A 115,343-nucleotide genomic window follows, 5' to 3' on the forward strand; every position below is an offset into this window, starting at 1 on the left:
TGCCTTGCTCCAGATAGTTCACGCTCAGCTTTTGTGCTGTTCCTTTGTAGTAGAACGTGTACACATTGCCTTCTGCTTTAAAGGTGTAGCTATCACTTTCCTTCAACGGCGTGTAACCCGCTACTTCCGCGGCTGTCAGCTCCACCGTTTTACCTGTTACTCCGTCTACGGTCGTGGCTTCCGCCAGGACTTTATCCGTGCCTTGCTCCAGATAATTCACGGTCAGCTTTTGCGTTATTCCTTTATAGTAGAAGATATGCTCTTGGTTCGCTTCAGCCGTGAACGTGTAATCCACTTTGTCTGGCTTCACCACGCTATATCCCGCTACGGTCTCCGCAACCAGCTCAACTGTGTCGCCCGTTTTGCCTGATAAGCTCTTCGAAGGATGTACCTCTTCGGTTGTTCCTTCTTTATAGTACTTTACGGTTACGCTTTGCTCACTGGCGGCATAGTTGAATGTAATGGTTACATTCTTGCCAGGCATCACGCCAGTTACACGACCATCGCTTACGTTCAAGCCGCTTCCTTCACTGACCACGACATCCGTGAAATGATACCCAGAGAAAGTCTTGCTGCCAACGTCTACGGATTCCCCCGGTGCTTTATCCACTGCACTTCTTTCGAACACTTTATCTCCGGCTTGATGCACAAGGGTCAACTTGCTCGGAGCATCTGTAAATCCGAACCAAATGATTTGTGAAGGCTTGCTCAGCGTCAAATCAACGTTTGTAGGATTCGTACCGACCTTCAAATGATAGTTATCAGCCGATGGCGCAGGTACAGAATACGACTGACCTATATCAAGCGCTTTGTCCCCGTTAACCTTGAAATAATCGCTGTACAGTTCTTCCGCCAAATCTGGCCTCTCGACGACTTCTCCATCCGCATTGACCGGAGTTCCCTCGGCATTGACCTTATAGCCTTTAACGAGGATGGATCCTTTACCGAAGCTTACTTCCGGCACTTCGAAGTCCTTCGCTGTGGGTTGGCTATTCGCGTCCGTATAGTTCATCGTCGTCTTGCCATTCGTCGGATACAATTTGCTCGGATCCGGATTCTTCGACAGATCCATCAACACTTTGTAGGTCAGTGTCGCCGGGGTGCCTTCTACGATTTTGCCGACATTCCACGTAAATGTCTCCGTAGCCGAATTCCACGTCACCGTGCCTTGTGAAGCCTTGTAATCCTCTTCGCTCAGAGAGCTGCCCTTCATCTTCAGGTTGAACATGTCACCCATTGGATCGGTAACTTGGGCGTTCTCGGCCGCAAAGGCAATTTTGCTTGCCAGTTCGGCAAAGATTTTCTCAAGCTCCGAACTGTTGGAAGAGTAGTAGCCCTTATTCTGACTGTTGGTCAGGACATAGGTGGCATTACTGTTACTGCCGACATCAAGACCTATGGAATAGATGTTAACGCCGGAATCAATAACGTGCCTGGCTTCAGAAATTGTACCAATGCCATTATCTCTGATGTTCCACTTGTATCCATTCCACCAGTCGTAATCGAGTCCATACTCGTACCGCCCTAATCCATAACTTGAGCCTGATCCAATAACGTTGTTGTAGTTGAAATTCGAAAGGATAAAATTGTATTTCCCGCCAGGCCATGTATGATTGGCTGCAGTAGAAGCCTTGTAACTGTATGTAGGTTCGCCATCACTTAACAGCACAACGACCTTGTTCTGAGCAGTGCTGCTCTCCAACAACGTGCGGGCACGGAGAAGGCCTGCTTGTATATTCGTCCCGCCGTCTGCTTTAATACCTTGAATCGCTTGTTTTAAGGCATCCTTTTGGTCGGTCCCTTTAAAACCGGAAACTTCTTGATATGACTTATTGAAAGTAACGACGGCTATTCGTGTCCTAGAATCCTTGACAAGCAAGTTGTCAACAAACTTATTCGCTGCATCTCTGGCTTTGGTCATCCGCTGTTTATCGTTCATGCTCCCGGACTTGTCAATGACGAGAACGACATCGGAACCGCCAGATTTGAGGTTTTTCCCCTCAGCTGTCAGCGTAATCTCCCATTCGCCCTTGGTCCCGGTGGGCTCAGCGCTCTTGGTCAGCTTGACCGCCCCTGGATTAGGCCAAATCAGATCCCCCGAGTTCGCGGCTGCCGCTGCGCTTGGAAGGGTATTGGGCATAAACCCGAAAAATACCGACAACATGCACAACCATGTAACGGCCAATCTTAATCTACGTTTCATGTATCCACCTCATTTTTTCATTTAAATCCTCCTTTGCCTTTTCTACTTGCCTCCTCATTCTTATTTATATAGCTCTACGGAACGGAAATTCCGTTGAGTTGAGAACTCCACATAAATAAAAAAGCCCGGCTACATTAACATAATTGTTAAATGCAGCCGGACGATCATTAGTCAGAGCGACTATTAGACTCCAAAGCTTTGCGACCTAATCTTTCGATTAGTGTGCCGTATTATATTGTAAACAGCAACTAACTATGAATCGAAAATAAGCCTCTAAACCTAGTATTTAAGAACTAACAAGCTCAATATATTTCACGAGTACCTTTTTGTCAATGGGGTTATGAAAAATTTTTCATGCCCACTCTAACCTCAATCCCTCGCTCCAAAACGGGCATCACTCCTCGTAATAGAACTATAAAGAGCACCTCAATCAGATGTCGCTATCGTAATACTATCGAACCAGATACGTCAAGCAGTTACGGAATAAATCCACCCCTCATCTCCACCGGTGGATGATTTTCTTTATTCTTCCGGTTGATTAGTATAAAGGCTGATAAACGTGTTCCGCCCTGCTGCTTCTCTTAGATGCGGATAGCTTGTTATTTTCGTGGAGAAATATCATTCAATTTATGGGGAGAATGTTATGACATGGTGAAATATAAAGGAAGAATCATACTAGTATTGATTATAGTGGCAACGTCATTCTGTTTTTATAATTATAATTACTTCTTCGACGATTACGGTGAAGAACTTTACATGTCCACCATTATTCTTTTTGCTTTTTTGGGATGGCGATTAGGAAAACGTTATGATATGGCGGTCCATGACTCCGAGAAGGATGCACTCACAGATATTTATAACCGCAGATATATCATGGATGCGTTCCCGGGACTGCAAAATACAGCAGACAAACGACTAGAAAAATTATATATCTTTCTAATCGATGTTGATAACTTCAAGTCAATTAATGATCGGCTCGGTCACAATATCGGAGATCGCATATTACGGCAGGTAGCCAGAACACTTAGCTCCGTCGTTCGCAGAAGCGGCTACGTTGCTAGATGGGGAGGGGACGAATTTTTGTTAATCATCCCCTGCACAGATGAATCAGGTATGAAGCTGCTGCAGAATCACCTTCAGCGCACTATTCATGGCTGTATTGACGACAAAACCGTACAGGTATCTTGCTCATTCGGTCATGCCGTATACCCGGATGAGGGAGAGCATCTGTATGATCTCATCTCGATAGCAGACTGCAGAATGTACCATCACAAAAAGCAATCACGCCACACAACAGAACGTATAACCCAAACACTCATTCAGCTTCAATCTGCAAAAAGGTAATCTCTCATCAAGCCACACAACCCCAATAGGCTCATTAAGCTTGAATCGCGGTTGCGCCGCCTTGACGCTTCGCTTCCAGTTCGCCAATCATTGGGCTCTGACGCCGGACTTCCATTCACCGTAGTCAACCGTATCTGCCAGCATCGTGAACAAGAGGCCTGCTGTAAATCCAATACCGACATTGCCTATACGACAGCATCGACATTAACGCAATGCCAACCACTACCAAGCCGCCCAGTTGACCGAATATCATCCGGACCGAGTTGACGACCGTACGTTCCTGCGAGTTGCTCGTCATGCTCGGCAAGAGCGATGTCAACGGCAGATTAATTGCCGCATACAAAATACCGAGTGTAATGTAAGTAATGTGAGCGTATACAAGTTTGCCCGTGTCGCCGAAGTCCGGTGTCATGAACGTCAGCACCGCAACGATGGCAAACGGTACCGCGAGCCAGAGAAAATAAGGCCTCGATTTACCCCACTTCGTGTTGGTGCGGTCGATCAGCACCCCGATGATCGGACTATCGAAGGCATCGATTATCCGCGCCACTAAGAACAATGTGCCGATTGCTGCCACATTCAATCCGTACACATCTGTATAGACGAACATCAAGTACATCGTAATCATCTGAAAGACGAGGTTGGAAGCCGTATCCCCGAGGCCGTAACTAATTCGTTCTTTCCATGAAACCTGGTTTCCCATGAGGTGAACCTCCTTCATTAATCCCTACCGTAATTGCATGGCCTTCTTAAAACCGGATTCCATATAAGATGTAACCCCTCACATTTATGATTATAGGGATAGGATTGCGCTGCCTCTGCATGATAGAATATCCCGCCCTCTACTTATACAAGTAGAGGACGAGATCATTTTATTAATTCAGTATCACTTCTTTGCCTGTTCTGGCAGATTCATAAATAGCCTCCAGAATCGTCGTCACGACATAGGCCTCTTCAGGCTTTACCAGTGGTTCTTTATCTTCAATAATAGCCTCGAGCCATTGTCTGGCTTCACGGTCCGCCTCGGTTACCTCTTGGGAGCCGTAGTATGGGAGCATCGACTGTAATGGTTGAATGAGAGCTGTTCGGTGTTAACACGTGAATCACGTCAATGGTGACATCTTGTGTCAATTGTTTATAATCCGTATATGTCTTCGCCCCTGGAACACCATATTGCTTGGCAGCAATTTCGGCACGTTCTTCAATGATGTCGCAAAATGCTATCATTTCTGCAAGATCTGTCAATTTGGCCAAGTCTGGAAAATGCTTTGCATGGGCGATTCCACCGCAGCCTATAATCCCTATTTTTAATGTGCTCATTCTCGTCTCCCGTTTCTTACAGCTTTAAGATTGGAATAGCTTAGAGATATATTTATAGCTGATCTCGACACTTTCTAGCTGGTTCTTTTTCGTCCAATCTTGCTCAATAAACAGGTATCTGGCTTCCGGTTTACTTTTAAACGCTTCCACAATCACGGGAATGTCCATGATGCCCTGCCCGGCCTCCGTGAAATAATCTATTTTGTGCAGCTTGACCATCAATTCCATATCAATATTGGCATCGTAACCGATTACTTCAAATAAATTCATCGGCTTCACATCAGCAGGCAAGTCTTTCTGATGAAGAAGGTCGCAGCGGTCCACCAGCTTCTGCAAATATTCAATAGGATCGACTCCGCCTCTCAATGCCCAATACGTATCAAATTCAACTTTTACGAGATCTTCAGCCGTATTTTCCAAGATGATGTCTAGTACATATTGATTGTCAAATTTCTGGAACTCTTCAAAATGATTATGGTAATACAGCTGAAGTCCGTTTTTCTTAAACAACTCACCGGCTATTACACTTTTTTACTCGTCAATGCTTTTTGGGAGAACGAACTGAATTGGGGCCAGAAACGGGGTGCCTATGATTGTTTGGAAAAAAACGGAGTTATCAACAAACGGTTCATAACGTGCGGTAAGTGGTCAAACTAAGGCCCCATCTGTGTTCCTCCAGATACGAACGCATATACCCTAAAACTCGGGTCTTTTTTAGTGAAAAAAGTCACATGAAGGCGGTTTAATTGTTACAATATTGCGAAGTGGGGGTCTTGCAGCACCAATTATGAACAAAATGAAAAGTCGCCGTAATCGCAAGAATTTACGAGAAAACGAGCTTAATTGAGAGATAAATGTCATGGAACACCCGGGTAGATCTAAAAACAATGGTTTTTCATGGTAAATATGGTGCACTTTATGTGCTGTTTCTAAAATAACTTCTCACTAATATAGATGTGATCAAGTTTATACGACATTTGTCATTTTCATAGCTCATCTAAAGCACATCTTAGAGAGAAAGGGGTACGTTATGAAGAAGAAAGGGTTGTTAATCAGTTTGTTTGCAGCTCTTCTTGTCCTCTTGACCGGGTGTAATTCAATAGCTGTTCTGAACCCGAAAGGTCCAGTGGCCAAGACACAGTCTGACGTCATTATTTTTTCCATGATTGTTATGGCTGTGGTATTGCTTGTCGTCTACGTCCTTTATATTTACATGTTAACGAAGTACCGCGCTTCCAAAGCGGCACCGGATTACGAGCCGCCGCATATGGAGGGCAGCAAATGGCTGGAGATTACATGGACTCTGATTCCGGTCATTATCGTCATTATTTTGTCCGTGGTCACGGTTCGCAGCACCTACGCGGTCGAGAAGACGCCTGAAGGCTATGAAAGCGATAAGCCGCTCATTATTTACGCCTCATCCTCTAACTGGAAGTGGCACTTCAGTTATCCGGAGGAAGGCATTGAGACGGTCAATTACGTCAACATTCCGACGCACCGTCCAGTAGAGTTCCGCTTGTATTCGTTTGGACCGATTACTAGCTTCTGGGTTCCTCAGCTAGGTGGTCAGAAGTACGCCATGAGCGATATGGTGACGAGGCTCCATCTCGTAGCTGAACACGAAGGATCATTTGTAGGCAAGAACTCCAACTTCTCAGGTAAAGGCTTTGCCCACATGGAATTCGAAGTATTGGCGATGTCACCTGCCGGCTACACGAAATGGATTGATGAAGTGAAGCAGACAGCTTCCGAATTGACCGAACAAGAGTTTAATTCCTTGCTGGAAGCAGATCATGTGGGCCGGAAGACGTATACTTCCACACACTTGACATTCAGACCAGCGCCAGAGGGAGAACATGGAGGACATAACCATGGAGCTCCTGCCGCTGGCTCCAATGAAGGAACGGATAAAGAGATGGATCACTCGACTATGGATCATTCCAACATGGACCACTCCGAGATGGAAAATCAAGAGGCCGACCATTCTCAGCATGGCAACTAGAACGAACCAGAAAGGAGTTCTTTGAGTATGAAATGGGACGAATTTTTCGTTACCGGTGAACCGATGATCTACGGCGCTATGGCCAGTATCGTCCTCGTGTCGCTAGCCATCCTCTTCTGCTTGACCTATTTTAAAAAATGGGGCTATCTATGGCGTGAATGGCTAACTACCGTTGACCATAAAAAAATCGGTATTATGTACATCCTCAGTGCGTTGATTATGCTGTTCCGCGGCGGTGTAGATGCGCTGATGATGCGTACACAGCTTGCCGGACCAGACATGAAGTTCTTGGACGCGCAGCATTATAATGAAGTATTTACGACTCACGGTGTCATTATGATTTTATTTATGGCGATGCCGTTTATTATCGGCTTGATGAACGTCGTGATTCCGCTCCAGATCGGGGCGCGCGACGTCGCATTCCCGCGGTTGAATGCAGTCAGCTTCTGGCTGTTCTTCGCCGGAGCAATGCTGTTTAACATTTCGTTTGTTATCGGGGGATCTCCCGATGCAGGCTGGACCGCTTACTTCCCGTTGGCGGGCATCGAGCTGAGCCCATCCGTGGGCAATAACTTCTACTCTATTGCCCTGCAGATTGCCGGTATCGGTACGCTGATGACAGGCGTCAACTTTATTGTGACGATTCTGAAGATGCGTGCGCCTGGCATGACGCTGATGCGTATGCCAATGTTTACGTGGTCTGTACTTATTACATGTGTCATCATCATTTTCGCCTTCCCGGTCTTGACGGTAGCATTAGCGCTTATGATGTTCGACCGCATGTTCGGCTCCCAGTTCTTCACGATGGCCGACGGCGGTATGGATATGCTATGGGCCAACCTGTTCTGGGTATGGGGTCACCCTGAGGTATATATCGTAGTCTTACCGGCGTTCGGTATTTATAGTGAGATTATCTCAACCTTCTCACGCAAAAACCTGTACGGCTACAAATCGATGGTCGTCAGTATGATAGCTATTTCGCTCTTGTCCTTCCTCGTATGGGCGCATCACTTCTATACGATGGGTCACGGCGCCATGGTTAACGGATTCTTTTCCATTACCACGATGGCAATCGCGGTTCCGACAGGGGTTAAAATATTCAACTGGCTCTTCACCTTGCAGAAGGGCAGGATCGAGTTCACGACACCGATGCTGTATTCGCTCGCCTTTATTCCAATCTTTACGATCGGTGGCGTAACCGGCGTTATGCTCGCGATGGCGAGCGCCGATTATCAGTATCACAATACGATGTTCTTGGTCGCTCACTTCCACTACGTGTTGATTCCGGGCACAGTATTCGCGGTTATCGCCGGTATGTACTACTGGTTCCCGAAACTGTTCGGCTTCCGGCTCAACGAACGTCTTGGCAAGCTTAGCTTCTGGATTATCGCGATCTCCTTTAATGTGACGTTCTTGCCATTGTTCTTCTTGGGGCTGAAAGGCATGACACGTCGTATGTATACTTATTCTGAGAGCACCGGCTTCGGTCCGCTGAACCTGATTGCTACGATAGGCTCGGCAGCCCTTGCTATCGGCTTCGCCATTCTCGTATACAACATTTATTGGAGCTTCCGTTACCAACCAAGAGATACAACAAGCGATCCGTGGGATGCGCGCACGCTCGAATGGGCAACGCACAGCCCGGTACCGGAATATAACTTTGCCATTACACCTAACGTGAAGAGCCTGGATGCATTCTGGTTCTGGAAGAAAAACAAACAACCATTGTTCGAGGGCAAAATCGAAGAGATTCATATGCCTAACAACAACGGACAGCCGTTCGTGCTTGGCGTTATCTTCTTCTTCTTCGGATTCTTCATGATATTCAGCTGGTGGACACCGGCTATCATATCGGGTATTGCGATTGTGATTATGCTTGCCGTGCGTTCCTTCGAGCGCGATCATGGACACCATATTCCGGTGAAGGAAATTAACAAGACGGAACAACAATTGCGGGGTGATAAAGCATGAAGATCGATAACACGCTGCCGCTAGAATACCAGACGGAAGAGAACAGCAACCGTATATTCGGCTTCTGGTTGTTCCTTGGTGCGGAGATTGTGCTCTTCTCTACACTCTTTGCCGTCTACTTTACACTATGGACTCGGTCGGGCAATGGCCCGACGGCTCAAGAAATATTTCAGATTAAACCAGTACTGCTGGAAACGTTCCTGCTCCTGACGAGCAGCTTCACCTGCGGTCTCGCGATTCACAGCATGCGTCTCAGCCTGAAGAAGCCAGCATTGATCTTCTTCGCCATTACGTTGCTGCTAGGTCTCGGGTTCCTAGGCATCGAGATCTATGAATTCGTCACTTATGTGCATGAAGGCGCAACGCTTCAGACATCTGCATTCCTATCCAGCTTGTTCGTCCTGCTGGGTACGCACGGTGCGCACGTAACGCTCGGTCTCCTCTGGGGATCAGGCCTGATGATTCAGATTAAGCGTGAAGGCTTCACGCGGGATACGGCGAACAAGTCGTTCATCTTCTCGCTGTACTGGCACTTCCTGGACGTCGTCTGGATCTTTATCTTCAGCTTTGTATACTTGAAAGGATTGATGTGACATGAAACAACTATTCCCGATACGTCATGTGATGGGATATGTCTTTTCTCTCATCCTTTCCTTGGTTGCGCTAGCCGTCATTGTCTGGGATATGTCCTTCGCAACAGGCCTTACGATCCTGCTAGTCTGTGCAGCGATTCAAGCAGGCGTGCAGTTGATTATGTTCATGCATATTGACGAGGACAAGTCCAACAAGGCCTCGAACTACACGAATATCGCCTATGCGCTGTTCGTAGGTCTAGTAACAGTGTTCGGTACACTGTTCACGATGATCTGGGGTTACTTGTAAGAGAATAGCAGATATTACAATTGAAAGGCTATCCTTGAAGTCAACGACTTCGGGATAGCCTTTTTTGCTTATTGCATGGGGCTTACTTCGACCGCGAAGAACGAACGGCAACCACGCGCAGGCGTTAGTCGCACCAGGTTATCGGTTTACTTGAACTTACATCGAAGAAAAAGGACCCTCCGATGCATGAGAGTCCTTTTTCTTCGATTGGTCATTGGGCTTCACGTTACCATATCATGGCCGTCATTCTGAAGCTCACGAGCGAGTCAGTTGAAATGCTTCTGCCAACAGGCGATAGGAGGTCAGCCTTGCCTCGAAATCATGCATAATGGTCACGATCATGATCTCTTCCGTATTATATTGCTCGCTGTACCGGAGCAGCTCTTGCTTCACCCGCTTAGGGCTGCCGACAACCATCCGCTTGCGATTTTCTTGGATACGGCTCAAGTCGAATGGCGTATAAGGATAAGACGCGGCTGTCTCCACAGAAGGAACGCCCGGCCGATGGATGCCCTGCTCCAGAAACAGAAAGGTCAGCTCCAGGCTGGAAGCCAAGCGCTCAGCTTCCTCATCGGTTTCGGCGCAGACGACAAATACGGCGAGTATGGATTGAGGACGCTCCCCTGCCGTGGATGGCTGAAAATGCTGCTGATACCAGCGCATCGCTTCTGGTCCCCCGTAGCTGTTAATAAAGTGGGCAAAGGCGAATGCCGTTCCCTGTTGGGCAGCGATCCTTGCGCTTTCGCCGCTCGATCCAAGCAGCCACATTTCCGGAGCAGTCGGAATAACCGGAGTGGCCCGGAGTCCGCTATAGCGGTGATTGTCCGGGAGCGAATCGTGAAGATAGTGCATCAGATCAGACACCTGCTCCGGATAGCGATCGACCGGCGCTCTCCCATCCATCAAAGCTCTGGTGGCCAGCGGCATGCCGCCGGGTGCCCTTCCCAGTCCCACATCAATCCGGTCCGGGTACAGTGCTTCCAGCAAACGGAAGTTTTCCGCGACTTTGTAAGCACTATAATGGGGCAGCATAACTCCGCCTGAACCGACACGAATACGGGACGTTATGGCCGCCAAATGCGATATTAGCACCTCCGGGCTTGAACCTGCAAGGTTGGAAGCGAAATGATGCTCCGACACCCAAAAACGGTGGTAACCCAGTTGTTCTGCTGCTTGCGCCAGCCGAGCCGTCTCGGCCAGCGTCTCGCTCGCTGTGCTGCCTTCGGGTATCGGAGATTGGTCCAATATGCTAAGTTGAATCATAGGTCACTCACCCTCGGTCATCTTATTCCAGAACGTCACCTCATCCACAGGCACACGAGGTGAAGAATGCGCCGGTTCAGAGGCTTTGCCTACAGGCAGTAACATCACGGGGACATAGCGCTCCGAGATTCCAAAAGCTTCCTTGAACTGCTGGGCATGAAACCCGCCCATTGGCACGGTGTCATATCCTTTAGCTTTCGCAATTAGCATCAATTGCATCGCAATCAATCCGCCATCGACGAGCACAATATTGTTAATTTTCTCCGCGCTCATGTTTGCATAACCATTCGTAATTCTGGTCACGAATGACTCTTTTAGTTCCTCATCCATGTAGCCCGATTCAACCGCTTGTTCATAGATGCGCTCCGCCTGTTTGTAGCCTTCCAGATCACCCAGTATAGCGATGACGGCTGACGCATCCACAACTTGCTGTTGATGATTGGCTATCGGAAGCAGCTTTTCCTTTAGCGCTTGGTCGGTAATGACAAGGAATCGCCAAGGCTGAAGATTTGCGCTCGAGGGAGCGAGCGTGGCCTCCTTCAGCATGTCATGCAGCTCTGCCTGCGAAATGGTCACGGTTGGGTCATAATGGCGCACCGAATGCCGATCACGTAACACGGTAAAAAAATCACGCTTTTGCTCTACTTTTGTCTCCATCCTATCCAGCCTCCGATTTTGTTCGAGTTAAAGATGCTAACATTATACTGTGTAGATTAATACACAGTTAAACATAAAAAAATTCCCGCTACTCATCACATCATATTGCAGAATATTACTGTGTAAAAACATACACAGTTAACGCTGTTGCAACTGTGAAATTATATGCACAGTATAATCCCCTTCAAGACCATTGTCAATCATCCCTTCCTACACTAAGGATTGATCCGCTAGGTCAGCAATGGTGTACTTTTGCAGCACGGCCAGCACGCTTTGATCCAGTTCCGCCATCATATCGGAAAATGTGGCTTTCATGCACAGCCCGAACGGATGGTCACCCGTCGATTCGAGCAAACTGGTATGGAACGATTCATCTTTCTGTAGAGCCGTTAGGATGTCGGCGCATGTAATAAGTTCCGGTGCTCTCTTCAGCCGGTATCCGCCGTCGCGTCCCTCACGCGTCTCCAATATATTTTCCTGGGCCAGCTTAGCGAGAATCCGCCGAATTAAGGTCGCTTCCGACTGAACATGCTCAGCGATTTCCCCGCTAGGACAACGATTCGGATATTGGGATATTACCGTCAACGCCTGTAGAGCCAATCCAAACGATTTAGAGTGGAGATGACAGGTGTATTTTTCTTTTTTCAATGCTAGTCACTTCCCTCCGGTCACATACTCTGTGTGCATTGTAGCAAAACCGCGGAATTTGATCAATACGGCACAGTCGCAGTGTAACACGTTAGACTCTTCCCGAATAAGGTATTTCTAGGCGAATATCATGATTTGGAGGTAGAGAAATGAATCCGTATCCGATGTACCCCTATTACGGGAAAGAGACAAAGTGCGAGGAGAAGCCGCTTTCCTTTCCACCGCAGCATCAAGACCAGCAGCCCGGGTTGGAATATGTCATGTCCCCAAGGCCGTTATATGACAATCCTTCCTATGTCGGCAGCTGCAAGCTGCAGGACCGCGTGGCTCTCATTACAGGAGGAGACAGCGGCATCGGCCGCGCAACGGCGGTGGCGTTCGCCAAGGAAGGGGCGGATGTGGCGTTCGCCTATTTATATGAAGAACAGGACGCGCAGGAAACGCGCACGCGCATCGAGCAATTGGGCAGACGATGCTTGCCGCTTCGCGCCGATCTGCGCACCAAGGCAGCCTGCACCGCTATCGTCGCACAGACGCTGCACCACTTCGGCAAGCTGAATGTGCTGGTCAACAACATTGGCGTCCAATATCCGCAGCACAGCTTGCTGGACATTACGGAGCAGCAGCTGGAGCAGACGTTCCGTACCAATATATTTTCCTTCTTCTTCGTCACGCAAGCCGCACTGCCTTGCCTGCGTCCGGGAAGTTCGATTATCAACACAGCTTCGGTTACCGCCTACCGGGGAGAGAAGACATTAATCGACTATTCCGCCACCAAAGGAGCAGTCGTCTCGTTCACCCGCTCGCTGGCGCTGTCCGTGGTCGATCAAGGCATACGCGTCAATGCCGTTGCTCCCGGTCCGACATGGACGCCGCTCATTCCGGCCAGCTACTCCGCTGAGCGCGTGGCCACCTTCGGCACAGATACGCCGATGCATCGGGCCGGCCAGCCATTTGAGCTCGCTCCGGCTTACGTATATCTCGCCAGCGACGATTCCCGCTATGTGACGGGCGAGACGATGCATGTCAATGGCGGCAGCTTCATCACCTCTTGAGGCATGGAAATAGCCGGTTCTCTGCCCATCATGCTGCTCTTCTCCGCAGCAATTGATAGACGACCTCCGAAAATACAAGCCCGATTGCAATCGCGCCCGATATCATAGACGCCTTGAAAGCAAGCGGTATCGCGATCTCATATTCATTCTCGACCATGTTTCTCATCGCATCATAGGCCATGCCGCCCGGTACAAGCGGGATAATGCCAGACACGTTAAACACGATAATCGGTGTTCTATAAGCCTTGGCGAATAGATGGCTAACCATTGCCACCGCGAACGAAGCAACCAAGCTTGCCGGAATCGGATCAACGTCATTTAGGGTGAAGGACAAATAGACGAGCCATCCGATCATTCCGACGGAGCCGCACTGCAGCAAGGTTTTTTTCGGGACGTTAAAGATGATGCCGAAGGCGGCGGAAGCGATGAAGCTAGTGACAAGCTGCTCGATGATCATAGACTTCCCCCTCTTGTTCTAGCTGAAAGAAATGACGCAGGCTATGCCCGCTCCAATCGCGAACGCAGTCAGTAACGCTTCAGCGCCCTTCGAAATCCCGGATACAAGATGACCCGCCATCAAATCCCGCACCGCATTGGTGATAAGCAATCCGGGCACGAGCGGCATGACAGAACCGATGATGATTTTGTCCAAATCCCGCCCCAGTCCGTTCTTGATACATAAGTATGATACCGTTCCGATCGCCACCGAAGCCAGAAACTCGGCAAAAAACTTGATGCGGACCAAGCGGTGGACGTATAGCAGGAGCGAGAATCCGATTCCGCCCGCAAGCAGCGCGGGAATGAATTCCGGCCAGCTGCCCCGGAACATGATGGCGAAGCATCCGCTTGATACGGAAGCGGCAGCGATCTGGATCCATACCGGATAAGCCAAATTCGCCTTATCTATCTTTTGCAGCATCCGAAAAGCTTCGGCCCCAGATAAGCTCCCGCTGCTGATTCTTCGGGAGATATCATTAACGAGCGTAACCTTCTCCAAATCGGTGGACCGATCGGAAATGCGGAACAGTCTCGTTGTCGGAGCCGATCCGTCGATAGCGAATATAATGCCTGTCGGCGTCACGAAGCTGTGACAGTTCTCGTATCCGTAGGAAGCGGCGATGCGCATCATCGTATCCTCGACACGATACGTTTCTCCGCCGCTTTGCAGCATGATTTTGCCCGCCAGCAAGCATATTTGGGTAACTTCGTAACTTTCATTCGACTGTGCGCTCATTCCCTGTCTCTCCTGTGAATGGCTTGTAGTGGGGTTTTATGTAATCGGTCGAGACCGCAACATACATTAACAAAAAGGAGAGCCTGCGCCCTCCTATTTATGCCTATAGTGTAACCGACGCCCCCGGGTTTAGTCTATGCCCCCAATGCTGTATCCATCATTACTTTTTGCTAGAATCGATACGCATTCTTGTGCCACTCCTGATGCAAGAACATACAATCGCATTGTTGCGTCGCTTCTTCATAGGAGATTTCCGTGCTGCTGCCCAAAATGGCATCGAAATAGGCGATCCGATTCGCGATGTCCCGGTCGATGCGCTGCTGTCCGCTAATAACTGTTCCGTGACTGGGGATGAGCGTACAGTGGCTGTAATCACGTAATTTGGCCAGAGAATCCCGGTGTCTGCGAACGTATTGGTTGTAATCGACAGATGGCAAAATCGGCTGTCCGTCATTCGAGAACATAAGTTCGTCACCGATGTGCACGAACTGCTCATTAATCATAATCAAGCTGCTGCAATGCGCATGCCCCGGAAATGACGTCAACGTCAGTTCATGCCGGGCGAACGTGATTTGCAGCGAGTGCTCGAACACGATGTCCGGCGTGAAATAGGGGTGTTCCTTCGGCTCTGTCCACATATCCAGTGTCGTCTGATAGTGCGCGCTTCCGTAGACCGGAACCTCCGGCAATACCTTCAATCCATACATATGGTCATCATGGAAATGCGTAAGGATGACCCCTTCTATCCGAATCCCGCACTCAGCCAGATCCTCAACGACCTGTTGTGCATGCTCCTCAAATGCAGTGTCAATGAGAATCGCCTGCGCACCGTCAATTAATGCGGTAATGTTGTATCCGTAATGCCGATCAGGCCTTGGATCGAACATGTACAGAATGATTCCTTCGGCTATTTCTTGCTTGAACATAGGACTCCCCCATACTATCTTTATTTTCATTTTTTCACATCGTATGCATCCGATACCCCCACTATAAAACACAATGACTGACATCTAGATGTCAGTCATTGTACGAAATTAATATTTTGGCAACGTATTTTTTCATTTCTTCCCGCAACACGGGCGGATCAACAACCTCGCAATCCTTGCCGAAGCTTAATATATATTTCATCAGGCCTTCCTCATGCGGAAAATAATCCTCGACGATATAATGGCCATCTTCCGTCTCCTTCATCTTCTCTCTGGGAAAGTGCTCCGTCAGTTGCATCCCTATGCGCGGCGTAAATCGCAACGTCACCTTCATGCTGCGACGATAGTAGCCTTCTTCGAAGATCTGGTTCATTCGCTCCTTCGACACCGATTCCCTTGGCTCGAAGCGGCTGCCGAGCTTGAGATTGTGAATCCGCACCAGCTTGAACCGCCGGTAATCCTGCCTGCTTCTGCAGAAAGCGACCAGATACCATTCACCTCTGGAAAAAGCGAATTGCATCGGCTCCACCGTTCGTTCGGAAACCTCCAGCCTGCGGTTAATGTAATCAAATACAAGCAGCTTCGACTCTTCAATGGCTGCGTTCATCAAGACTAGGTATTCCTTCAGCTCCTCTTCCATACTGAAGTGAGACATGTTGATGCTCCATTTATCCGATGCTCTGCGTTCTTGCTTGTATGTCTGACCGAACTTCAGGACGACGTCATTGAACAGCTTGTTCTTCCCGAACAGAACGTTCAAGTTATCCATAACCGCCATGAATGTATGGGCTTCTTCTTCATTCAGGAAGAGGTTGTCCACATTGTACTGCTCCATGATGTAGTAGCCCCCGCCTTTGCCGCCAATGGCTGCGATGGGGACGCCCGCCTCGCCCAGCTTCTCAATATCCCGGTAAATGGTCCGCAGCGACACTTCAAAATGTTCCGCCAGCTCTTTCCCCGTAACCGTCCCTTTCTGCGAAATAATAAGCAGCATCGAAAGCAATCGTTCGACTCTCATGAGCCCATCGAATCTTTCCGATCGAGTCCATGCCCGTTCAGATGATCCTCATCCAGCGTCTCTCTAGTGAAGCGAGCCTCGATTTTTTTACTAACCCATAACGATACGGCGAGAAACAATACGACATATAAAATTTGAACCGGATCTTGAATGATGCTCGATATATTATGTCCGATATAGGAGACCGAGAGCACCATGAGCGCCTTCCCGCCCGCAACGGCGATTAAAAAGGAGCGCAACGGCATGCGGGCCATTCCCGCTACCATATTGATAATAACGAATGGACCAACCGGAAAGATGCTCAGCAGAAACACATAGCTGAACGCATTGCGGCGGACCCAGAGCATGCCTTTTTTCACTTTAGGCTTTTGCGCCCAGCGTTCCAAGTACGGATGTCCGGCAATTTTGCGGACGATGAGGAACGTCACCAAGCAACCGCTTACCAAGCCGATCCAGGAGTATAGGAATCCGAGCCACAATCCGTACACGGCCGCGTTAACGCCAACGATGACAAGCGTCGGCAGCGGAGGAACGAATGATTTCATAAACGTTAACAAAATGCCGGGAAATGGTCCGAAGGATCGATATTTCTCCAGCAATTCCAGTAAATTGTCTTCCGTAAGATAAGACATCACATTCGATAACTCCATCTCTTCGCATGCACCCACTTTACCTTTACATTAACTAGCATCCTCGCCCTAGCATAACATAAATTGTCTAGAATCCGATTGCCCAACATGTCATTTTCGTGATGGCACTAACGGATTGTAAGGTTGAGTGAGCCAATCTTACAAAGCTGATCGGACATGTCCGCAAAATTAAAGTTGACAAACCAACCCCGTTGTAACTATAATGATTACAACAAAGCAAAACAATATGATTGCCTGCAGGAAAGCGCGACCCCCTTCCGCTTGTCCTATTTTTTAAATCTAGTTGTAACAATAATGGTTACACTCAATCTATTAAGAGGTGAACACGAACCATGACCTTACAAATCAAAGTGTACTCTGATTTTGTCTGCCCGTTCTGTTTCTTGGGTAAAGCGCCCTTCGAGGAAGCAATCAAAGGCAAAGACGTCGAAGTCGAGTGGATGCCATTCGAGCTGCGCCCAAGTCCAGCGCCTAAACTTGATCCTTGGAATGATTCATCCAAATTGCAGGGTTGGGAATCATATATTACGCCGACTGCCAACAAGTTGGGCGTCGACATGAGATTGCCCCGGGTGTCTCCGCATCCTTATACAGGTGTTGCGTTTGAAGGATATCATTACGCCAAAGAACAGGGCAAAGGCAATGAATACATGAACCGCGTATTCAAGGCATTTTTCCAAGAAGAACAAAACATTGGCGAAATCAAAGTGTTAACGAAGATTGCCGGCGAATTAGGGCTGGATGAGCAGGCTTTTAGAGATGCGCTGGAAACAGGAACGTATAAGGAAGCGCAACAACAAGCCCTCCAACATGCGTATGAGGAAGCCCGCATTACGGGGGTGCCCACCTTTGTAATCGGCAACGAGCGTGTTCAGGGCGTAGCAAGCAAAGAAATGTTCGAGAAGGTTCTCTCTCAACAAATTGAAGATAGCGCGCCTGTATCCGAGGGTTTGCAATGCGATTTAGATGGACACTGCTAAACATATAACTACAATTGCATGGAGGTAATGGAATTATGAAAATCGGAGTTATCGGAGCAAGCGGTAAAGCGGGAAGCTTGATTGTAAAAGAAGCTGTAGACAGAGGACATGAAGTGACGGCGATTGTGCGCGACGCATCCAAAATGAAGGACAGCAGCGTGTCTGTTATCGAAAAAGATGTATTTTCCCTTACACCGGATGATGTAAAAGGATTTGATGTGGTCGTGAACGCCTTTGGAGCACCACATGGACAAGAGCATCTGCACGTGGAAGCAGGAAGAGCATTGATTAAAGCCTTGCAAGGAGCGTCTGACACCAGATTGCTCGTGGTGGGCGGCGCCGGCAGCTTGTTCGTCGATGAAGCCAAGACGACCCGTCTTATTGATACGCCAGAGTTCCCGCAAGAGTATGCGGCAACCGCATCGAACCAAGGGAAAAATCTTCAGGATTTGCAACAGTCGAGCGGTATCAAATGGACCTTCATCAGCCCGGCTGCATTCTTTGACCCAGCAGGCAAAAGAACCGGTTCTTATCAAAAAGGCAATGATAATCTGATGGTGAACGCTAAAGGCAACAGCTATGTGAGCTACGCGGACTATGCAATTGCCGTTCTGGACGAGATCGAACAGCCTCAGCACATTAACGAACGATTTACTTTGGTTGCAGAAGCAGAATAATGGAAAGTCACCCCTACCGCATTAAAGTGCGGTAGACTCATTCCCAAAAAGTAAAAGCCGATTTTTCCTGACTACAGGAGAAGTCGGCTTTTACTTTGGCAGATTATATTTCATCAGCAGGAATGATTGGATATGATTTGCAAATGGAATGCTGTGTGTTATTATTTATGTAGTTACGTAATTACGTATTTAAGTGATTAAAGTTGGAGGGATTCCCGTGACCGTATCGCGTAATTTGGAAACGGAATTAGACGCACTGAAAGTGCAAATGAATGAGCTGCAGCAGCTTGTCAGACAGCTGGCAGCTGGAAACGCGTCCCAAGACGCGCGAGTGGCGACAGATGAAGCAACTCAGGAGCTGCTCAAGAACAAGGATGGAGAAGGAGAACTTGGCGGTGTCTTTTATTCGGGTCAATACTGTGGTGAAAAAGGGCAGTTCAGATGGGAGCCCCAAGAAAGACGTGTAAGCCAGCTGTTGGAGCTGGACGGCGACAAGGTCGCCAAAGTGCTGGCGGCCCTCGGCCATAAGCAGCGCTTGGACATTCTGCGCTCGGTTCTGAGGGAACCTCTAACTGGCACTGAGTTGGTTGAACGATTGAATATGGGCACGACTGGCCAGCTCTACCACCATATCAAAGCCTTGTCGGGGGCCGACCTGCTTGTTCAGGAGGAACGGGGTGGATCCTATTCCGTTCCCGGTCACCGGGCGCTTCCGCTTCTTCTGCTGCTGGCAGCTGCCTCAGACTTGTTAGATACGACTGACTATATGGACATGGCCGAAGCCCGGAATAACGCCGGATCGTACTTGGGTCAATCGAAGGAGGAGTATGATCCCCATCTTCTGCTGTGGGCCGTCGTAGAGAACAGTATACTGGAGCATCAAGCTGGGTATTGCAGCGAAGTAAGCCTATTCTTGCATGATAATGGAAGCATCACTGTGTCCGATAACGGGCGCGGAATTCCCGTGCAGGCTCTGCCGAACACCGAGACGTCTCGGGTTCAGTCTGTCTTTACGGATATGGGCCGCTTAAGCGCCAGCGCATCCATCATAGCTCCCGGAGGCGAGAAAGGCATCGGCATGTCTGTCGTCAATGCGCTCTCCCTTGCGCTCTCGGTTGAAATCCGGCGGGAAGGAACTGTGTTCCGGCAAGATTATAAGCATGGCATTCCACAAACCGGCGTCATGACCGTAGGCATAACGAAAGAAACGGGAACGAGCGTCACCTTTCTGCCAGACAGCGACATTTTCCGTTCCCCGTTCGATTATGGCGTATTAACGAAGCGTGCGAATGAAATAGCGCAAGCTTACCCTGAGTTGGCGATTCGTGTGTTTAACGGGCGGTAGACAGCTAATTTCAGGATCGCATCCGACCTTGTCTCATCCTCCATTGGATTATGTACAGCGAAACGAGTGCATTTTCCTCTTTACGGCAGGTTTGATTGGAAATGATCCAATAGTTTGTCACTCATACCTTATCAGACGCTAAAAATAGCCGGTGCCACTGCACAAAATACAGTCCACAGGCCGTTCTGCCGCCAAATTCGCACATTTGACTGTATGTTTTCCAATGGAATTGTTTCTAAGGGTTCGCCCCCTGCACAACAAGCGGATGCAGGGGGGGTCATTATGTTCACTTAACTAAGCCTTAGTTCAGAATCACCGCTGATGATAGTCCCCGTGTTCTTGCCATCCATGATTTCACTCATACAGCCGGGCTTATCGAAGTTGAACACATGAATCGGGATGTTGTAATCTCTAGCGAGAATGAATGCGGACTGGTCCATGACATGCAGGTCATGTTGAATCACATCGTTATAATGCAGCGAGGCGTATCGCAGCGCATCCTTATTGCGCTTCGGGTCTTGATTGTACACGCCGTCCACCCCTTGCTTGGCCACGAATATCGCCTCGCAGTTCACCTCAATAGCCCTCTGTACCGAAGGATAATCGGTCGTCACGAACGGTTGACCGTTCCCTCCCGCGAAGATGACGATGTACCCTTTCTCCAAATGGTGAATGGCCCTTAAACGGATATAAGGCTCAGCCACAGACGTGACCGGAATTGCGGTCATCACCCGCACCTCTGTCTTCGTCTTCGATTTCAATACGCCTCTAAGCATCAAGCTGTTGATGACCGTCGCCAACGTTCCGATATTGTCAGCCTCGGCTCGTTCGATGCCCCAAGCTTCGCCCATGTTGCCGCGAAAAATATTGCCTCCTCCGATAACGATAGACACTTCGACCCCTATGCTGACGACGGATAATATCTCGTTCGCAATGTGCTCCAGTCTCTCTGGATCGAACCCAAATTCGCTGCTCCCCGCAACGGCCCCGCCGCTAAGCTTGATAAGAACCCTTTTGTACCTCATCGATGCCACACCTCCCAAGAAAATAAAAAACACTAAAGCATTGACTGCTTTAGTGTCGAAAAAAGGAATATGAACGATCGGATCAAAGGTTTGCTTTATCCCGGTCTTTAACATATTCCCCCACCTTCCATGTGCATTTAATTTCCAATTTTATAGTATCGGGTAATGAATTGCAACCCTTATACTCTACAAAATTTGTACTTCTCGATTATCCGTTTTATCGACAATTTGCTTAATGACTCGCACGTTTTCATCCTGCTGAGGCAGGATATGGGTGATGAATGCTTCGGCAAGCTCGACCCTATTTGTTTCGTCTTCTATTAACAGGATGGATGCTGCGAATTGCCGACCAGCTTCACCAAACGCATCCTCTACGCCAGACTCTTTTCCTGCTTTTGTTACAATCGTTCCTCTTGACCGGCCCATGTAATTCTTCCACTAGAATCGCTCTGGATGATACTGATATAATTCCAAATTTATTCGGTTATCTGCCTCGCCGTTATTCCGTTGTCTTCCGTTCGATGACGGTAAGCGGGGGAAATGGAGCCGCACTGTTCGGCTCGTCCGATTCCACCAGATGCTTGAGCACGGATAGCTTATTTTCCCAATACCGCTCGTAGTAAGCGAGCCATCGCTTTAATTCAAGCAGCGGTTCCGGGTCAAGGCGGTAGCGCGTCTCCCGGCCGACCTTGCGGTCCTTGACGAGTCCCGCATCCGCCAAGATGCGCAAATGCTTGGACACGGCCGTCCGGCTCATCGGAAAGTGACCGCTGATGACGGTGACGGGCATCTCCTGATCGCTCAACAGCTCCAGCAACTGGCGGCGTGTAGGATCGGCGATAGCCTGGAACACGTCATGCTTCGGTAATGATGCCGTCATTTCATGCCTCAACATGGGCAGCCAGCGATTGCTGCAGCCCTGTCCATCCCTGATTCATTCTGTCGCGCACCATTGCATGGGATTGCCCGAATTCGGTCACCTTGTCAGCATCCCAGCCCGCATGGATGAGTGTAAACTCTGTTTTTCCGTCCAGATCGACTAACTCGAACGTGAGGGTCCAATCTTTGCCCCAGTTGAAAGACAAGCGGTTAGGCGGAGCGATTTCCGTCACTTTGCATGGCGACATGCCGAACGGACCGGCGTTCAATTCGAACTCGTATCCCTCAATAGGCTGAAAATTATTGGGCATGAACCAAGCAGCAATTCCCTCCGATGTGGCAACCGCATCCCATACCTTCTGAATCGGAGCATTCAGCACCAACGTCTGACGAATGTCCGGCAATGTATTATTCGAGTTGTGTTCCATAACGAAACCTCCAAATATTGATTGTAAAATTTATGTTTTGCTCTTTACTTTATCCTGCGGGCGCAATCGCAGAGCCGACCACTTTTCATCGACAGCCACGTTGCTGACAACTCGATATGTTGTACTATTCTGCACCATCGCAGCCAGAATATCCCGGTTTATGTCTGTTTTTACTTTTGAGCTTTGCTTCGGATACGTAATCCAGAACACTGCTTCTTCAATAATTCAGCTTGCATCGGATCATACCCTTCCTTTATGACACCTTTTGGTTTCGTTTCGTATTATATGACACCTTTTGGTTTCATGTCAAATGATGAAGCCGCTTCAATAAGAACGAAGGCATCATAACGAACAGCCCCTCGGGTAGACAGCTTGTATCTCCCTGCCTATCCTGAGGGGTTATCTCGACGAAGACTGTGATGCTGCTTCTAACGGCAGCACGACCTCGAATGAGGTTCCTCCGTCTATTTTACTCTGTACTGCGATGCTTCCCTCATGCATTTCTACAATTTTTTTGACAATGGACAGCCCCAAGCCGCTTCCTCCTTTTTCAGAGGTTCTCGATTTGTCCGCTTTGTAAAACCTCTCGAATATACGCTTCATATCCTCATCGTTCATACCGATTCCCGTATCCGATATAGCTACGAATGCGTTCCCGCTCCGTGCATATACGCGTATCCGAATCGTTCCGCCATTCGCCGTAAATTTCACGCTGTTCGTAATGAGATTATTCCACACCTGGCTCATTAAATCTTCGTCGGCTGTAACGGTAATCGCTTCACATTCGAGCTCCATCTCCAGGTCCTTCTCCAGCCAAGCCGGTTCACACGCCAGCATGGCGCTCCGCAATTGCTTATCCAGCCGATATCGTGTCGGCTCGAACGGATGATGCTGTGATTCCAAGGAAGTGAGCTTTAATAAGTTTTCGCTAATTTTTGATAAACGATTGCTTTCCATCTCGATAATGGTGACATAATGTTGACGTTCTTCATGCGTCAGGTCAGCCCTTTTTAGCACATTGGCGAACCCATGAATCGAAGTGAGCGGAGACTGAATTTCATGCGACACGTTGGAGATGAAGTCTTGTCTCATTTTTTCCAGTTCGCCAAGCTCGACCGCCATCTGATTGATGGTGCTCACAATTTTGCCAAGCGGGTCGTTTTCATTAGAACGGATGTCCAGACTGACACTGAAATCTCCCCTGGAGATTTTCCGTAAAGCTTCTATGATTTTATCCCATACCTTATAATGCTTCTTGCCTACAATGAGCGAAATAAGATACATCGTACATCCAAAAATAAAAAAGACGAGCAGCACATTAATCCATTGGGCAGCGAAGCTGTGAAGATGTATGCCTATATACTTATAAAGCGCTTCGGTGCCATAGAATGCTATCCAGGTTCCTATCGTCACCACTGCCACAACAAGGCAGACACCGCCCATTATTTTAAGAATGGCTTCGCCCTTCTTCATGAACCGATCTCCAATCGATACCCGAGGCCGCGAATGGTGCGAATTTTGAAGCCATATCGCTCTTCCGGGAACCGCTCGCGCAACCGCTTAATATGAACATCGATGGTGCGCTCGTCGCCTTCGTAGTCATATCCCCATATTTCTTCAATTAATTGCTCTCTGGAAAATGTTTTTTGCGGATAGCTCGCCAGTTTGTACAGCAACTCGAATTCTTTTAACGGCAAGGTCATGGGTTCACCATCACTGCGCAGCTCATACGTGCCCCGATTCATGAAAATCGTGCCAACTTCGACCGTTTGCGAAACCGAAATACGGTACCGCTTCAATAAGGATTTCACCCTTACGATCAGCTCGGCTGGATCGAAGGGCTTCACGAGATAATCATCTGTACCTAGATGGAAGCCTTTGACCTTTTGTGTCGTCTCGCCCTTGGCCGTCAGCATGAGAATCGGCATGTCCTCGTAATAGCGGCGTACCTCGCGGCATAGCTCCCACCCGTCCATATTCGGCATCATAATATCCATAATGACCATATCGACTTTGACGGATTCGAGCGTGGACAGTGCCTCGACACCGTCCGCCGCTTCAAGCACGTCGAAGCCTTCATTGCGCAAACAGACTTGCACAAGTTCTCGAATATGTGCATTATCATCTACAATTAATAGGTTAGCCATCGCGCAGATTCCTTTCATTCCCGCTCTTGAATGCGCAGCTGCTGGGCAGCGAATTCCCGGTACATGTCATGGGTTTGGTATAGCTGCTCATGCGTGCCGCTTCCGGTAATGCGACCTTTCTCCACGAATAAAATGTTATCGGCATCGACTACTGTCGAGAGACGATGCGCAATGACAAGCGTCGTTCTTCCCTCCATCAAATTATCGAGCGCCTTCTGCACGTAAATTTCCGACTTGCTGTCCAGACTCGAAGTGGCCTCGTCGAGCATTAAGATCTGCGGGTCGCGCAGCAGCGCACGTGCGATCGCGATACGCTGACGTTGTCCTCCCGATAGCTTGATGCCCCGTTCCCCGACCTCTGTCTCATATTGATCCGGAAGCTCGGATATGAACTGATCCGCGTAGGCCATCTGCGCTGCCCGCTCCAATTCGTCCTCCGTTACGTTTCTATCGGTACCGTACACAATATTATCGCGGATGGTACCGGACAGCAGTGCGCTTTCCTGTGCCACGTAACCGATCTGGCTGCGCCAAGATTGCAGAGAATACTCATCAATCGGTGTATTTCCCAGCTTAATGACGCCGCTCGACGGAGCGTAGTATCGTTCCAGGAGCGAGAATAGCGTCGTCTTCCCGCCGCCGCTCGGACCGACAATGGCCGTGACTTTGCCAGGTTCGACCGCAAAATTCATCTCCGACAAAATCGTCTCTTCTTCATATGCAAACTCAACTTGATCCAAGATTATCGGTTGATTCACTTCAGTCAGCTGCTTGCCTGCATGCAGATCTTCTTCCTCATGGTCAAGCACGGTAATGATGCGCTCCGTTGCGCCCATCGCTTTCTGCAATTGGGTGAAGAACATCGTTAATTGAGTCATCGGCATAATAATCTGAATCAAGTATAAGATGAAGGCGACCATATCTCCAGCCGTGAGCGCTCCGGAAGATACGCGCACGCCACCATAACCGATAATCGCGACAAGCACGACCATTAAAATGAACGAAATCAACGGACTGATAATCGCTTGTATCTTCGCTTCGCGCAATCCGAACCGGAACAAGTTCGTAATGCCGGACTTGCCTCTGTCATATTCGATCTGCTCCGCATTGGAAGCCTTGACGAGACGAGTTTCAGGCAATACCTGATTGAGTACGGCAGTGAACCGTGCCGTTTCGTCCTGCATCCCCTTCGAGATGGCGAACATCTTCTTCCCGAGCAGCATCAACACGAGCATCGCCAGCGGTATGGCCAGCAGCATCACCAATGTCATCTGCCAATCTAGGAATAACAATATCGTGACAGACCCGATAATCGAAATGACGCCTGTCAGGCAGCCCGCCAAGTGCTCGGTAATCAGTTCTTTCACAACCGATGTGTCATTCGTTACCCGGCTGAGCGTTTCTCCAGTGTCGTGCTTGTCATAATACGAAATAGGCAGGCGGAGCAGCTTGTTCCACAATTGATCCCGCAAGTTCGCCACGACCCTGTGCCCTACCCGATTCAACAAGTAAATGGACAAGCCGCTCGCTGCAGCTTGTATCACGAAGGCAATGACCAGCATGCCGATTTGCCAGCGATTCAAGGACTCCATCGAGAAGCCATCGACCAGATTTTTCGTGAACAGCGGCACGACGAACCCTACCCCTGTCGTAGCTACACTCATGCAGAGCGCAATGATTAACAACAGCTTCGACGGATTCGTCTGTTGTATTAGACGAACGAACTGCCGCCAATTCCCTGACGTTTTTTCTTCCCTTGCTTCCCTTGCTTCCCTCATCTATTTCTCTTCCCCCTATCTTCTTCATGCTAGCCGTTTTTTTCATCTTACGGCCTTCTGTCATTACTCTCTGTCGTTAACTTATCAATCTATTATGAACTGAATATGAACTGCGGGAAATCATGGATGCTGTCGATCTCTAGAGAAAAAGGGCGACTGCATCGACGCAGTCACCCTTGATGTGTTCCCCTATACATTCCTTCGCAGACCGTCCCTTACTTATTCGGCCGCTTCGCCAAATTTTCCTGCGCGAGACGGATCATTTCGCGAACCATCGTACCGCCAATGCGCCCCCCTACGCGGCCAGCTGACTCTGTAGATAATTCCCCGTTGCTGCCTGGCTGCAAGGGCACTCCCAACGTCTTGGCCACTTCGTACTTGACGTCATCCGGGCGATTCGGATCGACAGCGAAGCCCTCGCGCCGCATCACCTCTGCCTTGAATGCATTGACACCTTGTTCTGCCCCTGTAACGAGCAGCTTCCGCCGGCTCCTTCTGGCCATACCAATATACCTCCTGCTTGTCTAAAATCATTTTATATTCATAACATTCCCCTGCTTGTTCATAATATGTGAAGTTCTAAAGTGACTCTAAAGTGACGAGTACTGGCGCATCGTTCGTGTTAATATGGAGATATATAACTATGAGTTGGGGTGACGATAGATTGAAAAGCGAAATCATTCAAAGATTTTCGACCTATGTAAAAGTGGACACGCAATCCAATGACGACAGCGACACTTGCCCGTCCACGCCGGGGCAGCTTGATCTGGCCCGGATGCTCGTTAACGAATTGAAAGAAATCGGCATGGAAGACGTTACAATGGACGCAAATGGATACGTTATGGCTACCCTTCCTTCCAATACGGAGAAAGAAGTGCCGACGATCGGATTTTTGGCCCATATGGATACGGCGACTGATTTTACCGGCGCGGGCGTCAATCCGCAAATGGTAGAAAACTATGACGGAAGCGAGATTGTGCTGAATAAAGCGCTGAACATCGTGCTGTCGCCGCAGGACTTCCCGGAGCTGGCCAACTATAAGGGCCATACGTTAATTACGACGGACGGAACGACACTGCTCGGGGCGGACAACAAAGCCGGCATTGCCGAAATCATGACGGCGATGGCGCATCTCATCCGCCACCCTGAGATCAAGCACGGCAAAGTAAGGATCGCTTTTACGCCGGACGAGGAGATCGGAAGAGGCCCGCACCGCTTCGACGTAGCCGCCTTCGACGCCCGGTATGCCTATACCGTGGATGGAGGACCGCTCGGCGAGCTGGAGTATGAGAGCTTCAACGCTGCACAAGCGAAGATTACGATTAAAGGGAAGAACGTTCACCCCGGAACGGCGAAGAACAAGATGGTGAATGCCGCCAAAATCGCGATGGAGCTGAACGGAAGACTGCCAGCAGAAGAAGCCCCGGAATCGACGGAAGGATACGAAGGCTTCTATCATCTGATCTCCATCAGTGGTGACGTGGAGCTGACCAAGCTGCGCTACATCATCAGAGACTTTGACAGAGATCATTTCAACGCCCGCAAAGCTAACTTGGAGACGATAGTGAAAGACCTGCAAGCGACTTATGGACAGGGAAACATCATCCTGGAAATGAGCGATCAATATTACAACATGAAGGAAAAAATTGAACCGGTCAAAGAGATTGTCGACATTGCCTATCAGGCGATGAAAAATGTGGGCGTCGAACCAAGCATCACCCCGATTCGAGGCGGCACGGACGGCTCGCAGCTCTCCTACATGGGGCTGCCTACACCGAATATTTTCACAGGCGGCGAGAACTACCACGGCAAATTCGAATATGTCTCAGTCGACAATATGTTGAAAGCGACAGACGTCGTCATTGAAGTCATCAAGCTATTCGAACAGAAAGCGTAACACTTACTTAAGCGTACCGCACACACGAATAGGCGCCTAAAGGCCATCCGGAACGGATGGCTTTTCTTCTTTTCATCGGAAAAAGATCGCGCTTCCTGCTGCCATCAAACGTGCATATGCTGCTCGGCCTCATCCCACGGCACGCTGTACGCTTGTCCTTTCGAACAGAACATGGACGAAGACGTATATGCTGGATCGGCATCCTTGTTGTATGCTTTCTTGGCAATGACTTCTTCTCGATTATGACATTCCCCGTAACCGCCGAACATCAGCTGGATCGTCCCCTTGCCCTGTGTAAATGAAGCAAGCTCCGCGCTGTAATTCATAAACGCAGCCACCGGCACTTTACCCGCAATAACGGCTTTGCCGCCAGCGAACTCAGGGGGATCGAACCGGCCGCACGCCTTCTGAATATCTGTCATGACTCTTCCCATATCGTCGATATCCACTTTAATCTTCACATCGTAATACGGTTCAAGCAGTATGTTGTCCGCATACTCCAGCCCTTGCCTGAGTGCCCGATACGTTGCTTCCCGGAAATCTCCGCCGCTCGTATGCTTATTGTGCGCCCGGCCTTTCAGCAGCGTAATGTGGAGGTCCGTGACTGGCGATCCAGTCAGCAGCCCATGATGATCTCGCTCCATCAGATGCTGCTCGATGACATGCTGATAATTAACCGTCAACACGTCAGGATGGCATGCATTTGTGAACGTGATCCCGCTGTTCCGTGCGGCTGGCTCCAGCTTCACATGAACTTCGGCATAGTGTCCCAACGGTTCGAAATGACCGCAGCCGGTAACTGTGGATCCGACCGTTTCTTTGTATAAAATTTCAGGAGGCCCAAACGTCACGTCCATCTGAAATCGCTCCTTGACCACTTGCTCGAGCACCTCGAGCTGAATGACGCCCATCACATGGATATGAATTTCCTGCACATACTCATCCCATATGACATGAAGCGAAGGGTCTTCGACATCCAAGAGGCGAAAGCATCTTAGCGCCTCTTTTGCATGAAGGGAAGGGGGATAGATGACTTTCGACGTTAAGGTAGGAACGATGTCGTACACCGCCTGTTCCTGGAGAGCGCCCAGACCGTCACCCGTTGAAGCTGCCGATACCCCAGTTACTGCAAACAGTTGTCCTGCCTCCACACGATCCACATTTTGATGCTTATGGCCGTTGTACACTCGAATGGACGTCACTTTCTCGGTTGCCCTATCCGCTCCCAGGCCGTAGCTAATCTCATCCCTTACATGGAGCGCTCCGTTTAACGCTTTTATATAGGTGATTCGGGTCCCGTTCTCGTCGTGGCGGACTTTATAGACCCGGCCTGCAAATGCGCCTTGGTTCGAGTATTCAGTCAACGTCCAAGTGTCCAGCTGTTCCAGAAATTCCACAATGCCGATATCCTGCAAAGCAGAACCGTATGCGCAAGGAAACAGCCTATGTTCCTTCATCATCGCCTTCATCGCATGCAGCCAGACTTCATGGTCATAAGCCTCTTCCATATAGAGCTCAAGCAGGCGATCATCCCGTTCGGCAATGAAAGCGATCAGTTCCTCGCTCATGCGGCCTGCCTCATCATTCGACGTCACATCACACACATCCGGGGTCAGGTTCAAGCGGATGTCCCCGTACACCCGCTGCACATCTGCCCCGACCCGATCTGTTTTATTAATAAAGAAGAACGTCGGCACCCTATGCTTGCTTAGCAGCTGCCAGATGGTCTCCGTATGGCCTTGCACGCCTTCGACCGCACTGACGACAACGATGGCATAGTCCATCACTTGAACGGCCCGCTCCATTTCGGAGGAAAAGTCGACGTGCCCTGGTGTGTCGATCAAGGTATACGTATTATCCTTATAGGTCATCACGGCTTGATCCGCAAAGATCGTGATACCTCGTTCCTTCTCAATATCATGGCCATCCAGGAAAGCGTCCTTGTCATCGACCCGCCCCCGATTCCGAATGCTTCGGGTATGATATAGCAGCTGTTCGGCCAAAGTCGTTTTACCCGCGTCTACATGGGCGAACATGCCGATTGTCTTGTTCATGGCGACACCTCGTATTTTGTAAGAGCATCTTTCTGCTGCTTCCATGATAGCACAGACGTAAATGGCGCTCACGGGGGCTTCATTCTGTTGAGCTGCCCAGCTCAATTAGCAGCTGTGCCGTTTCCTGCGATTGAAAGACGGGAAATTGATGCCCGAACGGAACTGCTTTCACACGAGGATCTAGACGGAAAGGCTCCGTAATCGTGTACACCTTGTCCTTCGCTCCCCAAAGAATCGTTGTGGGCACGCTGGGCAGAGCGGTTGGCGACAAGGCTGGCAGATGATGATGCACCATATGCAGCATGGCTGCATTCGCTGCCGCGATGCGCGGAGAAGAGAGGCCTTGGATGACCGCTTCGACATATCCATCCGGCAGCTCGCTACGTTCCATTGCTCCTTCCTCCCGCAGCAGCATTCTTGTTAAAGAAGCAGTGTTAAGACGTTGCAGCAGGAAGCGCGACCATTCGATGGATGTGCTATGCCATCGGCGCATGCGGTTGCGGGGCGAATGGAGAACCGGCTGCAGCAAGTACAGATGCTGCACCTTATCCTGTAATGCGGCGGCTGCCTTGGTGGCCAGAACGGCGCCGAATGAATGCCCTGCAAGGCGAATAGGACCGGGGTGATCCGCTATCGCGCGGCACAGGGCTTCGACATTGCCTTGCAGTGCATCCCCCTGCCGCAGCGACGGAGATCTGCCGAATCCGGGCAAATCCACGATCCATACCGGATTACCGGTCCGCTCATGCAATTGTCCGGCAAGGGGAACCAAATCATCTGCTCCGCTCAACATGCCGTGCACCAACACCCACGGTATTCCACTTCCCTCCTTTACGAGCACGGCCAGGTCCCCTTTCCGCTCCTTCACATAGCCTTCCGGTTCCTTACGGTTCGGATAGGTCAGGCGATAATCCAGATCGGCAATCGCCATTGGCAGGATGTCGCTTGTATTTAAAGGAGCCTCCCCCATGCGTTCGAGAAGCTCGTTCGTCTCCACGGTGCGGAAGGAGCGGTCGGTTATAAAGGATAGAGACTCGGCGGGAATACCGGTCAGGCGACTGCCCCCAGCCTTCATCGCGGTTCGCAGCAATGACACTGGCACGGACAGCCGGGGAGCAGGCACTCTTAATTCCCGGGCGATTAAGGTCAGCAGCTCCCGCATTCTCGGCTCCCTTCCCTTCTCGCCGAGAATGTTGTAAGTGCATCCGCCCGGTGCTGCATCGCGCGCCAGATAAGCGATGATGCGGGCCAGATCGTCATTGGCAACGATCGGCAGCCAGTGCGATGTTCCCCCGGGGATGACCGGCATCATCTTCCGCCGCAACGCCTCGACGAGAATGCCTAGTCCCCCCGTCTGTTCCGTCGTCCCTGCGGGCTTGGCTCCCACGAGCGTGCACGGGTTCACGACGGATAACGGATACTCATGCACCTTTGCTTGTTGACGTATGTACAGATCGGACAAAAACTTCATTCGTTCGTATGGGCCTTCCTTTTTCATAAACCCATCCCATTGGAAAACATCCGTCTCCATATCGACGTTGCCATCATGAAAGGGACTCATGTACCCGACGATATGGATAAAATGGCGCAACCCCTTCGTTCGCTGTATATCTGCTGCCAGCTCCGCCACATGGCGGGCGCCTTCGAGAAAGGTCTGCTTCGCTGCCGCCGGATCGAGCGTAATGCTCATTGTTCCTCCCGCATGAATGATCACGTCGGCCATACACGCAAGTTCGCGATCGTCCGAACGCAATCCAAGTCCAGGTTCGGACAAGTCTCCTTGCAGCAGCGTGATACGCGTGTCTTCGCCCAATCCCATGCGTTGCAGCATGGCAGAAGCCTTCTCCGTCGAACGAACCAGGAGCAACAGCCGCTCCCTGCCTTCTGCGAGTTGTTTGACAACTTCCTTGCCTATAAACCCGGTTCCTCCGGTGATAAACAGAACACTCATCTCGATTCCTCCACACAATTTAGAACTACGTAGTTCTATTTATGAATAAAAAAGAAGCTTCATTTAATGAAGCATTCTACAAAAATGAACAGCCGTCCGTTTGATGACCCCGGCATCGCGGGTTGTTTCGGCCAATACAAGCGAACCTTCCAGCGCCGCTATGAACAGCGAAGCCGCCTCATCGGCCCCGATGCCTTCCCGGAACTCTTGCTTCTTGACTCCTTGTTCGAACAGCTTCGTCAGAAGCGGATGCAGCTCGGTAAAGAAACGGAATATTCTCTCTCTAACGGCCTCGGCCTGCTCCGAACATTGCAAATATAACGATACGAACGGGCACCCCCCTTGGTGGTTCCGTTCCGTAAAGCCTGCGGCCAGCGATTCCATGAAGGCCAGGATGCGCTCCTCCACCGTAAGGTCGTTTTGGCCGAGCGAGGCGAATAACTGGGCTTCATACCTATCGGCCCAAAATTCGACGACGGCCAGCAGCAACTCCTCCTTGCTCTTGAAGTGATAATAAATATTCGATTTCGACACACGGCTTTCCCGCATCACATCATCCATGCTTGTATAAGCATATCCGCCCATCAGAAACATCTGCGCTGCCGTCTGGATGACCTGATCGCGATTGGATGGTTGGTTTCTTTTTCGATTCATAACTAGAACTATACAGTACTATTTATAATAAATCAATCCCTTTAGTTTAAGGCCGCTATCTTAGGATTCGAGCCGCCGTTATGATGGGCGCACCCAACATACTCCCGCTGAACGCGTCATATTACTAAAATGAAGTATCGATCCTCACATTACGACAAAGGAGCGTGTTTCATCATGGATTATCTCCCTCCGCAGCAACCTGCATATGCAAATGTGCCGCAGCCCATCAGGAAAGACGGGGCAGGCGCAACCGATCTCGGCCCGCGCGATGTCATGCGTGATTTGGAGAATCCCGATCTGCTGGTGCCGCCGGCCACCGATGCCGGAACGGTCCCTAACTTGAAGTTCTCGTTCTCCGATACCCACATGCAGTTGAATTATGGCGGCTGGTCGCGGGAAGTGACGGTCAGGGAGCTTCCGATCGCAACGACCCTTGCAGGGGTGAACATGCGGCTGACGCCGGGCGGCGTGCGAGAGCTGCATTGGCACAAGCAAGCGGAGTGGGCGTACATGCTGCTGGGCCGGGCACGCATCACCGCGGTCGATCAGAACGGGCGGAACTTCATTGCCGATGTCGGCCCGGGCGACCTGTGGTATTTCCCTCCGGGAATTCCGCACTCGATTCAAGGATTGGAGGAAGGCTGCGAATTTCTGCTCGTATTCGACGACGGCAGCTTCTCGGATATCGACACGTTCTCCATCACCGATTGGTTCGCGCATACGCCTAAGGACGTGCTGGCATCTAATTTTGGCGTACCCGAAAGCGCCTTTGACGGGATCCCGACGGAACAGCGGTACATTTTCCAATCCACCGTGCCCGGCTCGCTAGATAGCCAGAAAGTGCCGGATCCTTATGGAACGGTGCCGCTATCCTTGACTTACCGCATGCTCGCCCAGACTCCGATCAAGACACCTGGCGGATCGGTACGTATTGTTGATTCGACCAACTTTCCGATTTCGACCCGCATCGCGGCAGCGTTGGTCGAGGTTCTGCCCGGGGGCATGCGGGAAATGCACTGGCATCCGAACAACGACGAGTGGCAATACTACCTCACCGGCACTGCACGCATGACGGCTTTCGCAGCGGAGGGTGAAGCCCGGACATTTGACTTCAGGGCTGGCGATGTCGGATATGTGCCGTTCGCCTTCGGTCACTACATCCAGAACACTGGCAATCAAAGCCTGTGGTTTCTGGAGATGTTCCAGAGCGACCGCTTCGCCGATGTATCGCTGAATCAGTGGATGGCGCTCACCCCTCACGAACTCGTGCGTGATCACCTCCATGCCAGCCCCGAACTGATGCAGGCGCTGCGCAAACAGAAATGGCCTGTCGTCAAATACGAGGGGACGCCCAAGCCGCCCAAGCCGTTGTGACAGGGGGCATTACTGCTCCAATAACTGCACGATCCCATGTCCGCCATCTACAATGACCCTATCTCCCGTTTTCAGCCTTGTTGTGGCGTTGCCGCAGCCTACAACTGCCGGAATCCCCATACTTCTGCTTTAGTGAAAACATGCCCATATTCAACCTGGTCAAACGAGATTGCCTTTTGTGTGTCCATTACCTGACGCTTTGAGGCATAGCACATAAGTTGAACTTCATTGTTTTCCGTAGTCAGTGTGAGTTCCCATTGGATAATGTACAGTGGAATGTACAGATTGAGCGGCCAAGTGGCATGTTGACTGTATTTAGTACAGTGGATTTGGCTGTTTTTCAGCGACTGCGGCGAAACGAGTCCAAACCATTGGATGAATTCCAATGAAACCTGCTGCAAAGGGATTTACAAGATGTTTCTACTACATAAAATCCAATGAAATGAGACACGGAGGATACGAAGCAGCCTTTCGCCCTGCTTTTTCTCTACATATGAGGCGAGAGGCCAAGAGGGAGCGATTCCCTGCCAGAATGATCGCTGCAACCGAATTCATCGTCCCGGAGTGCTTGTGGATGCTTGATGAGGCAGCGTACAAAAAAAGCCTATGGAGTCGTATGAACCCATAGGCTTCCAAGCGATTCATTTAACTGCAGCGCGCAACGCTTGCGCGAATTTGGATATGCCCGGGCCGATCTCATCAGGCTGCGGCCGCGCATATGTAAAGCGAACATAGCCCGATTCCGAACCGTACACGCTTCCCGGAACAAAGACGACCCCCCGCTTCATGCCTTCCTCCAGCAGTCTGCCATCGTCGACGGGCCGCTTTATTTTGCACCACAGATGCAGCCCGCCTTGCGGCAGCGTATAGGATACCTCACCAGGCAGCTCGCGCTGCAAGGCATCAATGAGCAGATTCCGCTTATGCGACAGCTCCTGCCGCAGCCGTTGCAAATGCCGGTCAAAATGGTCCGAGGACAATAATTGCGCAGCAATGCGCTGCGGCAGCACGCTAAGTCCGAAATCCATCTGCTGTCTCTCGTCCGTAAGCCGGTTCACAACCGATTGCGGGGCGACCATCCAACCGATGCGCAAGCCCGACGCCACTGTTTTGGAGAGTGAACCGATATAGAGCACGGTGCTGTTGACATCAATCGACTTGAGCGATGGCGGCGGATTGCCCGCGAATGAAGTCAAGCTGAACGGATCATCCTCCACTACGGGAATTCCCAAATGCCCGCACACATCGAGCAGCCTCTCCCGGCGTGACGGATCAAGCACGCGGCCGGTCGGATTATGGTAATTCGGATTCACAAAGATCATGCGTATGTTATGTTCCCGGTACAACGATAGAATTCCCTCGGGACAGACACCCTTTTCGTCAACGGGTAGACGGAACAAGCGAAGGCCTGCCGAATGAAACATAGGCAATGAATAGTAATAGGACGGATCTTCGATCGCCACAGCATCGCCCGGGCTTAACAACCGCTGGGTAATCAAATACAGTGACTGATGAGATCCCGAGGTGATAAGGATCGAGGATTCCGTTGCCCGGATGCCGCGATACTGCTGCAAATAAGAGACCAGCGCTTGCCGCAGCGGAACATAGCCTTGCGGATTGTCATAGCCCAGATCCTCATGTAATGAATGCTCGCTCAAGAGCAGCCGAATGGCTTCATTGGGAGATAAGTCGGGAGACAGCTCGCCGCTTGCGAAGTCGATGAGCAGACGTCCCGTATCGAGTTCTTCCCGGATGGTCCGCAAGAAGGATTGGTTCGGCTGTACGACGGTGCCGCCTTCTAAATACTGAAGCCAATCCGGTGTTTGCTTGGGAGCCCCCCATTTATATTTGCTTACCCGCGTACCGCTTCCTACCATGCTTTCGATAATTCCCGATGCTCGCAATTCTTCATAGGCTTGAACGACGGTACTCCGATTTACGTTTATTTGTTCGGCGAATTTACGCTCCGAAGGGAGAATGCTGCCGGGCGGAAACTCCCCATAAAAAATTCTGCGCTCCATATATGCGGCAATCTGCTGATATAGCGCTTGTTTGCTAGAACGATCCGGTTGCCACATAGAAATCCACCTCTTAATTTACTTAGTCTGTGATTTTTATCACACGACTTAAGTATAACATCTCACTAAATTAGTCGGCGCAGGCCGATTTCATCGAAACCTTGTCAACTATGTGTCAGTGTGTTGAACATGGATGATTGACCTCTACATAAATGGATGGCGACACGGCATCCACTCTGCTCTATGATAATGCTGAAGCGATTCGCTGTGTAAAAATTCGGTTTAACGGCAGTGCCGAACCGAGCTGCGCCTAGGCAATGTAATGAAAAATGACGGTTAAGGTTACGTATAGTGACGTTCATATCATGTACAAGCGGCGCATCGTCATTCACACCATTACGTGAACCCATTCACGTAATGAGGCGCCGAAGGGCCTTAAAAACACACAGAACAGCATTCAGCTAAAGGAGGCCATTATGGATCAGGTTATTCTCGCGCGCATTCAATTTGCGTCCACTACGCTATTCCATTACATCTTCGTTCCGATGACGATTGGGCTGGCGTTCTTAATCGCGATATTGGAGACGCTCTACGTTGTGAAAGGCAAAGAAATATATAAACAAACCGCTAAATTTTGGAGTAAATTGTTCCTGATCAATTTTGCAGTCGGTGTCGTAACCGGCATCTTGCAGGAGTTCCAGTTCGGCATGAACTGGTCGAACTATTCCCGCTTCGTCGGGGACGTATTCGGACCTTCGCTGGCGATTGAAGGCTTGCTTGCCTTTTTTATGGAGTCCACGTTCATTGGCTTGTGGGTGTTCGGCTGGGACCGCTTATCGAAGCGCGTTCACCTCGCATGCATTTGGCTTGTATCGATAGGTACCGTCTTGTCAGCCTTTTGGATACTGACGGCCAATTCCTTCATGCATGCGCCAGTCGGCTATGTATTCCAGAACGGAAGGGCGGAAATGAGCGATTTCTTTGCGATTATCACCAATCCGCAGCTGTGGCTGCAATTTCCGCACACCTTATTTGCCGCCTTCGCTACCGGTGCGTTCTTTATGGCTGGCGTCAGCGCATGGAAGCTGCTGAAGCGGCAAAATCTCGAAATGTTCAAAAAATCGTTCCATGTATCGATTACGGTCGCCATGATATCCGCTCTGCTCGTTGCGATTATCGGACATCAGCAAGGTCAGCACCTCCTTACATCGCAGCCAATGAAGATGGCTGCGGCTGAAGCATTGTGGAACACGAGCGAGGATCCTGCGCCGTTCACCCTCTATGCCAATATCGATACGGTGAAAAAAGAAAATTCTTCCGAAATCAAAATTCCCTATATGCTGAGCATTTTATCGTTTAACAAGTTCAGCGGCAGTCTAGACGGCATGAACCAGATTCAGGCGCAGTACGAACAAAAATACGGGCCGGGTGACTACATTCCCTCGGTAAAAATGACCTTCTGGAGCTTCCGCACCATGGTTATAGCCGGCGGCCTCATGTGTTTGCTTGGCATCTACGGCATCGTGCTGGCCCGCACACGGAAGCTTGAACAACGGCCGTGGTTTTTGAAGCTGATGGTAGGCGCGATTGCATTCCCGTTTCTGGCCAATTCGGCGGGGTGGCTGATGGCCGAGATGGGACGCCAGCCTTGGGTCGTATTCGGAGTGATGCGGACCGAAGATGCCATTTCGCCTACGGTATCCGCAGGTGAGTTGCTCTTCTCGATTATTGCCTTTACGAGCATTTATGCGATTCTGGCCATTATCGATGCATGTCTGTTCGTGAAAGTGATTCGCAAAGACGCGGAGCAGGAAGAGGTTGAAGATTCCATTTCGCACGATCCGTTTGATAAGGAGGAAGCACATGCTCTCGCTAAATGAGTTATGGTTTATTCTCGTTTCTGTTCTATTTGTCGGTTTTTTCTTCCTTGAAGGCTTTGATTTCGGTGTAGGTATCGTATCGCGGTTTCTAGGCAAGAGCGACCAAGAGCGCCGTATCCTCATCAATACAATCGGCCCTTATTGGGATGCGAACGAAGTATGGCTCATTACGGCTGGCGGCGCTATGTTCGCCGCTTTTCCGGAATGGTACGCCACCTTATTCAGCGGCTTTTACATTCCGTTTGTCGTGCTGCTGCTAGCGCTTATCGCTCGCGGCGTTGCCTTTGAATTCAGAGGGAAGATGGATCACGGAATCTGGAAAAAGACATGGGATGCCGCCATTTTCATTGGAAGCCTGCTTCCGCCTTTCTTGTTCGGAGTCGTGTTCGCGAATCTCATCCGCGGCGTACCGATTGACAGCCATAAAGAGATGATCGGCAGCGTATTCGACCTGCTGAACGGCTACGCTCTCGCCGGGGGAGTGGCCGTCGTTCTGCTATGCATCCTGCACGGCCTCGTGTTTATCACGCTGCGCACCAACGGCGATCTGCGGGATCGGGCACGGAAGGCTGCCCGTGACATAGGTCCTGCCGTTGCGGCCGTCCTGCTCATATTTGCGGTAATGACCTATTTCAGCACCGACATTTACACCGTACATGGGGCGCAATGGATCGCATTGCCGGTTCTCGCAGGCGCAGCGCTTGTCCTGGCAGGCCTATTTATCAAGAAAAAACGCGACGGTTGGGCGTTTGCCATGACGGGCGCGGTCATCATTCTGTCCGTTGTCAGCATGTTCATCGGTTTGTTCCCGCGGGTGATGGTCAGCTCGATCAGTCCCGACTTTCACTTGACGATTTACAATGCAGCTTCCGGAGCGTATTCGTTAAAAGTGATGACGTATATTTCATTGACGATTCTCCCGTTCGTATTGGGCTATCAAATTTGGAGCTATTATGTGTTCCGCAAACGAATTGACGATAAAGAACATCTGGAGTATTGATGAAGAAAAGCAGAATGCCTCAATACAAAGGGATACAAGCGCTCTATGTAACGCTAAGCTGCATTTCATTATTGCAAAGTATATGTATTCTGCTCCAGGCAACCTTGTTGGCCCATATTATTTCTGATTTATTTCACGGGACGCCTGTGGAGGATTTGTATCTGGACCTTGCTTGCTTCTTGCTCGCCTTTCTCAGTCGAGGCGTACTCACATGGGTGCGGCAAAAGGTGTCTTACCGTTTTGCAGAGAAGACTGGCGCCGAGACGAGAAGGCGGTTGCTGGATAAGCTGTTCGAGCTGGGTCCGAGATTTGCCAGATCCGAAGGAACGGGCAAGCTGGTCACCTTGGCACTTGAAGGGATCGCTCAGCTGCGCATCTTTTTGGAGCTTTATCCGCCACGCATGGTGAGCACCGCTGTGTTGCCGCTCGTTATCGCTGGGTATGTTTTTTTCCAAGATGCCATCTCGGGCGTCATTCTGGTTGTGACCGTACCGATTATTATTATTTTCATGATTCTGTTAGGCCTTGCCGCCCAGAAACAGATGGATAAGCAGTGGGACTCGTACCGTATATTATCGAATCATTTTGTGGACACGCTGCGCGGGCTGGAGACCCTGAAATTTCTAGGACACAGCCGACGGCATCAAGCCTCGATCACCCGCGTCAGCGACCAGTACCGCTCGGCGACGGTCCGCACCCTGCGCGTAGCTTTTCTATCGAGCTTTGCGCTCGACTTTTTCACCAGCTTATCCGTCGCCTGTGTGGCGGTGGGACTCGGCTTGCGGCTCGTGGAAGGAAGCATGGCGTTAGCTCCGGCCCTGACTGTGCTTATCTTGGCGCCGGAGTACTTTCTGCCCGTACGTGAAGTCGGCTCGGATTACCATGCGACGCTGAACGGAAGGACTGCTGCGGACAACATTCAAGCGATACTGGATTACGATACGGTACAAGCTGCGACTGAACTGGACCGTTCATCGTCCTGGGGACCGGATAGCAGCCTGTCTTTGCACGGTGTTGATGTTAAGCACAGGCCAGCAGCTGTCTATTCGCTGCATGATGTATCCTTTGAGATTAAAGGCACCATGAAGGTCGGAATCGTAGGCGAAAGCGGCGCCGGCAAATCCACCTTAATCGATGTGCTGGGAGGGTTTCTGCACCCATCCAATGGCCGAATTCATTGGAATGAGCCTGAACTCCGATCGCTCGTGATGGAGCAATGGCATAAGCAGACGACCTACATTCCTCAGCATCCGTATATTTTTAACGACACCTTGGCGGAAAACATCCGATTCTACGTGCCAGATGCCAGCATGGATGCGGTCACACGAGCTGCAGCTGCGGCAGGTCTTGCAGAGCTGGCAGCCTCACTGCCCCATCAGTATGAAGAAACAATAGGCAACGGGGGCCGTACCCTCAGCGGGGGGCAGGAACAGCGTGTTGCCCTTGCCCGCGCTTTCTTGAGCGACCGTCCTGTCGTCTTATTAGATGAACCTACGGCCCATCTGGATATCGAAACCGAATATGAGCTGAAGCAGACGATGCTCCGGTTATTTGAAGACAAGCTGGTCTTCCTGGCTACGCATCGGCTGCATTGGATGCTGCACATGGATCAAATTATCGTTCTCGATCAAGGACGGGTAGCTGAGATTGGTACCCATGAATCCCTTATCCGGCAGAAGGGCATCTATTATGAACTGATTCGGTCGCAGAAGGAGGGGATACGATGAGAAAAGAGGGATGGCTTCGCCCTTATTTACGGCAGCATCGTTGGCGGTTAACGCTTGCCGCCGCGTTAGGCACCCTAGGCGTCTTATCCGCTGCGCTGCTTTTGTTCATCTCCGGTTATTTAATTTCAAAAGCGGCCCTGCGCCCCGAAAATATTTTGCTGCTCTTTGTTCCGATCGTAGCCGTACGTGCCATCAGCATCGGTCAAGCGGTCTTTCGTTACTTGGAGCGGCTTATCGGACATGATACCGTGCTGCGGATTCTCTCGGCCATGCGAGTGCGCCTATATCACATATTAGAGCCGCAAGCGCTGTTCATTCGTTCACGCTACCGGACTGGCGACATTCTCGGCGTGCTGTCCGACGATATCGAACATCTGCAGGACGTATACTTGCGCACGATATTTCCAAGCATCGTCTCTATGGTTATGTATGGCTTGTTCATTCTGACATTAGGCATGTTTCATTGGCAGTTCGCTATATTTATGGCGCTATACGCTGCGGTGCTCCTGTTTGCGCTTCCCCTCGTCTCCCTGTCCGTGACTCGCAAGAAGCACGTTCGCTTAACTCGTGGACGCAACCGTCTATACCGCAAGCTGACCGACGCGGTGCTCGGCATTAACGATTGGCTAGTGAGCGGGAGAAAGGCTGAATTTATCCAAGCGTATGAAACGAGCGAAAATGAGCTCACGCAGGTGGAACGACGTGTGCATGCCTGGGCGAGATGGCGAGAGTTGATCATTCAGTGCGTGACAGGCGCAGCCGTCGTATCGATGATCATATGGACCGGACACCAGTCGGCGGCGGAACACTTTTCCGTAACGGTCATTGCAGCGTTTGTGTTGTCTTCGCTAACGATCATGAACGCTTTCGCTCCAATGTCGGAGGCTGTAGAGAAAATACCGAAGTATCAAGACTCGCTGCGGCGCATTGCGGAAGTCGGGAACGATCCCGAATCCGAGAGCGGGCTTGCAGACATAACGGATCGGCAGACACAGAGTGTGGCGACAGCTTGGCGGCAGGTTCACCTGCGGCTCAATCATGTGTCCTTTCGTTATCCGGGTAGTGAGGACCGGATCTTGCAAGACATCTCGCTTGATATTCCCTCAGGGAAAAAGGTCGCTATAATCGGCCGCAGCGGCGCAGGAAAGTCGACTCTGCTGAAGTTGATCCAAGGAGCCATACAGCCTGAGCAGGGCACAATCACAGCGAACGGAACGGAGATTCATGAGCTGGAACATCACCTAACGCAGGTGGTCTCCGTGCTGAATCAGAATCCGCACTTGTTCGACACGACGGTGGCCAACAATATCCGTCTGGGGCGTCCTGACGCCTCAGAGCAGCAGGTTCAGGCTGCGGCTGCACAGGCCCAGCTGCATCCATTAATCGCCTCTCTGCCAGACGGCTACCATACACGGACCCATGAGATGGGACAACGCTTCTCCGGCGGGGAGCGCCAGCGCATAGCTCTCGCGCGCATCCTGCTGCAGGACAATCCGATCATCGTGCTGGATGAACCGACGGTCGGCTTGGATCCGCGGACAGAGAACGCGCTGTTATCGACCGTGTTTCAAGCCGTTCAAGGCAAGACGCTACTTTGGATTACACACCATTTAGCCGGTGTGGAGCAGATGGACGAAGTAATCTTCCTGGAAAACGGTGGAGTTGCTATGTCCGGTTCACATGCGCAGCTGATGGAGCAAAGTGCGCGCTACCGCGAGTTGTATGCTCTTGATGCAGTCCCATCCTTATCGCAAGTATAGAGCTCACTCATATTTACGGCGTGATCAGAACAGGCCATCCCTTCATAGGATGGCCTTAATTATATCTTCCGCTCCATGTTCAAATTCATGAACCCCCCCGCTTATTCCTCCCAAAACAAATCATTCAACGTCTTCGATAGCGCCTTGCAAATCGCAACGCATAAGCTCAAGCTGGGATTATATTTGCCAAGCTCGATTAATCCTATAGTCTGTCTCGACACTCCCACAAGCTGGGCCAGTTCTTCCTGCGACAAGTCTTTTTCCACCCTAGCCAGCTTTAATCTCATATTTTTCATCCCCGAATCACCTCACCCGCCTCTATCCGTTTCTCTTATTCATCTAAATCTTCTGCGGCTGCCGCTTTACTGGCCTTATTGGCCAATGCATGCCCAAGTGCCATAATGCCGACGAAAAGCGGGATATATATCATCAACGAGGCGAAAAACACGATCGTGAAATACCACCAAGATTGCGAACCGCCATCTCCATAAGCGACTGCGCTTCGTATGCCAAAGAACAAAGCTAGTGCCAAGCCGAATCCTAGACCGATAAGAACATTTTTCAAGCTGAATGGCAGCTTGCTCGTTCGATCATGCATCTCCACTTCGTCTGAATACAGACCCAAGAACGCCGATCTAATTCCGTAGTACAGTGACGAGGACAATAGAACGATGATTTCGGTTGCGACAGCACCTATGTTTGGCCCATAAAGGATGTGCTTCACGATTACGGACAGACAACATATGAGCACTACGAATACGTAGGCTTCTTTATAAATTTTGTTGCGCATATTTACTATTCTTTCATCCACCAGCCTATTCTTGCCTTGCAACCATTTCATTTTCCATCCACTCCTCAGTATGAATCCCTCAGTAACTCTGCTAATAATGTATAATAAACGATTCTAAATGTCAAATATATATTGCATTTAAATGATTATAAATGTCTTTTTGTCATATGTCCATATAGTTGGTTTAATAGTATTATTTTATGTACATAATAAGTGTAATTCAATATAATAAAATGTAATGGCAACCCTTGATTCTACTGAACTTTTAAGTGTAATAGGCGGTGTAAAAATGACTTATAGTTTTTCTTATGAGCACTTTATATATGAGGAAGATAAAATGGTCTTTCGTCCTAATCTAAATCTCTTTGATTACGATATACAACAGCTAATATTAGAGGCGGAGAGAAATATTGGCGCACTAGCCAGGCTTGGCTTAAAAAGCCATCCTTTAAAGCCCACCATTTTACGAAATTCTTTAGTCAGAACAGCACACTTTACAACAAAAATAGAACAAAATAAGTTGGAGTTCAAAGAGGTCGAACAAGTTTATCAAAGCTATAAAAAGAATCCGCTAACCATAAAACAAAAGGCCCAACTGGAAGTGAAAAACGTATTTGAAACTTCTGAATATATTTATAGTTTAGACCCCAACAAAGATTTTTCAGATATGGATGAACCTGTACTCAAGAAAATTCAACAGACACTCGTGCAAAACTTAACTGGCTATCCTGATGGATACAGGAATATTCCTGTTGCTCTTCAAGATAGTGACGGGCAAGTTAGTTATCAACCTCCAGCATGTAATGAAATTTCCCTTCTTATGCGGGCATATTTCTCTTGGCTCTTTACGAGTGTGACCGGATTGTCGAATCCCTACGAGACCAACGTAGTTTCTGAAAAAAAGGTGCATCCTCTTATTATTTCCGGAATTACCCACCATTTAATAGGGTATGTCCATCCCTTTCCAGATGGAAACGGAGGAACAGCTAGAGCATTTTCTACATTGGTTGGCTTAATTCATGATGACCTATCCACGATCAAGGATGCCTTCAGTGTAGAAGAATACTTTGATAAAAGAATAGAGGATTACTATGATACACTTATGACTGCTACTCAAGGAGACCTAAAACCATTCATCGTGTTCTATCTCGAGTGTGTCATTGCATCGCTTACTAAGGTGCTAAAAGAACTGCAACGTTACGATAGAATTAAGTATATTAGAGAGCTGCTTGGTAAAGGCCATGCAAAAACGATGTTTGAGTTAATAGCCAGAATGGAAGACGGCGAGATATTCCACAGACAACTGTTTGATGAGACATTGGATGCTTCACCATCAAGCATTGCCAAAAATATATCGAAACTCAAAGATTTAGGGGTTATTATACCCGGGGAAAATCGCGGAGAATATATCATTTCAATTGTGGATTAATATACAGGGGCGGTACGAACAGAATTGCTTTTGAAAATGAGGCATTCCTAGAAGGAGTGCCTTTTGTTCTGCTTCGTCCCAAATAGGGAAACAGACTCGTCTTGGATAGAGCTTGGCTCCTTAACAAATACAGGTCTTTTTCTTCACGCCGATCTTCCCGCGTGCATCAATCTTTTCGATGTAGGCTCTCGCCTCGGGCACTTTACATGCGGTAGGCCCCACGTTGACATGCACCTTCCCGATTGCATCGGCGACTCGTATCGCCTCATCATGCAAAGCACGAATATATGCGCCTGTTGCAATAACAAAAGCATTCATTTTATAGCGCACACGGTTTCTTTCTGTATGAATCGTTGTCTCGATTTGGCGCAGCAGACGGCGTATTTCATCGATATCCAATTGTTCGTCCGGGGTGATTGATATGTAGTTGCCGTATGTGCTCCAGCCGCAGGTGGCAATCAGCTCATCGCTTGAATCCATCCATTCCCTTGCCAGCTCCAGAGCAAAAGGGCTCTCTGCGGCTACTCCGGCTACCGTAGTTTCTGTGTGCATCGACCAGTTCGCCTTGTTCGCCCAGTCTTGAAGCGTTTCTTTCGTCATCGTTCTCGGATTGACGGACAGACCTGCCAAATACATGGCATCGCTATTTCCGGTGTCGTATAGAGCCCGTACAAGATTCTGGTCCTTCTTCACATCTTTAACCAGCTTTTTCAGGTCGCCAATCTTCACACCGTATAGGGGCTCTGTCGCTCCGTGACGGATAAAAGTCCGCTTGGTCTGCTCCGAACCCAACGCTTCAAGCTTGCTCATCACTTCTTCCAAGGTCATCACCGCACCCCTTTCGCTATCCTATAACATTACGGCACCGGTATCGTAAACTCAAGTTCGGGGATATACTCTTTTTCGCGTTTATTATTCTCCACCGTTCTCATGATATACGGTTTGACCGTCAATGATTTCGGTTTGGTGCATAGTCCCCTTTCTGTGCAACCATCCGTATGAATCTCCCTTCAGTTCATAGTTTCATACATTAGATCCCGAATTATCGAAAAAGGTTACATCGTGATTTATTCAACCGCTCGCTCTCTCCCCTTGTCCTCTAAAGTCGAGAGTTAAGTCCTTTTAAGAGAATTCCCCCACACACATGCTGATTGTAGTAAAATGGAGGATGGCATTTTCACTTACGTATATATAAGGAGTGTTCTGCCGCATACAAACCGATCAAGGAATGCATTTTGAAGGATTGAAGGGGTAAGAAAAATGAAACACATGTTAGGGAAACTGTTCACCAATTATTGGAGCCCCTATGCCGCGATGGGGATTGCAGGCGTTCTGAGTGCTCTATATTTCGGAATTACCGGAACCGTATGGGCCGTAACCGGCGAATTCACTCGTCTGGGAGGTCATGTTTTACAGCATTTCGGCGTGGATATTTCAGATTGGGACTATTACGGTTTGATTCATATGGACGGGACTACATTCAGCAGAACAGACGGCTGGATCGTCTGGGGCATGTTCATTGGCGCCTTGATTATGATTTTGATCAGCAATAATTTCAAAATAAGAGTTCCGAAACAAAAGCGCCGCTTGCTGCAAGGGCTGATTGGCGGATTCATCGCGGGTGTTGGCGCCCGTTTGGCTCTAGGCTGCAATCTGGCTGCCTTTTTCACTGGCGTGCCTCAATTTTCATTTCATTCTTGGATATTTATGATCGCCACCGCAATCGGTACTTATGCGGGTGTTAAAATCGTAAATACAAGATGGTGGAAGGGCAAGCCTGTCCTGCAAAAAGGCAATATGGCGCAAAGCGCTGCCAAAACAAGAAAGATTCAACCCATTGCAGGTGCCGTCATTGCGTTATTGTATACGGGCCTTATCGTTTACTTTTTCATCTCGGGCCGCACGATGTTGGGAGTAGCTGCTCTATTCGGGGCCGCGTTCGGCATTTTGATTGAAAGAGGGCAAATTTGCTTTACATCTGCGTTCCGCGATCTGTGGATTAGCGGCCGGGCCACCATGACGAAAGCAATCACGGTCGGCATGGCCATTAGTTCCGTGGCGACACTGCTTATCATCTTGATTTACGGCTTGGAGCCGATTACCAAAATCGCCGCGCCGAGCACATTTGTCGGCGGCGTGCTGTTCGGCATCGGCATCGTACTGGCCGGCGGCTGCGAGACAGGCATGATGTACCGGCTGATGGAAGGGCAAATCGTCTTTTTACCCGTGTTTATCGGCAACATCATCGGTGCCACGGCCCTCGCCTATGCGTGGGATCATCTCGGTGTCTATAACGTTCTCGTACAGAGCGGATCCAAAATCAATTTGCTCACGATAATGGGGCCTGCCGGCGCGCTGGCGGTGACGCTGATCCTGTTAGGAATCGGATATGCCATCGCGGTATACTGGCAAAAAAACTACCGCTTCGGCGTTGGATTCAAGAAAGGGGACTATAAAAATGTCAGTTGAAGTTGATTTCACGTTGGACCTTAGAGGGGAACCTTGTCCATACCCGGTTATTTATACGTTGGAAACATTGCGCGACATGAAGAAGGGGCAGCTGCTGCAGGTCATTGCCGACTGTCCGGCGGCCTTCCGCAACGTGCCGGAAGAAGTCGTTAAGCACGGCTATACGCTCGCACAGGAACCTGTCAAAAACGGGCAGGATTTAATATTTTATATTCAGGCGTAAAAACACTCAAAGGATTAGGCACGCGAAATTCGCGACCTAATCCTTTTTTCTTATTGCGGATTCAACAAGAAGGCTCCCCAACCAGCTTCCACTCACTCTCGGTCAGCAAAAACAATCGTCTCCAACTGCATTTATACCGTAATGCGGCTTCTGAATGAGTGGGAGAGTGGAGAAAAGGACTTGGCGGCATATCGTAAACGGCTATTCTATCAGTAATTTTAAAATATGATAAAATAAGGTTAAAATGAAAGAAAAAATAATTTCTATACCCTTAAAAACTAACCTTTATCTAACCGTCCTCCCTGTAAACTGAAGTCACAGTTGCAAGTCATACACCAAAACAATTAAAGCTAACTACAGGAGGAATTACGATGAAAAAGGTTACGATGTTAAAAACAGGATTAATGGTTGCCGCAATGGTGGCCGCACTGCCGCTTAGCGCTTTTGCAGCAACTGGGGTTCCCGTGGCAAAGGCAGATTCCAAAATAATTAAAATGGAATCATTGGATGCAATTAAGGCCACTCACCAACTGACCAATAAGGAACAAATTCAAGTAAAGAAACAAATCACCGAAAAAATTAAAAATCTGAAGCTTGATCAAAAAACGGAAAAGAAATTGAACCAAACGATTGCAGATCTTAGTCTTGAGCAACAAATCATTGAAACGGAAGCGCTAGGCGATGTGAAAGTTGAATACCATACTTCTCCCGCTGACAAGAATGCCGCTCAGCAATTGAAACTGAAAGACGGTCAAGTTTTACTAAAAAAAGAAATTGTAGAAAACAAATAAATCTTATATAAGCCATTTCGTTCAAGAAAATCATCTTCTTGCAACTGTATGATGCAGCAGCCAAGCAGCCAGTAAGCATGGCTGCTTGGTCATGTTCGTGGCACACAAGGAGTGAAAGCGCAATGAAGCTATTATTGGTCGAGGACGAGTCCATACTCTCGAACATCATAGCCAAAGGACTTAAAAAATGCGGCTATGCGGTGGACAGGGCGATGGACGGCGAAGAAGCCATCGAGCTGCATGAAATCAATCAGTATGATTTAATTGTTCTGGATTTAAATATACCTAAAATAGACGGCATGGAGGTGCTGAAAAAAATTCGGGACGAGAACAAAGAAATCAATATATTGATTCTTTCGGCCCGCTCCGAAATCGAAGATCGCATTACCGGATTGGATTCTGGCGCAAATGATTACCTGATTAAACCCTTTGATTTTAAAGAGCTGGAAGCGAGAATCCGCAATTTGCTGTGGCGCTCCTTCGTACAGCAGGATGCCGTTCTGACTTGCGGCCCTATAAGCGTCGATACGGCCCAAAAGTGTGTGTATGTCAACGAGCGGCTTGTTGAGTTGACCAAAAAGGAATACTCCCTGCTCCAGTATCTCACGATGAACAAGAACAGTGTAATCAGCGCCGAGCAGCTGATTGAACATACATGGGACAGCGACACGGACTTATTTTCCAATTCGCTTAAGTTTCATATTTATTCTTTGAAGAAAAAGCTTGCCGAAGTGTCAGGAGAGAAGGATGTAATTAGAAACATAAGAGGACAGGGATACTTTATATCTGATTCTGCGGGGGGAGCACGATGTTAAATAAACTATCTTTGCGTATGCGGTTGACGCTGCTTACCGGGTGTATTGTCATTCTTACCGCCGTTTGTTTAACCTTGACTTCCATCCACAATGCGGACAGCAAGTTTGTGCGGCCCAACGTTCAAAATGCAGTCACCATGAATAAAATGGTGCCACTGAATTCCAGCGCAACGCTAGGCCATGAAGCCTGGACTCGACCAGCTGCGAATGGGGAAGAAACGAGTAATATATCAGTCGAGATAAGAACTATCGAGGCCAAAGAGCAGTTTGTCGATGCCAGTGTCATTTATATGATGATCATCATTATCCTGGGAATGGCTGCAGCCTATGTAATCTCGGGCAGAGCTCTAAAGCCGGTTAATCAACTCAGCAAAACGATTAAAAACATCAACGAGCATAATTTATCCCATCGCATTGACCATATTCAGACAAAGGATGAAATCGGCAGTCTGGCCGGCTCCTTCAATACGATGCTGAACAGACTGGATGAGTCCTTCGCCAGACAGAAAAGATTCGCCGCCAATGCGGCCCACGAGCTTAAAACACCGCTTACGACCATAAAAGCGGGAATTCAAGTGCTGAAATTGGACAAATCCCCTTCTATCGAAGACTATAAAGAAAATGTGGACATTACGGAATTAAGCACGCAACGGCTGATCGATGTCGTGGATGACTTATTGAAGCTGACTTCGGAGAAAAAGGAGAAGTTTGCGGATACGATTGCTCTATCCGACACGTTCCAACATATTGCGCAGGAGTTAGAACCGATGACCCGGCAAAAAAATATTCAAATACAAGTAGTAGAATGTAATCATTCTATATTCGGCAATCAGACTCTTGTATATAGGGCCTTGTTCAATCTGCTAGAAAACGCGGTGAAATACAATAAGCACGGCGGCAAAGTTCAAATAGCCGTTTCACTGCGCGGATATAATACGATCATCCACATTTCCGATACAGGCATAGGTATTCCGAATGAAGAGCTCCCGCATATATTTGAACCTTTTTATCGTATTGATAAATCACGCTCACGCGACATCGGCGGTTCCGGATTAGGGCTTTCCATCGTGAAAACAATTATTGAAAAACACAATGGCAATATTGCCGTGCAAAGCGATCCAGGCGTTGGTACGACATTTGATGTGTTATTTCCAAGTCAACACAAGTAAACCGCCTTATACATTGATTTCATATATAAAAACTTGGTACATTAATATCGTCCAGACATAAATATTACAATCAAAGGTGTGTATAGGGTGCGAATAAATAAATACATTAGCGAATCCGGCATAACGTCCAGACGAGAGGCAGACAAATGGATAGCCGCTCGAAGAGTGACAATTAATGGAATCATAGCCGAGTTAGGGAGTCAAGTAGAACCAGGGGACGATGTTCGCGTTGACAACAAACCCATTATAGCGGAACAAAAACATGTCTATATTGTGCTCAATAAGCCAGTAGGCATTACCAGCACAACGGAACGCCATGTGAAGGGGAACATTGTTGATTTCGTCAATCATCCGCTGCGGATTTTTCATATAGGGCGACTGGATAAAGACTCGGAAGGCTTAATCCTGCTGACGAACGACGGCGACATCGTCAACAAAATTTTGCGCTCCGAAAACAAGCATGAAAAAGAATATATCGTAACCGTCGACAAGAAGCTCACTCCTTGGTTTTTGGACTCAATGGCTGCGGGTGTGGAAATTTTGGGCACGAAGACTCTTCCTTGTAAAATTACCAACATGACCAATTTTGTTTTTAAAATCACGCTCACCCAAGGACTAAATCGCCAAATTCGCCGCATGTGCTCCGCCCTCGGCTATGAGGTGCGCCGTCTGCAGCGAATCCGGATCATGAACATTCACTTGCAAGGTCTGCCCGTGGGCCATTGGCGGGACCTGACCAAAGAAGAACAGAATCAATTGTTTAAAGATCTCAACTACAAGCCGAAGCAACCTTAGACAACTTGGATATTACGTTCACAGCGCCGCACAGGTCCAGAAGACTGGCCACGATGCGATTAGGTGGTGCGGCGCTCACGAGCCTTCCCCTGTTCTCAGAACCTCCATAAGCTCACCCTTGCTTGGCCGGTTACTTTACCGGTCTGTTTGCTTGCGTTCGAGTTTGTATTGGTTAATCCGTCGCCAGATATCCATAAGCTGCGTATCGAATATGGGATCAATTTTGTCAAAGCAAACGGCACGACCTTCAGAAAACTATTTAAGATTACCGAGAACACTTATAAAAACGGTGAGGTGGCGTTTCACAGAACGCATTCCTTTAAAGACCTTTCAACGAGAACTCACTATGAGGGGCAGCATCGTATCTTTATTGCGATCAATGGACGGGAAATGGCCGAAGCTTATCTTCAATTGAATGCAAGCAACTGACAGCAGGGCTCAGATTAAGAGACAGTAACCCCGAGAAAAACAGAGCAAAAGAAGCATCAAGAATTTGAAAGGTTCTTTGATGCTTCTTTCCAACGTGCCATCCCGTTTACGATACCCGGATCTGTTTGCTTCTTAGCTGGCCGCAGGCGGCATCGATATCCGTTCCATGTTCAAGGCGGACACTGCTATTGATGCCATGCTGCTTCAATATGTCATAGAATTCCCGCACCGATTGCGGCTCGCTTCTCTGATATTGACTGTGTTCATCCACAGGGTTATATGGAATTAAATTAACGCTTGCGAGATGCCGCATATCCCGAATCAGATCAACAAGCTCAATGGCATGTTCCTTGCGGTCATTCACACCCTTAAGCAGTATATATTCCAGCGTCACTCTGCGCTTCGTCTTGTCCAAGTAGTACTGAATGGCCTGCATTAACTTCTCGATTGGAATGGCGCGGTTTATTTTCATGATTCGCGTGCGGAGCTCGTTATTGGGCGCATGCAAGGAAATCGCTAGATTGACCTGCAGATTCATATCGGTAAATTCGTAGATCTTATCCGCAAGGCCGCTCGTGGATACCGTGATGCGTCTTGGACCAATCGCCAATCCTTTGTGATCCTTGATGACATTGATGAAGTCTACCAAGTTATTGAAGTTATCGAACGGCTCTCCAATGCCCATCACCACAACGTGACTCACTTTTTCGTCTTGCTTCGCTTCATCCAGATGCAATTGGACCTGCATAATCTGCTCCACGATTTCGCCGCTGATTAAATCCCGGCTCTTCGCCAACAGCCCGCTTGCGCAGAAGCTGCACCCGATATTGCAGCCAACTTGCGTGGTGACACATACGGATAGTCCGTATTTATGTCTCATCAATACCGTTTCAATCAGATTGCCATCCTGCAGCTTGAACAGGAACTTAATCGTTCCATCCGCCGATTCTTGCTTCACGTGCTCGTCCATCGTCCTGATGGCAAAATGTTCAGCCAATAATTCGATGCAATCTTGATTGACATCGCTCATTTCCGAGAAACTCGTTACCCGCTTTCTATAAAGCCAATCCCAGACTTGCGCTGCCCGAAACTTTTTATGCCCATATTGAGCCAACCATGCCGTCAGTTGCTCCATTGTTAATCCATAAATGGATTCCTTATTCATTCCGATATCCTCATTTCACAAACGTTATCACTCTGCCCTATTATACTAAAGCTGGCGCAGCACACAATCTGTTTATTATTCTCCTTCTTATTAAATATATACAAGGGGGAGGAAACAGTCATGTTCCTTTGCCTCATTGCAATATGCATCTGGATGCAGCGAGTTCCGGGAACTGGTCACGCTGCAAAAAAATACGGTATACTTAGCACAGAAAGGACAGGCTTTGTCCAATGTGGAATCTATGCTCTTCATAACAACAGGTAACAAACTGGCATATTCTTTCCTTAACAGCCATAGAAGCACGCACCTACATGAAGGGAGAGGATATTATTGAAAAAAAGATTGTTGATCGTGTCCATTACCATTCTAGCACTGCTATTGATTGTCATCACGTCTGCTAGCTTTTATTTCTACCACGTCGCCATTGCACGCGCCGAAAAGAGCTTCTTGAAAGGCAATCCCGATCTGGCGGTTAGCGCGAGCGTCGCGAATCCGTTCGATGACAATGAAGAGTGGTGGGGGAAACAAGCTTTTACGGAATGGAGCATGACTTCCAACGATGGGCTTAAGCTGCACGCCTACTATCTGGCGGCCGCTCAACAGACGGACAAAACCGTAATTATCGCCCACGGATACTCCGGACATGCCGAACAGATGGGCCATTTGGCTCAAATGTACAGGGATGTGCTAGGCTATAACGTACTTCTACCGGACGCCCGCGGACATGGGAAGAGCGAAGGGAATTATATCGGATTCGGTTGGCCGGAACGCAAGGATTATGTCAAATGGATCGACAAAGTCATTGAACATACAGGCGACCAAGCGCAAATCGTCCTTCATGGCGTGTCCATGGGAGGGGCGACGGTCATGATGACCAGCGGCGAGGACCTGCCTCCTAACGTCAAAGCGATCGTGGAGGATTGCGGGTATACATCGGTTACAGATGAGCTGACTTACCAGCTGCAACGAATGTATCATCTCCCGTCTGTTCCGATCGTCCAAACGACCAGTCTGCTGACCAAAATTCGGGCGGGGTACTCTTTCGGAGAAGCTTCGGCCTTGGAGCAAATAAAAAAATCGAAAACGCCGATGCTGTTTATTCACGGCGGCGCGGATTTGTTCGTGCCGACCGAAATGGTTTACGAATTGTACGAGAACGGTCCTGCGCAGAAAAAAATGTTGATCGTGCCCGGCGCGGGTCACGGTATGGCCAGACAAACCGATCCGGAAGGATATGACCGTGAGGTAGCCCAATTTATCGGAATGTATGTGAAGTAAATGAGCAATAAATAAACTTTGAGATCGGCCCAAGGGCCGATTTTTTGTTACAAGTATCCCCCTCTACAAAGGGCAGTACATGGTTTAAACGGTACGATTGATAATACAACAAGCTATTCATGCACGAGTTTCTTGGACTGAAACATACCACTATTTTGTGCTATATTATCCATAATAGATAATTTCAAAATTATAATGTATACTCCCTTAAAATATAGCTGTGAAATCTTCGCTTTTGTAGTTTATTTTTTATTTTATAAGGCAGGAATGATTGGATGAAGCAGGGTGAAAAGGAACTCACCAGACAAGAACAAATGGTATTGTTGCTGAAAAAAGCAGGCTGGTATGAGGGCAGACACGTTGATATTTCATGCTTTGAGTTACGCTGCAGAGAAGAGGGCACGGATCTCTTCGACAGTGCGAAGAAGTTTCTTCAAGAGTTCTCGGGCATAGATGATATGGTTTTTTTTAAATACCATCATGACATACCCGACAGCCAGTGTGCTGATTCATGGTATGATTACACGTTTAATTTTCTTCCAAACGCACTTGAAGAAATTTCATATCCCGGGGACTATCAAGAAATTTTGACTTTTGCACAGGAGGACTGCTTCTGCTTGGGGGAATCAGGATATTACTATCCTGCCGTTGCAGCTATTGGACGCTCTGGGAAGCTGTATTTTAAACATGACTATGAGAACGTTGTCCGTGTCTTTGACACACTAGTCCAGAGCATGGAGCATGAGTTGGAGAATCATGATATCGTAATCTCATCTTTGTATGAGAAAAACGAAGTTTTGCTTCCAACGTTATGGGGCAATAAACTATTTCCCGTCAAACGTCAAAATCCTTTTTCGTAACTGTTTGTCCCCATATCCTGATCAGGCTTGAGTTGAACAGACGAACTGAACTCATGTTATACTTGCAAAATAAAAATAAATAACGTCAACAAGCGAGACGCTCCACAAGCCCAGAACGGGGACATGGAAGCGTCTCGCTTTCGTCTTGCCATCATTTTATCATTTGTTTCACGAGTTGGCGGTTGCGTTCTTTGAACAAATCATTATGGGAGGACACCATTCCGTAGCCATTGGCATCCGGCTGGATGAATTGCTTCGCCTTGTTCACTGCGTTGGCCGCATCCTGGAAGGCCCCTGCGATCAAGTGCAGCTTCCCGTCATAATGCAAAATATCGCCCGCCGCATACAGCCCGGGAATGGACGATTCGCTGCTTGCATTCCCTGCCACGTAAAAGTCATCCACCTGCTCGATCTTCAATTCGCTATTCCCGATTAGGCTCGAATCCCGTTCATAGCCATGGTTAATAATCACTTCGTCAATCGGCAAAGTTGTTACCTCGCCAGTTGCCTGATTAGTCAGCTCTACACGTTCAATAACCTCGTGATTGTCAGAAGCAATCAGCTTCGTAATGGATGAATTGAAGTGGCACACGATAGAGCTGTTCATCAGCTGCGTGATTGTCGCTTCATGACCGGATAGGGATTCCTTATCCTTGCGATAGGTCAAATACACCTGCTTCGCAATCGGCTCCAACTCATTCGCCCAATCAATGGCCGAATTGCCCCCGCCGGAAATCACAACCGTCTTATCCTTGAATTGCTGCAGAGACTTCACCGTATAATTCAAGTTGGACACTTCAAAGCGTTCCGCGCCCTCGATGTCCAATTTCTGCGGATTTAATATCCCGCCTCCAACCGCAACGACGACTGTCTTTGAATAATGCTTCCGGCCCGAAGCCGCGTGCAGCACAAATATGCCTTCCTCGTTCCGCGAGATCGACTCCACCTTTTCATTCAACACGACTTCCGGGTCAAATGTTAACCCCTGTGCGGTAATCTGTTCTATTAATTGGGCTCCGGGTACGGGGGTCAGGCCGCCCACGTCCCAGATCATTTTCTCAGGATAGACATGAACTTTACCGCCCAGACGAGGCTGGTACTCAATCAGCTTCGTTTTCATTTCCCGTAGTCCACTATAGAAAGCGGAGAACAGCCCTGCCGGACCTCCACCAATGATCGTGACATCAAATAGTTGTTCCTGATCCAATCGTGTTCACTCCTTGGATTTATATTGTTAATGATTATCATTATCAATATAAGCGTTTTCCTCATTTTTTACAACAAGAAAACTATTGACACGAGAAAAAGAGATCTTTATTATATGGAATGAAATCGAGGTTGATAATCATTATCATTTACCTTTGAAACTATAAACCAATGTGTGCCACACACCATTCAGTAAAAGGAGCATACCCACATGAAAAAGCTATTTATTCCTTTCATGCTCATTTTCGTGCTTATGATTAACGCATGCAGCAACGGGCCAGCAGATAACAAGGACAACTCTGCTGCCAAGGACAGCACATCAGGCACGATCACATATCAGTCGGAAAATGGCCCCGTTGAGGTGCCTGCCGATCCGCAGCGCGTTGTCGTACTGTCTTCCTTTGCCGGCAACGTCATGGCGCTGAACGTCAATCTTGCCGGTGTAGACTCTTGGTCCAAGATGAATCCACGTTTCCAAGATAAATTAAAAGATGTGGCCGAAGTATCGGATGAGAACTTGGAAAAAATCATAGAGCTGCAGCCTGACCTAATCATCGGTTTGTCCTCCATCAAGAACGTGGACAAATTGAAGCAACTTGCGCCTACGGTAACGTTCACCTACGGAAAAGTAGACTACCTGACGCAGCACTTGGAAATCGGGAAGCTGTTGAACAAGGAAAAAGAAGCGCAAGCGTGGATCGATGATTTCAAAAAACGCGCTGGGCAAGCCGGAAAAGATATTAAAGCCAAAATCGGCGAAAACGCAACCGTGTCTGTCATCGAGAACTTTGACAAGCAGATTTATGTGTTCGGCAATAACTGGGGCCGCGGCACCGAAATTTTGTACCAGGAAATGAAGCTGAAGATGCCTGACAAAGTGAAGGAAATGGCGCTGAAAGATGGCTACTACGCTCTATCGCTAGAAGTTCTTCCACAGTTCGCCGGTGACTATTTGATTTTCAGCAAAAACAAAGATACGGACAATTCTTTCCAGAAAACCGATACGTACAGGAATATTCCTGCGGTGAAAAACAACCGCGTGTTCGAAGTCAATGCGAAAGAGTTCTACTTTAACGACCCAGTCACGTTGGATTTCCAATTGGACTTCTTTATCAAAAGCTTTCTGGGCCAGTAACAGTAATGGGAGGAGGAATTCTTAGATCTAAGAATTCCTTTTCCTGTATTCTATAACGGAAAAGAAGAGGGACTATGACGAAAGAGAAGCGACGTTTCATCCCATTTGCATATAAACTGATGGCGGGCATTGTTGTATTTATAGCTGCGTTTGTTGTTGCCATGGTATTTGGAGCTGCTGACACCACAGTGAGAGAAGTATGGCTGGCACTGACTTCCCGCGCCACCAGCGACAACATTTCCCTACTCCGTGAAATTCGCTTACCACGCGAAATCGGCGCCATTATGGTTGGCGCTGGACTGTCCGTATCCGGTGCAGTCATGCAAGGAATGACGAGGAACCCGCTTGCCGATCCCGGCTTGCTTGGCTTGACTGCCGGGGCTAATGCAGCGCTCGCCCTGACGATTGCGTTGATTCCATCAGCGAACTACTTCCATATTACGATCGCTTGCTTTATCGGAGCAGCTGTCGGAGCCATCATGGTATTCGGCATCGGAGCCATGAAAAGGGGCGGCTTATCCCCGCTTCGCGTTGTATTGGCCGGCGCTGCGGTTTCGGCATTCCTGTACGCCATCGCGGAAGGAATCGGGCTCTATTTTAAGATTTCGAAAGATGTGTCCATGTGGACGGCAGGCGGAGTCATCGGCACTTCATGGAGCCAGCTTCAGGTCATTGCGCCTTTCATCATCACCGGTATTGTGATTGCGCTTGTGCTTTCAAGACAGCTCACCATTCTGAACTTGAATGAAGAGGTTGCCGTTGGATTAGGCCAGCAGACCATTCTTGTGAAAACGATCCTGTTCATTGTCATTATTCTGCTCGCCGGCGCTTCCGTCGCTCTGGTCGGAAATATGGCATTCATCGGCTTGATGGTGCCTCATATCGTGCGTGCCATGGTCGGAACGGATTATCGCTTTATTTTGCCGATGTCTGCGATTGCAGGGGCGGCTTTTATGCTGCTGGCCGACACTCTCGGCCGAATGATCAATGCCCCGTATGAAACGCCTGTGGCGGCCATTGTGGCAATGATGGGCTTGCCTTTCTTCCTGTTCATTGTACATAAAGGAGGCAAAGCATTCTCATGATTCCATCTGCCTTATTGAAAAAACAACGGCTCATCGTGGGTGCCTTGCTCATGCTTATTGCACTGACAGTCGTGATCAGCATGGGATTGGGGTACTCTTCTCTGTCGTATGATCGGCTGCTTCCAACCCTGTTCGGTCAAGGAACGTTCAAAGAAGAATTTGTACTGTTTTCCGTTCGGCTGCCGCGAATCATCATCACGCTGTTGGCTGGGATGGCACTCGCCCTATCTGGCGCTATCTTGCAGGGCATCACGCGCAATGACTTGGCTGAACCCGGCATACTGGGCGTCAATTCCGGGGCAGGCGTGGCGATTGCTGTTTTCTTCTTGTTTTTCCCGATAGACGCAGGCTCATTTGCATATATGCTGCCTCTTGTAGCGTTTGCGGGCGCGCTGCTTACGACTTGTATGATTTACGTGTTCTCGTATAACAGAACGGTTGGCCTGCAACCTGTACGGCTGGTACTCACCGGGGTGGGATTCTCCATGGCGCTGTCCGGGACCATGATTGTCCTCATTTCATCGGCTGAGCGTTCGAAAGTAGATTTTATCGCCAAGTGGCTGGCGGGGAATATATGGGGTACGGACTGGCCATTTATATGGGCGATCCTGCCATGGCTGGCCGTGCTGATTCCTTTCACCATGTACAAGGCGCATCGCATGAATCTGCTTGCGCTCAGCGAGCATGTGGTTATCGGCGTTGGCGTGTCGGTTGAAAAGGAGCGGATTATTCTCCTGTTAACTGCCGTTGCGCTGGCGGCTTCCGCCGTTTCCGTCACGGGAGGAATCGCATTCGTCGGTCTAATTGCCCCGCATATTGCCAAAGCGCTAGTCGGACCCAGACACCAATTATTTATCCCGATCGCGATTCTGATTGGCGGATGGTTGTTATTGTTCGCAGATACGATTGGACGCAATGTTCTGGACCCTGACGGAATTCCGGCTGGCATTGTAGTCGCGTTAATTGGTGCCCCGTACTTCGTCTATTTGTTGTTGAAAAAGTAGCGGCATAACTGAAGACCTTCCTTCACTTATTTGAGTGGGGGAGGTCAACGGAATGTGCATAGCAAATAGACCATCTCCTTCAAGGGGTCTTGCCGAGAGAGCACCGAGAAATAACCCTTCAGCAATGGCATAGATCGGAACCAAATACGGAGCCCCCGTCGGCTTAAACCTGATGATTAAAGCAAAAATGATCCGATATTATTATATGTTCATATTTATATAAATTACAGGTTGGTTAAAATTATTGGTTTTAATTAATCAAGCGCATACCGCTCCTCGTCAACTGTTTGTATATCTTGTGCCTTGTTGTTCAACACGTTATCTTCCAATACGGTAAATTTGTCGCCGTATTCTTTAATAATATGCTTTTCCCCCCAAGCGCATAGGGAATCCAAGATCGATTTCAAGCTCCACCCGTATTCGCTAAGTTCATACTCCACTTTCGGAGGCACTTGATTATAGATAATTCGATTCACGATGCCGTCCTGCTCTAATTCTCTTAGCTGCTGCGTTAACATTTTTTGCGTAATTCCGGGCATAAGGCGTTTTAATTCACTTGTCCTTTTCTTCCCGTAAGTCAAATGACACAGGATTACACACTTCCACTTCCATCCAATAACTTCCAGGGTTGCTTCCACTGAAATATTATATTTCTTTTTAATCACAGCCTTTTCCCTCCAAATGAGTTTATAGGAACTTTTAAGTACCTAAATCACTTCAAAGTACGTACTATTCAATTTCATCCTAATGATTGATAATTGCATTTACCGGCCGGACATTACAATATTGTAGGAGTGGGACGAATGACATTGGAAATAAGCGGAGCACTTTGGCGCTGCTGGCGCTAGCAATTAGTACCTTTGCGATTGGCACAACCGAGTTTATCAGCGTGGGACTGCTCCCCCTCATTGCTGAAGACTTAAATATATCTGTCACAACATCCGGTTTAACCGTTACTTTATATGCGTTAGGGGTAACTTTCGGGGCTCCCGTTCTAACGTCCTTGACCTCTAATATCTCACGTAAATCGTTGCTGCTTTGGATTATGGTTGTTTTTATTGCAGGCAATATGCTGGCTGCCGCTGCCAGTGGAATTGTCGTGCTGTTAGCGGCGCGCGTAATCTCCGCGTTGTCACATGGCGTATTCATGTCGATTGGCTCTACCATTGCGGCCGATCTCGTGCCTGAGAGCCGCAGAGCCAGCGCTATCGCGATTATGTTCTCCGGGCTTACTGTCGCGACCGTTACCGGGGTTCCCTTGGGCACCTTAATTGGACAACAATTCGGTTGGCGAGCAGCCTTTCTCGTGATCGTTGCAATCGGCATTCTGGCTTTCATAGCCAACATGACCTTAGTTTCTTCCCATTTACGAAAAGGAACGAAAACGCCGCTTCGCGATCAACTTAAACTTGTCACGAACAGACGATTGCTGCTTGCATTTGCCATCACTGCCTTGGGATACGGCGGGACCTTTGTCGTCTTTACCTATTTATCCCCGCTGCTTCACGATATAACCGGATTCGGGGAAAAAACGGCAGCAATCATTCTGCTTATATATGGAGTTGCCATTGCCATCGGCAATGTTATCGGAGGCAAAGCCGCCAACCGAAAACCTGTTACTGCCTTGTTCTATATGTTTTTTATACAGTCCATCGTGCTCTTCCTGTTAACGTTCACCGCACCTTTTAAAACAGCCGGTTTGATAACCATCTTCCTTATGGGGCTGTTTGCATTTATGAATATTCCCGGCTTGCAAGTATATGTCGTCATGCTGGCTGAACGTTTCGCGCCGCAAGCGAAAGATGTGGCTTCTGCTGTCAACATTGCCGCGTTTAACGCAGGAATTGCGATCGGGGCCTACTTGGGCGGTGTCGTTACGGATACGATCGGGCTGATTCATACCACATGGGTAGGAGCATTAATGGTGATGGGAGCCGTATTGCTGACAGGCTGGGCGTATGCCCTGGAAAGGAAAGACGCACCCGCCCAAACCAGCGAAACAAATACAGTGAACCCTGGCTCACAGTGCGCTTAAGCCATTCAAAACAAGATTCAGGAGGCTATTACTATGATGTCTAAAAATCTTCAAGATACAGTAACGTTGCACAACAGCATGAAAATGCCTTGGCTCGGGCTTGGCGTGTTCAAAGTAGAAGAAGGGCCAGAACTGGTACAGGCTGTGAAATCAGCCATTGCACATGGTTATCGCAGTATCGATACCGCTGCTATTTATGAGAATGAGACAAGTGTAGGGCAGGGGATTCGCGAGGCTATGCTAGAGACTAATTTCCCTAGAGAGGACCTATTCATAACTTCAAAAGTGTGGAATGCCGATTTGGGATACGAGTCGACATTGGCGGCCTATGAAGCAAGTTTAGAAAGGTTGGGCTTGGAATACCTTGATTTATACCTGATTCATTGGCCTGTACAAGGCAAATATAAAGAGGCGTGGAGAGCTTTGGAGACCCTATATCAAGAAGGACGGGTCAAGGCCATTGGCGTAAGCAATTTTCAACTCCACCATCTTGAAGACCTGATGAAGGACGCTGTCATTAGACCTATGATCAACCAAGTGGAATTCCATCCGCGTTTAACCCAAAAAGAATTGCTCCGATTCAGCAAGGAGCAGGGCATTCAGTTGGAAGCCTGGTCGCCATTAATGCAAGGCGGGCTGTTGGATAATCCGATGCTGAAGGAGATCGCGGCCAAGTATGGAAAGTCCGCTGCGCAAGTCATCCTGCGTTGGGATTTGCAGCATGGCGTTATCACCATACCAAAATCTACGAAGGAACATCGCATTATCGAAAACGCGGCCCTGTTCGATTTTGAGCTAACCCAAGAAGATATGGACCAGATTGATGATTTGAATCAAGATCTTCGAGTCGGTCCCGATCCGGACAACTTTGATTTTTAATAAAATGTGAAATAGACGCCATTCCTTTCAATGAAAAAAGGAGTGGCGTCTTATCTATTAGCAGTTATTTATAGTAAGGTTCACCATGCTGACTGTAAAACGTTTGTTTGATAATCCTCTACCTCAGAAAGCAAATTAGTTCTTGATTTCGCCCTACTTCTACTTCTGCACCTGTCCTACTAAGCCAAAGAAGAACAACTCCATTAACTGATCCACACTCCGAGTTAAGCGTTCTTGATTCGATGCTTCCCAATCCTTCGTTTCTGCATGATGTTTTTGGTGAAAAACGCTATTGGGTCTATTCTAACCATACTGCTTTTTGGCGGACTGCTGACCACTGCGTTATAATGGTAGAGCAGATTTTAATAATAAATCGTCTTCTGAAAACCAGAAGACGATATTCTTAATACTATTTTCTATGATTCGGTTACACTCATTAAGTTCATCCTCCGCAGGTCCTCCAGCTTTCGGCCCGGCATCAGGTCCAACATCGTCTCGCCTTTGAGATTGTGAATACCGGTATTGTAGGTATGCCCCTTCTTGATCACAAAATCGTGATGCCGAGTACCAGACCTGTAGTGTCCTTGGCTTCGTTCCAGGCTTGCTCTACAAGACGCTTGCTCTCTGCTGGCAGGGCTTCCTGATGCATGCGTTTGACCGTACTGACAGGCACTTTTTGCATCCGATGTTTTTCTATTTTATCCTCGCATTATGATGTCAACCACTGGTTTTTGTTTTGAGCCGTGAAAATAAGAGTTTTAAATTATTCAGTAAGCCCTATTTAACGCGAGAAGATTTGATGAAGAAGGAAATAATTAAACCAACCATAGCTATAATTAGAGTGAATATAAAGGAGTCCTGTACTCCCGCTGTTAATGAAGCTCCAATTGAAGAAGGGTCAGATAGATCAGTCATATTGTTCATATATCTTTTCTGAGAAGCGGACATAATCGTAATCGCAACTGCAGTGCCAATTGCTCCCGACATTTGCTGTAATGTATTCATTAAAGCAGTACCATCTGGGTAAAGATTTTTCGGTAATTGATTTAGTCCATTTGTCTGAGCAGGCATCAAAACCATCGATACACCTATAAATAGAATGGAGTGCAGCACAATTACCATACTAACCGGCGTTTCAATGGTGACGTTTGACATGCTCCATAACATGATAAGCATGATCGCAAATCCAGGTATAACAAGTCCTCTTGGTCCGAATTTGTCAAAGATACGACCTGTGATCGGGGACATTAATCCATTCAGCACACCACCTGGCAACAAAACAAGCCCCGCGGTAAATGCAGTCAATGCTAGCCCTGTTTGCAAATATAATGGCAACAAAATCATCGTGGACATTATTACCGTGAAGCAAATAAATACGGCCAATAAACCTAGAGTAAACATTGGATATTTTAATACACGTAAATCAAGCATCGGTTTATCCATTTTTAATTGTCGCAAAGAAAACAAGGTAAGTGCAGCAAGGCCTATAATAATCATCGTAATCACAATCGTGCTTCCCCAGCCATTCTCACCCGCGCTGCTAAAGCCATAGACGATTCCGCCAAAACCAATCGAAGATAGGATAATAGATAATATATCAATTTTGGGTTTAGTTATGGTCGAAACATTCTGCATATACAATATACCCGATACCAACGCAAGAATTAGAAACGGTAAACAAACCCAGAAAATCCAATGCCAAGTCAGTTTTTCAAGAATTAATCCTGAGATTGAGGGTCCAACTGCGGGTGCAAACATAATGACTAACCCTATTAGTCCCATTGTTGCACCTCTCTTATTGATGGGAAAAATCAATAAGATCGAATTAAACATCAGGGGCAGCAATAATCCCGTACCTATAGCCTGAATCACTCGAGAAAACATTAATACTTCGAAGCTTGGTGCAAGAGCTGCGACTAGTGTTCCAATAATTGAAAAAATCAATGACACAATAAATATTTGACGTGTACTAAACCATTGAAGTAAGAGACCCGAGACAGGAACTAATATCCCCAAGGTTAATAAATAACCTGTTGTCAGCCATTGAACCGTGGAAGAACTAATAGAAAATACTTGTATTAAATCCCCGAGGGCCATGTTTAAAGCCGTTTCACTGAACAATCCAATGAAACCAGCAATTAAGAAAGAAATTAATATTGGAGTAGTTTTAATCACTTTTGTTTGCTGTGTTTCTGCTGTTGATGACATGAATAATCCACCTTAAATTTTATTTTGTTATAAGCTTGTCGTTAGTCCGGGCAGATTAATCTTTAATTGCAACTTCTTCAGCACTTCTTTTTGGAACTTGGTTGAACCTAAAATAACGTCTGGTTACAATTGCAATATTTTCTCAAAGTTCGGTTGGTGGTTCCCACCAATTGATTCCGACTCGCCCGTTACGAAACAAACATTTCTGGGAATTGTACGCCTATCGTTATCTCCCCTACTGGATGAACGTCAAGCATTACCGCATCTTCCATCGCTACCATGGCCCCAGTAATCACAATTTTTTTATTTGCAGTCAATTCTATCAACCTTTCCTACATGATAAAAATAGTTTTACGGCTAGGCCTTTTGTGTCACTAGATAAATAAGCCGCCTACTTGGCGGCTTTCATTGCTCCGTTTTTTATTTATTATCTATAGTTTTTCTCTCCAATCCCATAAAATTCTCTGCAGCCAGGCGGATAGCCAGGACGCTTCCTGTATTGAGGGAATTATCGAAAAATAGAACATGATTGTTTTTCACGGCCTTCAGTGAGTTCCACACAGCTAAAGCCTCTTTTTCTTGGACTGCTGCCTTTGCAACGTTAAGATCATGCTGGATAATAATGTAATCCGGATTCATCTCCGACAAAGCCTCCAGGGAAAGTATTGCATTGTCTTCAGGATATCTATCTGGCTTCATCAGCCCAAATCCCGCTGTTTCGTTATAGTACATTGTGTTTTTAGTCCCTTGAGCAGTAAAATTGGCTTTGCCGTCAACCCTCAGTAAGGCGAAGCTTTTATTTTTCAGATCACCCAACTGCTCTTTCGTTTTCTCAATAGCTTCTTTGGTTTCATTGATAAGCTGCTCAGCCAATTCCTCTTTGCCGATAATCTGGGCGCAAATCATCGTCGCCTTTTCCCAAGAATCACTGTATTCGATTTGGATAACAGGAGCAATATTGCTTAACTCATCATAATTCGCATCAATATGGCCTTTGAAGGTTACGATCACATCAGGATTTGCAGCAATGATCGCTTCCATATTCAAGTCCCTTCCACTGCCCAAATCTGCTATCTCGGCCGTTTCGGCATAAGGCTGCAAAGTGGCGAATTCCTTCATCGCATTCGCTGCGTTGCCCGAGGCAATTGGAGGCGTGTCCAACGCGAAAAAATAATCCAAATACAAGGGATGGAGCACTGCTATACGCTCCGGCCGTTCCTTAAATACTATCTTATTACCGGCGGCGTCCGTTATCGTTCTTGGCCATACGCCCTTCTCGGGCATGCCCTCTTCAGGCATACTTGCCCCGCTTGGCTGCCCATTTTCATGCACATTGGCAGCGTTTGTCGAAGGCTTGTTCCCTGCGGACGTTCCGGAACATCCGGTCAGCGCTCCGATCAGTATTACAAGCGGGACAACCAAGTAAATCCATCTATTCATGTCGCTTCCTCCAACACAGTTTCAATTTTAGGTATACAAATGCTTCATCAGTTCACGGTTTTTTGGTGAGAACAGGTCATTATGCGAGGATACCATCCCATACGCATTGGCATCAGGCGAGATATATTGCTTAGCTTTATTCACAGCATTCGCTGCATCCTGGAATGCTCCCGCAATCAGATGCAGCTTTCCTTCATGGTGTAAAATATCCCCTGCTGCATAAATGCCTGGCACTGATGTCTCGCTCATTGATGAGCCTGGAATCCAATAATCCTTCATCTCGATTTTAACCTCGCTGTTGGCCGGCTATCGGCTCCAATTCATTGGCCCAGTCAATGGCTGAATTTCCGCCACCTGAAATTAAAACCGTTTTCTCTTTAAAACGTGAAAGCGATTTTACGGTATAATGCAAGTTAGTGACTTCGAATCGCTCTGCGCCTTCGATATCCAGTTTAATCGGTTTTAGAATTCCTCCGCCAACAGCTAAAATTACCGTCTTTGAACGATGTGTCTGGCCGGAAGCGGTATCATGCATCGTACAGTCTCCTCACTTTATATGGATACAGCTGATTAGCATATTCTACATACCAGATGTTAAATGCCTAAATGCTCTTTCAAGGTCGAGCCTGTATATTCGCCTCTGAACAAGCCCTGTTCTACCAGCTGCGGCATCAGCTTTTCAAAAAATAACTCCATCGATTGTTCCGACCCGCCCGGAAGAGCGATAAAACCGTCGATCGCGCCTGCTTCGAACCGTTCCATAATATCGTTCAGCACGTCTTCAACTGTTCCGACCGAAACCCAGTGTGCAGACCCTAAGACCTCAGGCCTTGACAAAACCTCTGCTACTGTAGGCTGATAGTTTATAATATATCTCCGAAGCAGTTCAGCATGCGTTCGGCTGCGGACTGGTTGATTCCTGATTTATGGGCGGGTAGAGTGAGCGGTCCCTTGACACTGAAGAACTCACCTGAATGATTGATGGAGGAAACTTGATCCGGATCAGAAAATTTGCCTGACTCACGATCAATTAGGATCGCTTCAAGCGGGAAACTTGCCCAAAGCTCGCGCACTACATCAGTAAATTCCCTTGCTCTCGCATACCTTTCTTGCGGAGAAGGCATAGGCGAATCACTGAAATTTTCCGCTCCTTCAATCGAAGTTACGATGTTCCAACCGGTACGTCCACTGCTAAGCCAGTGCAAAGACTGAAGCTGCCTGGCTACAACATACGGCGGATTGAAGGTCGTGGAAACCGTCGTTACCAGTCCGATCCGATCCGTCTCACGAGCAATCGCCGCAAACATGACCGTAGGGTCAGGACTGCCAAAATTAGCGGAATCACCTAGCATTTGCGGACTAATATAAAGATAATCTGCCCTGAACAGAAAATCGAGCTTTGCCTTCTCCGCCAGTTTGGCCAATTCAATATAATAATCAATCGACTCCATCTTCTCCACGCCGCTATCCGGACGCCTCCAGCCGTGTCCTTTCATCCAGGTTGCCGATAAAGAAAATCCGATGCATAATTGCCTATTTGCATTCACTTGCAGCTACCGCCCTTTCCGGTATGATAAAATGGTCATCCGCTCAGAAGTCACTAATCGGATGCACATTTATGAGAACGAATATTGTTCATTATCAAACTCAATAATAACGATAATCATTCTCATTTAGTAGTGTAGCAAGGACTCCTCTAAATGCAAATACACAAATAACAAATGCAACATACACTATTATCAAATCTATCCGCGTTTTGTTCTTCAATGGAATGCACTAATCTGCTCTCAATTATTATGATTATTTAGTTTATTTGCGTATGCTGAGGGAGACACAGCGAATCTCTTTTTAAATGCTCTGTTGAAATATATCGGATTACCGTAGCCGACACTAACAGCAATATCGCGGATAGGGAAATTTCCTGTTTTAAGAAGTTCACATGCTCTTTCCATCCGATGTTGGATAACAAAGTCGATTGGACGAGAGCATTCAAAACAACCTCTTTCGTAACTTCCCTTTTCATTAAATTAAATCTTTTATCTCCATCAATATTAGACATTCCACATAAATTTAATCCAGCAACTTATGCTCCCAACAGCCTATTGATCAACGCCGCTTCAACCTTTATCATCATTCTAGAACGAGACGCATTAATTGGTGCGGCAGCGTCATGCGGCCGAAGGACAGCTTCGTCTGGACACGGCGCAGAACACCATCGGGCAGACCGTTGGACCCGCCAATGACAAATACGGCGTGACTCGTTCCATACGGCGCCAATCGCTTGCTGTACTCCGCAATCCCCTCTGAATTTAGAGAAGATGGCCATTGCGATCTGGTTAATCCTCAGACGCGGTGAACCGAATTTATGATGATGCTGCTCTTGTCGTGTGCAATTGTCCTCAGGCTGGAAGCAATGAAAAATTGGGCGGCGTAATACGTTATCATAATTAACGGTTCCGCGAAGGCGACTTCAGACACAAACATGTTCCAGGATAAAATGGAATCCGATGTCGCAAACAAAATGCTTCCGGCAGCCGCCAGCTTGTTGCCGGTCATGATGGCCGACCAAGTCATCAAGGAGATGATGATAATATAGACGAGAATAGGTGCGATTAAGGAAGCATCGCCGTCACGAATCAACGCTTGAATGAGCTGCCAACTCATGAACGAAGCATATAATAGGATCGGAACGATCGCACTGAAGCGCATTTTTGAATAGCGCCATCTGCCAATAAAACCGGTCAAATAAAACAGATGCCCGATGAGGAATGCGGACAGGCCAACGACAAACCAGCCCAGCAGCCCGTCGCCCAGCATGCAGAAAAATAACCCGATCCAGATAACCCAATGACAACTCTTTCTATTGGAGGGCATTTGAAGGCATCCATAAGCGATAATAAGCCACATCGGAATTAATTTAAACAGCAGTTTGGCCGCTTGCGGCTCGCCAGGAATAATGAAAATGTAGAGGATACTCATGACAACGATAAGTGCGGGCAGCCCATACTTGATCAAAAAGAATCGCTCCTTTCATTTCATTGTTTTTAGCAAAAACACTCCAATTTTATGCATCTTCCGTTTTTTGTAAACGTATTTGTACTATCCTATTCTTTGTGCCCGCTGCAAATTCCTTTCAGACAAGCTTCTTTCAATGATTATCGAAAAAAGAAGGGTGGACATTCATGTTGTCTCAGACCGTTCAGAAAGATATCGTAAGCCTCGATTTCTACCAACCAATCTATCGATCACAACTTGAAAAATATCACTTGTCAGAGGAACAAAAACACTTTACGGCACTGCCGCTGGAGGCTATAGCAACCTGTGAACAAGAAAATGATCGGCACCCCATTCTAATCTTGAGTGATAATACTCCAGTTGGTTTCTTTGTGCTTCATGGATGGGAAGGAGTTAAGAACTATAGTGACAACCAAGACGCCATTCTGCTAAGAGCCTATTCAGTCGATTCATCCATGCAGGGAAAGGGGATTTCCAAAAAATCACTGTTGCTGCTGCCAACCTTTGTTCGAAAACATTTTCCGAATAAAAATGAGATTATATTAGCCGTAAATCATTCGAATGCGCTAGCGCAATACATATATAAAAAATGTGGTTTTGAAGATAAAGGCCTTCGTGCAGACGGCCGTAAAGGGGAATTGCTCATCTTACACCTGGATCTGGGGAACGGTTAGCTTTATTCGTTTCAATGATGATACTGCACATATTGCTTCGATCTTTTTAGTGATAGAATGAAACCATTAGATCTAGCCCACAGACATCGTGCAAAAGCCATAAACAACAGAGGGGAAAGAGATGAATGACAGAAATAATAGATTGGAAAAATGGAGCTAGCGGGCATAAATTCATTGCTTCTTTTAGTGGAGGAAAAGATAGTGTGTTAGCTCTATATAAAGCAATGAAGGTTGGAGAAGCAGTTGGACTAATCGTGATGTTGGAGGAAGAGGGGAAACGTTCCCGATCCCATGGAATGCCTCCAGAGCTAATACGCGCTCAAGCTGAATCGATAGGAATACCTGTATATACTGCGGCTGCGAGTTGGACAGATTATGAAACAATCTTTATGCGCCTTTTAGAACAAGCTAAAAATCAGGGAGCAGAAGTACTAGTAACTGGAGATTTGGATGTGCCTGCTCATGGTTGTTGGCATGACAGGGTTACGAAAAATGCTGGATTAAAGCTTGGGATGCCTCTATGGGAAATGAATCATCTTGAAGCTGTCCAAGAGTTCATCAATCTAGGATTTGTAACGATCCTTGTAACCGTAAATTTATCATTAGGAATGAGGGAAGACGATTTAGGGCGAATGTTAACCCATGAATATGTGAAGGAGCTTGAAGCTCGCGGTATTGACCCATGCGGAGAAGGTGGAGAGTTCCATACCACAGTAATCGATGGGCCCATTTTCAAACATCCTATTCCCGTTCGCAGATGTGAGATCGTTAAGGATGGATCATATGCTTTTTTGCCTTTAGAGCTAGAACGAAACAGCAACTGCGGAAGTTCTCATCAAGGGGAATAATCTAGTCACAGCTCAGGATCTCAAAGCAAGAATAGAACAAGCCCTCCATGCCAGAGGGCTTCCAATACAGGCTCGTTCTGTATCATTAATATCGCATTTATATCTTCTTAACAAATTCAGACTTTAATTTCATGGCTCCAAAACCATCGATTTTGCAATCAATATCGTGATCTCCATCAATCAAACGTATATTTTTTACTTTTGTGCCTATTTTTACGACCAATGAACTTCCTTTTACTTTCAGGTCTTTGATTACGGTTACAGAATCACCGTCGTTTAAGACATTTCCATTTGCGTCTTTGATGATCTTGTTATCTTCACTGTTCTCGGTTTGTAATTCCAAAGACCACTCATGGCCGCATTCCGGGCAAACAAAAAGAGCTCTATCTTCGTAAGTGTATTCTGAATTACAGTTTGGGCAATTTGGCAAATTAGACATAATTTCATTTTCTCCATTCGTGATTGTCCGTTTTAATATAAGAGTTTCTTATATGCTTATATACTGTCATAGTCTTCTCATATTGGCAAACCTTCGTCTTACAATATATTTGATCTTAATCGATGAATCCACTTAATATGATAGTTGGTTTGGAACTGTACCCCATTCCTGGAATTCAAAACCTGACTTCCAATGTCAGTTACGGTTTGATGCTGTTTATGACTATGGGGTTCGTTATGCCACTTCCACAACTTTCCCCGCTGATATTCCCAATCATACTGGTATTTCTTTTTCTTCCCCGTCTTCGTTTCGTTAAACTCAAATACCGTCATGTAAGTTCCATCCATGAATTTGATGGTTTTCCGTACAAATGGCCCCTTGCTCAGCTCATCGCCGAAAAAACCGTGCACAAGTGTTTCCTGCAAATACCCAAATATTCATTTAGGCATCAAAAAAAGCGCCTGTAATCAGACGCTTACATATTTGTCAGATATAAAAGTCTGCACCAGATTTAGCCGTTATTTATGATATTTCTTAACTTAACGGGTCTAAAGACGCCTTCAAAGGCACGGATGCATGAACCGCTTCGGGAACTGTCCAACACAGCAAATACAATTTCATCAAACAGCGTGCCGTAGCCCTCGACCTCCAACAGTTGTTTCCACCATTGTGCCACATCAACAGGATTGTTGCGGAATACGCCGCAGCCATACGCACCGAGCACCAAGTATTTATCTCCTCTATCCGCAAAGATCGCCAGCGCCATACGCATGCGATCCTTCATCACGCGCTTCGCCTTCTCGCTGTCTTCACCCTTCAACAGCACTTGGCCATAGTTGACGGCGGGCAAGGTCAGAACCGAAGCAGTCACCGGCTGCTCCAGAAGCTGAAACCGTTCATTTCGGAAAAATACAACATTCGGCGAATAGATGGCATAATCGGTATACATCATGGAGCGGCAGGCGCGATTAGCCGCATAATAGGCCTCGTTGCGCAGCTGCGTTCCGTACAGGCCGCTTGAAGCGGCGAGACTTTCCTCCTGTGCCATCGCACCGTTTAAAAATCCGCCTCCCGGATTTTTCGCGCTTGCAAAGTTAAGCACCCCGACGCCGCGAATCCCCGCTTGGGCGGCATCCAGAATCGCTTTAACGGTGGCCTCGTTGGCTGCGCGTTGTTGTGCCTGGGTCCCATTTGGCGGCAGCTTACAGCTCTTTACCAATTCCATACCCTGTTCAGGCGCAATAAGAATGCTGTTGTCCTCCGAATATTGCTGTAGAGCCGAGAAGTCCACCTTTTGCCCGTTCCATTCATAATATCCCTGCTGGATATAGCGAAGCGTATCCTGCGCAAGCTCCTTTCGGTTCATGTTACTCCCCTTCTTTCTCTAGCAGCTGGTCCCGCACCTCAGTCAGCGCAAAGCCCAGCAGATTTCTCCCTCGCCATTTCATTGGATTGTCCGTAGCGGAATTCTCCTTCACCATTCCAATCCCCCACATCCGATCAGTGGGGCTCGCTTCCACCAGAATCCGCTGTTTCGTTGTTCTCATAAACGCCCAAAGCTCCGGATTCTGCGAGAATTTCGCCAAGTTGCCCCGCTTCACAATGTCATAGCAGTTGCTATTCCACACGTCGTTGTTAAAGTGTTTAACCGCTCGTCCAAAGGCTTTCATTTGTTTCGGATGCTTCGCATTCATAATTTCCGCAAGCATCTCGTCATCGTGGAACAGCCGCGCCTTTTCCGCCATCATGTACTGTTCGGTGCAGCTGTATGTGTTCCCGTCTACGGTAAATTGGCACTTCCACCATTGACTGAAGCAGCTCTGATTGACGCTTCCGTCAGCGGGAGGCGTATGTCCCCAGAAAAATAAAAACTTATATTTCTTTCCCGCTTGATACGCTTTCTGCAAGTCTTCAATATTGTAAACCATCATATCCCCTCGCGATTCCTCCGGTATAGCCGCGACGGGCGGTGCCCGGCATTCTCCGTGTAATGATCCGTCTCTTCGACAAGCGGGGCCGCTTTACGGCGGAAAGCCGCCTTCAGCAGTTCCTTGTTCAGAATGACTTCGTAAACCTGCTGCAATTCCGTCAGTGTAAACAGCTTGGGCATCAAATGCAGAGCGATGTCGGTATACTCCACTTTCCCCCGCAGGCGTTCGATGGCATAGCTGATAATCTTGGCATGGTCGAAGGCCAACCCCTCATTGGAGAGAATGACATATTCCACTGCAGATGATGCTTCCGTAGACATCATTTTGCGCTCCACCACGGCGGTTAACGTTTCCTGCCCCCCCGTTAGCTTTAGCTCGTACTGCTTCGTCTTGATTATTCCGTCCTCCAGCAATTCCTTCTGCTCCCTCATGAGACGATAGGAGACACTGAACCAAGAGGCTTCATCTGCATCATCTCCGGCCTCGATATGCACCTTAGAGCTATCGATCAGCGCCATATAGGAACAGCTCATGACCCAAGTCCGCGGATCCCGCCCTGGCTCGCTAAATGTATACAGCTGCTCCAAGTAGACGTTGTCCACTCCCGTTTCCTCCTGCAGTTCCCTCTGTGCCGCCTGCTCCGTCGTCTCCGCAGGACGGACGAAACCGCCCGGCAGCGCCCAATTCCCAAGGAAGGGATGCCCGCCGCGTCGAATAAGCAACACCCGCAGTTCCTTCTTCGGAAGCTTGCGGTAATTACTTTCCTCGGTGTCGGTAACCGTAAAAATGACCATATCTGTTGCCACAGACGGACGTTCGTAATCTCCTGCGGTATATTGTTCAAGAAACTCTTGCTCGGTAAGCCCACTACGGTCCCTTATTGACATTACACCACCACCTGTTCGTAACCATTTGTTATTATCTATTTATTACTATCAAAATATGCGATTTCGGGCAATTTGTCAACATGTTCGCAAACAAGCGTTTCAAATAGGGGAACGACAATCGGACGATAATCCTACTTTTGCACACGAAACTGAAATAAAATAAAGCGCATACATGATACCATAGAAGTACTTGTTGCACTTCATTGCAAGTGGATTACGCCTCAGCCTCAAAAGGATTTAAATAATGGGAGGGATTCGATATGAGTAAGACGATTGTAGCCATCATCGGCTGCGGGACGATTGCCAACAGCGCCCACATTCCTGCTTATCTGGCCAATCCAGAAGCCGAGATCAAGTATTTCTGCGATATTCGCAAGGAAAGAGCAGAGAAAGCGGTCGACCAGTACGGTTCCGGGGAGGCAATTGAAGATTACCGCATCATTCTGGAAGATCCGGAAGTAGAAGCCGTCTCAATATGTACGCCGAACAATTGCCACGCCTTGATCGCTATCGAATGTATGCGTGCCGGCAAGCATGTGCTCTGCGAGAAGCCGGCTGCCAGAACGTATGAGGAAGCGCTTGAGATGCAGAAGGTGCAGCACGAGACCGGGAAGACACTGAACATCGGAGTCGTAAATCGCTTTAATACGGGTGTGAACATCATTAAGAAGATGATCGAAGATGGAGAGCTGGGCGATCTGTACCACGTCTACGTCAGCTTCCGCTCGAATCGTTCGATTCCAGGACTGGGGGGAGACTTCACGAACAAAGCTGTCGCAGGCGGCGGTGCGCTCATTGATTGGGGCGTGCACTTTCTCGACATCGTGATGTACTGCGCAGGCGACCCGGATCCGAAGACAGTTACAGGACAGACGTACTCCAAGCTGGGCAAGGATATGAAGAATTACTCCTATATCAATATGTGGGCGGGGCCGCCCAACTATGAGGGTACGTACGATGTCGATGATTTCGTTACAGCCATGATTCGAACGGCAGGGCCTTCGATTACGGTAAATGGAGCCTGGGCGCAAAATATCGGAGTCGAAGAGATGTACATTGACTTTCTGGGAGACAAAGCGGGAATTCGGCTGCAGTACGGGGCGGATTTCACCATTTACAGCGCCAAGCATGGCGCATTGCTGGAAAGCACGCCGAAGTTTACGAAGACCGATCAATTCCAGAACGAGATCGACAGCTTCCTCTCCTGCGTTAAGTCGGGGGAAAAATTGCCGTCACACATTGATACCGTCATCCTGACAGCCAAAATCATTCAGGCCATCTATCAATCTTCAGAGCAAAGAACAGAGATCTCTTTCGTGAAAGAGGGAGCGCCAGCATGAAGAAAATAGGCTTTATCGATTATTATCTGGATGAATGGCATGCGAACAAATACCCGGAATGGATTCGAAGCGCATCCGGCGGAAGTATGGAAGTCACTTATGCATACGGCATGAGGGATGCCGAGCAGGGATTGAGCAACGCGGCGTGGTGCGAGCGTCATGGCGTTACGCTGTTGAACACGATTGAAGAGGTCGTGGAAAAGAGCGATTATTTGATCGTGCTTTCACCCGATCACCCGGAGCATCATGAGGCGCTCGCTTATCTGCCGCTGGCATCGGGCAAGCCGACTTACATCGATAAGACATTTGCCCCTGACCGAGCAGCCGCGCTTCGCCTGTTCGAGCGGGCGGCGCAGCATGGCACGCCGCTATATTCCTCGTCAGCCTTGCGATTCGCGACCGAATATGGCGACGCGGAGCGGAGTGGCATTGAGGCCATCTCCAGTTGGGGTCCCGGCGCGTTCGAGAACTACTCGATCCATCAGATCGAACCGATCGTATCACTGATGGGGGTAGATGCGAAGCGAGTCATGTTCATCGGAACGAAGACAGCTCCAGCCCTGCTAATCGAATTCAAGGATGGACGGCAAGCGATGATTCATCACCTGGGCGACGAGTGTCCGTTTACGATGGCAGTAAAGTATGATTCGAGTAGTTGCAGCATTCTGAAGCCAGAATCGAATTTTTTCAACCTGTTCATTCATGACCTTCTTGCCTTCTTCGAGACCGGGCGCATATCAGTTCCTTCCGCTCAAACGATCGCCATCATTACGATTATCGAATATGGTCTAAAAGCGGTTAAGCAGCCGTATGAATGGGTAGAGCTGCCATAGCGTTCCAGTTCGATCTTTAACTGGCATTCGGATAATTCCATGGATCCACCCTCTTTCTGTGGAAGTATTTGTATCTTTGTATTCTATCATCATGTAGATCATTCCTGTAGAATATTGCCTTTTATATAAGTAAAATAGATATCGATAAGAGAGTAATAGACTCGGTTCGAATCTATGCACGAAAGAAAGAGGGTAGTTTTATTGAGTAAGCGGCATTATGTATGCTCTATATTAGCAATGTTGTTGACGATTACACTGCTATTCCCGCAACAGACGGCGGAAGCGGCAGGTAAGCCGAATACGACTGAGAGAACGAAGATTATGCTGGATGAATATCCGCTCGAATTCTCAGCAGAGCCAATCATTGTGCAAGGCAATACGATGGTTCCGTTCCGCGGAATCGCTGAAGCGCTGAATATCGAAGTGCTGTGGAATCCAAAGAATCAGACCGTAACGGCGAATCAGACGGCTGTTCAAGAGAAGAAGGTCGTTGTTCTGCAGTTGAACCAGAAGACGGCGAAGGTTAATGGCCAATCTATCCAACTCTCAATGGCGCCTTTCGTTAAAGCAGGCACAACGTATATTCCACTCAGCTTTTTCAGCAGACAATTCGGAGCACAAGTGTCCTGGAATTCGGCTGCGAAAGTTGTCTCTATCCAATCACCGCCGAAGAAGATGTATAATATGGCGTTCTATGCTATTTCTTCATTTAAAGAGCGGAATCTTATTCCGCAGTTCGATGCGACCGCATTCGGATGGGCGCGCCTTCAGGAAGACGGGACGATTACGACAGAAGGCAAGGACTTCTATTGGCCGCAGGCAGCGGGAGATAATACGCCGGAATCTATTGTTGCCGAATCGAAGCAGGCGGGAACAACTCCTTACCTGATGGTGTTCTCCTCGGATAGCAAAGGCGAGCTGACGAAAATGCTGGAAGATGAGACACTTCGGGATAAGGCGATAGAAGATATCATGCAACTCGCACAGGATAAGAACTTTTCAGGCATTGTGCTTGATTTTGAAGGATTGGGATTATCCGGAGACAAGGCGAAGGCGAAGCAGGATTATAACTTCTTTGTCACTCAGCTTGCGAATAAGGCGAGAGCCGCCAATTTGAAGTTGACGCTGGCGCTGCATCCGTTGAACGGCGCTTATCAGGGGTATGATTATAAGACGCTTGCCTCTGTAGCGGACGATATTATGATTATGGCGTATGCCTACGCGGGTGAAAAAGCGCCGGAACCGCTCGATAAAGTGAACGAAGCGATTCAGCTCGCATTGAAAGAAGTTCCAAAACATAAGCTTCTATTAGGTTTGTCGATGGGCAGCGAGAACAGCAAGTCCATCTCGAGTGTCATTGGGCTTGCCAAGCGCTATCAGTTGAAGGGTACGGCAATCTGGAGATTGGGGCTCATTGGGGAAGAAGCGATGAAGCAGATCGAGCAGAACGTAGTGCCGTTGAAGTCATAATAGAGGTTGCTGAAATATAATTGCTAAAAAGGTCGAGTCAGGATTCCCATTTGTTCTTGAACTCGACCTTTTTGGTTCATCGTGCAGGATACGGTGTCAATTTTCACTACGTATGGTGAAGACTTGCCGTGGAATCGTGCCATTTTTCGATTTCCCTCTTTTTATTCTCTTGATACGAAAACCGTATCCAAGAGCTGCTTCTGTTGCCATCGGACAACGATAGAATCGTCTCCTTGGCAAGTGAGCACCACTTTTGATCGACGTCGGTTAGTTTATACTCCGCGGTAACACGGAATGACCAATAGTTCACACTGTCATCTTTGATGCGTTACGAATTTTCGCTTTCCGTCCAACTAGACTATGCGAGATTCGGGCAGGCTTCATGGCAAACGCAAAATATTGGAGTTCAGGGTTGAACATACATTATAGGAGGTAGCGGTTATGTTCAAGTCTCGCAAACTTCGTATGTCCGGCACCTCTGGCATACATACACTGCCCTCTGCAAGTATGATGCATGCCAAGAATCAAGGGGATCCATGCGCATGTGCCGGCAAACACAAGGCTCCCGCTCTGTCAGGACCTACAATTCAGGTGGATCCGTCATTCGCCTATTATCAAAATCGCTCGGCAGCGAGCATCGCTGATGAGATGGTTCAAAACGGGTATACTGCCGTCCACTATTTTGTCGTCAACGAGAATATTGTCAATCGCGAACTCATTGAGGCTTTCCAGAAGAGGGGGCTGGCTGTCTGGGCGCTTGTCCTCGGAAATGGATCATACTCTGTCGAAGGCTTTCCTGCGGACTGGCCGAGTTGGCAGATGAAGCTGCTAAAGCCAGTGAATGACGGGTATTACCGCTTCTCTCCGCATAGTGAGAACTATGTGCAATGGAAGAAGCTGAAGCTGGCCCAATTGGCGAGGGATTACCCATTCGACGGCATCGAAGTCGCGGAGCCCTATTTCCCAGAATGGGATGGCATTAAAAGCGGCGTGTACGGCGATGTAGGTCCGCTTGCCCAAGCGGCGTTCCAGCAGCAATACGGTCATCCCCGCATCCCGAATTTCACAAATCCGCGCCATCCTGACTATTACCTGACGAATAAAGCGTTATATAAAGATTGGGTCGAGTTCCGGGTCGATGCCGTAAATAGCTTCCTGAATGAGCTGATTAACGGGAGGGGCGGGGTGCGCGACGCCAGATGTAATATTCTCGTCGCAACCTGGTCGCTTGCAATAGACGCCGGTGGGGACTCTGTAAATAAACTGCGCGAGATGCAGGGTCTCGATGCCGCAGAGATGATATCGGCCGTCCGGCCTGACCTTCACTTTCTGCAGACACACTGGCCAGATTGGATGAAGCCCCAAAACAAGCTTCCGCCGCAGTATATTCGAAGCTACCAGAACTTCGTCGATGAGATACGCGCCGTTCACCCGGATATTCCGCTTGGCGTGCAGGCCGATATCGGTTCGAATCTCTCGATGGTGAAGGACCGCAATTGGTATAACACATTTGGCCAAGTGGCATGGAGCATGGGGTTTGACACCTGGACGGCCTATGAATATCATCTTGGAAAATATATGTACGAGGAAGCCCCCGTTCCGACCGCGATCACCCGGCCGCAGCACGATAAGGTAGTGATTTCATTCCAGAAGCGAATTGATGAGGCATCCGCCAAGCTCCCCGGCAGTCTGAACATCTTAACCAAGAAGGGTGCGATACCTATTCCTCCCGATTATATAACCGTGGACGGCAATATGCTGGTGATCCAATCGAATCAGCTCCCGCGGAAGGAATTTTGCCTGCGGATTCAACATGTAACAGATACGCCGTCCTACTGGCTGTATAACAAGGAACAGCCTTCAAATGTAATCAAAAGCATTACCATTGTGACGGTAGGCAAGAAGAACCGTTAACCAACAATCGGCTGCCTCCCGGATCATCCCGAGAGGCAGCCGATGCTGATTGTTATGCGTGATAAAGAAATCGCCAAACAGCTGTCGATCTTGCCGCAAAGTCCGCAGGCGCCTGAAGGAGTTACGGTCAGACGGGCTGATTTTTTTGAATCTTATGTGAGAGCTTAGCAACCTATATCAAAAACAATAGGCGCTTGTCCAGTAATCGGAGGAGTTAAGCGCCGACGAACCAACCGTGAAGATTCCGGACGAAGCCGCCCCTGTTGGAGTCAATGCGATTTCTCCCGGCGCTATCAAATGTGATCAGAGCTGAATGCCGAGTTGCCCCCTTGCGAGCGGCGATCAGGCTTAAAAGCGTTATTCTTGCATGCCCATACCGTTAACAAGCCGACAAGGCTTAGGAATGCAAGCGTCCAGGGAAAGGATCCCGCCCCCATTTGTTCCAGCAAAAGTCCGCCAACGATGCCACCACCGGCAACTGCAAGATTAAATATGGTTACCAGCATAGACTGCGCTACATCGGCTCCTTCACCAGCCGCATCCGCAATGGCTGTCTGCAGTAATGTCGGTGCGCCGCCGAAAGTCAGACCCCAGAGGGAAACACCTAAATAAGTTACCCCGTTTAACTCGGAGGCAAGCCCCAGTACCATGGCAACCACGGCAAACGTAGCAAGGCTAATCAGCGTCAGGAAACGGAGCCGGGCGTCAATGAACTGTCCGGTAATCCAAATCCCGATTACAGATGAGAAGCCAAAGATCAACAGGACGAGGCCCAAACGGTTAGCAAGCCCGACGAAAGCCATAAAGGGCGCGATGTAGGTATAGAGGATGTTGTGCGCCAACATCCAAACAAAAAGTACAAGCAGCACCGGTCGGACCCCCGGTGTCATAAAAATTTTGCGTATAGGCTGTCGTTCGTGTTGCGCTTGGCCGGGATAATCAGGCACTGCCGCAACTACCCACACAATCAGGGCAAGCGTGAGTGCTGAGATGATCCCAAATATGCCTCGCCAATCGAATAACGTGCCAAGCCAGGCGCCTAATGGTATGCCTAGAGATAACGCAATAGGCTGACCTACCCCCGCAATCGCCAATGCGCGCCCCTGCAAATGATTCGGCACCATTCGCCGCACGTAGCCTGCAAGCAGCCCCCAGATCAAAGCCGCAGCCATGCCGGCAACGAATCGCGCTATCAGCGTCAGAACATAGTCGGCGGACAAGACGGTTGCCGTATTGAAAAGAAACAGTCCACCGATTGCCAGCAGCAATACCCGTTTTCTGCGCCACCTGCGCGTCGCGGCAATAAGCGGAATCGCCGCCACCACCGAGCCTAAGGCATAGAGCGACACGAGTTGACCCGACATCGCCTCCGAGACGCCAAGGTCTCGACTGATTTGCGGCAGCAAGCCTGCCGGCATCGTTTCTGTCAGAATGGCAATAAAGCCAGCCATTGTAAACGCCAGCAGCCGCCAAATGGGAAGCCGATCTGCCTTCAGCGCATCCTGAAGGCCAGGTACGGCCGATTTATTTTCTTCCACTCTACTCATTATCGGATAAAGTCCAAGTCTCTCCGATTGTTTTTCCATCATGCGTCGTATGATGTTTTGTACTCTTGATGAAGCTGGATCATCGTTCGTATATCGTTTTATCTGGCCTAGTAAAGCAATCCACTCCAAAGAATCAGGGTCTTCTCCATTCATTTTGGGAAGCTTTGTCCAAAGTCGAATTTCCTTATCGTTAAATACATTCTCCTTTAAGGGAGGCAATCTTTTTTGATTTTGATTCGATAACTGAATAAGCTTCTGTACCGCAAGCCGTTCATCCCCGCCTTCGACTGCAATCCCATTGATAATTCCCGCAGTGACGACTCTATACTCCTTAATCTTTCCTGCTCTTCAAGGATATAAGCTAACTGGCTTTTCAAGCTGATCGCCCAATTCCAATTAGAATCGGATAGCATATCTTTAATGTCTAGCAATTTATAGCCCATTCCTTTGAAGAATTGGATATATTGAAGCTTCTTCAGCTCCTCATCAGAATATAAACGATGACCCCCTTCTGTTTTGGATGGAGCAGCCAATAGTCCGATCTGATCATAGTACCGAAGTGTTCTGACCGTGTTGTTCGTTTGTTTAGCAACTTCTTTGATATGAATCAAGCACAGACACCTCCGACGATAATGCTAATTTTCTTTATCTTTATATACAGCATATTTAATTAGATAACCCAATCCTAGTCCGACTACTACTCCAGGCAATGCTTGATCCAACATCAGTCCGATCCCTGCTCCTATAACGACACATGCATAAATAATGATATCTCCTGGCTTCATTCGGCATACCCCCTTTGATGTATCTTTCTTTTCCCCTTATTGAGTTGACTTAAATGGTCATAGCCCAAGGGGATCTTCATCATTGGTTAGATTATACAAAATGACGAAACGTCACTTTCAAGTGTTTTATTATGAGATGTTTCTTGAACGACTCTGGTCGCAAAGAAAGGTGTCGCAAAGGTTATTCAAGAGACGAGTACCCCTAACCAAAAAAAAGAACAATGAAAAGCCTGCTTTCCATCTCTCTAAATGGAAGCAGGCTTCTGATATTTATACTTCATTCATCTGATAGGCATTCGTCGTATTTCCACATTTGTTCATAAGTAACGGAATCACGTTCCGCAAGGGGCGATAATCGCTTAGGGATGCTTAGCCCGTCACCCAAGCAATTTCAAAGGAAAATAAGAACGGCATTGAACATTATAGCCCTCAATTTTCACCTTGGAATTTTATTTTTTTCATTTTGATAGCGGAGTTTCAGCCACCTCACAGTACCCCTTTTCTCCAACTTCCGTAAATTGAAAATATATACTACCGTGAGCAATATCTTTATCCGATATATATTCCAACGAGTATCCTTGATTTTCGGTTGTTATAGGATTGGAATTTGTACTTTTTAATTCTATAGGTGAATTTTTATTCGTTTCATCCATCAACTTCATGACAAAAGCAGGGGTAGCGTCTACAGATATTTTGCATATGTGATTTTTTCTAAATTCCACATTATATCTCTTTTCTTTTGATTTTGGGGATAGATGGAACCCTATTTCTCTTTTACCTGTTTGTGGGTAAACAACTATTCTTACGAGATCATCCTGTAAGTAATTTTCAAACGTCTCATAACTCGTCTCATACACTACTTTATAATTTTCACCATTTTTACTAGCTTCTAACCTAAGTTCCGCCCCATTTGTAAATGTAAACTTTTCACTATAAGAAACATTACTTACTGCATCCGGTTTATTAATATGAATTTCTTCATTATTAATAAATAATTTATATTGAGGATGTTCATAAACACTTGTTTTAATGTGAAAAGAATAAGTATGTAATTCTTTATCATAAAAATAATGATACAGCTCCAACCATTCTATATCCTTATCAGGTTCTACCCCTTGATAGTTAGGAACTGCTTCAGACAGGGAAATCTTCGATACAGATCCTCCACCTTCCCAAAATTGAAAATATACGCTACCCTGAACAAGCTCTTTATCTGTTGTATATTCCAACGAGTATTCTTGATATTCAGTTGTTAAACGAATGGGATTTGTACTTTTTAATTCTATAGGTGTATTTTTATTGGTTTCATCCATAAACTTCATGGCAAAAATAGTTTTGGGTTGATCGGCTTTCACAACCATAGAAATTTTGTATTTGTGACTTTTGAGAAATTGAATACCATATCTCTTTTCAGAAAATCCTTCTTTTGCTATTTTTAAGCAATATTCACCTTTCTTATCTTTCACTACCTCGGCATTCCCAGTTAATTTCGTACCAAAATTGTCCTTTCCATCTGAAAAATCTTCACTCCAATATTGAACCCTCTTTAACATAGATACCCACTCCTAACATGTAATATATTTTTATCATATGATAAGAATCGATAAAAAATGACTGTCGAACTATTTTGTGGTTTAATAGGTGACTGCATACTATAGAGCGAGCAGAGGGTGATCATAGCCGAGTAAATTTTAAGCTTAAACATTTTTCTGTTTATCACGAGGCCTAACAAATTATGCTAGATATTTTATACTAATTTCGCCATACTTACGGTAGGGTTCTCCTTCAGTACCATGACTTCAAAATTTTTCGCCGTCACTTATGATAAGGCTCACCATATCATCTATAAAGCGAACTTAACTCCTATCAAAAGAACTCGTCCATAAGGTAATAATCTCCCATATTATTATTGTTTTTCGGAAATCGCCTCAAAATGCTTGACTATCAACCTTGTTTACAGTTGGAATATCACTGAAAAAGGTCGACATTAACACAATTGGAGTCTTCTGAGCTATCAAGTTTGACTAAATGCAGTGTTTCTATCTGACTGTAGCAGTAAATAAGTGCATCACAAAGAGATCGAGCTAACCTTTGATGAGAAGATTGAGGAATACTTCCAAACTATTGCCCCTTCCGCTAATGAAGCAGAGGGGGCTTTTTGTGTTCCTAGCAAAATAGTTCGTAGTAAGTAGAGGATTATGATAGCAATCTAATTTTTTATATCGTATGATTCTTCACATACAATAAGATTTTGCAATAATAAGCTTCATAATATATATCTTATTACACTTTAGGGGGATAAGGCGTACTGCGGATTATTTATATTTTCCGTACGGGAGTTTTTTCGGAATGGAGAGACTATGAAAAAAATTATTGTCTTTATGATTGCATTACTTATACTGTTCACCGGATTCGCAACACCAAGTTATGCATTATCAGATTCGCAATCTGATTCAATACAAACATTGTTGGATGATGCAAGCCGTATATCAGGTGTACCGGGAATGTCAATCTCAATACTTGCGAACAATGAAGTGCTCTACTTTTCTTCCGGGTACGCAGATCGTGAAAAGGGACTGTCGGCAAGTGAAAATACTCTATATGAGCTGGCTTCGGTAAGTAAAGCTTTTACCGGCATGGGTATTCTGCTGATGGAAGAAAAAGGACTGCTGTCAATGTCAGACTCTATCCAGAAATATTTGCCTTGGTTTACGTTAAAGTATCAGGGGAAACACGTTGATATGCAAAGTATTACGCTCAATAACTTTTTACACCATACTAGCGGCTTAACAAATGGCAGTCACAGTCAAAACATTCCACAAGGCAATACGCCGGATATGTTGCAAAAAACCGTAGAAATGCTCGTAGATTCTGAATTGTCGTTCTATCCTGGTGAGCAGTATAATTACGGAACTGTTAATTATGACGTATTAGGTCTGGTTATTGAGATTGTGTCGGGACAAAGCTATGAAGACTTTATGAGGGAACAGGTATTTCAGCCGTTGGGTCTTCACCAGACGTACGTTTATAAAGAAGATGCTCAAGCCACCGGACAGTTGGCACAGGGCTACCGTTCTTCCTTTTTTATGACAACTCCATATAACGCGCCGGATTATTCCGGGAATAAACCCGCAGGCTACATCATTTCTTGTACAAAAGATATGGCGCGTTGGATGGGCATACAGATGGGTATTGTGCAGGACATACCCGAAATATTCCATACGGTTATCGAAAAATCACATCAGGGTGATATGTCTGTTCCGGCTGTCAACGAAATGTATTATGCTGCGGGCTGGTCGGTAAACGCCAACCAAACGATTTTAGAGCACCCAGGGGGCAATCCCAATTTCGGAACCGAAGTGGTCATACTGCCAAATGAACGAACAGCCATCTGCTTGCTGACCAACGGTGCAAATATCAATAGAAGCATGGTACTAAGAGTTAAAGATATACTAGACGGCAATCTGACGCGGTCATATGGAATAAGCGGCACACAGCTTTTGGACATCATTTTGTCGTCTACCACAATTATTCTTTGCCTATTGGCTGTTCTGTTCTTTCTCTTAGGATTACGCAGAAGGAAAACGAATGAGCGGCAGCCAATGACAAAAAAGCGAATAATCGTAACAGCTATTTTGCTGATTGCTACGATTGTCCAGTGTATAATATGCTGTGCATTAGATTGGTCAACGATACTTATTTGGCAAACATATAGTGTTCTTACAGCTTTGATTTCGTCGGCATTATTAACAGCAAGCATTACATGGTTTGTATACACTCACCGATATAATGCCTCGCTCCGAAAATAAGCATTTCATTCGTTCGCCTTATTGAAAAAACGCGAAGATTTTTTTTAATGAGAGAACAATATCAGCAAAAAGGAAGTGCCAGGCACCCCCTATTTTTCGCCTCACTTGTGATAAGGTTCCCAGCGTTTGATCTTCAACTTTCCTGCCCGTTCGTATTATGAGATCAACCAGTTCTTTCTGGTTGATCCTTTTTTCATTTGCATAGAGGATTAAAGTAGCCTGGTCGAACGTACCTGCCCGTGGGACTTGATCCCGAGAGCTATAATGTTCACCCCTACTTGTCATGACCATGATTAAGGCTGGTTGGGACGTAAGATCCCGTATAACAAGCGATGCTATGGAGCGACAAGAAGATCAACCTTAGGGGATGCCGGTGAATCTACACTTACAAGGGGAGATGAAATGAATCCAGTTATCGGTCTAGATATTTCTAAAGAAGAAAGCCATGGACAAGCCTTTCTAGAGCGCGGAAAGCCATTCCAAGGGATATTCCACTTCGAGCACACTCGAGATGGTTTAGCAAATTCCTTCAAGTTTTAACAGAAGTTGAATTTGCATCTCAACAACGTCCTTTGCTTATTCTAGAAGCAACCGGTCATTATCAAAGTCCCGTTGTTCAGTTCCTAGAGGAACATCATTATATTTATATTGTTATTAATCCGCTCATCTCAAATCGGCTTAGGAAGTCTCAACTTCGTAAAGTAAAGACGGATGCTGCTGACGCTTACCTATTGGGAGAGCTGTACTACAAAGAAGAATTTGAACGGTTTAAGAAAAGAGGTGTGCAACTTCTCAATCTGCGCTATCTTACAAGACAATATGAGTCTCTTTCAAAGATGTGTGTACAAACTAAACTACAATTCCAAGCTGTTTTAGATCAGGTTTTCCCTGCTTGCAAAGGTGTCTTTGGAGCTATGTATTCCGGTATTTCATTACAGTTTTCAAGTGAATTCCCAACCTCATATTCAGTATTACAGACGGATGAAAACACACTCAAATCTAAGATGAAAGAACTGCTTTCTTCAAAACGGGGGCGTTCAGAGGACTGGATTTACCAACGGGTGCAACGGCTGCTAGTTGCGGCAAAACAAAACCCATTTCAGCAAACCATGTATGCAAGCCACTTAATCAATTTGAAAGTCCTTATTACCCTCATTCTTCAGTACCAAGAGCATCTTACTGGATTGGAACAGAACATAGAGCGATGCTTTTCTCTCCGCCTGTTCAATTATTGCAGTATTTCTGCTTTGTTAGTTATACGCCTTTTCCTTGCGTGAAGTAAAAAACAAACGGCACGGGGCTTTCCCATGCCGTTTTGAATTCCATTTTTATTCCCGTTCTTACCTTTGAGCTTAACTTAATGACATTGCCTGTTTGGGTGTCCTTATTGTTTTTCTAAGTTTTGCTTGCTAAGCGACTCTATTCAGCATCATTCTGCTCTTCCAGCCATCTCAAAATCGCTTGGTTTGTTTCTTCCGGCTTTTCTTGCTGGATCCAATGACCGCAATCCAGATTGACCACTTCCGCATTAGGCACGAACTTTGTCAGGTTTTCAGACCTCTGGACCGTATCCCGGTCACCATAGATCATGAGGGTCGGCTGTACCATAAAAATGAAGGGGGTTGCGATTTTGGATGAGCTGTTTCATCCCTTCTTCATTTAGCGATTTGATTTATGCCTCGCATTTAAAACGTTCTGACTTTTGATGAGAATTAAACCCTAAATGATTGAGAAATACAGTAGCTCCTCTCTCCTAAAGATCAGGGAAACAATAGACCCAGATTTATGCAGTACCAAAAATCCTTTTAACGATTCTTTTGTTATTTATATTTCCTTATTCTGTAATATTTTTTTGCAATGTTGAAATTTTAGCCCTTCTTCAGATGAAGCGATCAATATTCCAAGCCTTCTTAATCGTGTTTCTTCTTTCTTGGCGCTCATTACCCACCAGATAGAATCTCTTTTATAGGATGGTGGTAAATTAGTGAAGAATAGCCAGGCTGTTTGATTTGCCTTGATTTGTTCTTCATATTCTTTGGCAAGTTCCACGTTTCTTTGTTCAGAGGAATAGCCTTGTGCATCGGTTCTGTTGTTAAAGACGTGCATTCCTTCTGGTCTCATCTTTCCAAGCTGTATTAGTGCTTTTACCTTCTTTACGTTCACAGCACTCCATACACTATTTACTTTGCGCGGAGTAAAGCGAATCTTATAGCTTTGTTTATCAATGGTTTTTCGTATACCGTCAATCCACCCAAAACAAAGAGCGGCATCTACTGATGCAGACCAAGTAAGGCTTGCACGCCCTGTACTTATCCCAAAATAGCCCACCCAAATTTCACTAGCTTCAGCATGATGTTCTTCTAACCAATCGTTAAACTCTTCTTGGTTGTTGAAAAAAACTACATCTCCCATTGTTCCAGCCATTTTAAAATCGCTTGGTTTGTTTCTTCCGGCTTTTCTTCCTGGATCCAATGACCGCAATCCAGATTGACCACTTCCACATTGGGCACGAACTTTGTCAGGTTTTCAGACTTCGCAACCACATCCCGGTCGCCGTAGATCATGAGGGTCGGCTGCTGGATGATTGGGTTCACTTTCGCCAATAAGCGCCAGTTGCGGTCAAGGTTCCTGTACCAATTTATGCTGCCCGTGAACCCTGATGTTTCAAAAGCGGAGACGTAAACGGCCAGCTCGCTTTCGCTCAATACGGGCTCACCGAGCGGTGTTTCTGCTCTGGCGAGATTGATCAACGCCATACCTGGCTCAGGTGCTCTGAGAGGCTCGTTCTTCCGGTACAGGTTGCGAAGGAACCTGTATGTATTGTCTTCGAATACGGCGTCCGCGACGCCTGGCTGTCGATTGAAGTGGACGAAATAGAAATCGCCGCCAAGTATTTCTTCCATGAACTCGATCCAGGGTTTTTCTCCGCGCTCTTGGTAAGGCAAGCTCAGATTTATCACTTTATTGACGCGGTTTGGATGCAACAAGGTCAGTCCCCAAACGACGAATGCACCCCAGTCATGACCGACAAAGGTAGCGTCCTCGTATCCATAGTGATCGAGAAGCGCGATGAGATCACCCGACAAGTGTTCAATGTCATAGTCTGTTACTTCGGTCGGACGGGATGAGTTGCCGTAACCCCGCTGGTTGGGGACGATGACATGGTAGCCCGCTGCGGCAAGTGCGTCCATCTGATGGCGCCAAGAAAAGGCATGCTCTGGCCAGCCGTGGCAGAGTACAATAGGTTTTCCTGCGTTTTCTCGGCCTGCTTCAAACACTTCGAGTTCCACACCGTTGGCTGAAATAAGGGTGGGCTTGGGAAAATCGGTTGGATTAAACATTGAATTAAAACCTCCTTCTTGTAATACTTGTAGTATAATGGATAAAAGGTGACATCAAGGTGTCACCGTTCTGAAATCATGTAAAAAAAGAGGGCAATTATGGACAAAGTGGAGAGACTCATTTCGATTATCATGATATTGCTGAAAAAAGAGGTTGTTTCTACAACGGAATTCTCACAACTATTCAATGTCTCCAAAAGAACGATCCTTCGCGATATGGAAACATTGAGCTTATCGAACATCCCGATCTACTCTGTCAATGGGGTCAAAGGGGGCTACGGCATAATGGATGAATACAAGGTTGATAAACGCCTTTTAAGCAGCTCCGATTTACAGAATATATTAACTGCGCTCGGCGGATTTGAACAAATCCTCCGTACTGAAGAAGTTGAAAGAACGATAAAAAAAATAGAGGCAATGGTTAGTCCATTGTCTCTAAATCGTTCCATTCAACTGTCGTTTTATGATTGGGAAGGTCGGTCCGAGATTCTTGAAACCTTAAAGACATGTCAAGAATCCATTTCAAAAAAGAGGCTGGTTTCGTTTGATTATACAGATAAGGACGGGGCTGTAACGAATAGAATGGTCGAGCCCTATGAGCTGCATTTTAGCGAATCGAGTTGGTACTTGAAAGGATTCTGTTTACATCGACAGGGATATCGAACTTTCAAGTTATCTCGGATCGATCATATTACTATGGATGAACGCGCGTTTCATCCTAGAGACGATTGGTCAGAGCAAGTACACGAAGCAAATTATCTACCTGAATTCGTCACGATTAAGGCATGGATATCGCCTAGCATAAAAGATCAAATCATCGAAAGGTATGGTCGAAGAAGTATTGAAGACCATAGTTCTGGATTTTTATTAGCAACCATTTATGTCCCACAAAATCGTATGGGATTTCAACTTTTAGCAAGCTTCGGCACTCATCTAAAAGTTGTAGAGCCCAAAACCTATGTTGAAGACTTTCGAAATTATTTATATCAAATGATGGAGAACTATTCCTGATATATTTAGCATTAAAGCTTCAACCTTCAACTCAACTTTTCGCCCTATTTATGGTACGGTTCACCGCGATTAATCTTTACCGCACGGTACATTTGCTCCGTCAGCACGAGGCGCATCAGTTGGTGCGGCAGCGTCATGCGGCCGAAGGACAGCTTCGTCTGGGCACGGCGCAGAACACCCTCGGACAGACCGTTGGAACCGCCAATCACAAACACGACGTGACTCGTCCCATACGTCGCCAAGCGATCAAGCTGCGCCGCCAACTCCTCGCTCGACCAGAGCTGCCCGTCGATGGCAAGCGCCACAACATGCGCATCGGGCTTTATATGACTGAGAATGCGCTCTCCTTCCCGCTCCTTCACCTGCTCCAGCTCGGCATCGCTCATCTTCTCCGGTGCCTGCTCGTCCGGCAGCTCCGTAATTTGAAATTTCACATACGACGCCAATCGTTTGCTGTACTCCGCAATCCCCTGCACCAAATACTTCTCTTTCAACTTCCCTACGCACACCAATTGAATAAACATCTGTCCGCCTTCAACCCCATTCCTTATTCTGTATCCTGATATGTAAAAGGAGAGCTCTTTTCACCCTCCGCTTTTGCAGCAATATTGTTCTAGTGTACCCGACTGCCATATCTTTCGTCCATGCGGGGATTATGACATATTCGAGCGGTGACGCAGCTTCCGTTGGAGAACATCCAACAGAACCTCTTACTACCAGCGCCCATTCAACGTTCTACTGGAAATCATCCAATCAATTGGCCGTTTTTCCACTGAATAGCCGCCTTGAAGGCGATTCTACTGCACGATTTCCAATGATACCTATGATTAGAATACTTAGACAAGCATTCATCGGACTATTTCCAGCAGAAAATTCACTTCCTATCTCAACGTCGACCATTCAGACAGCAGCACACGGCAGACAGCTAGATAACCAGTCAACTAAACAACTAACGACGAGTGGCCATTGCAAGAACGATTCAGCCAGACCTAATTTAACCACGCAACAAGCCGATCGGCTCATAACGCAATGCGCTTTCTGAAGGGGGGGGAGAGTGGCCATATACACTTTTACAGACAACATGCTCGCCGGGATCGCCCCACGTTCCCAATCACATAATTAATTGCAAAAAGGGCGCTCTCCTTAGAGAACGCCCTTTCACTATACATACCACTTTACCGCTTTTATTCACTCATACACGCGGTTGTGCACCCTGTTCAAGAAGACGGCCACTTCCGCCCGCGTAGCGCGGCTATCTGGATGCAGCTTGCTGCGGCTCCCTTGAAGGAGACCTTCCTGCAGCAGACCGGCTAGACTACCCTTCGCATAGTCAGATACCTGCGCCGAATCCGTATACGCCGCTAATGCATCCGAATCGCCGTCAACCTTCAGCATGCCCGTCTTCTCTAAAGCTCGAGCCACCATCGTGAACATGTCCTGACGCGATATGGCATCGCGTGGTCCGAACGCATTATCTCCCTTGCCCTGCACGAAACCAAGCTCCTTCGCCATGCCAACCACTTCGGCATAGTACGCGTCTGCATTGACATCAGCGAAGCCAGAGTCCGCGCCTGACCTGGCGGAACCGCCGCCGGAAGCTTGAAGACCAAGCGCCCGTACAAGCATGACAGTGAAGTCCCCTCGCGTAATGTCAAGCTGCGGTGCGAAGCGATTCTCGTCCACACCGTCGATGATGCCTCTTGCCGCCAATGCTTCAATGGACACCTTCGCCCAATCCAGCTTGCCTGTATCAGCGAACTCCTTGATATTGAAGCCGACCGCATACGTCCCGAGTTGCATTGTCTCGAAGCGTACTATGCCTGTCGCCGCGTCATATTTGGCGCTAGGCACCGCAACCGAACGGCCGCTAGTATCCACTGCCCAGATAATGATGCTGTGCGAAAGTGCCAGCTCCCGCGCTGTCGGCTTGTAAGGAATCGCAACGAGCATAGGTGCTCCCGCCCGCATGCCGCTCAACGGCTTGCCATCGGCCTTCAGCTCCACCGTTACCGCAGGTCGCTCGCCTACCTTCGCGCTCAGCGCTGCGGGCCATGAACCGCGATCGGACTGTCCGATGACAATGCTTATCGTCTTCGCATCCTTCGCCGCATCCTTCGATATCATATTTGATGGCACCGTCACGATCGCTTGCGGCGTCACCATCTCATACTGCTGCTGCAATCCAGAGCCTGTCAATGCCGCTGCCGACATGGATACATCCACGCCAGTCGCTTCCTTATCCGCCGCGACCTCGATGCGAACCTTCTTCACGCCGCGATTATCCGGCTGCGCATCCTTCAACGCCTGATCCAATGCCTCAGCCGTGATGACAGCCTTCGCCACGGTACTGCCTTGCTCCCGCTTCGCCTGAACGGCAATCTTGCCGTTCTCTACCTTCACGGAAGGCTCCGCCGGCTTCGCAGGCTCGCTAGGCTTATAGCTGCCCGCATCCGACGACGAAGACGAAGAGGAAGAGTCCGGCCGCTCTGGCTCCGGCGGTCTGCTAGCCGACTCCACCGTCAAGTTAAAGTCAGCGTACTTATCGGCATCCGCCTTGCTCAAGGCGCGGATGACGGCTGTTCCCGGCTTCACCGCTGCAATGAGCCCCTATCCGACACCGTCGCCACACCGTCCGGCGCTGCTCCGTACACAGACCAGATGACGGTCTTATTACTGACATCCTCTGGCAGCACGGTAGCGTTCAGCTGCAGCGTCTCTCCCTCCTTCAGCTTGCCTTCGGTCCGGTCCAGACGGACTTCGCCCACCTTCACGTCTGGCAGACGGTCAATCGTAATCAAGCTGTCTGCATAAACAGCTTCCACCACGCTCGTTGCACGGACGACCGCTGTCCCCATCTCATGGGCGGTGACGACTCCATCCCGAGTCACCTTCACCGTTCCGTCCGCCGAAGCGCTGTATACGGACCACGTTACCGTCTTATCAGCGGCATTGGCTGGCAGCACGGTGGCGTTCAGCTTTACGCTCTCGCCGATTGCCAAATTCACTTCCGGCTGGTCGATAACAACCTCAGCCGGAGGCACCGCTGGATCTCCCTTGCGAAGCGTGAACTCGTCAACCAACCGGTCGCCTATCGTCTTTACCGTAAACTTGAGTTCACCGCCAACAATCTCGATCGCTCCGTAGATTTGTGTCTGCTCGCCGTCCACCTTGAGCTGCCACTCACGCGGCGTCACGGGATAGAACTTCGGACCGGACGAGCCACCGACGACATACGTCGTGCCTTCCCCTTCGCCGACCGGCTTCCCACCGCGCAGCGGATAGGTACGGACGTACACGTGGTCGTGTCCATTCATCGCCAGATCAACGTTGAATTCGTCAAACGTGGACGTCCACGCCTTGCGGATATGCTCCGAATCGTATTGGCTGCCATATGGTCCGCGGTGGAACGTAACGATCTTCCACGTTTTGTCCGTGGCGGCCAGATCGCGGCGCAGCCACTCTTTCTGTTCCTCGAAATCGTACTCGCTGTTCAGCACTACAATATGCGCATTATGATAATCAAAGGAATAATTGCTGCCTTTCAAGCTATCCAACCCATTCTGCGGGTTATTGAAATGAGCGAGGAAATCATCATTCTTCCTCGTGCCGGTCACCTCATGGTTGCCGACCACCGATACGAGTGTTGTCTGCAAGAAGATATCCTGGGCTGCTTTGAACCACATGCTCCATTCTTTCTCCTTGAACCCATCCTCGACCATGTCCCCTGCTTGTAAAATGAAGTCCAAATCCGGGTGATCGGATACGGCCTTATGAGCGATATCGCTCCACAGATTGAATCCATCTTCATTCGACGCTTGCGAATCGCCAAAGAATAAAAATTTTGTCCGTTCTCCATTCGCTTCCGCTGTCTTGAACGAGCCTTGCTCACTGAGCTTTCCATCCCCGTTACCGACGCGATACACATATTCCGTGCCTGGTTCAAGCCCATCAGCTACTGCCTTGTGAACCCGCACGGTGCCGATATCCCACGTATGATACAGGCTGCTCGTGCCGACCACCTTGCTGACGCCAGGTGCAGCAAAGTCGGTGAATCCATCCTTCTTCGCCATTTCAATGACCGTCGTCTCCACGTTCGCATGGGTGTGCCACGTGAAGCCGCGGGACGTCGACGGATCCGCGCCCATCGACACGCCAATATTGTATGGCTCATCGCTGCCTGCTAACGGCGACACCTTGAATTTCACTACCGGACTGTAGCGGTTATCCTGCGCCTGCACTGCCTGCAGCGAATATTCCTTCACCTCGTCCGTTAACGCCTTCGTGGCGAGCTTGCCGTCCGCATCGGTGACGCCGATGTCCGTGCCATCCGCCGTCATAATGCGGGCGCCTTCGACCGGCACGCCCTTCTCGTCAACGACTCCGAATACCGTCTCCTGCCCCTCGGCCACCCCGTCTGGATTCCAATTCAATCGCAGATGATACTGAATCGCCGCCACAAGCGGCAGTCCGAAGAAACCGAAGTCGGTCTCCCCTTTATCCATGAAGGCGATGGAGCCTGAAGTAAAGTGAATCTTCAATTCGCCATCTGCATTCGTCTTTACCCGATACTTGATTTGCGCCAGCACATCGTCGTCCGTCAGCTTAAGCCAGTTCAAGCCGCTCAACTTCAGCCGCACGGCTCCCTTATCGGCTTCTACCTCCGGCTGTACGTTCGCATCGGTCAGCTTGGGGCCAGCCACCACTTCCAGATTCCCCACCTTTAACGGATCGAACGCAAGCGCGATGTCCGCACGCTTAATGTTCGACGCCTTAACGCTCTTCACATCCACCGTGTACACATTGCCCGCATATACATTATCCGGTCCGTCATACGTCAGTTTGGAGGAATCGGTATCAACGATGAACATCCATTCCTTCTCCGTCTGATTGCCGGATAAGTCCCATATTTTCACCTTGACCGTATGAACGCCGTCCGCCAATGGCACATTCGGCGTGTAGTGAATCTTGCCCTTCGGCGGATAGAAGCCGTGCTGTACGAGGACGCCGTCCACATACATGCGGGTTCTATCCGGATCGATCAGCGTCGTTGCCGGATGCGCGACAGGATCGTACCCATAATCCTCACCGAAGACATGAATTTCCGGTGTCGCTGTGTTAATTGTGCTGCCATCCACCGGAGAAAAATCCTTCAGAATCGGCGGATCCATATCGTCAGTGGCCGGACCATACAACGCCCGAATCTGATCGATGTAGAGCACGCCCGCCGTTTTGTTGTCATTTTTCGTTTCCATATAACGAATCGGCATCGTCATGCGGAGCGGAAGCGGTTTGCCTTTCGGAACATCGGCCTCCAAGTACTGCCAGCCTACGAATCCGAGACCTTCCTTTTCATCCGTAAAATTCAAATCAACCGCTCCGTTGTTGGCATCCCGCAGTTGTCCGCGCAGCCAATGCTTCTTGCCGTCACCGTATACCCAGACGCTAATCTTCTCTGGATAGCCCGGAATTTCGATTTGGGAAGCAGTGTCTTTCGCTTCCAGATAGGCACCGGAAATGCCGACCGTTTCCGTGAAATCATACTCCAGCTTGGCCGCTTTGCTGTCGAAGCGGACGAAATCTTCTCCGGTCTCCTCGCTGACTAGAACGCTCTTGTAACGAGCGCCGCTAACCTCCTTGTAACGTCCCACTCCGTCCTCGAAGTCTTCCAATATAACAGGGGGCTGGCCGACAGTAACTTCCATCGAAGCCTCAATCCCCCCGTAGCTGACCATAATTTTACCGCTCTTCTCCGACTCATTGGCTGCCACAAAGACACCTTGCTCATCGATGCTGCCGATTGGGCCTTCCACGCGCCATGCAAATTGACGGTTGTCCGACACAATCACCTGTCCGTCGCGCAGCGCCGTTACCTGCATGGCCACCTTCTCGCCAGGTGCATATGAATTCACCGCATCTGGAAAGCGAAGCTCTGTCAGGTCTTTCACAACCTCGACACGTCCTTTCCCGGTCAAGCCGTTTGCGGTAACGGTCACATCCGCTTCGCCCGCCGTCTGCTCCGTCGTAAATGCGCCGTTCGCATCGAACGTGCCAAATGCCGGATCGACGCTCCATTGCAGCGTTCCCGTAATGGCCGCCGGATGCCCGTTCGCATCGACGCCCGCCGTCTTAAGCAAATAAGAGGAGCCGACAAGCACCCGCTCCATATTCGGCTGGACGACCAGCTTGGATGCGGCACCCTCCGGCGCTTTGTTCACGAGCAGAATGCCGTTCGCCGTCTTCCGCTCTCCGCCGTCGGACGGACGGTTCAGAATCTTCCGCACCGATTCGCCCGGCAGCTTCACCACGAAGGTCGACGAGCCGCCTCCATCGAGGCAGAGCGCGTTGACTACGCCGATGTCCTTCATGACCTTCGCCAAGTCGTCGTAAGACACGCCTTCGCTAAATCCTGGCGCCCGGCCGTCAATCTCGATCATGACGATCGAGCCGTCCGCCTTCGTGCCGATCGCCACGCGCGGATAGAGCGCCTTATCATCCTGCGGCTGCACCTCGCCGTCTTTCAACAGCTGCGCCACGCCGCCGATCGCCATCTTGACGTCCTTCCACGCCTCTTCCAGCTCGAACTGGGCCGTCACCTCATCGCCGACCTGCAGTCCTTGCAGCGCGTCACGATAAGTGCCGGATGCGGACAAGACGACTTTGCCTGCCACTAGCGGCGTATTCCCCTTGTCCTTATTGATTTCGGCTACTTTCAACTTCAAGGCGCTGCCGCTCTTCACTTCGCCGGACACAATATCCAGCACGACCTCGTCACCCAGATTATTCGTCATCGTCGACGTATGAAAAGAGGATGTGTACAGATTCAGTTTGCTGCTATTTTCCCGCATACGGTTAATCTCGGAAATTTCAATGTCTTTCCGACCGATTTGGAGCGTTCGCTTGAGTGTGGGACTTAATCCGTAAATCGTCGTGCCGTCATTTTTCAGTCCAAACGCATACCAATCAGTAGGCGCAGGCGGACTGACCAATATTTCGCCGCCGCCCATGAACATCCCGAGCGGCACGCCAGTCGTCATATCGTAGAAGTCACCGTTTATAGCTGCGATGACCCGATTGCCCTCCTTGTCGGCATCGTCCGCCATTTTCGTAACGCCTTGCATGCCGTATACTTTTCCGTCAGTCATGCCTGGCTGCATATCCAAGGCCTGATTTTTCGGGTCGAATTCCAAAAAGTGAACCTTCTGCAATCCCTGCGGCAGGTTCATGCTGTACCACGTGTAGTTCGCCCCGGGACCGATCTCCATGCTTCGCTTATCCAGCACTTGTCCGAACGCGGGCTGCGGCCAATCTGCCGCAACAGCCTGTCCAGCCGGAGCCAACAGCGACCATATCATGCACAGAGATAAAATAAAGGCCGGCCTTTGACGTTTCCATTTCATCCGTAATCGATTCCTCCTAAAATTAAATTTCAGAGAGCTCTCTTAAGATGCTATGTGTATGCAGCAAGCCGTGCCGATATGCTATCGGGATGACCAGCTTCATACCCGCAACTGTCAACACTCCTTTCTGCTGACAAATACTAGTATAGATGCGAGATTGCGAGATGTAATGAAACGGATTTTCGATTTTTTCGCCGATTTTTCTCTTAACAAAAAATATAAAGATCAGATAAAGCCGCACTGCAAGATATTTCGTGATCAAAGGGAACTTTTCAAGAACCTCTTCACATGCCCAGCATCCTCCGATATTCGATCGGACTGACAGATACCGACTGCTTGAATACACGGTTGAAATACTGCAGCGTCGTATAGCCCACCTCATAAGCCACTTCATATATTTTCAGGTCCGGCTCCAACAGCAGCTCCTTCGCCTTCTGGATGCGAATCCGGTTCACATATTGCACGAAGGAGTATCCGGTCCACCGTTTGAACTGGGTGCTGAAATACGAATCACTCATCCCGAATCGCCTGCTCATGTCAGGCAGCGTTATTTCCTTGCGGTAGTTCTCGTGAATGTAATCGCAAGGCATCTTAAAAAGAAGCTTTACGTTTCGGTTCCCCAACGCGGAAGTATATGTATGTGCGATCCACACTTCAGCCAGGTGCGAAACAAATGCCGCTCTGTCATGGTCGGTGTCTGGCCACGGACTCGTACAGACAGGCAACGCGGAGGCGCCGAGCATTTGCCGCCACTTATCTGCGAAGAATCGCAAGCCATCCATATGCATCCCGTGCGCATCGCCCTGCGACAGCAGCAAGGATTGAATCAGTTCATGCTGCTCCTTCAGAAGCTCGCTCGGAGTCATGCGCTCCAATCGGGTAAAAAAGCTCTGTACTCCCGCCAACTTCTGATGCGCAGAACAGAAATAATGGACCGAGCGCTCTGCACGCTCCAATGCCCGCTGGACGTCCTCTCTTTTCACAGGCTTAATTAAATAATCGCTCGCTCCATAACGCATCGCCTGTCGAACAGCGTCAAAGTCCGCATATGTGCTGAGCATGACGGTGACGATGGGCAAACGCTGTTCATGGACATAGCGGGCAAGCCGGAGTCCTTCCGGATAGGGAACTGTCAGATCGGTCATTACTACAGTAGGCCAACCCCGTTCGATCCAGGCCAGCGCTTCTCCAAAATTTCCAGCTTCCCCCGCGACAGTATGCCCGCATACCCCTATCATATCTGCTATTTTTTTACGCTCAGACGGATTATGATCCACTAGCAACACCTGTAACATCATATGCCCCCTCTTCTAAATAGGTTGTTTCTTTCAAGTGCGTGTTCAACCTCTTCAAAGTAACATATTACCAGCCATATACAGCGGGCTTGCAGCCAATCTTATTAAAATCTTATCACTCGGCCTGCCAACCAATCATCTCCCTATTCGGATGGTCAAAATGGATCTTAGGCATAATGAAGTCAAAAGGATTCATTGGGGGCCATCATGAAACACATTTTCTCCATCTATGCAACGGACTTGAAAAACATAACGCGCAATTGGGCCGCATTCATCATCATTGTCGGTCTAATCGGGCTGCCTTCCTTATATGCGTGGTTCAATATTCTCGCTTCCTGGGATCCATACGGCAATACGAAAGGCATCGCCATCGCTGTCGCCAACAACGACAAAGGAACGACCATCCTCGATAAACCGATTAATATCGGGAAGGAAATCGTTGCATCGCTGAAAGAAAATACGCAGATCGGCTGGACCTTCGTCGACGAGAAAAAAGCGTTGACCGGGGTAAAACGCGGAACCTATTACGCAAGCATCATCGTTCCGGACAGTTTCTCTGCTCGTATCGGGACCGTGCTCTCAGACGAGCCGGTGAAAGCGGAGATCGTCTATTACGTGAACGAAAAAATCAATGCCATTTCCCCGAAAATTACGTCAAAAGGCGCATCAAGCATCATCGAACAGGTGAGCTCCAACTTCGTCAAGACGGCGAACCGGACCATCTTTCAAATCTTCAATGAGATCGGAGTCGAGTTGAAAAATGAGTTGCCGACAATTGAGAAGGTGAAGAGCCTCGTCTTCAAGCTGGAAAAAGGCTTTCCCGAGTTCGTCCGCATCGCGAACACCGCCTTGGCCGACGTGAGCAAAGCGAATGAAATCGTTCAAGAAGCGCAGAAGAACCTCCCCCTTGTCGCACAGATCGCCACCGAGGGAGAACAATTCTCGCAGCGAATCGGGGAGCTTCTCAAGTACAGCCAGGAAGGAATCGAGGCCATTTCCCCATTTATCAAGCAGGACCTCGCTTCCGTACAGCAAACATCGCTCGCGATGGAGCAATTGACCGCCATCGTACAGGATGTGAATGCAAAGCCGTCTGTCGTCCTCAACGCGCTGGATCAAGCTGCGCGGCGGCTCGATACCGCACTGAAGATCGTAAATGGAACGATAGAGTGGCTGGGGCGTCTGAACCAATTAACCCCCGGAAATATATTCGGGTCCGAGATCGGAAAGCTGCAGCGGATTGCCGATAAGTTCGGGCAGCAATTATCCACCATCAGCGAGATGAAGACAGCCGTCAATACAGGCAGAACCATATCCGGTGAGCTTGCCGACCGTCTGAACAGGTTGGCCCGCGATACGGCCGCCATTGCCGGCGACTTGCTCGGTAGATATGACGGCGAAATCAAGCCAAAAATCTTGCAAGGTGTCGATAAGGCGCGCAGCACGGTAGCTAATACACAAACGCTGCTGCACGATGCGCTCAAGCGGATTCCCGACGTCAAAAACATATTGAACGATGCGGCAAAGGCGCTCACTTTCGGCAATCAAGAAATTATCGCACTGAAACGCGACCTTCCCGTCGCTCAGTCGAAAATCAAACATATCGCCGATAAAATCCGTGCATTGGAAGCTCAGGGCGATATTAATGAAATTATCGATTTGCTGCGGAACAACTTCGAGAAGGAAAGTGAATTTTTCGCTCAGCCGGTTGTATTGAAGGAGAACAAGCTGTACCCAATCCCGAACTACGGTTCCGCGATGTCACCCTTTTTTACTACCCTATCGCTATGGGTCGGCGCCTTGCTGCTCGTGTCATTGCTAACGGTGGAGGTACATAGGGAACCAGAGGAGATGAACAGCATTCATGCGAATACCAATCCTGATCCCGAGAACGGAATCCATTCACGGAAGGAGAAGTTCGCCTCCCCGATGAAGGACCATCACGTCTACTTCGGCAGATACTTGACGTTCGTCACCATTGCCTTGCTCCAGTCGCTGCTCGTCACGACAGGCGATATTTACGTGCTGGGCGCCTACGTGCTTAATAAACTGTGGTTCGTCACGTTCGGCCTCATTTTGAGCGCTGTCTTCATGCTCATTGTGTACACGCTTGTCTCGGTGTTCGGCAATGTCGGCAAAGCGCTCAGCATCGTCCTGCTCGTGCTGCAGCTTGCCGGTTCCGGGGGGACGTTCCCGATTCAAGTGACGCCGCCGTTCTTTCAAGCGATTCATCCTTACCTTCCCTTCACGTACGGAATTAGCATGATGCGCGAGGCCGTGGGCGGGATATCGTGGGATGTCATCCAGCGCGACTTGCTCATGATGTGCATTTATGTGGGGCTTACGCTCGTCATCGGCTTGGCATTGAAGACACCGATTAATAGATCCAGCGCGAAGTTCGTCAAGAAGGCGAAGGAAAGCAAGCTCATTCATTAAGCAGAATCGGGGTTCCACGTTGTCCGCGTTCCGCGCATATTATTGCATGATCCTCTTCCTTGGAAAGGGTTCCCTTGTTACAATGGAGAAGGCTATCGACTTTAGCGGCTATTCCAAAGGCCAAAGCCTTTTCGATTACGCGCTTTAATGGAGGAGCGATCATGCGTTTTTATCAGCAAGCGGTAATGGACTTCAAGACATGGAATCGCAATATTAGAGTGTTTTTTCTAGCAAATGGCTTATTTCAAATCGGCAGCGGCATGTTCATGGTGCTGTATAACTTGTATATTCAATCGCTCGGTTACGGCGATGAGATGAACGGGACAATTATTAGTTTGCAATCGTTGGCGACTGCACTGATGTTTGTCCCGATTGGCTTTCTCGGAGACCGGACGAGTCGCAAATGGATTCTGATTGCCGGTGCGCTGTTCACCGGCCTTGGCTTCGTCGGGCGTTCGTATGTGGTGTCAGAGTGGGGCTTGCATTCCCTCGCCATCTTCTCTGGACTGTTCGCTGCGTGCTTCCAAGTGATAGCGGTGCCATTCCTTGCTGAAAATACGCGCAAAGAGCAGCGGCTGCAGCTGTTCAGCTATCACTTTGCGCTAGGGCTTGCTTGGCAGGTGCTAGGCAGCATGGGGGGCGGATATATGGCCGACCTGCTGCAGACCGCCGGCTGGAGCAAAGTTGCGAGTCTGCAGACCGTCTTGATGGTTGGCGGCGTCGCGAGCTTTGCCGCCTTTCTTCCGCTCCTCTTCGTGTTGGAGCAGAAAAAGGTGCCGACCGTGTCGCCATCCGCAACAGAAATTCGTCCGAAGTCATTGAATCCCAAGCTTGAATGGAGAGACATTCGCCGTCTTACATACTGTCAGCTCCTTGTTGGCCTCGGATCAGGACTGGTCGTGCCTTATTTGAACCTTTATTTTACGAATCGGTTCTCTGTGTCGCTAACGTCGGTGGGCATTCTCATTTCACTCGGACAAGTAATGACGATCATTTCTATGCTTATCGGGCCGACATTGGTTAAGCGGGTAGGCCAAGTGAAAGCGATCGTTATTTTTCAAATGCTGTCGCTGCCATTTCTGCTCTTGACCGGATTTACGAACCTAATCCTAATCGCCAGTGTCAGCTTCTTGTTCCGGCAAGCGCTTATGAATGCTGCCAATCCCATTCAATCGGCCGTCATGGTGGATCGGATTTCAGACTCCCGCCGGGGAATCGCCAACTCGCTCACGCAGACGGCCTTCATGCTTGGCTGGGCCAGCATGGGATCCGTGCAGTCGTACTTGGTCACCACATACGGCTACTATTGGGGGTACGCAATAACGTTCAGCATGACGGGTATCTTGTATGTGACATCAGCCATTTGCTACTACTTCATGTTCAAAGAGAAAAAGGCCCCTATCCCGCTCGGCATAAGCAAGGAAATCGCCAAGTAAGCAGTGGATTGCAGTGATACTAATGTTAAAAGCGAACCCCTTCAGGGCGGTTCGCTTTTTGTAAGTTAGGCTATTCCTATGTTCAATCGATTGTCCGCACTTGCAGCTCCATGCCAGACAGGTACGTCCGAAGCATGCGCATCAGGCTCTCATCGGTATCAAGCTTCAGGCCGAATCCCCCCCTCAGCTCCAATGAAGCGAACCCATGCAGCATGCTGCGCATCCCCCTCACCATATGCAGTGCGTCGTCACGTTCCAACTGATATTCATCCAGCACGTCAAGCAGCAGTTGCACGCTCCGGTACGATGCAGCCACCAGCTCCTCGTCCATCTGATCGGGCGCGGGCTGCGTCGCCTCGTACAGCCCGGGATGCTCTCGCACAAACGCCACGTAGGCGATTCCGATGGAGAGGAGCGCCTTCTCTCCCGCTTTGCCGACCGCTGCTTTCGTCATTGCATCGCACAGCAGCTGCAGTCCGTGAAGGGCCAGCTCCCTCCGCAAGCCCGGCATGCCATCGATATGATTGTAAAGCGATGGCGACTTGATGCCCAACCGTTGCGCCAAGGAGGACAACGTTACTTGTTCCAATCCCATATCATCGGCCAGCTCAATTGCAGCCTGCAGAATGGTCGCTTTATCGAGTGATTTTCTGGACATGCTCCATCTTCCCCCATTCTTGTTCTGCATCCATAATGGCCCGGTCGAGCGCCGATTGCGGGTTGACAATCATCTCGCCGTGACCGACCGCCAGCAGCGTTGGCGACAATGCGCGGAGCTTGCGCACACTATCGAGCGCAGCGGCCTTGTCCCAGGTCGCGAAGGCCGGGAACGGAAACAGCGGCTTAAGCTTGCCAGAGACGGCGATGCCGCCGCGGGTCTGGAGCGCGTCACCGGCCAAGAGAGCACCGCTTCGCTCATCCAGGAAGGCCATCATGCCCGGCGTATGCCCTGGTGCAGATATCGCCGTTAACGAACCAATGCGATCTCCATCCTGAAGGAGCACATCCGGCTGCGTGCGCACCGCTTTCGGAACGCCTCCCCGTATTGGAGTCTGAGGCTCACCCGGTTCAAGAGAGCGATCACCGCGCAGCAATTTGGCATCCCGTTCCGAGATCAAGACTTGAGCCTGCGGCAGAGCCTCCTTCAACGCATCCAACGCACCGACATGGTCGTCATGCGCATGGGTAAGTACAATCCGTGTAATTGGCTTGCTAAGCCGTTCCGCCGCCTTTAATATTCCTTTAACGCTGAAGGGAAGCGCCGCATCGACCAAGGTCAACTCATGCTCCTCCTCCACCAAGTAACAATTCACCGGAAACAGATGAGGTAAAAATGTCAATTGAATAATAAAACCGTGTTTACGCATCCGCATAAAAACCAACTCCCAATTAAACTAATGTTATTAGTATAATAACTAACTACATTAGTTTTGGCAAGCAGTATTTTTCCCTATATTTCAATATCCACATGTGGATAACTTGAATTTCATGACGTTTTTCTCCTTTTCCCCATTATCCACACCCGATCCGGAAGTTGCTCACAGTCAAAACAGAACGAATCACCTCACCGAATTCAAACATTCCATAATGATCAAAAAACAAGGGCCTGCGACCCTTGCGGTCTCTCGCCCTTGTTCCGTTCTTCTCCCTATTCAGCCTGACGTAAGAATGTCCCTTACGATATGCCTTACGCCCTTGGCACGTTACACGACAAGGAAATTCGCTTCATGCTCACAATCCATGCAGCATTTGATCGGTCTTTCCCAATCGCTGAATTCCACTTCATCCAGATCGACAATGTCCGGAGCGTCCTCGAATTCATCTACGAATTTGTCGATAGCCAATTCTACATGATCTTTGCATACTACGTACATGTCGTTCCCTCTTTCTTGCCAGTCCTGCTGTCCTCTAACACCATGTGGCACGCCTCAGCCGTTCGGCACAGCGCTCCCTGTCCATCATATCATAGTTCTGTATGTTCCCGTAAGATGTAATGCATATATACGCATGTTCAAAAGGTTACTTTTCAGCGCCGAGAAATGTGTGATTCGCTCTTATTGTATCCTGCTCACTCTGGCTTATCCGACAGTTCCACCGACGTCGTCATCAGCTTGCCGTCCCGGTAGAACTTCACGTCCAAGCTCTCCCCGATCTTCTTCTTCTCATATAAATATTTGCGGAGATCAAGCGTCGTGCCGATAGGATCGTTATCGAACCGGACAATTACATCGTTCAGCTGCATGCCAGCCTTCTTCGCCGGTCCGGTCGCTTCCAAAACAATAACACCCGCCGTTACCTCTAGCGGCAGCTGTAGATCTTCCCGTTGTTCTTGAGTGATGGGAGCATACGGATTATTCAAATCCACTGTATACACGCCCAAGTAAGGGCGCACGACTTTGCCGTACTGTGTAATTTGATCTACAACCCACATCACTTCATTTGTCGGAATGGCGAAGCCCAGTCCTTCCACACCGGTCGTCGCAATCTTCATCGTATTAATACCAATCACTTGCCCGTTCAGATTGACCAAGGCACCGCCGCTGTTGCCTTCGTTAATGGCCGCATCCGTCTGAATGACCATCTGCTCCCAATCATATATGCCGTCTTGATTGAGCGACACTGGTATAACGCGGTTCGTATAGCTGATAATTCCCGCTGTAAGCGAATCCCCAAATCCAAGCGGATTGCCAATTGCAATCACCGTCTCGCCGCGCCGCAGCTTCTTGGAATCTCCGATCTCCGCCACCGCCGTCACACCAGCATCGTCCATGCGAATGACTGCAATATCCATCACACGGTCTTTACCGATCAACTCCGCGTTCTTACGCTGTCCATTTGCCAGTACAACCTCGAGCTTATCGGCGCCTTGCACGACATGTTCATTCGTCAGCACATACGCTTTTCCGTTCTCCTGACTGAAAATAACCCCGGATCCCAAGTTCGTATCCTTCACTGCTTCACTGTCATCCGTAATACTCTTCTGCTGATTCACGATACTGACGACGGCAGGGCTCACCTTCTCCGCAGCCTGCACGATCCGTTCATACGGATCATACGCGTTCTCGCTGCCCGCTACTGCAACCGGCTGCTGCGAAGCCGTTCCGGCACCGACTAACCAGCTGTATAGAAGGACCGCTAACAACGCACTAATTACCGAACTAACGACCGCAACTTGTACGGTTGACCATTTGCGACCCGAATCCCGTCTGAGCTTCTTTTGTTTCCATCCCGGCGCTTCCGTTTGCCCGTGCCATTTTCTCTTGATCCGACGCGATACCTTCGGCGAGAAAAAATCATCATCAAAAAAGCTCATCCGACCCAACTCCCCTCAACACGGGCTCTTCGCCATGTCCGGTTGATCCACCGCACCTTACCGCCATAACACCCCGTTCACCTGAATGTTATGCGTTCAATCGGTCAACACTATATATTAATGCTTACTATGAGCCTATAATGTGAAATGAAATGTCATAGATTTGCAACCTTGTACATATTCTATCATACAAAAGAGAAATTGAGAGAAAAGAATCGGGATTGTAACCACTATCATCCTATTCCAATTGAAAGGAGTACATGCCTATGAAATCATCATCTTCTGTCTGGTCGGACGTGGATCTGATCGGGAAGCTTGCCGATATGAAGGAAGACCAATATCGGCTGACGTTAGCCCTTTCCACGTTAATGGAACTGCTCGTGGAGAAAGGCTTGCTTACGCATGAAGATATCGCCCTCAAAGCCGAGCAGCTCGAGCTGTGGCTTACAGACGAACTGGAGACTTCACATGAACCGTGTCCCATGGCGTAGGCTTGTCATAATACGTATCTCGTAATTGAAACTCGCTTTCTTTGAAAAAATGTCCGTTATCCTCCATCACGTTCTGCACCGACATGCGGGCGAGGTCCATCATGTTATGATCGCGGCTCAAATGCGCCAAATAAGCACGGCGCGTATTGCCCGTCACGACCTCACCTAACGCTTCGCCTGCTGCTTCGTTCGACAAGTGGCCCATATCGCCCAAAATACGCCGTTTAATGTTCCAAGGATATCGTCCCATCCGCAGCATTTCAACATCGTGATTCGACTCCATAACGAGCACGTCGGAATCGATGACCGCATCTCTGACCTTATCGCTCATATAACCGAGGTCCGTCGTGACGCTCAGCTTCGTATCCCCTTCATAGAAGCTGTAGCCGACCGGTTCAGCCGCATCATGGGAAATACCGTACGATTCCACGCGCAAATCTCCAAAATCGCGAGCTTCGCCCGTCTGCATCACAATCCGTTTCTCGTCCGCGATCGCACCGACATGCTTCGTCAGCGCCTCCCACGTATTTTCATTGGCATAAATGGGCACATCATACTTACGGGCAAACGCGCCCAACCCTTTGATGTGGTCCGAATGCTCATGCGTAACAAGAATGCCGTCTATCTGCTTGCCGGAGAGGCCCTGTTCCTCCAGCAGCTGCTCCGTACGCTTACAGCTTAGACCGACATCAATCATAAGCGTCGCTTCATCATTTTGAATCACTGTCGCATTGCCCGTCGATCCGCTCGACAATACGGTAAATCGTAAACTCATTTGTCTATCTCCTTCTTTCCTGCTTGCAAATTATCGACCGCGCCGTTAATGGCGTTTACGTAATAAACCTCATTTTCCAGCATAATTCGCCAAGACGGGGCGGATACCTGTGTCTCCGCGTCGAAAATTTGCCCGTGGTATCCAAGCTGGATATCCTTCACGATCGAACCCGGCATCACCTTCTCGATTACACTGCCAAGCGCCTGCGAGGCCGGCAAAATCTTCTGCTCCTTATTGCTCTTGGTTTCGATGAGCTCCACGTACTGCTGACGGTATGCCGTTATTTTCTGTTCGCTCACAGATAGTTCCAAGGATACCTCGAAGATCGGCAAGCCGTTCGCCAGCCGTTGATGAAGCACAAATGTGCCCGGTTTGCCCGACAGCTCATCATAGCGGTACATCTCGATATGCGGGATGTCGCCTTGCAGCGAGCGTATCAGTTCTTTTTCTAAAAAGATGATCGTGCTATCCTTCGGTGTCTGTATGGGTACCCGCTCCGTCCCGCGATTAACGAATCGGTATGTAATCTCCCTCAGCGTCGGAGTCTCCGCTGGTATCTTCGCCGGTACTTGAATGTGCTTCACGTCCATAATTTGACGTGTCTCCTCGGATAAAGACGTCCAGTCGAGATCAGAGTGCATCCGATCTCGAACATCCTGCCAGAGCTGATAACCGAGCACGATATTAAGCAATAAAAACGCATAGATTAATACATTTTTGGCCCGACTCCAATCCATGCGGATCCTCCCCTCTGTGAGTGATTGAATTCTGCCATGCATTACGAATGTTTATTTCAGCAATGACACCGTGCCGTCGCTATATTTCACCTGCCAGGTGGGAATAAGCCGTATTACATCTTTCTCCTGCGACGGAACATAGACCGGGTCAAGCGATTCAATCATTTTCCCCTTGTCCAGCAAATTCAGCTTGTTAATAAGCGCATCGCCGCTTGGCAGGTGGCGCACTTCTTTCTCGGTTGCCCGCTGCAAGAGCTGAACGAGTGAACGCTCATAGCTCGTTACGGTGCCTTGCTGCATTGTTACCTGCATATAACCGAAGCGGAAGGCGCTCGTGCTTATAATCGGATACGAGCCCCAATATTGTTGGAAGCGAAATACCCTGCCCAAGCTCGTCGATCCACCGAACACCCCGATGGGCTTCTCATCCGGGTCCATCATGACGAAGCGGAAGCGGCCGTTCCACCCGCCGTGCTGATTGATGAACCGTACCGCGCCCGTCACGTCGGCCGCGACATCTTGACGACCCTCTGTCGGCACTGCCGGATCGGAATAGATAATCCACTGCTGTGCCCGATTAACCTCTAGCCCGCGCTTGGCATCTGTATATATTTCAGAGCTTCCCGTTTCGATATTTTTCGTTACGGTCGGATCGAAGAATAAGCTTCGCTGCATCTCCTCTATCGTAACTCGTTCGAAGGGCAACGTCACGTCCATTAATTCGAGCGGCTGCTCCGGAACGTAATACGTTCCGTTCACCAGCTTGTACGGTGTCCATTTGCGTCCGAATTCAACCTGCTGCTTCACATCCTGGACCGTTAAATTCGCGCGCGTGGATTCGTATGCCGTATCCCCCTTCTCATTGAAGAAGAATACGCGTACTTCACTGGCATCTTTCGTCGCGTACAGCCAAATACTACGAATTTCCTCGGTCAAAAATGCGGCATCATCGGCAATAGGGAACTCCTTCTGCAGAAGCTTAGCTGGAACGGGAGATAAGAAGCGCAGCTCCACACCTTCGTTCTGCTCCCGGATTCGCGTCCATTCGACCGATGAGACCGGGCGGCCCTGGAACCCATCATAGGAGCGGCCTTGCAGCCGTTTCATAATCATGTTATAGAACGTCATCCCCGGGTACAGCACCGTATGCTTGTTCTCTCCAAGATGAAGCACGACCTGATCAGGGAACACCAGATTCTCTACTTTTTCCTCCGGGCCTAACGGTTCGGTCTTAATATAGTCGCTTGACGTCTTCTCAACCACATCGAAGTTCGGCATGTCATAGGTGAGGAAGAAGCTCTGCACAAGACTGAGCAGCACGAGAACGGTGAGCAGCACCGTTTTAACCCGCTCTATCATTCGCTTGCTTCACTCCCTTCGAATGTCATCGGCAAGCTAAAGGTCACTTGCGTGCCGACATTCCACTCTGACTCAATCCGAATGTCGCCTCCGTGCGCTCTTACAATTTCCCGGGCAATGGACAGCCCGAGGCCTGTCCCGCCCATATTGCGCGATCGGGCTTTATCGACCCGATAGAACCGCTCAAAGATTCGCTCCAAATCCTTCTTTGGAATGCCCATTCCGGTATCCTTCACCGTCAAGTGCACCAACTGCTTCGTCTCAGACAGGGAGGCAGACAACGTCACCTCGCCGCCGTCCGGTGTATATTTCACGGCATTGGATACGAGATTGTCCAGCAGTTGGTCGATCTGATCGCGATCGATGACGACGTTGCCGATGCCATCTTCCGCCTCTACCTTCGCCACAATCCCCCGATTGCGGAATTGGAAGGAGAAGCGGTCTACGACATCCTCCAGCATCTCCACGATATCCGTCGGCTGCTTGCGCAGTGTCGCTTGCTTGGAATCAAGCCGCGACAGATGAAGCAGGTCGGTTACGAGCCGGATCATGCGCTCCGACTCATTGCGTATGACGCCGACGAAGCGTTCAGCCAGCTGTGGCTCCTCAAGCGCCCCGTCATCGAGCGCTTCCACATAGCTCTTAATCGTCGTAAGCGGGGTACGAAGCTCATGCGACACGTTCGCGACGAACTCGCGACGAGACTGCTCCAGCTTCTCCTGCTCAGTCACGTCCTGCAGCACGACGATAGAGCCTGTCATTCCTTCTCCGCGGCGGTGAACCGGTGTGAACGAGACGCGCAGCACCGTATCGCTCTCCTCTTGAGCGTGACTCTCTCCTTCCACCGGAGAGATTAGAATCCAATTGAGCTGGCCGCTGACAAGCTGCTCCACCTGTGACATTGGCACGCGCAGCAAATCGGCAATATTGCGCCCCTCCGCGCCTTCCGTATCTACATCCAACATCTTGCAGGCACGGCGGTTGACGAGAATGACCTTGCCGTTCTCATCGGTGGACACAACGCCATCGCTCATGTTGGTCAGAATCGAAGCCAGCTTCTCCTTCTCCTCTTCGTTCGCATTCAGCGCTTCCTGCAGGCGCCGGGTCATATAATTGAACGCCTCGCTCAACTGGCCGATTTCATCGGTTCCCAATACAGGCACTTGCCCGGCGAAGTTCCCTTCCGCCACCTTCGTCGCTTGCTTCGTTATTTCTTTAATCGGCTGAGTAATCGTATGCGCCAATATGATGCCGAGCACCGCCGTTAGTCCGAGCGCAATCGCCATACCCGAGACGAAGATGCGGTTGATGCCTTCAATCGTCGCATACAGATCCTTCATCGACGCGACGATATAGAGGGCGCCCACGATCTTATTGTTCTTGTCGTTCGAAAAGACCGGCTTAGCCAGCACCTGCTTGCGCACATTGTCCTCGTCAATAATAACTTGCTGATTGTCGCGGATTCCTTGCAACGCGCGGTTGACCACCGTCTCCGTATTTTTGCGGCCGACGATTTCCATGTTAGATTGCACGGAAGTCGTTAGTACTTTCCCGGTTGCGTCGATGACTTGAATCTCGACACCGTTCATATTGAAGAAGCTATGCACATACGTATTCAACTCTTCCAATGTGCGTTCGTTCTCCAGCATTTCCTCGCCCTTCAACGTCTGTCCGGCATAAATGGACATAAGCTCGGCCGTCGTCTGCAAATCTTTCGTAAAATTGTTCGTAAGGGAATGCTTCATCGAACTGACGAAGTACACCCCGATAAGTTGCATCGCAATCAAAATGAGCAGCACATAAATAATGATGAGCTTTGCCTGTATCGTTCGAAAGAAGCGGCCGATGCCCCATTTCATCTAGAAGCCTCCGTTACGAGGATTGCGCATCATATAGCCGAGACCGCGGCGCGTAATAATATACTCCGGCTTGCTCGGATCGTCCTCGATTTTCTCGCGCAGACGGCGAATCGTCACATCGACGGTGCGCACATCGCCGAAGTATTCGTATCCCCATACGGCCTGCAGCAGATGCTCCCGCGTCATCACCTTTCCAGAGCTGCGCACCAAGTAATGGAGTAGCTCGTACTCACGGTGTGTTAAATCGAGCATCTCCCCATTTTTATAGACGACATACATATCCGTATCGATAAGCAGCTCGTGCAAGCGCAAGCCCTGCTTCTCCGCCGCCCCTGCACCAGCATCCTCGCCTTGGACTGCTACTTTGTTCTGACGCCGCAAATGTGCTTTGACTCGCGCCAGCAGCTCTCTTGTGCCGAATGGCTTCGTCACGTAATCATCAGCGCCCATCTCGAGACCAAGCACCTTGTCGATCTCCGTATCCTTCGCGGTCAGCATAATGATGGGCATTTGAAGGTGCTGACGCACTTCACGGCACACGTCCATCCCGTCCTTGACGGGCAGCATCAAATCGAGCAGTATCAGGTCCGGCTTCTCCGATAAAGCCAGTTCCACCGCTGTTCCTCCATCGAAGGCACACACGACCTCATAGCCCTCTTTTTCCAGATTGAATTTCAAAATATCCGCAATCGGCTGTTCATCATCCACGACGAGAATTTTGCCGTACATGGAATCTGCACCTCTCTCCAATTTCAATATCACTTAGTTCGATTCCTATTCATGATAGCTGTTAACCAGTGTCACTCTATTTTACCATAATTGTCTCTTCATCCCGATAGCAAACGTTGGAGGATTGAAAAAGTGAGTCCAGACGGCCTATAGGCTCGTGTTCAAAAAGACCCGCTTTTCAGCACGAACAACCTCTATAACGAAAAAGACGGGAACGTGATTCGTCCCGCCTTCTGCTTGTTTATAAATATTTTAGAGGATTTTGCACTTCATCATCTTTATGAATCTCAAAGTGAAGATGCGTTCCTGTTGAATTTCCCGTGCTGCCCATGACGCCGATATTCTGACCTTTTTCCACAATATCGCCTACATTGATATCGATCTTGCTTAGATGTCCATACAACGTCTTATAGCCGTTGCGATGGTTCACAATAATGCAGTTGCCGTAACCGCTCTTCTCGCCTGCGAACACGACAACCCCTTCATCGGCCGCCATGATAGAACGGTCGGATGATATCATATCAATGCCTTTGTGCATACGTCCCCAACGTTTGCCGTATCCGCTCGTCAGCGTTGCGCCGCTGACCGGCCAATCGAACGATCCAGTGCCTTCTCCGCGCACGACTTTCGTTCCCCGTATGACAATTTCCGGAATCGCTGGCTCGATTACTTCTTGATCGATCCACTCTTCATTCGACAGCATACCGTTATCTTTAATGAGACGGTACGACATGCGCTTTAAGCCCTGCTTGCCTTCACGCACGACTTTAGATTCCCCCGCTCGCATTTCCGGGTCCTCTTTCACAATCTTCTGCGGCTCTGTCACGATATACTCGCTGTATGCTTCGACCGTCTTTACGGTAATCAACGGCTTCGCTTCCGTCAGATCGAGCTCTTGGCCTACTTGCAGTACCTCTTCGCCGGCAGATGGATTATTCGTATAAATCGCTTGAATCGATACGTTCATCTTCTTCGCAATGGAGGAGACGGTATCACCTTTTTGCACTTTATATTTACTCGGCTTATTCTGGCCAGTGGTCAATTTGTTAATTGCTTCTTGCGGACTAAGCAGCTTGTCCGGATCCGTGTTGCTGCCTTCCATGCTTACCCGTTCGCGGAAGCTCACCGACTCCAGACGCGACATCGCCTTTGTCGCATTAACGGATCGCACCGGAGCAGACAGCACTTTGACTTCCTTCGCATTCTTGCTGTTCTTCGTGCTTTTCTCTGTATATTTTCCTTTGACCTGCTGCAATATTTTCTCAGCCGTCGCTTCGTCCTTCACAATGCCGATGCTCTTGCCATTTACCTTCAACTCTACGCCTACCGCATAAGCGGTCATCATGCCGCCGAGCTTCACCAGCGTCTCCTTCGTTGCGGGCTGCGCCTTGAAGCCGGAATCAGCCACCGTGCGAATGCCTTCCATATCAAGCTGCATATGCGCATTCGGATGCTTTGCCTGTACTTCATCCTGCTTCTTAGCGTAGAAGCCTTCCAAATCATCAAGAGCAGATATCGTTCCTACGAGCTCATTATTTTTATATACATGAAAGAAAGATACTGTATTTGCTTGTACATAGGCTGTACCGCCCCATACGGCAGACGCAATGAGCGCCAATCCGCCAACTGAAAGCACGATTTGCTTGCGAGATTTCGCAACCCATCGTGTAGCGGTGCTCGATGCCAGCCGCTGCCGCCATGCTGCCGTCCATTGTTGCCATCGGTTCTTCGAGTCTTGTCCGACTTCGTTGTCCCGACGATTTCCGTTGAAACGTTCCATGTTGGTCTCCTTTATTTCAAGTTCATCCATTACGATTTCAGCACAAAGTGACAAAGGTTAACGTTTTGTCATCTTTTTTCATCTTGTTTAATGTAACACAGGTCGAAAGAACAATGCAACTGACGCCGGGAGCAAGCGCCTGCCCCTGGAAAGTCACATAATAGAAAAAAACGCGAATGGCCTCTTCTATTGAAGATGACTCTTTTCGCGTTTTATATACATGGTATTTATTGCTGGATTAGTCTTGTCCCGTGTCTTGCCCGGATTCAGGCCCCAATCTTGAGCTGGCTTCCGGCCCGGATCCCGGTTCGACTTCCTGTGTATTTTGTGCGGCAGCCCCTGAGCCGCCATCTTCTTTTATGGCTGTCCCGCTCTCTCCGACAAGCCATTCCCGCATCTGCTTATACTCTTCATCATTGAGATGCTTTGCTAAAATTTGCTCCACTTCCGTCAGCTCACTCGATGTTAAGCCATCCTCCATTAACGTGGAGAGATGCTGCCATTCCTCTTGCGGAAGCTTCTTCATGAGTGCGGTGAACAGCTCTTCTTTCTTCGTCTTGGACATATCGTCTTTGTTCTTAGACAGCACATCCGGCGGAACGACGACCCGCTCTTGCTGACGGGCCTCCTGCCCTGATGATATGCCCCCCATTACCGGCAGCGCGCCGTCTGACGGTTCACCAGCGGCTGCATTCGGATCCGGCTTGGATTGATTCCCTGTTGACGACCCGCCTCCTGCTCCCCCTGCTTCTCCTGATTCTGTGTCGCCTGCATCGCCTCGTTCTCCTGCAGGCTGGACTCCTCCCGTCACAGACCCAGATGCCTTGGTCGGATCGGTTGCCGCTCCTGAGCCGAGCAGAACGCCCCACATCGATGTTAGTGTTAACGGTTTTCGTTCCAACGGAATGTGAAAGGTATTTAACGCCGTCTGAATATACTGGTCAACGACGATTGCTGTCGTTCCTACCGTTAATAGACTTGAAATCAAACTTACCATCAATATCGTAATCACCATTCGAACTACGCGCATCGTCCATCGCATAAATGATGCCTCCCAGCTAGCCTTCCCGTTACTAGTCGCTTCTTGACCGCGATACGACGGCGCTTCTAGTTCTATCATTTCCTTGAAAGTCACGGAATGGCGCAAAATCATTTACTGCTTAGTATGCCCGTAATTCATCAAAAAAATCCGGCCCCTTCCTAAGGAAGAAGCCGGATTCCATATTAACGGTAGATTGGTTGAACTTGGTTCGTCTGCTCGCGGTTGCGGCCGACGGAGAAAATAGAGATTGGAATACCAGTCAACTCCGATACGCGTTGTACGTAGTTGCGCGTCGATTCCGGCAAGTCTCCCAATGTTTTGCATTGTGTAATATCTTCGGACCAGCCTGGCATTTCCTCATAAATCGCTTCGCACTTGGCCAGCATATTCAAGTTCGCCGGATAGTGCTCGATAATTTCGTCGCCGTATTTATAAGCGGTGCAGATCTTGACGGTCTTCAAGCCAGTCAACACGTCAAGCGAGTTCAGCGACAAGCCTGTAATTCCGCTTACGCGGCGGGCATGACGGACAACGACGCTGTCGAACCAGCCAACGCGGCGGGCGCGGCCCGTTACGGTGCCGTATTCATGACCTGCTTCACGGATGAAATCACCGGTTTCGTTGTTAAGCTCTGTAGGGAACGGTCCGTCACCTACACGAGTCGTATAAGCTTTCGCTACGCCGATAACCTCTTCGATTTTGGAAGGTCCTACACCAGAGCCGATGCAGACGCCGCCTGCCGTCGGATTCGATGATGTAACGAACGGATAGGTACCTTGGTCAATGTCGAGCATAACGCCTTGCGCGCCCTCGAACAGCACCTTCTTGCCAGCATCAATCGCATCATTCAATACAACGGAAGTATCGAGGACATACTTGCGAATAAACTCGGCATATC

108 protein-coding genes, 8 pseudogenes and 1 riboswitch (1 of these 117 running past the window's edge) are annotated in these 115,343 nt (G+C 48.6%); of the genes and pseudogenes, 43 read left to right on the forward strand and 73 right to left on the reverse strand.

All coding sequences use genetic code 11. From position 1 onward, the window contains the following. Positions 1-2,203: VWA domain-containing protein (locus M3650_RS20420; RefSeq protein ID WP_251577313.1), on the reverse strand; the 2,203-nt coding region annotated here is incomplete at its 3' end. Positions 2,204-2,351: 148 nt separating this feature from the next. Further along, a riboswitch (cyclic di-GMP riboswitch) is annotated at positions 2,352-2,440 on the reverse strand. A gap of 519 nt (positions 2,441-2,959) precedes the next feature. Here M3650_RS20420 and M3650_RS20425 point away from each other — a divergent pair. Continuing rightward, positions 2,960-3,547 (forward strand): GGDEF domain-containing protein, encoded by a 588-nt coding sequence (locus M3650_RS20425; RefSeq protein WP_251577315.1) that lies wholly within the window; start codon positions 2,960-2,962, stop codon positions 3,545-3,547. A gap of 87 nt (positions 3,548-3,634) precedes the next feature. On the opposite strand, the gene M3650_RS32710 is transcribed toward M3650_RS20425, so the two are convergent. The 5 genes and pseudogenes from M3650_RS32710 to M3650_RS20440 form a co-directional block, all read right to left on the reverse strand. Further along, positions 3,635-3,700 carry a hypothetical protein gene (locus tag M3650_RS32710; RefSeq protein WP_369011138.1) on the reverse strand — a complete coding sequence of 22 codons (66 nt, stop codon included), beginning with the start codon at positions 3,698-3,700 and terminating at the stop codon, positions 3,635-3,637. Then, positions 3,672-4,250, reverse strand: a complete 579-nt coding sequence (locus M3650_RS20430) for an MFS transporter (protein ID WP_251577317.1) — start codon at positions 4,248-4,250, stop codon at positions 3,672-3,674. The genes M3650_RS32710 and M3650_RS20430 overlap by 29 nt, the downstream gene beginning before the upstream one ends. A 172-nt stretch (positions 4,251-4,422) precedes the next feature. Beyond that, positions 4,423-4,605: a Gfo/Idh/MocA family oxidoreductase gene (locus M3650_RS32715; protein WP_369011137.1), complete on the reverse strand. Its 183-nt coding sequence runs from the start codon at positions 4,603-4,605 to the stop codon at positions 4,423-4,425. Next, positions 4,601-4,867 (reverse strand): annotated as a pseudogene (locus M3650_RS20435) (Gfo/Idh/MocA family oxidoreductase); the annotation flags it as partial. The pseudogene M3650_RS20435 and the gene M3650_RS32715, both read right to left, overlap by 5 nt. A gap of 24 nt (positions 4,868-4,891) precedes the next feature. Further along, positions 4,892-5,287, reverse strand: coding sequence for a sugar phosphate isomerase/epimerase family protein (locus M3650_RS20440; RefSeq protein ID WP_251577319.1), 396 nt, complete (start codon positions 5,285-5,287; stop codon positions 4,892-4,894). 610 nt (positions 5,288-5,897) lie between these two features. Here M3650_RS20440 and qoxA point away from each other — a divergent pair. From qoxA to qoxD, 4 genes are read left to right on the forward strand one after another with little or no spacing between them, the layout of a single operon-like run. Further along, positions 5,898-6,869 carry a cytochrome aa3 quinol oxidase subunit II gene (qoxA, locus tag M3650_RS20445; RefSeq protein WP_251577321.1) on the forward strand — a complete coding sequence of 324 codons (972 nt, stop codon included), beginning with the start codon at positions 5,898-5,900 and terminating at the stop codon, positions 6,867-6,869. A 27-nt stretch (positions 6,870-6,896) separates the two neighbouring features. Next, the gene (gene qoxB / locus M3650_RS20450; protein WP_019423375.1) at positions 6,897-8,840 is read left to right on the forward strand and encodes a cytochrome aa3 quinol oxidase subunit I; all 1,944 of its coding nucleotides are present in this window, start codon (positions 6,897-6,899) and stop codon (positions 8,838-8,840) included. Then, complete coding sequence (gene qoxC / locus M3650_RS20455) at positions 8,837-9,433, forward strand: cytochrome aa3 quinol oxidase subunit III (protein WP_019423374.1); 597 nt, start codon at positions 8,837-8,839, stop codon at positions 9,431-9,433. The genes qoxB and qoxC overlap by 4 nt, the downstream gene beginning before the upstream one ends. A 1-nt stretch (position 9,434) precedes the next feature. Continuing rightward, entirely contained in the window at positions 9,435-9,722 is a 288-nt protein-coding gene (gene qoxD / locus M3650_RS20460; protein WP_019423373.1) for a cytochrome aa3 quinol oxidase subunit IV, read from the forward strand. 255 nt (positions 9,723-9,977) lie between these two features. Here the strand turns inward: qoxD and M3650_RS20465 are convergent, their stop codons facing one another. The 3 genes from M3650_RS20465 to M3650_RS20475 all read right to left on the reverse strand — a co-directional run bounded on the left by M3650_RS20465 (position 9,978) and on the right by M3650_RS20475 (position 12,290). Next, the gene (locus M3650_RS20465; protein ID WP_251577323.1) at positions 9,978-10,985 is read right to left on the reverse strand and encodes an LLM class flavin-dependent oxidoreductase; all 1,008 of its coding nucleotides are present in this window, start codon (positions 10,983-10,985) and stop codon (positions 9,978-9,980) included. Positions 10,986-10,988: 3 nt separating this feature from the next. Further along, the gene (locus M3650_RS20470; RefSeq protein WP_019423371.1) at positions 10,989-11,642 is read right to left on the reverse strand and encodes a nitroreductase family protein; all 654 of its coding nucleotides are present in this window, start codon (positions 11,640-11,642) and stop codon (positions 10,989-10,991) included. 210 nt (positions 11,643-11,852) lie between these two features. After that, positions 11,853-12,290, reverse strand: coding sequence for an RrF2 family transcriptional regulator (locus tag M3650_RS20475; RefSeq protein ID WP_019423370.1), 438 nt, complete (start codon positions 12,288-12,290; stop codon positions 11,853-11,855). Between the two features lie 149 nt (positions 12,291-12,439). Here M3650_RS20475 and M3650_RS20480 point away from each other — a divergent pair, with 149 nt between their 5' ends. Further along, the gene (locus tag M3650_RS20480) at positions 12,440-13,345 is read left to right on the forward strand and encodes an SDR family oxidoreductase (RefSeq protein WP_251577325.1); all 906 of its coding nucleotides are present in this window, start codon (positions 12,440-12,442) and stop codon (positions 13,343-13,345) included. A gap of 28 nt (positions 13,346-13,373) precedes the next feature. Here the strand turns inward: M3650_RS20480 and M3650_RS20485 are convergent, their stop codons facing one another. The 5 genes from M3650_RS20485 to M3650_RS20505 all read right to left on the reverse strand — a co-directional run bounded on the left by M3650_RS20485 (position 13,374) and on the right by M3650_RS20505 (position 17,173). Then, a complete protein-coding gene (locus M3650_RS20485; protein ID WP_233699358.1) occupies positions 13,374-13,802 on the reverse strand; it encodes a threonine/serine exporter family protein in 429 nt (142 codons plus the stop codon). Positions 13,803-13,820: 18 nt separating this feature from the next. Next, positions 13,821-14,579 carry a threonine/serine exporter family protein gene (locus M3650_RS20490; RefSeq protein WP_019423367.1) on the reverse strand — a complete coding sequence of 253 codons (759 nt, stop codon included), beginning with the start codon at positions 14,577-14,579 and terminating at the stop codon, positions 13,821-13,823. A gap of 170 nt (positions 14,580-14,749) precedes the next feature. Beyond that, on the reverse strand, positions 14,750-15,505 hold the full coding sequence (locus M3650_RS20495) for an MBL fold metallo-hydrolase (RefSeq protein ID WP_251577327.1): 756 nt from the start codon (positions 15,503-15,505) through the stop codon (positions 14,750-14,752). Between the two features lie 91 nt (positions 15,506-15,596). Next, the gene (locus M3650_RS20500) at positions 15,597-16,523 is read right to left on the reverse strand and encodes a helix-turn-helix transcriptional regulator (protein WP_251577329.1); all 927 of its coding nucleotides are present in this window, start codon (positions 16,521-16,523) and stop codon (positions 15,597-15,599) included. Continuing rightward, complete coding sequence (locus M3650_RS20505) at positions 16,520-17,173, reverse strand: TVP38/TMEM64 family protein (protein WP_251577331.1); 654 nt, start codon at positions 17,171-17,173, stop codon at positions 16,520-16,522. The genes M3650_RS20500 and M3650_RS20505 overlap by 4 nt, the downstream gene beginning before the upstream one ends. A 332-nt stretch (positions 17,174-17,505) precedes the next feature. Between M3650_RS20505 and M3650_RS20510 the strand changes: the two genes are divergently transcribed. The 3 genes from M3650_RS20510 (at position 17,506) to M3650_RS20520 (ending at position 20,175) form a co-directional block, all read left to right on the forward strand. Further along, positions 17,506-18,153, forward strand: a complete 648-nt coding sequence (locus tag M3650_RS20510; RefSeq protein ID WP_251577332.1) for a DsbA family oxidoreductase — start codon at positions 17,506-17,508, stop codon at positions 18,151-18,153. Between the two features lie 35 nt (positions 18,154-18,188). Beyond that, the gene (locus M3650_RS20515) at positions 18,189-18,830 is read left to right on the forward strand and encodes an NAD(P)-dependent oxidoreductase (protein WP_251577334.1); all 642 of its coding nucleotides are present in this window, start codon (positions 18,189-18,191) and stop codon (positions 18,828-18,830) included. A gap of 217 nt (positions 18,831-19,047) precedes the next feature. Further along, positions 19,048-20,175, forward strand: a complete 1,128-nt coding sequence (locus tag M3650_RS20520; RefSeq protein WP_251577336.1) for an ATP-binding protein — start codon at positions 19,048-19,050, stop codon at positions 20,173-20,175. A 290-nt stretch (positions 20,176-20,465) separates the two neighbouring features. Here M3650_RS20520 and pyrH read toward each other — a convergent pair whose 3' ends face one another. The 9 genes from pyrH to M3650_RS20565 form a co-directional block, all read right to left on the reverse strand. Further along, entirely contained in the window at positions 20,466-21,200 is a 735-nt protein-coding gene (gene pyrH / locus M3650_RS20525; RefSeq protein ID WP_251577338.1) for a UMP kinase, read from the reverse strand. 186 nt (positions 21,201-21,386) lie between these two features. Further along, positions 21,387-21,626 (reverse strand): hypothetical protein, encoded by a 240-nt coding sequence (locus M3650_RS20530; RefSeq protein ID WP_251577340.1) that lies wholly within the window; start codon positions 21,624-21,626, stop codon positions 21,387-21,389. A 73-nt stretch (positions 21,627-21,699) separates the two neighbouring features. Then, complete coding sequence (locus tag M3650_RS20535; protein WP_251577342.1) at positions 21,700-22,080, reverse strand: ArsR/SmtB family transcription factor; 381 nt, start codon at positions 22,078-22,080, stop codon at positions 21,700-21,702. Position 22,081: 1 nt separating this feature from the next. Then, complete coding sequence (locus M3650_RS20540) at positions 22,082-22,507, reverse strand: SRPBCC family protein (protein ID WP_251577345.1); 426 nt, start codon at positions 22,505-22,507, stop codon at positions 22,082-22,084. Positions 22,508-22,537: 30 nt separating this feature from the next. Then, the gene (locus M3650_RS20545) at positions 22,538-22,717 is read right to left on the reverse strand and encodes a hypothetical protein (protein ID WP_251577347.1); all 180 of its coding nucleotides are present in this window, start codon (positions 22,715-22,717) and stop codon (positions 22,538-22,540) included. Positions 22,718-22,906: 189 nt separating this feature from the next. Next, positions 22,907-23,980, reverse strand: a complete 1,074-nt coding sequence (locus tag M3650_RS20550) for a HAMP domain-containing sensor histidine kinase (RefSeq protein ID WP_251577349.1) — start codon at positions 23,978-23,980, stop codon at positions 22,907-22,909. Beyond that, entirely contained in the window at positions 23,977-24,654 is a 678-nt protein-coding gene (locus M3650_RS20555; protein ID WP_026011256.1) for a response regulator transcription factor, read from the reverse strand. Before M3650_RS20555 ends, M3650_RS20550 begins: the two co-directional genes overlap by 4 nt. Before the next feature lie 14 nt (positions 24,655-24,668). Next, positions 24,669-26,432 carry an ABC transporter ATP-binding protein gene (locus M3650_RS20560; RefSeq protein ID WP_251577351.1) on the reverse strand — a complete coding sequence of 588 codons (1,764 nt, stop codon included), beginning with the start codon at positions 26,430-26,432 and terminating at the stop codon, positions 24,669-24,671. A 215-nt stretch (positions 26,433-26,647) separates the two neighbouring features. After that, positions 26,648-26,935, reverse strand: coding sequence for an alpha/beta-type small acid-soluble spore protein (locus M3650_RS20565; protein ID WP_251577353.1), 288 nt, complete (start codon positions 26,933-26,935; stop codon positions 26,648-26,650). A 161-nt stretch (positions 26,936-27,096) separates the two neighbouring features. Between M3650_RS20565 and pepT the strand changes: the two genes are divergently transcribed. Beyond that, positions 27,097-28,329, forward strand: a complete 1,233-nt coding sequence (gene pepT, locus M3650_RS20570) for a peptidase T (RefSeq protein ID WP_251577524.1) — start codon at positions 27,097-27,099, stop codon at positions 28,327-28,329. Between the two features lie 104 nt (positions 28,330-28,433). Here pepT and M3650_RS20575 read toward each other — a convergent pair whose 3' ends face one another. The 3 genes from M3650_RS20575 to M3650_RS20585 all read right to left on the reverse strand — a co-directional run bounded on the left by M3650_RS20575 (position 28,434) and on the right by M3650_RS20585 (position 32,988). Further along, positions 28,434-30,383 (reverse strand): GTP-binding protein, encoded by a 1,950-nt coding sequence (locus M3650_RS20575; RefSeq protein WP_251577355.1) that lies wholly within the window; start codon positions 30,381-30,383, stop codon positions 28,434-28,436. A gap of 79 nt (positions 30,384-30,462) precedes the next feature. Next, positions 30,463-32,334, reverse strand: a complete 1,872-nt coding sequence (locus M3650_RS20580; protein ID WP_251577357.1) for an alpha/beta fold hydrolase — start codon at positions 32,332-32,334, stop codon at positions 30,463-30,465. A gap of 63 nt (positions 32,335-32,397) precedes the next feature. Then, entirely contained in the window at positions 32,398-32,988 is a 591-nt protein-coding gene (locus tag M3650_RS20585) for a TetR/AcrR family transcriptional regulator (protein WP_251577359.1), read from the reverse strand. A gap of 174 nt (positions 32,989-33,162) precedes the next feature. Here M3650_RS20585 and M3650_RS20590 point away from each other — a divergent pair, with 174 nt between their 5' ends. Continuing rightward, positions 33,163-34,362, forward strand: a complete 1,200-nt coding sequence (locus M3650_RS20590; RefSeq protein WP_251577360.1) for an oxalate decarboxylase family bicupin — start codon at positions 33,163-33,165, stop codon at positions 34,360-34,362. 9 nt (positions 34,363-34,371) lie between these two features. Here M3650_RS20590 and M3650_RS32050 read toward each other — a convergent pair. Together M3650_RS32050 and pdxR are read right to left on the reverse strand one after the other, a co-directional pair. Beyond that, a pseudogene (locus tag M3650_RS32050) lies at positions 34,372-34,491 on the reverse strand (PEP-utilizing enzyme); the annotation flags it as partial. Positions 34,492-35,003: 512 nt separating this feature from the next. After that, positions 35,004-36,440, reverse strand: coding sequence for a MocR-like pyridoxine biosynthesis transcription factor PdxR (gene pdxR, locus M3650_RS20595; RefSeq protein ID WP_019423345.1), 1,437 nt, complete (start codon positions 36,438-36,440; stop codon positions 35,004-35,006). A 416-nt stretch (positions 36,441-36,856) separates the two neighbouring features. Between pdxR and M3650_RS20600 the strand changes: the two genes are divergently transcribed. The 4 genes from M3650_RS20600 to cydC are packed head-to-tail and all read left to right on the forward strand — an operon-like array spanning position 36,857 to position 42,747. Next, the gene (locus tag M3650_RS20600; protein ID WP_251577362.1) at positions 36,857-38,260 is read left to right on the forward strand and encodes a cytochrome ubiquinol oxidase subunit I; all 1,404 of its coding nucleotides are present in this window, start codon (positions 36,857-36,859) and stop codon (positions 38,258-38,260) included. Continuing rightward, on the forward strand, positions 38,244-39,260 hold the full coding sequence (gene cydB / locus M3650_RS20605; RefSeq protein ID WP_251577364.1) for a cytochrome d ubiquinol oxidase subunit II: 1,017 nt from the start codon (positions 38,244-38,246) through the stop codon (positions 39,258-39,260). Before M3650_RS20600 ends, cydB begins: the two co-directional genes overlap by 17 nt. Next, positions 39,260-40,987: a thiol reductant ABC exporter subunit CydD gene (gene cydD / locus M3650_RS20610; protein WP_251577366.1), complete on the forward strand. Its 1,728-nt coding sequence runs from the start codon at positions 39,260-39,262 to the stop codon at positions 40,985-40,987. The genes cydB and cydD overlap by 1 nt, the downstream gene beginning before the upstream one ends. Then, the gene (cydC, locus tag M3650_RS20615; protein ID WP_251577368.1) at positions 40,984-42,747 is read left to right on the forward strand and encodes a thiol reductant ABC exporter subunit CydC; all 1,764 of its coding nucleotides are present in this window, start codon (positions 40,984-40,986) and stop codon (positions 42,745-42,747) included. The genes cydD and cydC overlap by 4 nt, the downstream gene beginning before the upstream one ends. 101 nt (positions 42,748-42,848) lie before the next feature. On the opposite strand, the gene M3650_RS20620 is transcribed toward cydC, so the two are convergent. Both M3650_RS20620 and M3650_RS20625 read right to left on the reverse strand, forming a co-directional pair. Further along, complete coding sequence (locus M3650_RS20620; RefSeq protein ID WP_087434763.1) at positions 42,849-43,043, reverse strand: helix-turn-helix transcriptional regulator; 195 nt, start codon at positions 43,041-43,043, stop codon at positions 42,849-42,851. Positions 43,044-43,078: 35 nt separating this feature from the next. Next, positions 43,079-43,588: a DUF6773 family protein gene (locus M3650_RS20625; protein WP_251577371.1), complete on the reverse strand. Its 510-nt coding sequence runs from the start codon at positions 43,586-43,588 to the stop codon at positions 43,079-43,081. Positions 43,589-43,826: 238 nt separating this feature from the next. Between M3650_RS20625 and M3650_RS20630 the strand changes: the two genes are divergently transcribed. Continuing rightward, a complete protein-coding gene (locus M3650_RS20630; protein ID WP_483311771.1) occupies positions 43,827-44,966 on the forward strand; it encodes a Fic family protein in 1,140 nt (379 codons plus the stop codon). A gap of 120 nt (positions 44,967-45,086) precedes the next feature. Here M3650_RS20630 and M3650_RS20635 read toward each other — a convergent pair whose 3' ends face one another. After that, entirely contained in the window at positions 45,087-45,794 is a 708-nt protein-coding gene (locus tag M3650_RS20635; protein ID WP_251577375.1) for a DNA alkylation repair protein, read from the reverse strand. 432 nt (positions 45,795-46,226) lie between these two features. Between M3650_RS20635 and yedE the strand changes: the two genes are divergently transcribed. The 7 genes from yedE to M3650_RS20670 all read left to right on the forward strand — a co-directional run bounded on the left by yedE (position 46,227) and on the right by M3650_RS20670 (position 51,657). After that, a complete protein-coding gene (gene yedE / locus M3650_RS20640; RefSeq protein WP_251577389.1) occupies positions 46,227-47,435 on the forward strand; it encodes a selenium metabolism membrane protein YedE/FdhT in 1,209 nt (402 codons plus the stop codon). After that, positions 47,425-47,658 carry a sulfurtransferase-like selenium metabolism protein YedF gene (yedF, locus tag M3650_RS20645; protein WP_019423335.1) on the forward strand — a complete coding sequence of 78 codons (234 nt, stop codon included), beginning with the start codon at positions 47,425-47,427 and terminating at the stop codon, positions 47,656-47,658. The genes yedE and yedF overlap by 11 nt, the downstream gene beginning before the upstream one ends. Before the next feature lie 371 nt (positions 47,659-48,029). Further along, positions 48,030-48,449, forward strand: a complete 420-nt coding sequence (locus tag M3650_RS20650; RefSeq protein WP_251577391.1) for a hypothetical protein — start codon at positions 48,030-48,032, stop codon at positions 48,447-48,449. Positions 48,450-48,571: 122 nt separating this feature from the next. Then, the gene (locus tag M3650_RS20655) at positions 48,572-49,264 is read left to right on the forward strand and encodes a response regulator transcription factor (protein ID WP_251577394.1); all 693 of its coding nucleotides are present in this window, start codon (positions 48,572-48,574) and stop codon (positions 49,262-49,264) included. Further along, positions 49,258-50,433: a sensor histidine kinase gene (locus tag M3650_RS20660; protein WP_251577396.1), complete on the forward strand. Its 1,176-nt coding sequence runs from the start codon at positions 49,258-49,260 to the stop codon at positions 50,431-50,433. Before M3650_RS20655 ends, M3650_RS20660 begins: the two co-directional genes overlap by 7 nt. 87 nt (positions 50,434-50,520) lie before the next feature. Continuing rightward, positions 50,521-51,228 carry a 23S rRNA pseudouridine(2604) synthase RluF gene (gene rluF, locus M3650_RS20665; RefSeq protein WP_251577398.1) on the forward strand — a complete coding sequence of 236 codons (708 nt, stop codon included), beginning with the start codon at positions 50,521-50,523 and terminating at the stop codon, positions 51,226-51,228. Between the two features lie 63 nt (positions 51,229-51,291). Next, positions 51,292-51,657: a hypothetical protein gene (locus M3650_RS20670; RefSeq protein ID WP_251577400.1), complete on the forward strand. Its 366-nt coding sequence runs from the start codon at positions 51,292-51,294 to the stop codon at positions 51,655-51,657. Between the two features lie 106 nt (positions 51,658-51,763). On the opposite strand, the gene rlmN is transcribed toward M3650_RS20670, so the two are convergent. Next, positions 51,764-52,822 carry a dual-specificity RNA methyltransferase RlmN gene (gene rlmN / locus M3650_RS20675; protein WP_251577402.1) on the reverse strand — a complete coding sequence of 353 codons (1,059 nt, stop codon included), beginning with the start codon at positions 52,820-52,822 and terminating at the stop codon, positions 51,764-51,766. Positions 52,823-53,152: 330 nt separating this feature from the next. Between rlmN and M3650_RS20680 the strand changes: the two genes are divergently transcribed. Next, complete coding sequence (locus M3650_RS20680) at positions 53,153-54,100, forward strand: alpha/beta hydrolase (RefSeq protein WP_251577404.1); 948 nt, start codon at positions 53,153-53,155, stop codon at positions 54,098-54,100. 275 nt (positions 54,101-54,375) lie between these two features. Then, entirely contained in the window at positions 54,376-54,960 is a 585-nt protein-coding gene (locus tag M3650_RS20685) for an SUKH-3 domain-containing protein (RefSeq protein ID WP_251577405.1), read from the forward strand. 151 nt (positions 54,961-55,111) lie between these two features. Here the strand turns inward: M3650_RS20685 and M3650_RS20690 are convergent, their stop codons facing one another. Beyond that, positions 55,112-56,167, reverse strand: a complete 1,056-nt coding sequence (locus tag M3650_RS20690; protein ID WP_251577407.1) for an NAD(P)/FAD-dependent oxidoreductase — start codon at positions 56,165-56,167, stop codon at positions 55,112-55,114. A 210-nt stretch (positions 56,168-56,377) separates the two neighbouring features. Between M3650_RS20690 and M3650_RS20695 the strand changes: the two genes are divergently transcribed. The 3 genes from M3650_RS20695 to M3650_RS20705 all read left to right on the forward strand — a co-directional run bounded on the left by M3650_RS20695 (position 56,378) and on the right by M3650_RS20705 (position 59,390). After that, positions 56,378-57,301, forward strand: coding sequence for an iron-hydroxamate ABC transporter substrate-binding protein (locus M3650_RS20695; protein ID WP_251577409.1), 924 nt, complete (start codon positions 56,378-56,380; stop codon positions 57,299-57,301). 74 nt (positions 57,302-57,375) lie between these two features. After that, a complete protein-coding gene (locus tag M3650_RS20700; protein WP_251577411.1) occupies positions 57,376-58,386 on the forward strand; it encodes a FecCD family ABC transporter permease in 1,011 nt (336 codons plus the stop codon). Next, positions 58,383-59,390: a FecCD family ABC transporter permease gene (locus tag M3650_RS20705; RefSeq protein ID WP_251577414.1), complete on the forward strand. Its 1,008-nt coding sequence runs from the start codon at positions 58,383-58,385 to the stop codon at positions 59,388-59,390. The genes M3650_RS20700 and M3650_RS20705 overlap by 4 nt, the downstream gene beginning before the upstream one ends. 90 nt (positions 59,391-59,480) lie before the next feature. Here M3650_RS20705 and M3650_RS20710 read toward each other — a convergent pair. Both M3650_RS20710 and M3650_RS20715 read right to left on the reverse strand, forming a co-directional pair. Continuing rightward, positions 59,481-59,579: pseudogene (locus tag M3650_RS20710) on the reverse strand (Bax inhibitor-1/YccA family membrane protein); the annotation flags it as partial. Between the two features lie 65 nt (positions 59,580-59,644). Beyond that, the gene (locus M3650_RS20715; protein ID WP_251577526.1) at positions 59,645-60,052 is read right to left on the reverse strand and encodes a winged helix-turn-helix transcriptional regulator; all 408 of its coding nucleotides are present in this window, start codon (positions 60,050-60,052) and stop codon (positions 59,645-59,647) included. Positions 60,053-60,198: 146 nt separating this feature from the next. On the opposite strand from M3650_RS20715, the gene M3650_RS20720 reads away from it, so the two are divergent. Next, entirely contained in the window at positions 60,199-61,425 is a 1,227-nt protein-coding gene (locus tag M3650_RS20720) for an MFS transporter (protein WP_251577528.1), read from the forward strand. Between the two features lie 36 nt (positions 61,426-61,461). After that, complete coding sequence (locus tag M3650_RS20725) at positions 61,462-62,304, forward strand: aldo/keto reductase (RefSeq protein WP_251577416.1); 843 nt, start codon at positions 61,462-61,464, stop codon at positions 62,302-62,304. A 449-nt stretch (positions 62,305-62,753) separates the two neighbouring features. Here M3650_RS20725 and M3650_RS33195 read toward each other — a convergent pair. The 9 genes and pseudogenes from M3650_RS33195 to M3650_RS20770 form a co-directional block, all read right to left on the reverse strand. Then, positions 62,754-62,989 (reverse strand): annotated as a pseudogene (locus M3650_RS33195) (ISL3 family transposase); the annotation flags it as partial. A gap of 92 nt (positions 62,990-63,081) precedes the next feature. Then, positions 63,082-64,512, reverse strand: coding sequence for a DHA2 family efflux MFS transporter permease subunit (locus tag M3650_RS20735; protein ID WP_251577420.1), 1,431 nt, complete (start codon positions 64,510-64,512; stop codon positions 63,082-63,084). Between the two features lie 126 nt (positions 64,513-64,638). After that, positions 64,639-64,817 (reverse strand): annotated as a pseudogene (locus M3650_RS33200) (iron-uptake system-binding protein); the annotation flags it as partial. 115 nt (positions 64,818-64,932) lie between these two features. Continuing rightward, entirely contained in the window at positions 64,933-65,934 is a 1,002-nt protein-coding gene (locus M3650_RS20745; RefSeq protein ID WP_251577422.1) for an iron-siderophore ABC transporter substrate-binding protein, read from the reverse strand. A gap of 45 nt (positions 65,935-65,979) precedes the next feature. Continuing rightward, positions 65,980-66,478, reverse strand: a pseudogene (locus M3650_RS20750) (NAD(P)/FAD-dependent oxidoreductase); the annotation flags it as partial. Between the two features lie 68 nt (positions 66,479-66,546). Further along, positions 66,547-67,499 (reverse strand): annotated as a pseudogene (locus M3650_RS20755) (LLM class flavin-dependent oxidoreductase). A gap of 240 nt (positions 67,500-67,739) precedes the next feature. Beyond that, positions 67,740-67,928, reverse strand: coding sequence for a helix-turn-helix transcriptional regulator (locus M3650_RS20760; protein WP_311295112.1), 189 nt, complete (start codon positions 67,926-67,928; stop codon positions 67,740-67,742). Between the two features lie 154 nt (positions 67,929-68,082). Further along, a pseudogene (locus tag M3650_RS20765) lies at positions 68,083-68,262 on the reverse strand (23S rRNA (pseudouridine(1915)-N(3))-methyltransferase RlmH); the annotation flags it as partial. Between the two features lie 33 nt (positions 68,263-68,295). Beyond that, on the reverse strand, positions 68,296-68,967 hold the full coding sequence (locus M3650_RS20770; protein ID WP_251577426.1) for a lysoplasmalogenase: 672 nt from the start codon (positions 68,965-68,967) through the stop codon (positions 68,296-68,298). A 167-nt stretch (positions 68,968-69,134) separates the two neighbouring features. On the opposite strand from M3650_RS20770, the gene M3650_RS20775 reads away from it, so the two are divergent. Both M3650_RS20775 and M3650_RS20780 read left to right on the forward strand, forming a co-directional pair. Continuing rightward, complete coding sequence (locus M3650_RS20775) at positions 69,135-69,641, forward strand: GNAT family N-acetyltransferase (RefSeq protein WP_251577428.1); 507 nt, start codon at positions 69,135-69,137, stop codon at positions 69,639-69,641. Positions 69,642-69,766: 125 nt separating this feature from the next. After that, positions 69,767-70,489, forward strand: coding sequence for a Dph6-related ATP pyrophosphatase (locus M3650_RS20780; protein ID WP_251577430.1), 723 nt, complete (start codon positions 69,767-69,769; stop codon positions 70,487-70,489). Positions 70,490-70,586: 97 nt separating this feature from the next. On the opposite strand, the gene M3650_RS20785 is transcribed toward M3650_RS20780, so the two are convergent. From M3650_RS20785 to M3650_RS20800, 5 genes are all read right to left on the reverse strand, one after another. Beyond that, complete coding sequence (locus M3650_RS20785; RefSeq protein ID WP_019423308.1) at positions 70,587-70,928, reverse strand: zinc ribbon domain-containing protein YjdM; 342 nt, start codon at positions 70,926-70,928, stop codon at positions 70,587-70,589. Positions 70,929-71,026: 98 nt separating this feature from the next. Further along, a complete protein-coding gene (locus tag M3650_RS32720; protein WP_483311772.1) occupies positions 71,027-71,338 on the reverse strand; it encodes a toxin-antitoxin system TumE family protein in 312 nt (103 codons plus the stop codon). A gap of 101 nt (positions 71,339-71,439) precedes the next feature. Then, entirely contained in the window at positions 71,440-72,294 is an 855-nt protein-coding gene (locus tag M3650_RS20790) for a TIGR02452 family protein (RefSeq protein ID WP_251577432.1), read from the reverse strand. 1 nt (position 72,295) lies between these two features. Further along, on the reverse strand, positions 72,296-72,856 hold the full coding sequence (locus M3650_RS20795; protein WP_251577434.1) for a riboflavin biosynthesis intermediates N-glycosidase: 561 nt from the start codon (positions 72,854-72,856) through the stop codon (positions 72,296-72,298). Next, entirely contained in the window at positions 72,856-73,746 is an 891-nt protein-coding gene (locus M3650_RS20800; protein ID WP_251577436.1) for an NUDIX hydrolase, read from the reverse strand. The genes M3650_RS20795 and M3650_RS20800 overlap by 1 nt, the downstream gene beginning before the upstream one ends. A 260-nt stretch (positions 73,747-74,006) precedes the next feature. Between M3650_RS20800 and M3650_RS20805 the strand changes: the two genes are divergently transcribed. The 3 genes from M3650_RS20805 (at position 74,007) to M3650_RS20815 (ending at position 77,389) form a co-directional block, all read left to right on the forward strand. Continuing rightward, on the forward strand, positions 74,007-75,086 hold the full coding sequence (locus M3650_RS20805; RefSeq protein ID WP_251577438.1) for a Gfo/Idh/MocA family protein: 1,080 nt from the start codon (positions 74,007-74,009) through the stop codon (positions 75,084-75,086). Next, positions 75,083-75,919 (forward strand): Gfo/Idh/MocA family oxidoreductase, encoded by an 837-nt coding sequence (locus M3650_RS20810; RefSeq protein ID WP_251577440.1) that lies wholly within the window; start codon positions 75,083-75,085, stop codon positions 75,917-75,919. The genes M3650_RS20805 and M3650_RS20810 overlap by 4 nt, the downstream gene beginning before the upstream one ends. A gap of 201 nt (positions 75,920-76,120) precedes the next feature. Beyond that, a complete protein-coding gene (locus M3650_RS20815; protein WP_251577442.1) occupies positions 76,121-77,389 on the forward strand; it encodes a stalk domain-containing protein in 1,269 nt (422 codons plus the stop codon). A 106-nt stretch (positions 77,390-77,495) separates the two neighbouring features. Here M3650_RS20815 and M3650_RS20820 read toward each other — a convergent pair whose 3' ends face one another. After that, complete coding sequence (locus M3650_RS20820; RefSeq protein WP_251577444.1) at positions 77,496-77,699, reverse strand: hypothetical protein; 204 nt, start codon at positions 77,697-77,699, stop codon at positions 77,496-77,498. A 131-nt stretch (positions 77,700-77,830) separates the two neighbouring features. On the opposite strand from M3650_RS20820, the gene M3650_RS20825 reads away from it, so the two are divergent. Further along, on the forward strand, positions 77,831-79,303 hold the full coding sequence (locus tag M3650_RS20825; RefSeq protein WP_251577446.1) for an N-acyl-D-glucosamine 2-epimerase: 1,473 nt from the start codon (positions 77,831-77,833) through the stop codon (positions 79,301-79,303). A gap of 293 nt (positions 79,304-79,596) precedes the next feature. Here M3650_RS20825 and M3650_RS20830 read toward each other — a convergent pair whose 3' ends face one another. From M3650_RS20830 to M3650_RS20845, 4 genes are all read right to left on the reverse strand, one after another. Beyond that, the gene (locus M3650_RS20830; protein ID WP_251577449.1) at positions 79,597-80,850 is read right to left on the reverse strand and encodes an MFS transporter; all 1,254 of its coding nucleotides are present in this window, start codon (positions 80,848-80,850) and stop codon (positions 79,597-79,599) included. 206 nt (positions 80,851-81,056) lie between these two features. Next, positions 81,057-81,461, reverse strand: coding sequence for a MerR family transcriptional regulator (locus tag M3650_RS20835; protein ID WP_251577451.1), 405 nt, complete (start codon positions 81,459-81,461; stop codon positions 81,057-81,059). A 24-nt stretch (positions 81,462-81,485) separates the two neighbouring features. Next, complete coding sequence (locus M3650_RS20840) at positions 81,486-81,635, reverse strand: hypothetical protein (RefSeq protein ID WP_251577453.1); 150 nt, start codon at positions 81,633-81,635, stop codon at positions 81,486-81,488. A gap of 458 nt (positions 81,636-82,093) precedes the next feature. Then, positions 82,094-83,188: a hypothetical protein gene (locus tag M3650_RS20845; RefSeq protein WP_251577455.1), complete on the reverse strand. Its 1,095-nt coding sequence runs from the start codon at positions 83,186-83,188 to the stop codon at positions 82,094-82,096. Positions 83,189-83,995: 807 nt separating this feature from the next. On the opposite strand from M3650_RS20845, the gene M3650_RS20850 reads away from it, so the two are divergent. The 3 genes from M3650_RS20850 to M3650_RS20860 all read left to right on the forward strand — a co-directional run bounded on the left by M3650_RS20850 (position 83,996) and on the right by M3650_RS20860 (position 86,721). Next, a complete protein-coding gene (locus M3650_RS20850; RefSeq protein ID WP_251577457.1) occupies positions 83,996-85,444 on the forward strand; it encodes a serine hydrolase domain-containing protein in 1,449 nt (482 codons plus the stop codon). Positions 85,445-85,846: 402 nt separating this feature from the next. Then, on the forward strand, positions 85,847-85,984 hold the full coding sequence (locus M3650_RS20855) for a hypothetical protein (protein WP_251577459.1): 138 nt from the start codon (positions 85,847-85,849) through the stop codon (positions 85,982-85,984). A gap of 32 nt (positions 85,985-86,016) precedes the next feature. Further along, the gene (locus M3650_RS20860) at positions 86,017-86,721 is read left to right on the forward strand and encodes an IS110 family transposase (RefSeq protein ID WP_251577461.1); all 705 of its coding nucleotides are present in this window, start codon (positions 86,017-86,019) and stop codon (positions 86,719-86,721) included. Positions 86,722-86,863: 142 nt separating this feature from the next. Here the strand turns inward: M3650_RS20860 and M3650_RS20865 are convergent, their stop codons facing one another. The 3 genes from M3650_RS20865 to M3650_RS20875 form a co-directional block, all read right to left on the reverse strand. Further along, positions 86,864-87,052, reverse strand: a complete 189-nt coding sequence (locus tag M3650_RS20865) for an alpha/beta fold hydrolase (RefSeq protein WP_053781983.1) — start codon at positions 87,050-87,052, stop codon at positions 86,864-86,866. Positions 87,053-87,268: 216 nt separating this feature from the next. Continuing rightward, the gene (locus M3650_RS20870) at positions 87,269-87,868 is read right to left on the reverse strand and encodes a YdeI/OmpD-associated family protein (protein WP_251577463.1); all 600 of its coding nucleotides are present in this window, start codon (positions 87,866-87,868) and stop codon (positions 87,269-87,271) included. Beyond that, positions 87,844-88,785 (reverse strand): alpha/beta fold hydrolase, encoded by a 942-nt coding sequence (locus tag M3650_RS20875; RefSeq protein WP_076133036.1) that lies wholly within the window; start codon positions 88,783-88,785, stop codon positions 87,844-87,846. The genes M3650_RS20870 and M3650_RS20875 overlap by 25 nt, the downstream gene beginning before the upstream one ends. 99 nt (positions 88,786-88,884) lie before the next feature. On the opposite strand from M3650_RS20875, the gene M3650_RS20880 reads away from it, so the two are divergent. After that, positions 88,885-89,796 (forward strand): helix-turn-helix transcriptional regulator, encoded by a 912-nt coding sequence (locus tag M3650_RS20880; protein ID WP_251577465.1) that lies wholly within the window; start codon positions 88,885-88,887, stop codon positions 89,794-89,796. Between the two features lie 44 nt (positions 89,797-89,840). Here M3650_RS20880 and rlmH read toward each other — a convergent pair whose 3' ends face one another. From rlmH to M3650_RS20900, 4 genes are all read right to left on the reverse strand, one after another. Next, positions 89,841-90,320: a 23S rRNA (pseudouridine(1915)-N(3))-methyltransferase RlmH gene (gene rlmH, locus M3650_RS20885; RefSeq protein WP_251577467.1), complete on the reverse strand. Its 480-nt coding sequence runs from the start codon at positions 90,318-90,320 to the stop codon at positions 89,841-89,843. Positions 90,321-90,984: 664 nt separating this feature from the next. Beyond that, positions 90,985-92,388, reverse strand: a complete 1,404-nt coding sequence (locus tag M3650_RS32320; RefSeq protein WP_251577469.1) for an S-layer homology domain-containing protein — start codon at positions 92,386-92,388, stop codon at positions 90,985-90,987. Continuing rightward, complete coding sequence (locus M3650_RS20895) at positions 92,385-97,193, reverse strand: phosphodiester glycosidase family protein (protein ID WP_251577471.1); 4,809 nt, start codon at positions 97,191-97,193, stop codon at positions 92,385-92,387. Before M3650_RS20895 ends, M3650_RS32320 begins: the two co-directional genes overlap by 4 nt. A gap of 284 nt (positions 97,194-97,477) precedes the next feature. Then, complete coding sequence (locus M3650_RS20900) at positions 97,478-98,488, reverse strand: response regulator transcription factor (RefSeq protein WP_251577473.1); 1,011 nt, start codon at positions 98,486-98,488, stop codon at positions 97,478-97,480. A gap of 207 nt (positions 98,489-98,695) precedes the next feature. Between M3650_RS20900 and M3650_RS20905 the strand changes: the two genes are divergently transcribed. Then, on the forward strand, positions 98,696-100,924 hold the full coding sequence (locus M3650_RS20905; protein ID WP_251577475.1) for a YhgE/Pip domain-containing protein: 2,229 nt from the start codon (positions 98,696-98,698) through the stop codon (positions 100,922-100,924). Positions 100,925-101,085: 161 nt separating this feature from the next. Further along, positions 101,086-102,360 (forward strand): MFS transporter, encoded by a 1,275-nt coding sequence (locus M3650_RS20910; RefSeq protein ID WP_251577477.1) that lies wholly within the window; start codon positions 101,086-101,088, stop codon positions 102,358-102,360. 82 nt (positions 102,361-102,442) lie between these two features. On the opposite strand, the gene M3650_RS20915 is transcribed toward M3650_RS20910, so the two are convergent. The 4 genes from M3650_RS20915 to M3650_RS20930 all read right to left on the reverse strand — a co-directional run bounded on the left by M3650_RS20915 (position 102,443) and on the right by M3650_RS20930 (position 105,673). Next, positions 102,443-103,018: a TetR/AcrR family transcriptional regulator gene (locus tag M3650_RS20915; protein ID WP_251577480.1), complete on the reverse strand. Its 576-nt coding sequence runs from the start codon at positions 103,016-103,018 to the stop codon at positions 102,443-102,445. Next, positions 102,996-103,733 (reverse strand): MBL fold metallo-hydrolase, encoded by a 738-nt coding sequence (locus M3650_RS20920; RefSeq protein WP_251577482.1) that lies wholly within the window; start codon positions 103,731-103,733, stop codon positions 102,996-102,998. Before M3650_RS20920 ends, M3650_RS20915 begins: the two co-directional genes overlap by 23 nt. A gap of 330 nt (positions 103,734-104,063) precedes the next feature. Next, positions 104,064-104,234: a CxxH/CxxC protein gene (locus M3650_RS20925; RefSeq protein ID WP_019423277.1), complete on the reverse strand. Its 171-nt coding sequence runs from the start codon at positions 104,232-104,234 to the stop codon at positions 104,064-104,066. A gap of 194 nt (positions 104,235-104,428) precedes the next feature. After that, positions 104,429-105,673: a S1C family serine protease gene (locus M3650_RS20930; protein WP_019423276.1), complete on the reverse strand. Its 1,245-nt coding sequence runs from the start codon at positions 105,671-105,673 to the stop codon at positions 104,429-104,431. Between the two features lie 266 nt (positions 105,674-105,939). Between M3650_RS20930 and M3650_RS20935 the strand changes: the two genes are divergently transcribed. Beyond that, the gene (locus M3650_RS20935; RefSeq protein WP_019423275.1) at positions 105,940-106,164 is read left to right on the forward strand and encodes a hypothetical protein; all 225 of its coding nucleotides are present in this window, start codon (positions 105,940-105,942) and stop codon (positions 106,162-106,164) included. Here the strand turns inward: M3650_RS20935 and M3650_RS20940 are convergent. The 8 genes from M3650_RS20940 to M3650_RS20975 form a co-directional block, all read right to left on the reverse strand. Then, the gene (locus tag M3650_RS20940) at positions 106,118-106,939 is read right to left on the reverse strand and encodes an MBL fold metallo-hydrolase (RefSeq protein WP_251577483.1); all 822 of its coding nucleotides are present in this window, start codon (positions 106,937-106,939) and stop codon (positions 106,118-106,120) included. The two genes, M3650_RS20935 and M3650_RS20940, sit on opposite strands and share 47 nt — an antisense overlap. Next, positions 106,936-107,676 (reverse strand): two-component system regulatory protein YycI, encoded by a 741-nt coding sequence (yycI, locus tag M3650_RS20945; protein ID WP_019423273.1) that lies wholly within the window; start codon positions 107,674-107,676, stop codon positions 106,936-106,938. The genes M3650_RS20940 and yycI overlap by 4 nt, the downstream gene beginning before the upstream one ends. A 51-nt stretch (positions 107,677-107,727) precedes the next feature. Further along, entirely contained in the window at positions 107,728-109,035 is a 1,308-nt protein-coding gene (locus M3650_RS20950; protein WP_019423272.1) for a YycH family regulatory protein, read from the reverse strand. Then, positions 109,032-110,894: a cell wall metabolism sensor histidine kinase WalK gene (gene walK / locus M3650_RS20955; RefSeq protein ID WP_019423271.1), complete on the reverse strand. Its 1,863-nt coding sequence runs from the start codon at positions 110,892-110,894 to the stop codon at positions 109,032-109,034. The genes M3650_RS20950 and walK overlap by 4 nt, the downstream gene beginning before the upstream one ends. After that, the gene (gene yycF / locus M3650_RS20960; protein ID WP_251577530.1) at positions 110,895-111,623 is read right to left on the reverse strand and encodes a response regulator YycF; all 729 of its coding nucleotides are present in this window, start codon (positions 111,621-111,623) and stop codon (positions 110,895-110,897) included. A gap of 241 nt (positions 111,624-111,864) precedes the next feature. Next, a complete protein-coding gene (locus M3650_RS20965; RefSeq protein ID WP_251577485.1) occupies positions 111,865-113,403 on the reverse strand; it encodes a peptidoglycan DD-metalloendopeptidase family protein in 1,539 nt (512 codons plus the stop codon). 238 nt (positions 113,404-113,641) lie between these two features. Continuing rightward, complete coding sequence (locus M3650_RS20970) at positions 113,642-114,445, reverse strand: spore coat protein (protein WP_251577487.1); 804 nt, start codon at positions 114,443-114,445, stop codon at positions 113,642-113,644. 182 nt (positions 114,446-114,627) lie between these two features. After that, positions 114,628-115,343, reverse strand: the 3' portion of a protein-coding gene (locus M3650_RS20975) for an adenylosuccinate synthase (RefSeq protein ID WP_019423267.1). It continues 568 nt past the right edge of the window; 716 of the gene's 1,284 nt are visible here — the last part of the coding sequence; its start codon lies beyond the right edge, outside the window — the gene reads right to left on this strand; it ends in the stop codon at positions 114,628-114,630.

It is taken from the genome of Paenibacillus sp. MER TA 81-3 (genome assembly GCF_023713585.1).
Taxonomy (GTDB): domain Bacteria; phylum Bacillota; class Bacilli; order Paenibacillales; family Paenibacillaceae; genus Paenibacillus_B; species Paenibacillus_B profundus.

Bases quoted from the DNA above. Each gene is read 5' to 3' on its own strand.
- M3650_RS20425 (WP_251577315.1), top strand. From the start codon at position 2,960: ATGTCCACCATTATTCTTTTTGCTTTTTTGGGATGGCGATTAGGAAAA.
- M3650_RS20430 (WP_251577317.1), bottom strand. From the start codon at position 4,250: ATGGGAAACCAGGTTTCATGGAAAGAACGAATTAGTTACGGCCTCGGG.
- M3650_RS32715 (WP_369011137.1), bottom strand. From the start codon at position 4,605: ATGCTCCCATACTACGGCTCCCAAGAGGTAACCGAGGCGGACCGTGAA.
- qoxA (WP_251577321.1), top strand. From the start codon at position 5,898: ATGAAGAAGAAAGGGTTGTTAATCAGTTTGTTTGCAGCTCTTCTTGTC.
- qoxB (WP_019423375.1), top strand. From the start codon at position 6,897: ATGAAATGGGACGAATTTTTCGTTACCGGTGAACCGATGATCTACGGC.
- qoxC (WP_019423374.1), top strand. From the start codon at position 8,837: ATGAAGATCGATAACACGCTGCCGCTAGAATACCAGACGGAAGAGAAC.
- qoxD (WP_019423373.1), top strand. From the start codon at position 9,435: ATGAAACAACTATTCCCGATACGTCATGTGATGGGATATGTCTTTTCT.
- M3650_RS20465 (WP_251577323.1), bottom strand. From the start codon at position 10,985: ATGATTCAACTTAGCATATTGGACCAATCTCCGATACCCGAAGGCAGC.
- M3650_RS20470 (WP_019423371.1), bottom strand. From the start codon at position 11,642: ATGGAGACAAAAGTAGAGCAAAAGCGTGATTTTTTTACCGTGTTACGT.
- M3650_RS20480 (WP_251577325.1), top strand. From the start codon at position 12,440: ATGAATCCGTATCCGATGTACCCCTATTACGGGAAAGAGACAAAGTGC.
- M3650_RS20485 (WP_233699358.1), bottom strand. From the start codon at position 13,802: ATGATCATCGAGCAGCTTGTCACTAGCTTCATCGCTTCCGCCGCCTTC.
- M3650_RS20490 (WP_019423367.1), bottom strand. From the start codon at position 14,579: ATGAGCGCACAGTCGAATGAAAGTTACGAAGTTACCCAAATATGCTTG.
- M3650_RS20495 (WP_251577327.1), bottom strand. From the start codon at position 15,505: ATGTTCAAGCAAGAAATAGCCGAAGGAATCATTCTGTACATGTTCGAT.
- M3650_RS20500 (WP_251577329.1), bottom strand. From the start codon at position 16,523: ATGAGAGTCGAACGATTGCTTTCGATGCTGCTTATTATTTCGCAGAAA.
- M3650_RS20505 (WP_251577331.1), bottom strand. From the start codon at position 17,173: ATGGAGTTATCGAATGTGATGTCTTATCTTACGGAAGACAATTTACTG.
- M3650_RS20510 (WP_251577332.1), top strand. From the start codon at position 17,506: ATGACCTTACAAATCAAAGTGTACTCTGATTTTGTCTGCCCGTTCTGT.
- M3650_RS20515 (WP_251577334.1), top strand. From the start codon at position 18,189: ATGAAAATCGGAGTTATCGGAGCAAGCGGTAAAGCGGGAAGCTTGATT.
- pyrH (WP_251577338.1), bottom strand. From the start codon at position 21,200: ATGAGGTACAAAAGGGTTCTTATCAAGCTTAGCGGCGGGGCCGTTGCG.
- M3650_RS20530 (WP_251577340.1), bottom strand. From the start codon at position 21,626: ATGGGCCGGTCAAGAGGAACGATTGTAACAAAAGCAGGAAAAGAGTCT.
- M3650_RS20535 (WP_251577342.1), bottom strand. From the start codon at position 22,080: ATGACGGCATCATTACCGAAGCATGACGTGTTCCAGGCTATCGCCGAT.
- M3650_RS20540 (WP_251577345.1), bottom strand. From the start codon at position 22,507: ATGGAACACAACTCGAATAATACATTGCCGGACATTCGTCAGACGTTG.
- M3650_RS20550 (WP_251577349.1), bottom strand. From the start codon at position 23,980: ATGAAGAAGGGCGAAGCCATTCTTAAAATAATGGGCGGTGTCTGCCTT.
- M3650_RS20555 (WP_026011256.1), bottom strand. From the start codon at position 24,654: ATGGCTAACCTATTAATTGTAGATGATAATGCACATATTCGAGAACTT.
- M3650_RS20560 (WP_251577351.1), bottom strand. From the start codon at position 26,432: ATGAGGGAAGCAAGGGAAGCAAGGGAAGAAAAAACGTCAGGGAATTGG.
- M3650_RS20565 (WP_251577353.1), bottom strand. From the start codon at position 26,935: ATGGCCAGAAGGAGCCGGCGGAAGCTGCTCGTTACAGGGGCAGAACAA.
- M3650_RS20575 (WP_251577355.1), bottom strand. From the start codon at position 30,383: ATGAACAAGACAATCGGCATGTTCGCCCATGTAGACGCGGGTAAAACG.
- M3650_RS20580 (WP_251577357.1), bottom strand. From the start codon at position 32,334: ATGAGTGTTCTGTTTATCACCGGAGGAACCGGGTTTATAGGCAAGGAA.
- M3650_RS20585 (WP_251577359.1), bottom strand. From the start codon at position 32,988: ATGAATCGAAAAAGAAACCAACCATCCAATCGCGATCAGGTCATCCAG.
- M3650_RS20590 (WP_251577360.1), top strand. From the start codon at position 33,163: ATGGATTATCTCCCTCCGCAGCAACCTGCATATGCAAATGTGCCGCAG.
- pdxR (WP_019423345.1), bottom strand. From the start codon at position 36,440: ATGTGGCAACCGGATCGTTCTAGCAAACAAGCGCTATATCAGCAGATT.
- M3650_RS20600 (WP_251577362.1), top strand. From the start codon at position 36,857: ATGGATCAGGTTATTCTCGCGCGCATTCAATTTGCGTCCACTACGCTA.
- cydB (WP_251577364.1), top strand. From the start codon at position 38,244: ATGCTCTCGCTAAATGAGTTATGGTTTATTCTCGTTTCTGTTCTATTT.
- cydD (WP_251577366.1), top strand. From the start codon at position 39,260: ATGAAGAAAAGCAGAATGCCTCAATACAAAGGGATACAAGCGCTCTAT.
- cydC (WP_251577368.1), top strand. From the start codon at position 40,984: ATGAGAAAAGAGGGATGGCTTCGCCCTTATTTACGGCAGCATCGTTGG.
- M3650_RS20620 (WP_087434763.1), bottom strand. From the start codon at position 43,043: ATGAAAAATATGAGATTAAAGCTGGCTAGGGTGGAAAAAGACTTGTCG.
- M3650_RS20625 (WP_251577371.1), bottom strand. From the start codon at position 43,588: ATGAAATGGTTGCAAGGCAAGAATAGGCTGGTGGATGAAAGAATAGTA.
- M3650_RS20630 (WP_483311771.1), top strand. From the start codon at position 43,827: ATGACTTATAGTTTTTCTTATGAGCACTTTATATATGAGGAAGATAAA.
- M3650_RS20635 (WP_251577375.1), bottom strand. From the start codon at position 45,794: ATGACCTTGGAAGAAGTGATGAGCAAGCTTGAAGCGTTGGGTTCGGAG.
- yedE (WP_251577389.1), top strand. From the start codon at position 46,227: ATGAAACACATGTTAGGGAAACTGTTCACCAATTATTGGAGCCCCTAT.
- yedF (WP_019423335.1), top strand. From the start codon at position 47,425: ATGTCAGTTGAAGTTGATTTCACGTTGGACCTTAGAGGGGAACCTTGT.
- M3650_RS20650 (WP_251577391.1), top strand. From the start codon at position 48,030: ATGAAAAAGGTTACGATGTTAAAAACAGGATTAATGGTTGCCGCAATG.
- M3650_RS20655 (WP_251577394.1), top strand. From the start codon at position 48,572: ATGAAGCTATTATTGGTCGAGGACGAGTCCATACTCTCGAACATCATA.
- M3650_RS20660 (WP_251577396.1), top strand. From the start codon at position 49,258: ATGTTAAATAAACTATCTTTGCGTATGCGGTTGACGCTGCTTACCGGG.
- rlmN (WP_251577402.1), bottom strand. From the start codon at position 52,822: ATGAATAAGGAATCCATTTATGGATTAACAATGGAGCAACTGACGGCA.
- M3650_RS20685 (WP_251577405.1), top strand. From the start codon at position 54,376: ATGAAGCAGGGTGAAAAGGAACTCACCAGACAAGAACAAATGGTATTG.
- M3650_RS20695 (WP_251577409.1), top strand. From the start codon at position 56,378: ATGAAAAAGCTATTTATTCCTTTCATGCTCATTTTCGTGCTTATGATT.
- M3650_RS20700 (WP_251577411.1), top strand. From the start codon at position 57,376: ATGACGAAAGAGAAGCGACGTTTCATCCCATTTGCATATAAACTGATG.
- M3650_RS20705 (WP_251577414.1), top strand. From the start codon at position 58,383: ATGATTCCATCTGCCTTATTGAAAAAACAACGGCTCATCGTGGGTGCC.
- M3650_RS20725 (WP_251577416.1), top strand. From the start codon at position 61,462: ATGTCTAAAAATCTTCAAGATACAGTAACGTTGCACAACAGCATGAAA.
- M3650_RS20735 (WP_251577420.1), bottom strand. From the start codon at position 64,512: ATGTCATCAACAGCAGAAACACAGCAAACAAAAGTGATTAAAACTACT.
- M3650_RS20775 (WP_251577428.1), top strand. From the start codon at position 69,135: ATGTTGTCTCAGACCGTTCAGAAAGATATCGTAAGCCTCGATTTCTAC.
- M3650_RS20780 (WP_251577430.1), top strand. From the start codon at position 69,767: ATGACAGAAATAATAGATTGGAAAAATGGAGCTAGCGGGCATAAATTC.
- M3650_RS20785 (WP_019423308.1), bottom strand. From the start codon at position 70,928: ATGTCTAATTTGCCAAATTGCCCAAACTGTAATTCAGAATACACTTAC.
- M3650_RS20790 (WP_251577432.1), bottom strand. From the start codon at position 72,294: ATGAACCGAAAGGAGCTTGCGCAGGATACGCTTCGCTATATCCAGCAG.
- M3650_RS20795 (WP_251577434.1), bottom strand. From the start codon at position 72,856: ATGGTTTACAATATTGAAGACTTGCAGAAAGCGTATCAAGCGGGAAAG.
- M3650_RS20800 (WP_251577436.1), bottom strand. From the start codon at position 73,746: ATGTCAATAAGGGACCGTAGTGGGCTTACCGAGCAAGAGTTTCTTGAA.
- M3650_RS20805 (WP_251577438.1), top strand. From the start codon at position 74,007: ATGAGTAAGACGATTGTAGCCATCATCGGCTGCGGGACGATTGCCAAC.
- M3650_RS20810 (WP_251577440.1), top strand. From the start codon at position 75,083: ATGAAGAAAATAGGCTTTATCGATTATTATCTGGATGAATGGCATGCG.
- M3650_RS20825 (WP_251577446.1), top strand. From the start codon at position 77,831: ATGTTCAAGTCTCGCAAACTTCGTATGTCCGGCACCTCTGGCATACAT.
- M3650_RS20830 (WP_251577449.1), bottom strand. From the start codon at position 80,850: ATGAGTAGAGTGGAAGAAAATAAATCGGCCGTACCTGGCCTTCAGGAT.
- M3650_RS20840 (WP_251577453.1), bottom strand. From the start codon at position 81,635: ATGAAGCCAGGAGATATCATTATTTATGCATGTGTCGTTATAGGAGCA.
- M3650_RS20845 (WP_251577455.1), bottom strand. From the start codon at position 83,188: ATGTTAAAGAGGGTTCAATATTGGAGTGAAGATTTTTCAGATGGAAAG.
- M3650_RS20850 (WP_251577457.1), top strand. From the start codon at position 83,996: ATGAAAAAAATTATTGTCTTTATGATTGCATTACTTATACTGTTCACC.
- M3650_RS20855 (WP_251577459.1), top strand. From the start codon at position 85,847: ATGAATCCAGTTATCGGTCTAGATATTTCTAAAGAAGAAAGCCATGGA.
- M3650_RS20865 (WP_053781983.1), bottom strand. From the start codon at position 87,052: ATGGTACAGCCGACCCTCATGATCTATGGTGACCGGGATACGGTCCAG.
- M3650_RS20870 (WP_251577463.1), bottom strand. From the start codon at position 87,868: ATGGCTGGAACAATGGGAGATGTAGTTTTTTTCAACAACCAAGAAGAG.
- M3650_RS20875 (WP_076133036.1), bottom strand. From the start codon at position 88,785: ATGTTTAATCCAACCGATTTTCCCAAGCCCACCCTTATTTCAGCCAAC.
- M3650_RS20880 (WP_251577465.1), top strand. From the start codon at position 88,885: ATGGACAAAGTGGAGAGACTCATTTCGATTATCATGATATTGCTGAAA.
- rlmH (WP_251577467.1), bottom strand. From the start codon at position 90,320: ATGTTTATTCAATTGGTGTGCGTAGGGAAGTTGAAAGAGAAGTATTTG.
- M3650_RS20895 (WP_251577471.1), bottom strand. From the start codon at position 97,193: ATGAAATGGAAACGTCAAAGGCCGGCCTTTATTTTATCTCTGTGCATG.
- M3650_RS20900 (WP_251577473.1), bottom strand. From the start codon at position 98,488: ATGTTACAGGTGTTGCTAGTGGATCATAATCCGTCTGAGCGTAAAAAA.
- M3650_RS20905 (WP_251577475.1), top strand. From the start codon at position 98,696: ATGAAACACATTTTCTCCATCTATGCAACGGACTTGAAAAACATAACG.
- M3650_RS20910 (WP_251577477.1), top strand. From the start codon at position 101,086: ATGCGTTTTTATCAGCAAGCGGTAATGGACTTCAAGACATGGAATCGC.
- M3650_RS20915 (WP_251577480.1), bottom strand. From the start codon at position 103,018: ATGTCCAGAAAATCACTCGATAAAGCGACCATTCTGCAGGCTGCAATT.
- M3650_RS20920 (WP_251577482.1), bottom strand. From the start codon at position 103,733: ATGCGGATGCGTAAACACGGTTTTATTATTCAATTGACATTTTTACCT.
- M3650_RS20925 (WP_019423277.1), bottom strand. From the start codon at position 104,234: ATGTACGTAGTATGCAAAGATCATGTAGAATTGGCTATCGACAAATTC.
- M3650_RS20930 (WP_019423276.1), bottom strand. From the start codon at position 105,673: ATGAGCTTTTTTGATGATGATTTTTTCTCGCCGAAGGTATCGCGTCGG.
- M3650_RS20935 (WP_019423275.1), top strand. From the start codon at position 105,940: ATGAAATCATCATCTTCTGTCTGGTCGGACGTGGATCTGATCGGGAAG.
- M3650_RS20940 (WP_251577483.1), bottom strand. From the start codon at position 106,939: ATGAGTTTACGATTTACCGTATTGTCGAGCGGATCGACGGGCAATGCG.
- yycI (WP_019423273.1), bottom strand. From the start codon at position 107,676: ATGGATTGGAGTCGGGCCAAAAATGTATTAATCTATGCGTTTTTATTG.
- M3650_RS20950 (WP_019423272.1), bottom strand. From the start codon at position 109,035: ATGATAGAGCGGGTTAAAACGGTGCTGCTCACCGTTCTCGTGCTGCTC.
- walK (WP_019423271.1), bottom strand. From the start codon at position 110,894: ATGAAATGGGGCATCGGCCGCTTCTTTCGAACGATACAGGCAAAGCTC.
- yycF (WP_251577530.1), bottom strand. From the start codon at position 111,623: ATGTACGGCAAAATTCTCGTCGTGGATGATGAACAGCCGATTGCGGAT.
- M3650_RS20965 (WP_251577485.1), bottom strand. From the start codon at position 113,403: ATGGAACGTTTCAACGGAAATCGTCGGGACAACGAAGTCGGACAAGAC.
- M3650_RS20970 (WP_251577487.1), bottom strand. From the start codon at position 114,445: ATGCGATGGACGATGCGCGTAGTTCGAATGGTGATTACGATATTGATG.